The organism is Pseudomonas sp. H1_G08 (genome assembly GCF_054681355.1).
The window spans coordinates 115,343-228,176 of sequence record NZ_CP162822.1; the positions used below are offsets into that span (position 1 = coordinate 115,343).

112 protein-coding genes and 1 pseudogene (2 of these 113 cut by a window edge) are annotated in these 112,834 nt (G+C 60.0%); 89 read left to right on the forward strand and 24 right to left on the reverse strand.

Going from position 1 to position 112,834, the window contains the following annotated elements:
• Window positions 1-524, forward strand: the 3' portion of a protein-coding gene (locus tag AB4N85_RS00490; protein WP_252868859.1) for an alpha/beta hydrolase. Its footprint begins 382 nt before the window's first position; only the last 524 of its 906 coding nucleotides appear in the window; the start codon falls outside the window, past its left edge; the stop codon is at window positions 522-524.
• Window positions 521-850 (forward strand): hypothetical protein, encoded by a 330-nt coding sequence (locus tag AB4N85_RS00495; RefSeq protein ID WP_122600872.1) that lies wholly within the window; start codon window positions 521-523, stop codon window positions 848-850. Before AB4N85_RS00490 ends, AB4N85_RS00495 begins: the two co-directional genes overlap by 4 nt.
• A gap of 235 nt (window positions 851-1,085) precedes the next feature.
• Here AB4N85_RS00495 and AB4N85_RS00500 read toward each other — a convergent pair whose 3' ends face one another.
• The 3 genes from AB4N85_RS00500 to AB4N85_RS00510 all read right to left on the reverse strand — a co-directional run bounded on the left by AB4N85_RS00500 (window position 1,086) and on the right by AB4N85_RS00510 (window position 3,057).
• On the reverse strand, window positions 1,086-1,874 hold the full coding sequence (locus tag AB4N85_RS00500) for an OmpA family protein (RefSeq protein WP_024011746.1): 789 nt from the start codon (window positions 1,872-1,874) through the stop codon (window positions 1,086-1,088).
• A gap of 55 nt (window positions 1,875-1,929) precedes the next feature.
• A complete protein-coding gene (locus AB4N85_RS00505; RefSeq protein ID WP_024011747.1) occupies window positions 1,930-2,334 on the reverse strand; it encodes a DUF4398 domain-containing protein in 405 nt (134 codons plus the stop codon).
• A gap of 378 nt (window positions 2,335-2,712) precedes the next feature.
• Entirely contained in the window at window positions 2,713-3,057 is a 345-nt protein-coding gene (locus tag AB4N85_RS00510; protein WP_016771500.1) for a hypothetical protein, read from the reverse strand.
• 213 nt (window positions 3,058-3,270) lie between these two features.
• Between AB4N85_RS00510 and ppc the strand changes: the two genes are divergently transcribed.
• From ppc to AB4N85_RS00545, 7 genes are all read left to right on the forward strand, one after another.
• The gene (ppc, locus tag AB4N85_RS00515) at window positions 3,271-5,901 is read left to right on the forward strand and encodes a phosphoenolpyruvate carboxylase (RefSeq protein ID WP_252868860.1); all 2,631 of its coding nucleotides are present in this window, start codon (window positions 3,271-3,273) and stop codon (window positions 5,899-5,901) included.
• A gap of 300 nt (window positions 5,902-6,201) precedes the next feature.
• Entirely contained in the window at window positions 6,202-6,852 is a 651-nt protein-coding gene (adk, locus tag AB4N85_RS00520) for an adenylate kinase (protein ID WP_056783171.1), read from the forward strand.
• A gap of 93 nt (window positions 6,853-6,945) precedes the next feature.
• Window positions 6,946-7,620, forward strand: coding sequence for a tRNA (adenosine(37)-N6)-threonylcarbamoyltransferase complex dimerization subunit type 1 TsaB (tsaB, locus tag AB4N85_RS00525; protein ID WP_056783172.1), 675 nt, complete (start codon window positions 6,946-6,948; stop codon window positions 7,618-7,620).
• A gap of 257 nt (window positions 7,621-7,877) precedes the next feature.
• A complete protein-coding gene (locus AB4N85_RS00530; protein WP_016771497.1) occupies window positions 7,878-8,186 on the forward strand; it encodes a hypothetical protein in 309 nt (102 codons plus the stop codon).
• Entirely contained in the window at window positions 8,186-9,046 is an 861-nt protein-coding gene (locus tag AB4N85_RS00535) for a DUF72 domain-containing protein (RefSeq protein ID WP_041478155.1), read from the forward strand. Before AB4N85_RS00530 ends, AB4N85_RS00535 begins: the two co-directional genes overlap by 1 nt.
• 30 nt (window positions 9,047-9,076) lie before the next feature.
• The gene (locus AB4N85_RS00540) at window positions 9,077-9,913 is read left to right on the forward strand and encodes an isocitrate lyase/PEP mutase family protein (RefSeq protein WP_252868861.1); all 837 of its coding nucleotides are present in this window, start codon (window positions 9,077-9,079) and stop codon (window positions 9,911-9,913) included.
• Window positions 9,914-9,915: 2 nt separating this feature from the next.
• Window positions 9,916-10,608 (forward strand): extensin-like domain-containing protein, encoded by a 693-nt coding sequence (locus AB4N85_RS00545; protein ID WP_150636293.1) that lies wholly within the window; start codon window positions 9,916-9,918, stop codon window positions 10,606-10,608.
• 3 nt (window positions 10,609-10,611) lie between these two features.
• On the opposite strand, the gene AB4N85_RS00550 is transcribed toward AB4N85_RS00545, so the two are convergent.
• Window positions 10,612-11,232, reverse strand: a complete 621-nt coding sequence (locus tag AB4N85_RS00550) for a hypothetical protein (RefSeq protein WP_056783179.1) — start codon at window positions 11,230-11,232, stop codon at window positions 10,612-10,614.
• Between the two features lie 92 nt (window positions 11,233-11,324).
• On the opposite strand from AB4N85_RS00550, the gene AB4N85_RS00555 reads away from it, so the two are divergent.
• Window positions 11,325-12,107 (forward strand): class I SAM-dependent methyltransferase, encoded by a 783-nt coding sequence (locus AB4N85_RS00555; RefSeq protein WP_435406343.1) that lies wholly within the window; start codon window positions 11,325-11,327, stop codon window positions 12,105-12,107.
• A 108-nt stretch (window positions 12,108-12,215) separates the two neighbouring features.
• Here AB4N85_RS00555 and AB4N85_RS00560 read toward each other — a convergent pair whose 3' ends face one another.
• Window positions 12,216-12,851, reverse strand: coding sequence for a TetR/AcrR family transcriptional regulator (locus tag AB4N85_RS00560; protein WP_252868862.1), 636 nt, complete (start codon window positions 12,849-12,851; stop codon window positions 12,216-12,218).
• 94 nt (window positions 12,852-12,945) lie between these two features.
• Between AB4N85_RS00560 and AB4N85_RS00565 the strand changes: the two genes are divergently transcribed.
• The 3 genes from AB4N85_RS00565 (at window position 12,946) to AB4N85_RS00575 (ending at window position 19,080) form a co-directional block, all read left to right on the forward strand.
• The gene (locus AB4N85_RS00565) at window positions 12,946-14,046 is read left to right on the forward strand and encodes an efflux RND transporter periplasmic adaptor subunit (protein WP_095180475.1); all 1,101 of its coding nucleotides are present in this window, start codon (window positions 12,946-12,948) and stop codon (window positions 14,044-14,046) included.
• A 6-nt stretch (window positions 14,047-14,052) separates the two neighbouring features.
• Complete coding sequence (locus AB4N85_RS00570; RefSeq protein ID WP_095180476.1) at window positions 14,053-17,121, forward strand: efflux RND transporter permease subunit; 3,069 nt, start codon at window positions 14,053-14,055, stop codon at window positions 17,119-17,121.
• Between the two features lie 567 nt (window positions 17,122-17,688).
• Window positions 17,689-19,080: a Fic family protein gene (locus tag AB4N85_RS00575; RefSeq protein ID WP_252868863.1), complete on the forward strand. Its 1,392-nt coding sequence runs from the start codon at window positions 17,689-17,691 to the stop codon at window positions 19,078-19,080.
• Here the strand turns inward: AB4N85_RS00575 and AB4N85_RS00580 are convergent.
• The 3 genes from AB4N85_RS00580 to plsB all read right to left on the reverse strand — a co-directional run bounded on the left by AB4N85_RS00580 (window position 19,077) and on the right by plsB (window position 22,809).
• Window positions 19,077-19,766, reverse strand: coding sequence for a DUF4197 domain-containing protein (locus AB4N85_RS00580; protein ID WP_252868864.1), 690 nt, complete (start codon window positions 19,764-19,766; stop codon window positions 19,077-19,079). The two genes, AB4N85_RS00575 and AB4N85_RS00580, sit on opposite strands and share 4 nt — an antisense overlap.
• A 23-nt stretch (window positions 19,767-19,789) precedes the next feature.
• The gene (locus AB4N85_RS00585) at window positions 19,790-20,188 is read right to left on the reverse strand and encodes a YbaY family lipoprotein (RefSeq protein ID WP_137215256.1); all 399 of its coding nucleotides are present in this window, start codon (window positions 20,186-20,188) and stop codon (window positions 19,790-19,792) included.
• 119 nt (window positions 20,189-20,307) lie between these two features.
• Window positions 20,308-22,809: a glycerol-3-phosphate 1-O-acyltransferase PlsB gene (plsB, locus tag AB4N85_RS00590; protein WP_122610711.1), complete on the reverse strand. Its 2,502-nt coding sequence runs from the start codon at window positions 22,807-22,809 to the stop codon at window positions 20,308-20,310.
• A 236-nt stretch (window positions 22,810-23,045) separates the two neighbouring features.
• On the opposite strand from plsB, the gene AB4N85_RS00595 reads away from it, so the two are divergent.
• Entirely contained in the window at window positions 23,046-23,255 is a 210-nt protein-coding gene (locus AB4N85_RS00595) for a cold-shock protein (RefSeq protein ID WP_016771489.1), read from the forward strand.
• Between the two features lie 137 nt (window positions 23,256-23,392).
• Here the strand turns inward: AB4N85_RS00595 and AB4N85_RS00600 are convergent, their stop codons facing one another.
• The 4 genes from AB4N85_RS00600 to AB4N85_RS00615 all read right to left on the reverse strand — a co-directional run bounded on the left by AB4N85_RS00600 (window position 23,393) and on the right by AB4N85_RS00615 (window position 28,640).
• Window positions 23,393-23,770 carry a hypothetical protein gene (locus AB4N85_RS00600; RefSeq protein WP_252868865.1) on the reverse strand — a complete coding sequence of 126 codons (378 nt, stop codon included), beginning with the start codon at window positions 23,768-23,770 and terminating at the stop codon, window positions 23,393-23,395.
• 75 nt (window positions 23,771-23,845) lie between these two features.
• Window positions 23,846-24,655 carry a putative RNA methyltransferase gene (locus AB4N85_RS00605; protein ID WP_252868866.1) on the reverse strand — a complete coding sequence of 270 codons (810 nt, stop codon included), beginning with the start codon at window positions 24,653-24,655 and terminating at the stop codon, window positions 23,846-23,848.
• Window positions 24,655-25,806 carry a succinyl-diaminopimelate desuccinylase gene (gene dapE / locus AB4N85_RS00610; RefSeq protein ID WP_236168067.1) on the reverse strand — a complete coding sequence of 384 codons (1,152 nt, stop codon included), beginning with the start codon at window positions 25,804-25,806 and terminating at the stop codon, window positions 24,655-24,657. Before dapE ends, AB4N85_RS00605 begins: the two co-directional genes overlap by 1 nt.
• 242 nt (window positions 25,807-26,048) lie before the next feature.
• Window positions 26,049-28,640: a glycosyltransferase gene (locus AB4N85_RS00615; protein WP_110645889.1), complete on the reverse strand. Its 2,592-nt coding sequence runs from the start codon at window positions 28,638-28,640 to the stop codon at window positions 26,049-26,051.
• Between the two features lie 214 nt (window positions 28,641-28,854).
• Here AB4N85_RS00615 and tcdA point away from each other — a divergent pair, with 214 nt between their 5' ends.
• Window positions 28,855-29,673: a tRNA cyclic N6-threonylcarbamoyladenosine(37) synthase TcdA gene (gene tcdA / locus AB4N85_RS00620; protein WP_039762445.1), complete on the forward strand. Its 819-nt coding sequence runs from the start codon at window positions 28,855-28,857 to the stop codon at window positions 29,671-29,673.
• An 88-nt stretch (window positions 29,674-29,761) separates the two neighbouring features.
• On the opposite strand, the gene AB4N85_RS00625 is transcribed toward tcdA, so the two are convergent.
• The 4 genes from AB4N85_RS00625 to AB4N85_RS00640 form a co-directional block, all read right to left on the reverse strand.
• Window positions 29,762-30,166 (reverse strand): SufE family protein, encoded by a 405-nt coding sequence (locus AB4N85_RS00625; RefSeq protein WP_252868867.1) that lies wholly within the window; start codon window positions 30,164-30,166, stop codon window positions 29,762-29,764.
• A complete protein-coding gene (locus tag AB4N85_RS00630) occupies window positions 30,163-31,368 on the reverse strand; it encodes an aminotransferase class V-fold PLP-dependent enzyme (RefSeq protein ID WP_252868868.1) in 1,206 nt (401 codons plus the stop codon). Before AB4N85_RS00630 ends, AB4N85_RS00625 begins: the two co-directional genes overlap by 4 nt.
• A 131-nt stretch (window positions 31,369-31,499) precedes the next feature.
• The gene (dapD, locus tag AB4N85_RS00635; protein ID WP_003222105.1) at window positions 31,500-32,534 is read right to left on the reverse strand and encodes a 2,3,4,5-tetrahydropyridine-2,6-dicarboxylate N-succinyltransferase; all 1,035 of its coding nucleotides are present in this window, start codon (window positions 32,532-32,534) and stop codon (window positions 31,500-31,502) included.
• Window positions 32,535-32,565: 31 nt separating this feature from the next.
• Complete coding sequence (locus tag AB4N85_RS00640) at window positions 32,566-32,928, reverse strand: ArsC family reductase (RefSeq protein WP_038860603.1); 363 nt, start codon at window positions 32,926-32,928, stop codon at window positions 32,566-32,568.
• 292 nt (window positions 32,929-33,220) lie between these two features.
• Between AB4N85_RS00640 and AB4N85_RS00645 the strand changes: the two genes are divergently transcribed.
• Window positions 33,221-34,852: a Na+/H+ antiporter gene (locus tag AB4N85_RS00645; protein WP_252868870.1), complete on the forward strand. Its 1,632-nt coding sequence runs from the start codon at window positions 33,221-33,223 to the stop codon at window positions 34,850-34,852.
• 45 nt (window positions 34,853-34,897) lie between these two features.
• Here the strand turns inward: AB4N85_RS00645 and dapC are convergent, their stop codons facing one another.
• The 3 genes from dapC to map form a co-directional block, all read right to left on the reverse strand.
• Entirely contained in the window at window positions 34,898-36,097 is a 1,200-nt protein-coding gene (dapC, locus tag AB4N85_RS00650) for a succinyldiaminopimelate transaminase (protein ID WP_252868871.1), read from the reverse strand.
• A 221-nt stretch (window positions 36,098-36,318) separates the two neighbouring features.
• Entirely contained in the window at window positions 36,319-39,021 is a 2,703-nt protein-coding gene (locus AB4N85_RS00655) for a [protein-PII] uridylyltransferase (protein ID WP_016771478.1), read from the reverse strand.
• 40 nt (window positions 39,022-39,061) lie between these two features.
• Entirely contained in the window at window positions 39,062-39,844 is a 783-nt protein-coding gene (map, locus tag AB4N85_RS00660) for a type I methionyl aminopeptidase (RefSeq protein WP_056783207.1), read from the reverse strand.
• A 373-nt stretch (window positions 39,845-40,217) separates the two neighbouring features.
• On the opposite strand from map, the gene rpsB reads away from it, so the two are divergent.
• The 23 genes from rpsB to ispD all read left to right on the forward strand — a co-directional run bounded on the left by rpsB (window position 40,218) and on the right by ispD (window position 66,334).
• Entirely contained in the window at window positions 40,218-40,955 is a 738-nt protein-coding gene (rpsB, locus tag AB4N85_RS00665) for a 30S ribosomal protein S2 (RefSeq protein ID WP_003222119.1), read from the forward strand.
• 191 nt (window positions 40,956-41,146) lie between these two features.
• Entirely contained in the window at window positions 41,147-42,010 is an 864-nt protein-coding gene (gene tsf, locus AB4N85_RS00670) for a translation elongation factor Ts (RefSeq protein ID WP_095180487.1), read from the forward strand.
• A gap of 209 nt (window positions 42,011-42,219) precedes the next feature.
• Entirely contained in the window at window positions 42,220-42,963 is a 744-nt protein-coding gene (pyrH, locus tag AB4N85_RS00675; RefSeq protein WP_003222124.1) for a UMP kinase, read from the forward strand.
• On the forward strand, window positions 42,960-43,517 hold the full coding sequence (gene frr / locus AB4N85_RS00680) for a ribosome recycling factor (protein WP_007954771.1): 558 nt from the start codon (window positions 42,960-42,962) through the stop codon (window positions 43,515-43,517). The genes pyrH and frr overlap by 4 nt, the downstream gene beginning before the upstream one ends.
• 14 nt (window positions 43,518-43,531) lie before the next feature.
• The gene (gene uppS, locus AB4N85_RS00685) at window positions 43,532-44,287 is read left to right on the forward strand and encodes a polyprenyl diphosphate synthase (RefSeq protein WP_016771475.1); all 756 of its coding nucleotides are present in this window, start codon (window positions 43,532-43,534) and stop codon (window positions 44,285-44,287) included.
• Window positions 44,287-45,093, forward strand: coding sequence for a phosphatidate cytidylyltransferase (locus tag AB4N85_RS00690; protein ID WP_073476058.1), 807 nt, complete (start codon window positions 44,287-44,289; stop codon window positions 45,091-45,093). The genes uppS and AB4N85_RS00690 overlap by 1 nt, the downstream gene beginning before the upstream one ends.
• A complete protein-coding gene (gene ispC, locus AB4N85_RS00695; RefSeq protein WP_252868872.1) occupies window positions 45,090-46,280 on the forward strand; it encodes a 1-deoxy-D-xylulose-5-phosphate reductoisomerase in 1,191 nt (396 codons plus the stop codon). The genes AB4N85_RS00690 and ispC overlap by 4 nt, the downstream gene beginning before the upstream one ends.
• Before the next feature lie 54 nt (window positions 46,281-46,334).
• A complete protein-coding gene (gene rseP, locus AB4N85_RS00700) occupies window positions 46,335-47,687 on the forward strand; it encodes a sigma E protease regulator RseP (RefSeq protein ID WP_252868873.1) in 1,353 nt (450 codons plus the stop codon).
• A gap of 74 nt (window positions 47,688-47,761) precedes the next feature.
• The gene (gene bamA, locus AB4N85_RS00705) at window positions 47,762-50,137 is read left to right on the forward strand and encodes an outer membrane protein assembly factor BamA (protein WP_125925190.1); all 2,376 of its coding nucleotides are present in this window, start codon (window positions 47,762-47,764) and stop codon (window positions 50,135-50,137) included.
• Window positions 50,138-50,182: 45 nt separating this feature from the next.
• Window positions 50,183-50,686 carry an OmpH/Skp family outer membrane protein gene (locus AB4N85_RS00710; RefSeq protein WP_003222140.1) on the forward strand — a complete coding sequence of 168 codons (504 nt, stop codon included), beginning with the start codon at window positions 50,183-50,185 and terminating at the stop codon, window positions 50,684-50,686.
• 3 nt (window positions 50,687-50,689) lie between these two features.
• A complete protein-coding gene (gene lpxD, locus AB4N85_RS00715; RefSeq protein WP_056783213.1) occupies window positions 50,690-51,745 on the forward strand; it encodes a UDP-3-O-(3-hydroxymyristoyl)glucosamine N-acyltransferase in 1,056 nt (351 codons plus the stop codon).
• 106 nt (window positions 51,746-51,851) lie between these two features.
• Complete coding sequence (fabZ, locus tag AB4N85_RS00720) at window positions 51,852-52,292, forward strand: 3-hydroxyacyl-ACP dehydratase FabZ (RefSeq protein WP_016771469.1); 441 nt, start codon at window positions 51,852-51,854, stop codon at window positions 52,290-52,292.
• Complete coding sequence (lpxA, locus tag AB4N85_RS00725; protein WP_150636319.1) at window positions 52,289-53,065, forward strand: acyl-ACP--UDP-N-acetylglucosamine O-acyltransferase; 777 nt, start codon at window positions 52,289-52,291, stop codon at window positions 53,063-53,065. Before fabZ ends, lpxA begins: the two co-directional genes overlap by 4 nt.
• Window positions 53,066-53,067: 2 nt before the next feature.
• Entirely contained in the window at window positions 53,068-54,198 is a 1,131-nt protein-coding gene (lpxB, locus tag AB4N85_RS00730) for a lipid-A-disaccharide synthase (RefSeq protein ID WP_435406344.1), read from the forward strand.
• An 11-nt stretch (window positions 54,199-54,209) separates the two neighbouring features.
• Window positions 54,210-54,836, forward strand: coding sequence for a ribonuclease HII (gene rnhB / locus AB4N85_RS00735; RefSeq protein WP_016771466.1), 627 nt, complete (start codon window positions 54,210-54,212; stop codon window positions 54,834-54,836).
• Between the two features lie 76 nt (window positions 54,837-54,912).
• Window positions 54,913-58,434, forward strand: coding sequence for a DNA polymerase III subunit alpha (gene dnaE / locus AB4N85_RS00740; protein WP_056783220.1), 3,522 nt, complete (start codon window positions 54,913-54,915; stop codon window positions 58,432-58,434).
• Between the two features lie 139 nt (window positions 58,435-58,573).
• Window positions 58,574-59,521, forward strand: a complete 948-nt coding sequence (locus AB4N85_RS00745; RefSeq protein WP_016771465.1) for an acetyl-CoA carboxylase carboxyltransferase subunit alpha — start codon at window positions 58,574-58,576, stop codon at window positions 59,519-59,521.
• A gap of 131 nt (window positions 59,522-59,652) precedes the next feature.
• Window positions 59,653-60,981, forward strand: coding sequence for a tRNA lysidine(34) synthetase TilS (tilS, locus tag AB4N85_RS00750; protein ID WP_252868874.1), 1,329 nt, complete (start codon window positions 59,653-59,655; stop codon window positions 60,979-60,981).
• 274 nt (window positions 60,982-61,255) lie between these two features.
• Window positions 61,256-62,887 carry a CTP synthase gene (locus tag AB4N85_RS00755; protein ID WP_016771462.1) on the forward strand — a complete coding sequence of 544 codons (1,632 nt, stop codon included), beginning with the start codon at window positions 61,256-61,258 and terminating at the stop codon, window positions 62,885-62,887.
• Between the two features lie 4 nt (window positions 62,888-62,891).
• On the forward strand, window positions 62,892-63,737 hold the full coding sequence (gene kdsA / locus AB4N85_RS00760) for a 3-deoxy-8-phosphooctulonate synthase (protein WP_007954807.1): 846 nt from the start codon (window positions 62,892-62,894) through the stop codon (window positions 63,735-63,737).
• 155 nt (window positions 63,738-63,892) lie between these two features.
• Window positions 63,893-65,182, forward strand: coding sequence for a phosphopyruvate hydratase (gene eno / locus AB4N85_RS00765; RefSeq protein WP_041478121.1), 1,290 nt, complete (start codon window positions 63,893-63,895; stop codon window positions 65,180-65,182).
• A gap of 169 nt (window positions 65,183-65,351) precedes the next feature.
• The gene (gene ftsB / locus AB4N85_RS00770) at window positions 65,352-65,630 is read left to right on the forward strand and encodes a cell division protein FtsB (protein WP_016771460.1); all 279 of its coding nucleotides are present in this window, start codon (window positions 65,352-65,354) and stop codon (window positions 65,628-65,630) included.
• Window positions 65,627-66,334 (forward strand): 2-C-methyl-D-erythritol 4-phosphate cytidylyltransferase, encoded by a 708-nt coding sequence (gene ispD / locus AB4N85_RS00775; protein WP_460066573.1) that lies wholly within the window; start codon window positions 65,627-65,629, stop codon window positions 66,332-66,334. Before ftsB ends, ispD begins: the two co-directional genes overlap by 4 nt.
• 132 nt (window positions 66,335-66,466) lie before the next feature.
• Here ispD and AB4N85_RS00780 read toward each other — a convergent pair whose 3' ends face one another.
• Window positions 66,467-67,363: a LysR family transcriptional regulator gene (locus AB4N85_RS00780; protein ID WP_460066575.1), complete on the reverse strand. Its 897-nt coding sequence runs from the start codon at window positions 67,361-67,363 to the stop codon at window positions 66,467-66,469.
• A gap of 116 nt (window positions 67,364-67,479) precedes the next feature.
• On the opposite strand from AB4N85_RS00780, the gene AB4N85_RS00785 reads away from it, so the two are divergent.
• The 8 genes from AB4N85_RS00785 to rpoS all read left to right on the forward strand — a co-directional run bounded on the left by AB4N85_RS00785 (window position 67,480) and on the right by rpoS (window position 74,704).
• Window positions 67,480-68,592, forward strand: coding sequence for an S-(hydroxymethyl)glutathione dehydrogenase/class III alcohol dehydrogenase (locus tag AB4N85_RS00785; protein ID WP_007908835.1), 1,113 nt, complete (start codon window positions 67,480-67,482; stop codon window positions 68,590-68,592).
• An 88-nt stretch (window positions 68,593-68,680) separates the two neighbouring features.
• Window positions 68,681-69,526: an S-formylglutathione hydrolase gene (gene fghA, locus AB4N85_RS00790; RefSeq protein ID WP_056783229.1), complete on the forward strand. Its 846-nt coding sequence runs from the start codon at window positions 68,681-68,683 to the stop codon at window positions 69,524-69,526.
• 43 nt (window positions 69,527-69,569) lie between these two features.
• Window positions 69,570-70,043 carry a 2-C-methyl-D-erythritol 2,4-cyclodiphosphate synthase gene (ispF, locus tag AB4N85_RS00795; RefSeq protein WP_460066578.1) on the forward strand — a complete coding sequence of 158 codons (474 nt, stop codon included), beginning with the start codon at window positions 69,570-69,572 and terminating at the stop codon, window positions 70,041-70,043.
• Window positions 70,040-71,098, forward strand: coding sequence for a tRNA pseudouridine(13) synthase TruD (truD, locus tag AB4N85_RS00800; RefSeq protein WP_460066581.1), 1,059 nt, complete (start codon window positions 70,040-70,042; stop codon window positions 71,096-71,098). The genes ispF and truD overlap by 4 nt, the downstream gene beginning before the upstream one ends.
• Window positions 71,086-71,835 (forward strand): 5'/3'-nucleotidase SurE, encoded by a 750-nt coding sequence (gene surE, locus AB4N85_RS00805; protein ID WP_024011837.1) that lies wholly within the window; start codon window positions 71,086-71,088, stop codon window positions 71,833-71,835. The genes truD and surE overlap by 13 nt, the downstream gene beginning before the upstream one ends.
• A gap of 38 nt (window positions 71,836-71,873) precedes the next feature.
• Entirely contained in the window at window positions 71,874-72,509 is a 636-nt protein-coding gene (locus AB4N85_RS00810; protein ID WP_172828219.1) for a protein-L-isoaspartate(D-aspartate) O-methyltransferase, read from the forward strand.
• Between the two features lie 211 nt (window positions 72,510-72,720).
• Complete coding sequence (locus tag AB4N85_RS00815) at window positions 72,721-73,590, forward strand: peptidoglycan DD-metalloendopeptidase family protein (protein ID WP_016771452.1); 870 nt, start codon at window positions 72,721-72,723, stop codon at window positions 73,588-73,590.
• Between the two features lie 106 nt (window positions 73,591-73,696).
• Window positions 73,697-74,704, forward strand: a complete 1,008-nt coding sequence (rpoS, locus tag AB4N85_RS00820) for an RNA polymerase sigma factor RpoS (RefSeq protein ID WP_016771451.1) — start codon at window positions 73,697-73,699, stop codon at window positions 74,702-74,704.
• 528 nt (window positions 74,705-75,232) lie between these two features.
• Here rpoS and fdxA read toward each other — a convergent pair.
• The gene (fdxA, locus tag AB4N85_RS00825; RefSeq protein WP_150636333.1) at window positions 75,233-75,556 is read right to left on the reverse strand and encodes a ferredoxin FdxA; all 324 of its coding nucleotides are present in this window, start codon (window positions 75,554-75,556) and stop codon (window positions 75,233-75,235) included.
• Window positions 75,557-75,719: 163 nt separating this feature from the next.
• Complete coding sequence (gene mutS, locus AB4N85_RS00830) at window positions 75,720-78,302, reverse strand: DNA mismatch repair protein MutS (protein ID WP_041478113.1); 2,583 nt, start codon at window positions 78,300-78,302, stop codon at window positions 75,720-75,722.
• Window positions 78,303-78,504: 202 nt separating this feature from the next.
• Here mutS and AB4N85_RS00835 point away from each other — a divergent pair, with 202 nt between their 5' ends.
• From AB4N85_RS00835 to recX, 40 genes and pseudogenes are all read left to right on the forward strand, one after another.
• Window positions 78,505-79,248, forward strand: a complete 744-nt coding sequence (locus AB4N85_RS00835; protein ID WP_056783238.1) for a LexA family transcriptional regulator — start codon at window positions 78,505-78,507, stop codon at window positions 79,246-79,248.
• 526 nt (window positions 79,249-79,774) lie between these two features.
• Window positions 79,775-80,113 carry a phage holin family protein gene (locus AB4N85_RS00840; protein ID WP_056783240.1) on the forward strand — a complete coding sequence of 113 codons (339 nt, stop codon included), beginning with the start codon at window positions 79,775-79,777 and terminating at the stop codon, window positions 80,111-80,113.
• A 71-nt stretch (window positions 80,114-80,184) separates the two neighbouring features.
• A complete protein-coding gene (locus tag AB4N85_RS00845; protein WP_460066586.1) occupies window positions 80,185-80,706 on the forward strand; it encodes a hypothetical protein in 522 nt (173 codons plus the stop codon).
• A gap of 3 nt (window positions 80,707-80,709) precedes the next feature.
• Window positions 80,710-81,318 carry a phage baseplate assembly protein V gene (locus AB4N85_RS00850; protein ID WP_460066588.1) on the forward strand — a complete coding sequence of 203 codons (609 nt, stop codon included), beginning with the start codon at window positions 80,710-80,712 and terminating at the stop codon, window positions 81,316-81,318.
• 14 nt (window positions 81,319-81,332) lie between these two features.
• On the forward strand, window positions 81,333-81,665 hold the full coding sequence (locus AB4N85_RS00855; RefSeq protein ID WP_056783245.1) for a hypothetical protein: 333 nt from the start codon (window positions 81,333-81,335) through the stop codon (window positions 81,663-81,665).
• On the forward strand, window positions 81,662-82,657 hold the full coding sequence (locus AB4N85_RS00860) for a baseplate J/gp47 family protein (protein ID WP_460066591.1): 996 nt from the start codon (window positions 81,662-81,664) through the stop codon (window positions 82,655-82,657). The genes AB4N85_RS00855 and AB4N85_RS00860 overlap by 4 nt, the downstream gene beginning before the upstream one ends.
• The gene (locus tag AB4N85_RS00865; RefSeq protein WP_256810382.1) at window positions 82,654-83,289 is read left to right on the forward strand and encodes a phage tail protein I; all 636 of its coding nucleotides are present in this window, start codon (window positions 82,654-82,656) and stop codon (window positions 83,287-83,289) included. The genes AB4N85_RS00860 and AB4N85_RS00865 overlap by 4 nt, the downstream gene beginning before the upstream one ends.
• Window positions 83,290-85,167, forward strand: coding sequence for a phage tail-collar fiber domain-containing protein (locus tag AB4N85_RS00870; protein WP_460066593.1), 1,878 nt, complete (start codon window positions 83,290-83,292; stop codon window positions 85,165-85,167).
• A 9-nt stretch (window positions 85,168-85,176) separates the two neighbouring features.
• Window positions 85,177-85,722, forward strand: a complete 546-nt coding sequence (locus AB4N85_RS00875; protein WP_305382320.1) for a DUF4376 domain-containing protein — start codon at window positions 85,177-85,179, stop codon at window positions 85,720-85,722.
• Between the two features lie 99 nt (window positions 85,723-85,821).
• Window positions 85,822-86,007: a hypothetical protein gene (locus AB4N85_RS00880; protein ID WP_039762525.1), complete on the forward strand. Its 186-nt coding sequence runs from the start codon at window positions 85,822-85,824 to the stop codon at window positions 86,005-86,007.
• Window positions 86,008-86,009: 2 nt separating this feature from the next.
• Complete coding sequence (locus AB4N85_RS00885; RefSeq protein ID WP_460066597.1) at window positions 86,010-87,176, forward strand: phage tail sheath protein; 1,167 nt, start codon at window positions 86,010-86,012, stop codon at window positions 87,174-87,176.
• On the forward strand, window positions 87,176-87,682 hold the full coding sequence (locus AB4N85_RS00890; protein WP_039762530.1) for a phage major tail tube protein: 507 nt from the start codon (window positions 87,176-87,178) through the stop codon (window positions 87,680-87,682). The genes AB4N85_RS00885 and AB4N85_RS00890 overlap by 1 nt, the downstream gene beginning before the upstream one ends.
• 152 nt (window positions 87,683-87,834) lie before the next feature.
• Window positions 87,835-88,416 carry a phage tail assembly protein gene (locus AB4N85_RS00895; RefSeq protein WP_460066600.1) on the forward strand — a complete coding sequence of 194 codons (582 nt, stop codon included), beginning with the start codon at window positions 87,835-87,837 and terminating at the stop codon, window positions 88,414-88,416.
• A gap of 128 nt (window positions 88,417-88,544) precedes the next feature.
• Window positions 88,545-90,518 carry a phage tail tape measure protein gene (locus AB4N85_RS00900; protein WP_052392155.1) on the forward strand — a complete coding sequence of 658 codons (1,974 nt, stop codon included), beginning with the start codon at window positions 88,545-88,547 and terminating at the stop codon, window positions 90,516-90,518.
• Window positions 90,518-90,901: a phage tail protein gene (locus tag AB4N85_RS00905; protein WP_460066603.1), complete on the forward strand. Its 384-nt coding sequence runs from the start codon at window positions 90,518-90,520 to the stop codon at window positions 90,899-90,901. Before AB4N85_RS00900 ends, AB4N85_RS00905 begins: the two co-directional genes overlap by 1 nt.
• Window positions 90,894-91,106, forward strand: coding sequence for a tail protein X (locus AB4N85_RS00910; RefSeq protein ID WP_056783262.1), 213 nt, complete (start codon window positions 90,894-90,896; stop codon window positions 91,104-91,106). The genes AB4N85_RS00905 and AB4N85_RS00910 overlap by 8 nt, the downstream gene beginning before the upstream one ends.
• A gap of 9 nt (window positions 91,107-91,115) precedes the next feature.
• On the forward strand, window positions 91,116-92,138 hold the full coding sequence (locus tag AB4N85_RS00915; protein WP_252877581.1) for a phage late control D family protein: 1,023 nt from the start codon (window positions 91,116-91,118) through the stop codon (window positions 92,136-92,138).
• A gap of 157 nt (window positions 92,139-92,295) precedes the next feature.
• Window positions 92,296-92,880, forward strand: coding sequence for a phage tail terminator protein (locus AB4N85_RS00920; protein ID WP_252877582.1), 585 nt, complete (start codon window positions 92,296-92,298; stop codon window positions 92,878-92,880).
• Window positions 92,877-93,059 carry a DUF2635 domain-containing protein gene (locus AB4N85_RS00925; RefSeq protein WP_024011856.1) on the forward strand — a complete coding sequence of 61 codons (183 nt, stop codon included), beginning with the start codon at window positions 92,877-92,879 and terminating at the stop codon, window positions 93,057-93,059. The genes AB4N85_RS00920 and AB4N85_RS00925 overlap by 4 nt, the downstream gene beginning before the upstream one ends.
• Window positions 93,059-94,555 (forward strand): phage tail sheath subtilisin-like domain-containing protein, encoded by a 1,497-nt coding sequence (locus AB4N85_RS00930; protein ID WP_071174557.1) that lies wholly within the window; start codon window positions 93,059-93,061, stop codon window positions 94,553-94,555. The genes AB4N85_RS00925 and AB4N85_RS00930 overlap by 1 nt, the downstream gene beginning before the upstream one ends.
• A 67-nt stretch (window positions 94,556-94,622) precedes the next feature.
• On the forward strand, window positions 94,623-94,970 hold the full coding sequence (locus AB4N85_RS00935; protein ID WP_007908779.1) for a phage tail tube protein: 348 nt from the start codon (window positions 94,623-94,625) through the stop codon (window positions 94,968-94,970).
• Entirely contained in the window at window positions 94,967-95,263 is a 297-nt protein-coding gene (locus tag AB4N85_RS00940; protein WP_150743329.1) for a phage tail assembly protein, read from the forward strand. Before AB4N85_RS00935 ends, AB4N85_RS00940 begins: the two co-directional genes overlap by 4 nt.
• 130 nt (window positions 95,264-95,393) lie before the next feature.
• Window positions 95,394-97,293 (forward strand): annotated as a pseudogene (locus AB4N85_RS00945) (phage tail protein).
• Window positions 97,280-98,518, forward strand: a complete 1,239-nt coding sequence (locus AB4N85_RS00950) for a DNA circularization protein (protein ID WP_095180509.1) — start codon at window positions 97,280-97,282, stop codon at window positions 98,516-98,518. Before AB4N85_RS00945 ends, AB4N85_RS00950 begins: the two are co-directional and overlap by 14 nt.
• A 3-nt stretch (window positions 98,519-98,521) precedes the next feature.
• Complete coding sequence (locus AB4N85_RS00955) at window positions 98,522-99,571, forward strand: phage baseplate assembly protein (protein WP_460066610.1); 1,050 nt, start codon at window positions 98,522-98,524, stop codon at window positions 99,569-99,571.
• 151 nt (window positions 99,572-99,722) lie between these two features.
• Window positions 99,723-100,232, forward strand: a complete 510-nt coding sequence (locus AB4N85_RS00960) for a phage baseplate assembly protein V (protein ID WP_460060061.1) — start codon at window positions 99,723-99,725, stop codon at window positions 100,230-100,232.
• Window positions 100,232-100,630 (forward strand): phage GP46 family protein, encoded by a 399-nt coding sequence (locus AB4N85_RS00965; RefSeq protein ID WP_041478092.1) that lies wholly within the window; start codon window positions 100,232-100,234, stop codon window positions 100,628-100,630. The genes AB4N85_RS00960 and AB4N85_RS00965 overlap by 1 nt, the downstream gene beginning before the upstream one ends.
• Window positions 100,620-101,666, forward strand: coding sequence for a baseplate J/gp47 family protein (locus AB4N85_RS00970; RefSeq protein ID WP_323167455.1), 1,047 nt, complete (start codon window positions 100,620-100,622; stop codon window positions 101,664-101,666). The genes AB4N85_RS00965 and AB4N85_RS00970 overlap by 11 nt, the downstream gene beginning before the upstream one ends.
• Entirely contained in the window at window positions 101,654-102,253 is a 600-nt protein-coding gene (locus tag AB4N85_RS00975) for a YmfQ family protein (RefSeq protein WP_041478090.1), read from the forward strand. Before AB4N85_RS00970 ends, AB4N85_RS00975 begins: the two co-directional genes overlap by 13 nt.
• Before the next feature lie 13 nt (window positions 102,254-102,266).
• Entirely contained in the window at window positions 102,267-103,418 is a 1,152-nt protein-coding gene (locus tag AB4N85_RS00980; RefSeq protein ID WP_315436155.1) for a phage tail protein, read from the forward strand.
• Entirely contained in the window at window positions 103,415-103,930 is a 516-nt protein-coding gene (locus AB4N85_RS00985; protein WP_095180513.1) for a phage tail protein, read from the forward strand. Before AB4N85_RS00980 ends, AB4N85_RS00985 begins: the two co-directional genes overlap by 4 nt.
• A 124-nt stretch (window positions 103,931-104,054) precedes the next feature.
• Window positions 104,055-104,948 (forward strand): gp53-like domain-containing protein, encoded by an 894-nt coding sequence (locus AB4N85_RS00990; protein WP_095180514.1) that lies wholly within the window; start codon window positions 104,055-104,057, stop codon window positions 104,946-104,948.
• Window positions 104,949-105,395 carry a phage tail assembly chaperone gene (locus AB4N85_RS00995; protein WP_095180515.1) on the forward strand — a complete coding sequence of 149 codons (447 nt, stop codon included), beginning with the start codon at window positions 104,949-104,951 and terminating at the stop codon, window positions 105,393-105,395.
• A 17-nt stretch (window positions 105,396-105,412) separates the two neighbouring features.
• Window positions 105,413-106,615, forward strand: coding sequence for a carbohydrate-binding protein CenC (locus tag AB4N85_RS01000; RefSeq protein WP_095180516.1), 1,203 nt, complete (start codon window positions 105,413-105,415; stop codon window positions 106,613-106,615).
• An 11-nt stretch (window positions 106,616-106,626) separates the two neighbouring features.
• The gene (locus AB4N85_RS01005; RefSeq protein WP_095180517.1) at window positions 106,627-106,845 is read left to right on the forward strand and encodes a hypothetical protein; all 219 of its coding nucleotides are present in this window, start codon (window positions 106,627-106,629) and stop codon (window positions 106,843-106,845) included.
• Window positions 106,846-106,881: 36 nt separating this feature from the next.
• Complete coding sequence (locus tag AB4N85_RS01010; protein WP_310214538.1) at window positions 106,882-107,448, forward strand: glycoside hydrolase family 19 protein; 567 nt, start codon at window positions 106,882-106,884, stop codon at window positions 107,446-107,448.
• Entirely contained in the window at window positions 107,427-107,945 is a 519-nt protein-coding gene (locus AB4N85_RS01015) for a lysis system i-spanin subunit Rz (RefSeq protein ID WP_310214541.1), read from the forward strand. Before AB4N85_RS01010 ends, AB4N85_RS01015 begins: the two co-directional genes overlap by 22 nt.
• A gap of 67 nt (window positions 107,946-108,012) precedes the next feature.
• Window positions 108,013-108,513: a CinA family protein gene (locus AB4N85_RS01020; RefSeq protein ID WP_256810425.1), complete on the forward strand. Its 501-nt coding sequence runs from the start codon at window positions 108,013-108,015 to the stop codon at window positions 108,511-108,513.
• An 83-nt stretch (window positions 108,514-108,596) separates the two neighbouring features.
• Entirely contained in the window at window positions 108,597-109,655 is a 1,059-nt protein-coding gene (gene recA / locus AB4N85_RS01025) for a recombinase RecA (protein WP_024011876.1), read from the forward strand.
• 8 nt (window positions 109,656-109,663) lie between these two features.
• Window positions 109,664-110,134 (forward strand): recombination regulator RecX, encoded by a 471-nt coding sequence (gene recX / locus AB4N85_RS01030; protein ID WP_252877589.1) that lies wholly within the window; start codon window positions 109,664-109,666, stop codon window positions 110,132-110,134.
• Between the two features lie 59 nt (window positions 110,135-110,193).
• On the opposite strand, the gene AB4N85_RS01035 is transcribed toward recX, so the two are convergent.
• Window positions 110,194-111,309, reverse strand: coding sequence for an LOG family protein (locus AB4N85_RS01035; protein WP_252877590.1), 1,116 nt, complete (start codon window positions 111,307-111,309; stop codon window positions 110,194-110,196).
• 341 nt (window positions 111,310-111,650) lie between these two features.
• Here AB4N85_RS01035 and AB4N85_RS01040 point away from each other — a divergent pair, with 341 nt between their 5' ends.
• Entirely contained in the window at window positions 111,651-111,848 is a 198-nt protein-coding gene (locus AB4N85_RS01040; protein ID WP_016770569.1) for a hypothetical protein, read from the forward strand.
• Here the strand turns inward: AB4N85_RS01040 and AB4N85_RS01045 are convergent, their stop codons facing one another.
• Window positions 111,849-112,274: a PA3611 family quorum-sensing-regulated virulence factor gene (locus AB4N85_RS01045; RefSeq protein WP_007908738.1), complete on the reverse strand. Its 426-nt coding sequence runs from the start codon at window positions 112,272-112,274 to the stop codon at window positions 111,849-111,851.
• Window positions 112,275-112,463: 189 nt separating this feature from the next.
• Here AB4N85_RS01045 and AB4N85_RS01050 point away from each other — a divergent pair, with 189 nt between their 5' ends.
• Window positions 112,464-112,834, forward strand: the 5' portion of a protein-coding gene (locus AB4N85_RS01050; protein WP_041478083.1) for a tRNA-uridine aminocarboxypropyltransferase. 376 nt of this gene lie beyond the right edge of the window; 371 of the gene's 747 nt are visible here — the first part of the coding sequence; it begins with the start codon at window positions 112,464-112,466; the stop codon falls past the right edge of the window.

The following is a 112,834-nucleotide window of genomic DNA, read 5'->3' on the forward strand; positions in this document are numbered from 1 at the left end:
AAGCGCCCGAGGTCAAAGGCAAACCGCTGGTGCTGCTCGGGCAGAGCCTCGGCGGCGCGATGTCGGTGCATTGGCTGGCGCAGCACCCGGAACGGCAAAAACAACTCAAGGCCCTGGTGCTGGATGGTGTGCCGGCCAGTTATCGCAGTGTCGGCCAATTCGCCCTCAGCACTTCGTGGCTGACCTGGCCGTTGCAGGTGCCGCTGTCGTGGCTGGTGCCGGATGGCGACAGCGCGATCAACTCGATGGCGCAGCTGACCGGCGTGCCCAAGCTGATCTTCCACAGCATCGACGATCCGCTGGTGCCGATGGCCAACGGCATTCGCCTGTATCAAGCGGCGCCGCCGCCGCGCGTGTTGCAGCTGACCCGTGGCGGTCATGTGCAAACCTTCGGCGACCCGGTGTGGCGTCAGGTCATGCTGCGCTACCTTGATGATCCCGAACACTTCGACGGCCTGCGCCGCCTCGGCGAAATCCCCAACTATCCGCCGCCCCCGAATTCTGAAGATGAGACCCCGCAATGAGTGAAGAACGTAATGCCATCCCGCTGATCATCACCGGTATCTGCAGCATCCTCGGCACCGTCGGGGCGCTGTGGTACTACGGCTACCTGCACTTTGCCAAGCCGGAGGATGCGTTGCTGCTAAACGAATTCACCATGCTCAAGACCGTGCCGGGCGAGGACTACAAAGTCTCGCTGACACCTGCGCCGCAAGTGGCGCAGTGCATTGATGGCGTGCTGGTGCTGTTCGATACCGAACAGAAAGGCCTGACCGGGGTGTTGATCAACGCGCAGAAAAAAGCCGTGCGGTGTATGGGCGAAGAGACCCCGCAGAAGCTGGAGGAGTGATTCTGCAGGTTCAGCCCTCACCCTAACCCTCTCCCTGAGGGAGAGGGGACTGACCGAGGTGTTTGTTTAAGCTAAGTCGACCTGATCCATTGCGCCGAACACAAGTTTTGAAAGCGACACAAATCGGCTCCCTCTCCCTTTGGAGAGGGCTGGGGTGAGGGGCTACGATGTCTGCTCCCACAAAAAAGCCCCGCCTGATCAACTCAGGCGGGGCTTTTGCGGTACCGGGTGAAGCTTAGTTCGAGCTCACCGAAGAACGCGGTGCTACCGGCTGGTTGTCGTTGGAGATGGTCACTTCCACACGACGGTTCATCGCACGGCCCGAGACGCTGCCGTTATCCGCTACCGGGTATTCCTTGCCATAACCCTGAGCGACGATGCGCGAAGGGTCGACGCCCATCTTGATCAGGGCCATCTGCACGGAAGTCGCGCGACGCTCGGACAGCGACTGGTTGTAGCTCGCGGTGCCGGTGCTGTCGGTGTAACCCTCGACGATCACTTTGCGATCCGGGTTTTCCTGGAGGAATTGCGCCAGTTTGTTGATGTTCACCAGGCCGCTGGATTTCAGATCAGCCTTGTTGGTGGCGAACAGCACGTCACCGAAAGTCACCAGCGTACCGCGATCAGTCTGCTTGGCGTTGAGGCTGTCCTGCAGCTGTTTGATCTGCTGGTCACGGGCATCCAGACGGGCCTGGGCACGTTGCGCAGCGGCGTTTTTCAGGTTGTTTTCAGCGGTGCGCAGAGCGATGGTCTGCTTGGCCACTTCCACGCGCTGGTTGGTCAGGTAAGCCAGTTGGTCAACCTTGGCTGCGTCTTCTTTGTCCAGATAGGCCTTGTCAGCCTTGTCCAGGTAATCGCTGGCGTCTTTGGTTTCCAGTGCCGCGACTTTGCTCGCCTGTGGGTTGGCCTGCAGGCCGGCGTAGTTGGTGCGCGCCTGTTCCAGGTTTGGGTTAGGCGGTGTGGAGCAGGCTGCCAGTGCAACGCTTGCGGCCAGAAGAGCGGGAATCATCAGTTGCTTACGCATAATTTTTCGTCCTTTCTATCGGTAAGAGTTTCAGCTTTGCGGTCGGGATGCGCGCTTACTGCACAGTGCGCTGGCTTTCCTGACGCAGTTCCTGAACACCTTTCTGGGAATCCTTCACAGCCTGTTCGGCCTTGGCGGCCTGAGCCTTGCGTTCAGCGACGCGAGCGTCCCATTCAGCCTGTTCGGACAGGCGACGGGCTTCGTCATACTTCTTGTCGTGCATGGCGATTTCAGCTTGTTTCAGCTTGTCCTGAGCCTGCTTCATTTCCACCGCAGCGAATTCGGTACCGCCAGCGCTGACGGCGCTGTTCACAGCCGATTGGGTCACGGCGTACTGCTCGGTCGGCGGGTTACCGGCGCAACCGGCCAGTACGAAGCTGGTGCCGATGGCCAGAGCGGCCAGTTTCAGACCGCGCAGGTGGGAAAACGAGGTTTGGGTTTTCATGGTCTTCAACTCCATTAGGCATCTCCTGAAAATACAACTGAATCCATCCTGGCAGAGGAGGCGAAAGCATCGCTTGTAGACGCGAATTGAAACGCTCGTTCCAGGCGTGGTTACCTGTTCCGACCGGCGGCATTTTTGAAAAGTTCAGAAAAGATGGCCTATCGCCAAAAATTTAATTGACCGTTTGGACAAGGCTCTGGGACGGGAACTTTGGGGCTTTGGAGCGGTACGCGCGGGTGTATTTTGTCTGTTGATAAACCAATTTGCGAACTGGAATACAGCCTATGTGGGAGCGAGCCTGCTCGCGAATGAGATGTGTCAGTCAGCGCAAATGCTGAATGAAAATCCGCATTCGCGAGCAGGCTCGCTCCCACGGTTTTGATGTGTGTCGAATCAGTGCTTCTGCTTGTTCTCAGCCGAGGACAAATCATGCAGATGCCGCCGCGACAACGCCAGAAAACGCGGCGTCGGACCGACATCCTCATACAACGGATCACCTTCCTCATCCGTCGCCACCACTGTTGAACCCTTCACATACGGCAGGCTCGCTTCGAACTCCTCAAGCGCGGCGCCGATCAGCTCGCCGAGCAGTTCCTCGGGGTGACGCTTGGGGTACATTTCGGCAATCGCCGCCAGCCTTGCGGCGGCTTCGACGTCCAGATGAATCGTGTAGCCGGTGTCGGTCAGGCGACCTTTGGCGTTTTCTTCCCAATGCTGGGCGAGTTCACGAATTTTCATGATGACCTCATTTAGCGCCTGCTGATGGCAGGCCTGGGTGAGTGTCCGGCAGCGCCGGCGGCGGGCCGTCGTACGGCTTACTGTTGAGACTAGCTTTCGCCGGCAAGGTTTAAAGTCAATTCGTCGCCTGCTTGTAAGAAGCGGCGCAGAGCGGCACTCTCTGGCAAAGCATTCGTTTCTGCGCTGTCCCCGATTACCGCTGGAGAACTGCTGATGACCGATATTGATGCACGCTTGCGCGAAGATGTTCACCTGCTCGGAGAGCTGTTGGGCAACACCATTCGAGACCAGTACGGCGAGGCGTTCCTCGACAAGATCGAGCAGATTCGCAAAGGCGCCAAGGCCGACCGGCGCGGCTCGATGGACGCTGAACTGAGCGCCAGCCTCAATCAATTGAGCGAAGACGAATTGCTCCCGGTCGCGCGGGCCTTCAATCAGTTTCTCAACCTGGCCAACATCGCCGAGCAGTATCAGTTGATCCATCGCCGCGAGGAGTCGCAACCGGCGCCGTTCGAGTCGCGGGTGTTGCCGGAACTGCTCGCGCGCCTGCGCAGCGAAGGCCACAGCGCCGAATCTCTGGCCCGGCAACTGGCGCGGCTGGAAATCGAACTGGTGCTGACCGCGCACCCGACCGAAGTGGCGCGACGCACGTTGATCCAGAAGTACGACGCGATCGCCGCGCAACTGGCCGCTCAGGATCATCGCGACCTGACCAGCGCCGAGCGCGAGCAGATCCACAGCAAACTGCAACGGCTGATCGCCGAAGCCTGGCACACCGAAGAAATCCGCCGCACCCGCCCGACGCCGGTCGATGAAGCCAAGTGGGGCTTCGCGGTGATCGAGCATTCGTTGTGGCAGGCAATCCCCAACCATATGCGCAAGGCCGATCAGGCGCTGTTCGCCGCCACGGGCCTGCGCTTGCCGCTGGAAGCCGCGCCGATCCGCTTCGCTTCGTGGATGGGCGGCGACCGTGACGGCAACCCCAATGTCACCGCCGCTGTCACTCGCGAAGTCTTGCTGCTGGCGCGCTGGATGGCCGCTGATTTGTACCTGCGCGATGTCGATCATCTCGCTGCCGAACTGTCGATGCAGCAGGCCAGCGATGCGCTGAAGGCCAAGGCCGGCGACAGCGCCGAACCCTATCGCGCGGTGCTCAAGCAATTGCGTGAACGCCTGCGCGCCACACGCAACTGGGCGCATGCCGCGTTGACCGCGCCGACCCCGGCAACCGCCGATGTGCTACACGACAATCGCGATCTGCTCGAGCCTTTGCAGTTGTGTTTCAACTCGCTGCACGAATGCGGCATGGGCGTCATCGCCGACGGGCCGTTGCTCGATTGCCTGCGTCGGGCGGTGACGTTCGGCCTGTTTCTGGTGCGCCTCGATGTGCGTCAGGATTCGACCCGGCACAGCTCGGCGATGACGGAAATCACCGATTACCTCGGCCTCGGCCGCTATGAGGAATGGGACGAAGAACAGCGCATCAACTTCCTCACCGAAGAATTGAGCAACCGTCGCCCTTTGCTGCCCGCGCATTTCAAACCGTCGGCGGACACCGCTGAAGTGCTCAACACCTGCAAGGAAATCGCCGCCGCACCCGCTGCGTCGCTGGGCTCCTACGTGATCTCCATGGCTGGCGCCGCTTCCGATGTGCTCGCGGTGCAACTGCTGCTCAAGGAATCCGGCGTACTGCGGCCGATGCGCGTGGTGCCGCTGTTCGAAACCCTCGCCGACCTCGACAACGCCGGGCCGGTGATGGAACGTCTGCTGCTCTTGCCGGGCTATCGCGCGCGTTTGCACGGCCCGCAGGAAGTGATGATCGGCTATTCCGACTCGGCCAAGGACGCCGGCACCACCGCTGCGGCGTGGGCGCAATATCGCGCGCAGGAACGACTGGTGGAAATCTGCCGTGAGCAGCAAGTCGAATTGCTGCTGTTCCACGGTCGCGGCGGCACCGTGGGGCGTGGTGGCGGTCCGGCGCACGCGGCGATTCTGTCGCAACCACCGGGTTCGGTGGCGGGACGTTTCCGCACCACCGAGCAGGGAGAAATGATTCGTTTCAAATTCGGCCTGCCGGACATCGCCGAGCAAAACCTCAATCTGTATCTGGCCGCCGTGCTTGAGGCGACCTTGCTGCCACCGCCGCCGCCGACTCCGGAATGGCGCCATCTGATGGACGAACTGGCGGCGGACGGTGTCAGCGCTTACCGCCAGGTGGTGCGGGAAAATCCGCAATTCGTCGAGTATTTCCGGCAGTCGACCCCGGAGCAGGAATTGGGACGTTTGCCTCTGGGCAGTCGCCCGGCCAAACGTCGCGCCGGCGGTATCGAAAGCCTGCGGGCGATCCCGTGGATTTTCGGTTGGACCCAAACCCGATTGATGTTGCCGGCCTGGCTGGGTTGGGAGACGGCGCTGAGCAAGGCGCTGGAGCGCGGCGAAGGTGAGTTGCTGGGGCAGATGCGCGAACAATGGCCGTTCTTCCGCACCCGTATCGATATGCTGGAAATGGTCCTGGCCAAGGCTGATGCAGATATTGCGCAGTCCTACGACGAGCGTCTGGTTGAAGCTGATCTGCTGCCATTGGGCGCGCAGTTACGCGACCTATTGTCGCAGGCATGCTCCGTCGTGCTCGGTCTGACCGGGCAGTCGCAGCTGCTGGCGCACAGTCCGGACACCCTCGAATTCATCCGCTTGCGCAACACCTACCTCGACCCGCTGCATCTATTGCAGGCGGAACTGTTGGCGCGTTCGCGGCAGCAGGATGTCGAGCAGGGCAGCCCGGTGGAACAGGCGCTGCTGGTGTCTGTGGCGGGGATTGCCGCCGGATTGCGCAATACCGGCTAAGGTTGCTGATCACCTCAGGCGGCATTCGCGACAAGGGTCGGATGCCGCTTCTCCTGCTGTAGGAAAGTGCCGCGAGGCGACAGTTAATGTAGGGGTTGCGACTTGGGTTACCGCGTCGCGAGGTCACGGCGGGCGTCGGTTTCTCCGACTTTTGGCGTCTTGTGTGGGCGCAGCCTGCTGTGTATCTTGATCAGCCTTTGGCCGTTTGTGCGGCCACGACCCGTATTTTCAGGATCCGCCGGTTACGAGCGAATCCTTTGTTTTGTAAAGCTTTTATATAAAAAATTGAGGAGCACATCGATGCGCGTCATTCTGCTGGGAGCTCCCGGGGCCGGTAAAGGTACTCAGGCAAAGTTCATCACCGAGAAATTCGGCATTCCGCAAATCTCCACCGGCGACATGCTGCGTGCTGCGGTCAAGGCTGGCACTCCACTGGGCGTGCAAGCCAAGAGCATCATGGATGCCGGCGGCCTGGTGTCGGATGACCTGATCATCGCGCTGGTCAAGGACCGCATCGCTCAACCTGATTGCGCCAACGGTTTCCTGTTCGACGGCTTCCCGCGCACCATTCCGCAGGCTGAAGCGCTGGTCACTGCCGGCGTCGAGCTGGATGCCGTGGTCGAGATCGCTGTAGAAGACGAAGAAATCGTTCAGCGCATCGCCGGTCGCCGTGTTCACGAAGCCAGCGGCCGTGTTTACCACATCGTCTACAACCCGCCGAAACTGGCTGGCAAGGACGACATCACCGGCGAAGAGCTGGTACAGCGCAAGGACGACACCGAAGAGACCGTGCGTCATCGCCTGTCGGTCTACCACTCGCAGACCAAACCGCTGGTGGAGTTCTACCAGAACCTTTCCGCCAAGAACGGCGGCAAGCCAAAGTACAGCCACATCGAAGGCGTTGGTTCGGTTGATGCAATCACCACCAAGGTGCTGGCCGCGCTGAGCTGAATAGTCTGATCGGCTGCATCATCCACGGCCCGCTTGCGGGCCGTTGTTGTTTATACTGACGCACTTTTTCCCACCCCTGTTTTGGAAACATCGATGAGCACCTTGCTGGCCCTGGACACCGCGACTGAAGCTTGCTCCGTTGCCTTGCTGCATGACGGCAAGGTCACGAGCCATTACGAGGTGATCCCGCGCCTGCATGCGCAGAAGCTGCTGCCGATGATTCAGCAATTGCTCGCCGATGCCGGCACCACGCTGCAAGCGGTCGACGCGATTGCTTTCGGCCGTGGCCCGGGCGCGTTTACCGGTGTGCGCATTGCCATTGGTGTGGTGCAGGGTTTGGCCTTTGCTCTGGATCGTCCGGTGTTGCCGGTATCCAACCTTGCCGTGCTGGCCCAGCGTGCCTTTCGTGAACATGGCGCAAGCCAGGTCGCGGCTGCGATCGATGCGCGGATGGATGAAGTGTATTGGGGCTGCTACCGCGAGACGGCGGGGGAGATGCGTCTGGTTGGTGCCGAAGCCGTGTTGCCGCCGGAAGTCGCCGCGTTGCCCGCTGATGCCAGTGGCGATTGGTTCGGTGCCGGTACCGGTTGGGGTTACGGCGAGCGCATCGCGGTCAATCTGAGCGGCTCCGACGCCGGCATGCTGCCCCACGCCGAAGACCTGCTGACCCTGGCGCGTTTCGCCTGGGAGCGCGGTGAGGCGATCCCGGCAGATGACGCGCAGCCGGTTTACTTGCGCGATAAAGTTGCCACCCCCAAAGCCCGCTGATACGACACTTTCTCCTGTGGGAGCGAGCCTGCTCGCGAAGGCTTCTGGTCAGTCAATGCATGTGTTGAATGTGCTGGACCCTTCGCGAGCAGGCTCGCTCCCACAGGTTCGCGGTCACATACAAATATCGCCAATCGTCAGTTTCTGCCCCCTCGCTTAAAACCTTTTGCGCTTTATGTGTTCTAGTTATCACTCGGCGGTTTGCTAAGTCGGTCAAGTGCCGCTAAATTGCCATCATCGATACCGAGCATGACATTATGCGTATAGACGGCGTTTCCACTCAGTCATATCCCATCAAGCGCAAGCCGCGTAAAGGCAATGCGGCGCTGGATGAGTCCGTCGAGATCATCGACGGCGAGCTGGAATTCCCGAGCGAAGAGCAGTTGGCCGCCCGTGCTGCCCAAGCTACCGCGCAACGCCTGAGCAACCTGCCTGCCCGTCAACAAGACATGATCTACCACCGCGCGATGAAGAAAAGCGTAGCCATGGCTCTGGCCAGCTACCTGAGCACCGCCGGTTTTGTCGATTGGGACGCAGACGTGCTGGGCCTCGATCTGTATATCTGATGGATCTGCCTTACTACCTCGGTTGCCCGTCCTGGAGCGAAAATGCCTGGCGCGAGTATCTGTATCCGGTAGACGCAAAAACCTCCGACTTTCTCGCTCTCTACTGCCAGGTGTTCAACGCCGTCGAAGGCAACACCACCTTCTACGCCAGTCCGTCGCCAGCCACTGTGCAACGCTGGGCCGAGATCATGCCGGCGCACTTTCGCTTCACTGCCAAATTCCCCGGCGACATCAGCCACAGCGGCGACTTGCGCGAGCAACTGACCGCTGCCGAAACCTTCCTGCAATTACTCAAGCCGTTAGGCGAACGTGTTTCGCCGCTGTGGCTGCAACTGTCGAAAAGCTTCACGCCGCAGCGTCTGCCGGAGCTCGCGGCGTTTATCGATGCACTGGATTGCCCGCTTGCGGTCGAGGTGCGCAATGAACAGTTCTTCGCCAAGGGCGAGAGCGAGCGTCTGCTCAATCGTCTGTTGCTGGATCGCGGTGTCGAGCGCATCTGTCTCGACCCGCGCGCGCTGTTCAGCTGCTTGTCGACCGAGTCCTCGGTGATCCACGCGCAGTCGAAAAAGCCGCGAGTGCCCACCCGTCCGGCGGCGTTCACGCAGTTTCCGCAGGTGCGCTTCATTGGCCATCCCGAGCTTGAGGCCAACGATGCGTTTCTCGTGCCGTGGGTTGCGAAGATTGCTGAATGGATCGAAGAGGGGCGCACGCCCTACGTCTTTCTGCATACCGCCGATAACCTGTTGGCAGCGAAACTGGCGCAGCGTTTTCACGCCCAACTGATGCAACGTTTGCCTGGCTTGCCCGCGCTGCCTGAGCTATACAGAGAACCCGCCGCCGAGCAGCTTGGCTTGCTCTGAGGCGGGTTTTTTCTGCCCGGGAGGCCGTCGATGAACGTCCAAGTCAGTCAACAGCAACGCCTCAAAGCCCAAGCCTTCAAAGCCCTGCATGATCGCCAGGGGATCTTCGTCATCCCTAATCCGTGGGATGCCGGCTCGGCGAAGATGCTCGCCGGTCTTGGCTATCAGGCCTTGGCCACCACCAGTGCCGGTTACGCGTTTTCCCAAGGCAAGCCTGATGGCGCGTTGAGTCTCGACGAGACCCTGGCCAATGTCCGCGCGATTGTCGCGGCTACGGATCTGCCGGTGGCGGTGGACCTGGAAAACGGCTTTGCCGATGATCCGGTCGAGTCTGCGCAGAGTCTGTTGCGCGCCGCCGAAGCGGGCGCGGTGGGCGGGTCGATCGAAGACGCTACGGGACGTCCGGACGCGCCGATCTATTGCTTCGAACACGCCGTTGCACGGATTGAAGCCGCTGTCGCGGCGGTGCGCACCCTGCCGTTTCCTTTCGTCCTCACCGCTCGCGCGGAAAATTACCTGCACGGCAACCCCGATCTTGACGACACCATTCGCCGCTTGCAGGCATTCGCCGAAGCGGGTGCCGACGTGCTCTATGCGCCGGGTTTGCGCAGCGCCGAAGAAGTGCGCGCAGTGGTGCAAGCGGTGGCGCCGAAACCGGTCAATGTGTTGATGTCTGGCGGTTTGAAACTGACCGTGCAACAGCTCGAGGAACTGGGCGTCCGGCGGATCAGCACCGGCTCGGCACTGGCGCTGGCGGCGTTCGGCGAGTTCTTCCGCGCGGCTGAGGAAATCCAGCAATCCGGCACCTTTGGCTTCACGTCACAGTCGATGCCGTATGCCAAGGCCAATCAACTCTGCAAGGACTGAGCATGGGACGTTGGCTGTTCTGGGGGGTGTTGCTCGCGATCGCTGGTGGCGCGGTGAGTGTCTGGCGTGGCTGGCTGGACGTGCCGCCGCAGTGGAACCCGTGGGCGCCATTGGACATTAAAGCCGCGCCCAACTGGCTCACCGGTTACAAACTCATGCGCCTGCGCAGTGATCCCGAGCTTTGCGCACAGGCATTGAGCAGCTCGGATCTGCGCGTCAGCCCCCAGGCCGACAGCCCCGGCGCCAAGTGTCCGCTGGTCGGTGCTCTGCGGGTGCATGGCGGTGGAGTGGCGCTGAGCAGCAGTTTCATTGCCAGTTGCCCGCTGGCGGTGGCGTACGCGATGTTCGAACACCACACCCTGCAACCGGCCGCGCAATCGGCTTATGGCCAGAAGATCGCGCGTGTCGATCACCTCGGCAGCTTTGCCTGTCGCAATGTCTACAACCGTGAGAGCGGTGCCCTCAGTCGACATGCCAGTGCCGACGCGCTGGACATTGCCGGTTTCCGTTTGGCTGGCGGACGCACGATCAGCGTGCTCAGGGATTGGCCCAAGCAAAACCAGGACGCAGAGTTTCTCCGCCAACTGCGCGACGGCGCCTGTGAGTCATTCAGTGTGGTGTTGAGTCCGGACTACAACGCCGCCCATCGCAATCACTTTCATGTCGATGTCGGGCGCTGGAGCGTGTGTCGCTGAGAATCAGGCAGCGAGGCGCAGGTTCTGCAGAACGATCGGCCGAGCCCAGCCATTATCGAAGTCCAGAGCTTTCTGCTGCTCGACGATTTCTTCCGGCGGGAACGGCGGGTAAGGCTTCTGAAGCAAGTCCAGATCGAACTCGGCAATCGGCAGGTACAGCGGACGTTTCTGCGGCGCAGGGCCTGGCTCCGGCACTGGCTGGCCATTGTTGATCACAATCGGGCGTACCCAGCTGCTGTCGAAATCCTGTTGCTCTTGCTGGGCTTTGAGCTCTTCCGGCGGGAACGGTGGGAACGGCTTGTCCAGCAGCTCCATTTCGAACTCGGCGATCGGCAGGAACAGTGGCTCCGGCGGGCGAACCTGGGTTTCAACCACGTCGCACTCACGCTGGCTGACGATGTGCGCGTGCAGCTCGCTGCCAACGGTCGGTTCTTCCGGGCTGTTCAGGTCAACCGGTGGAAACGTGCCACAGGCAGGCACCACTTCACTCGTCTGTTCGGCCAGGGCCTGGGCAAAGAAATCCTGCCACAGGTGACTGACGCCGCTCAGTGCTTGAGTGTTATGACGGCTAAAGTCGCCATGGGGCGAAACGTAGCCAATCGATGTGGGAAGAATGCCTGACATTTTTTTCGGTTGACGCTCAGCTCTGGCAAAATGCGCGTTGAATGGTTTATCGGCGGTTTTTGTCAATCCTTAACTTTTTTGAGCGTTTTTTCATGATCGAGTCACCTGCGGCCTGCCGCATCCATGTCCAGGCCCTCGCCCCGACGTTTCAAGCACAAGCCGCACACTGGGCCGAACGTCTCGGCCTGCCGCTCGGCGAGGCGGACGGCGAGTTCGTCTTGCAGGTCGGCGAGCAGGGTTTGCAGTTGCAGCAGCTTGGCCCGGATGCGCCTGGACCGGTGCGGGTCGACTTCGTCGAAGGCGGCGCGGCGCATCGTCGTTTGTATGGCGGCGGCAGCGGCCAGATGATTGCCAAGGCTGTCGGCATCGCCCAAGGCGTTCGCCCGCGTGTGCTGGATGCCACGGCGGGCTTGGGCAAGGATGCATTTGTGCTGGCCAGTCTCGGTTGTGAAATGAGCCTGATCGAGCGTCAGCCGCTGATCGGCGCACTGCTTGAGGACGGCTTGGCGCGGGCGGCGGAAGATTTCGACGTGGCGCCGATCGTGGCGCGGATGAAATTGCTTAAGGGCAACTCCATCGAAGTGATGCGCAGTTGGGAAGGGGAGGCGCCGCAGGTGATCTATCTCGACCCGATGTTCCCGCATCGCGAGAAAACCGCGCTGGTGAAAAAGGAAATGCGCCTGTTCCGCCCGCTGGTCGGTGATGATCCGGATGCACCGGCCCTGCTTGAAGCCGCGCTGGCGCTGGCCACGCACCGGGTGGTGGTCAAGCGCCCGCGCAAGGCACCGTGCATCGAAGGGCCGAAACCGAGCCATGCGCTGGATGGCAAATCGAGCCGGTATGACATTTATCCGAAGAAAGCGCTGAAGCCCTGAGACCGCGTCGCCCCATTCGCGAGCAGGCTCGCTCCCACAGTAGGAAATGCATTCCAGTGTGGGAGCGAGCCTGCTCGCGAAGCGGTCTGCACAAGCACCGCAAAACTGTCAGGGTTTGTAAGCCCGCATAAACAACCCCACCACCTCCCGCACATGCCGCTCCGCTTCCTCTCCGGTCAGCGGCTCGCCGCAGCCATACAACAAACGAAAATTTCCCGCCCCTTTGATCAGGCAGAAGAAGTGCTCGGCGGCGTTGCGTGGCTGGTCGATGCTCAGCGCGCCGGTTGCATGGATTTTCGCCAGCAGACCTTCCATGCCGTTGACCACGCGCTCTGGGCCGGCCTCGAAGAAGATCAGCGACAGCTTCGGGTCCTGACTGCCCAGCGCCATGATCAGGCGGTGCAGGTTCACTGATTCATCGCTGTTGATCAGTTGGTGAAAGCCCCGGGCAATGTTCAGCAATACATTTTCCACCGCGATGCCGTCCGGCAATTCGAAGAACAGCGGCGGCAATTGTTCCTCGCATTTCGCGACGACGGCAGCGGAGAACAGCGTCTCCTTGTCGTTGAAATGGCTGTAGACCGTCAGCTTCGACACGCCCGCCTCGCTGGCCACCGCGTCCATGCTGGTGTTGGCGTAGCCATGGCAGAGAAACAGGGTTTTCGCCGCATCCAGGATCGCCTGGCGCTTGGCCAGATCCTTGGGGCGGCCCGGGCCGTTTGAAGCTGAAAGATTGTTCGACATTCTTCGCTTTTAATACTGGACTGGTGAGTTTGCTATTAATACCATACCCGCCAGTATAAATATTCCAAGCCTCATTCGCGAAAGGTCCGTCACCATGTACCGCCATGCGTTGTCCTTTGCCGTGCCAGTCAGTCTGGCGTTCCTGTTATCGGCGTGCGGTCAGGAAGAGGTGACCAAGGTCACCGTACGCCCGGCCATGGTGGTACAGCCCGAGCCTTCGGCGCAGGCGATGGAAAGTTATCCGGGCGAGGTGCGTGCCCGTTATGAGCCTGATCTGGCATTCCGCATTGGCGGCAAAGTCAGCCGACGACTGGTCGACGAAGGCCAGCGCGTCAAGGCCGATCAACCACTGGCCGAACTCGACCCGCAGGATGTGCGCCTGCAACTGGAAGCCACCCGCGCGCAGGTCGCTGCCGCCGAGGCCAATCTGAACCTGGTCCGCGCAGAACGGGATCGCTATAAAACCCTGATGGATCGGCAGATGGTCAGCCGCTCGGCCTACGACAATGCCGAAAATCTATATCGCTCCGGCGAAGCCCGCCTTAAACAAATCAAAGCTGAATTCAACGTTTCGACCAACCAGGCCAGTTACGCGGTACTGCGTGCGCCACAGGATGGCGTGGTGGCCAAGCGTTCGGTGGAAGTCGGCCAAGTGGTCGCCGCCGGGCAAACCGTGTTCACCCTCGCCACCGATGGTGAGCGCGAAGTGTTGATCAGCCTGCCGGAGCAAAGCTTCGGCCGCTTCAAGGTTGGTCAGCCGGTTACCGTGGAATTGTGGGCACAGCAAAATCAACGCTTCGCCGGGCAGATCCGCGAGTTGTCACCGTCCGCCGATCCGCGCTCGCGCACTTTTGCCGCGCGTATCTCGTTCACCAGCGGCAAAGTGCCGGCTGAACTGGGGCAGAGCGCCCGGGTGTTCGTGCAATCGGCTGACAGTGTCTCGCTGTCGATACCGCTTTCCGCGCTGACCGCTGAAAACGGCGCGACCTACGTCTGGGTGGTCAACGGCAACAACACGTTGAAGAAAACCCCGGTGCGGGTCGGTCCGTTCGGCGAGAAAAGCGTGGCGGTGCTCGAGGGGCTCAATGCCAGCGACTGGGTAGTGGCTGCCGGCGTTCATGTGCTGCTCGACGGCCAGCAGGTGCGGCCGGTGGATCGCTCCAACCGTGTGGTCAATCTGGCGAACAAGGAGTAAGCCCCGATGCGCTTCAACCTCTCCGAATGGGCGTTGCGTAATCGCCAGATCGTACTGTTCCTGATGCTTTTGCTCGCCGTTGTCGGCGCGTTGTCCTACACCAAACTCGGCCAGAGTGAAGACCCGCCGTTCACTTTCAAGGCGATGGTCATTCAGACCCGCTGGCCCGGCGCGACCGCGCAGGAGGTCTCGCGCCAGGTTACTGAACGGATCGAAAAGAAACTGATGGAAACCGGCGAGTACGAACGCATCATGTCGTTCTCCCGCCCCGGTGAATCCCAGGTGACCTTCATCGCCCGCGACTCGATGCACTCCAAGCAAATCCCCGATCTCTGGTATCAGTTGCGCAAGAAGGTCGGCGATATCCGCCAGACCTTGCCGCCGGGAATTCAGGGGCCGTTTTTCAACGATGAGTTCGGCACCACCTTCGGCAATATCTATGCGTTGACCGGTGACGGTTTCGACTACGCCGTGCTCAAGGATTACGCCGACCGCATCCAGATTCAACTGCAACGGGTCAAGGACGTTGGCAAGGTCGAACTGCTTGGGTTACAGGACGAGAAAATCTGGGTCGAGCTGTCCAACGTCAAACTCGCCACCCTCGGCTTGCCGCTGGCGGCAGTGCAGCAGGCGCTGGAAGAGCAGAACGCGGTGTCCACGGCGGGGTTCTTTGAAACCGGCAGCGAGCGCTTGCAGCTACGCGTCTCGGGGAATTTTCAGACAGTCGAAGAGATAAAGAACTTTCCGATCCGCGTCGCCGATCGTACGTTCCGTATCTCCGATATCGCCGATGTGCGTCGCGGTTTCAGCGACCCACCGGCGCCGCGCATGCGTTTCATGGGCGACGATGCGATCGGTCTGGCCGTGGCGATGAAGGACGGCGGCGACATTCTGGTGCTGGGCAGGGCGCTGGAGGGCGAGTTCTCGCGGATCCAGAAAAACCTCCCGGCCGGCATGCAGTTGCGCAAGGTGTCCGATCAGCCGGCAGCGGTAAAAACCGGCGTCGGCGAGTTCGTCCAGGTGTTGGTCGAAGCGCTGGCGATCGTCTTGCTGGTGAGCTTCTTCTCCCTCGGCGTGCGCACCGGCATGGTCGTCGCGCTGACCATTCCGCTGGTGCTGGCGATGACCTTCGCCTGCATGTATTACCTCGGGATCGGCCTGCACAAGATTTCCCTCGGTGCGCTGGTGCTGGCGCTGGGTCTGCTGGTGGACGATGCGATCATCGCCGTGGAAATGATGGCGATCAAAATGGAGCAGGGCTTCGATCGCATTCGCGCGGCGAGTTATGCCTGGACCAGCACCGCATTCCCGATGCTTACCGGCACGCTGATCACCGCCGCCGGCTTCCTGCCGATTGCCACTGCGCAGTCCGGCACCGGTGAATACACCCGCTCGATTTTCCAGGTGGTGACCATTGCCTTGCTCGCGTCGTGGGTCGCGGCGGTGATGTTCGTACCGTATCTGGGGGAAAAGCTCCTGCCGGATCTGGCGAAAATTCACGCGGCAAAACACGGCACTGGCGATGGTCAACCGGATCCGTATGCGACGCCGTTCTATCAGCGCGTCCGGCGTCTGGTGGAGTGGTGTGTGGCGCACCGAAAGACGGTAATCGTGCTCACCGTGGGCCTGTTTATTGCCTCGGTGATGTTGTTCCGCTTTGTGCCGCAGCAGTTCTTCCCGGCTTCGAACCGGCTGGAGTTGATGGTCGATCTGAAACTGGCCGAAGGCGTTTCGCTGGCCAATACCACCAGCGAAGTCAAACGCCTCGAAGCGCTGCTCAAGGAGCACGCCGGCATCGACAATTACGTGGCCTACGTCGGTACCGGCTCGCCGCGTTTTTACCTGCCGCTGGATCAGCAACTGCCGGCGGCGAGTTTTGCCCAGTTCGTGGTGTTGGCAAAAACCATCGAAGAGCGTGAAGCGCTGCGCAGCTGGTTGATCGAAACCCTCAACGAACAGTTCCCGGCCCTGCGTTCGCGGGTCACCCGTTTGGAAAACGGACCGCCGGTTGGCTATCCGGTGCAGTTCCGCGTCACTGGCGAGCACATCGAAGAAGTCCGTGCGTTGGCGCGCAAAGTGGCGGCAAAGGTTCGCGAGAATCCGCACGTGGTCAACGTGCATCTGGACTGGGAGGAGCCGAGCAAAGTCGTCTACCTGAATATCGACCAGGATCGCGCCCGCGCCCTCGGTGTGAGCACGGCCAATCTGGCGAAATTCCTGCAGAGTTCGCTGGTCGGCTCGACGGTCAGCCAGTACCGCGAAGACAACGAATTGATCGAGATTCTGCTGCGCGGCACCGTGCACGAGCGCACTGAATTGTCGTTGTTGCCGAGCCTCGCGGTGCCGACGGATAACGGTCGCAGTGTGGCGTTGTCGCAGATTGCCACGCTGGAATACGGCTTCGAGGAAGGCATCATCTGGCACCGCAATCGGCTGCCGAACGTGACGGTGCGCGCCGACATTTACGGCAAGGAGCAACCGGCGACGCTGGTCAAGCAGATCATGCCGACGCTGGACCCGATTCGCGCCGAATTGCCCGATGGTTATCTGCTGGATGTCGGCGGCACGGTGGAGGATTCCGAGCGCGGGCAGAAGTCGGTGAATGCCGGGGTGCCGATGTTCATTGTCGTGGTGTTGACCTTGCTGATGGTGCAGTTGCGCAGTTTCTCGCGCACGGCGATGGTGTTTCTCACCGCGCCACTGGGTCTGATCGGGGTGACGTTGTTTCTGATGGTGTTCAGGCAGCCGTTCGGGTTTGTGGCGATGCTCGGGACCATCGCGTTGTCCGGGATGATCATGCGCAATTCGGTGATTCTGGTGGATCAGATCGAGCAGGATATTGCTTCGGGGCTCAAGCCCTGGCAGGCGATTATCGAGGCTACGGTTCGGCGCTTCAGGCCGATTGTGTTGACGGCGCTGGCGGCGGTGCTGGCGATGATTCCGCTGTCGCGCAGTGTGTTTTTCGGGCCGATGGCGGTGGCGATCATGGGTGGGTTGATTGTTGCGACTGCGCTGACGCTGTTGTTTTTGCCGGCGTTGTATGCGGCGTGGTTTCGGGTGCGTAAGGAGGCTTGAGGTTTTTGTGTCGTGGCGGCCTTCGGGCCGACCATGACGTGGGGTTTTGGGTGTATATCCGTTGCTGTGGGTGTTGCTGATTACGGTTCCGCCCTTACGGCGGGTCACCTTTTTCAAACGCCAAAAAGGTAACCCAAAACGCTTGCTCCTGCGTTCGGCCCTCGCAGGCTCGGTTCCTTCGCTGCGGGATCGATCCGGGCGCAGCGGCTCCGGTTTGCTTCGCTGCACCTACACTCGCTGTGTACGACTGCGTCGTACGGTCGCTGCGCTCCCACGCCCGGATCAATCCCTCCACTCAGCCTTCCGACGTCGCCGGTGGATCAAGATCAAAAGCGGTACTCGAGCTTGCGCTCATTGTTGAGTGGGGCGGCTTTGCCGCGGGCAGCTACGCTGCTTTGCTTTTGTGGGAGCGAGCCTGCTCGCGAAGGCGGTCTGACAGCCAATTCATTTCGAATCGCCAATTCACGCTGCCTTCCTACAGCTTTTTCAGAATCCTCCGATCTTGAGGCGCTGGCCGTCCAATGCTGTACTCCGGGTTCTGCTTTTCCGAGTCCTTGAGTCTGTCTGATGAAGAAACCACCGACATTAGCCGGCAGAACGGATCCTGTTTTCGACCTGTTGGCCCGCTCGCCACACAAGCAACGACTTGCGGATTATCTGGCGCTGCTCAAGCCGCTCGATGATCATGGGCGCTACTTGCCATTCGAGGCGTTGCGCTTTCGCTGGGCGGCAGGGTTGGACGCGAACCTTTGTTGGGCGTTGGTGAAGAAGGCGCGGGCGGCCCAGTACATTCATTTGTTGCCCTTGGGCGAGCCGGTGCAGTGGGGCAAATACGTGCCAACGCCGTTGGCGCAGAAAACCTTGGCTGTGGTGGATCGTTACGCCAGTACGGCCGCGCTGGATTACATGACCAGTCAGCTCGGCGAGCGGGCGCATTTCTCTTGTCTGCTCAATGACCTGATCGAAGACGAAGCCATCGCCAGTAGCCAGTTGGAGGGCGCGGCGACTACCACGCGCGTAGCCAAGGACATGCTCAAGCATCAGCGCCAGCCGCGGACGCCAGATGAGCGCATGGTCATGGGGAATTATCGAATGATGAATTTCGCTTGGGAAAAGCGTTATGAACCTCTGAGCATTGAGCTGATTGCAGAGATCCATCGAGTGGGTGTGGAGGGGATCGATGACGGGCAGTATTCCCCCGGATTGTTCCGGACCAATGATGAGGTGGTTGTTCAGGATGGTTCAGGCAACACCGTGCACCGACCACCTCCTGCTGCAGGATTGGTTGCGCGGTTGGCGAGGCTGTCCGCCTGGATCAACCGGCCCGCTGCCTCGATTCTGGACAAAAATTATCTGCATCCACTGACCAAGGCCGTGACGCTGCATTTCGCCATGGGTTATGAACATCCATTTCGCGACGGTAACGGACGGGTCGCGAGAGCCTTGTTTTACTGGTTCATGTTCAAACATGAGTTCGCGGCGTTTCGCTACATTGCGATCAGTCTGCTGCTGCGCAATGCACCGGTGAAATACGGACGCTCCTACCTGCACACCGAGGCAGATGAGCTGGATCTGACTTATTTCATCGAGTTTCAATGCGCGGTGATTTTGCGAGCCGTGGTCGGTTTTATAACTGTGTACCGCAAGAGTCTGGCAGACACTCAGGACTTTGAGCGCTGGCTGACGAGCTCTGGCGTAATTGCTCAACTGACGGAACGGCAGCGCGCGGTGTATCAGGTGGCTCAAAGCGGGGAGGCGAAGGAGTTTACGGCGAGCAATGTCGCGGAAAATTTTTCCTGCTCGGGTAGCGAGGCGGCGTCGATTCTGGAAGAGCTGGACCAATTGCAGCTTTTTGAGAGAAGGAAGATGGGGCGGGAGTGGGTGTTTTTTTTACGTAGTTCTTTACGTGGAGGCAAGCATGGGAGCGAATTGAATCGCCCCCATGTTGTAACGACTTAAAGCGTACCAAACACTTTCTTCGCCAGACTCGTCGCCGCAGCGGCCGGGTTCTGGCGGATGGTTTCTTCCTGTTTGCCGATCATCTCGAACAGGCCATTCAGCGCTTGCTCGGTGACGTAGTTCTCGACATTGGCGCTCTTCGCGTCCACCACGCCAAACGCAGCGGCCTGGCCCGCGAAGGCGTTGTACTTCTGCGCGACGCCGACCTTGTCGGTGGCTTGCTTGACGATGGGCAGGAATTTCGCGCGGATCTGTTCGCGGCTGGATTTGTTCAGGTATTGGGTGGCCGAATCATTGCCGCCGCTGAGGATGCCTTTGGCGTCGGCCACGCTCATTTTCTTCACTGCATCGACGAGGATTGGCTGGGCCTGGGTCACGGCGGATTCGGCGGCTTTGTTCATCGCGTTTTCCAGTTCTTCGACCTGGGCGCCCATGCCGAAGGCTTTCATCTTGCTCGCGGCTTTGCCGAGTTTGCCCGGCAGTTCGATTTTCACTTCGGGGTTATTGCTGAAGCCGCCCGGGGTGCCGAGTTGTTTCACGGCGATCTGGGCGCCTTGGGTCAGGGCGTCCTTGAGGCCGCCGGTGGCGTCTTGCTGGGACAGGTCGCTGAGCGACAGGGCCAGGGCGTTGGCGGAGATCAGCAAGCCGGCGCAGGCGGCGGCGAAGCGAAGGGTAGGGCGGCGCATGGCGTCTTCCTTTGGCGAGTGGATTAACGAACGGCGTCGACGCGGATTTTCAGCGGCTGCGGGTCGTTGCCGTCGAGTTGCACGGCGTGGTTTTCGGTGGTGATGAACATCAGCTCGCCGTTGACTTCAATGCGTGCGCTGATCGAATAACGATGGCCGGGTTTGACCTGCGCCGGATCGTAGCTCAAATGAAACGGCAGCGGCACCTGGCCTTTGATCGGGCCGTTCTGTTGGTCGAGGACGACGGCCGGTGCATCGGCCAGCGACACATCTTGCAGGCTCACGCTCAGAGTCGCGCTCGGGGGCAAAGCGATGCGTTGCAGGTAGAAGACTTCGCCGTCGAGGCTGGCCTTGCCGGCGGGTGTGGTTGATTGGCAGGCGCTCAGCAGCGTGGCGGCGGCGAGGGTCAGCAGTTTTTTCATGGGTGAATCTCCTTTCAATGTGGGAGCGAGCCTGCTCGCGAAAGCGGTGGATCAGTCAAAATAAATGGCGACTGACACTCCGTCTTCGCGAGCAGGCTCGCTCCCACAGGGGTAAGGCTTCAAGCCTCAGGCTGTGGCGTGATCTGATCCGCCGCATCTTCACTGCGGTGCAGCGCGACCTGGCGGATCGACAGGCGAATCTCCGCCGGCAGCACGCGTTTGGCCGCGCCTTCGGCCAGCTCGCCGAGCAGTTCGTGGTAGCTGAGCTTGCCGGCTTCGTCGCGGCGCAGGACGTCGAGGTCGAGCAAGGTCTGGATGAAGTGGCGGAACAGGCTCTTGTCGAAGAATTCCGGCGCATTCAGGCCATGGAGGATCGACAGACGCTGGGCCATGACCGTGCAGAGGTCTTCCAGCTCTTCGGCGCTGATGCTGTTCTGGCCGCTGTTGAGTAGCAGGGACACGGTCATGTAGAAGCGCTGCAGGGTCTGCGCGATGCTTTTCGACAGCAGTGTCAGCAGCACGAAATGCCGCGAACTCGGCGCCGGGCGCAGGTAAACGTCCTTCTCGAAACGCAGCAGGCCCTGCTCGACGAACGCTTCCAGCCATTGATCGATCACCGCGTCGAGTTCGTCCAGGCTCCAGCGGATGAACAGCTCCGATTGCAGGTACGGATACAGCGCGCGGGTGTAGCGCAGGATCTGCTCGCGGCTCATGCGCGAGGTGCTCTGGAAGAAACTCGCCAGCAACGACGGCAGAGCGAAAATGTGCAGGACGTTGTTGCGGTAGTAAGTCATCAGGACCGCGTTCTGCTCGTCCAGATACAGAATCTTGCCCAGCGCATCGTTCTGCTCGGCGAGCAGATCCATGTCTTTCACATGCTCGATCAGCGCACGGCCATCGCCTTCCGGCAAGGTGGTGTGTGGCGAATACGGGACCTTGCGCAGCAGCGCCAGATACAGGTCCAGCACCCGCGCCATGGCCCGATCATCCAGGGCCAGGCGCGTGGTCGACAGCAGTGCCAGCGCTACCAGATTGACCGGGTTGATCGCCGCCGCTTCATTGAGATGTCGGGCGACTTTCTCGCCGAGGCGGTTGGTGGTTTCGTTGAGCCACGCCGGTTTGAATTGCGGGCCGAGTTCCTGCTGGCGCCAGTCCGGTTGCTCGGCGTCAAGGAATTCCGCCAGTTTGATCGGCTCGCCGAAGTTGACCGCGACCTGACCGAAGCGCTGCTTGAGCGCGCCGATCACTTTGAAAATATCGAAGATCGACTCTTTCTTTTTGCTCGCGCCGCGCAGCTCACCGAGGTAGGTGCGGCCTTCGAGCACGCGCTCGTATCCGATGTACACCGGCACGAACACGATCGGCATCCGCGACGAACGCAGGAAACTGCGCAGAGTGATCGCGAGCATGCCGGTTTTCGGTTGCAGCATGCGCCCGGTGCGCGAGCGCCCGCCCTCGACGAAATACTCCACCGGGAAACCTTTGGTGAACAGCGTGTGCAGGTATTCGTTGAACACCGAGGTGTACAACGGATTGCCCTTGAAGGTGCGGCGCATGAAGAACGCACCGCCGCGACGCAGCAGGCTGCCTATCACCGGCATGTTCAGGTTGATCCCGGCAGCAATGTGCGGCGGGGTGAGACCGTTGCGGAACAGCAGATAGGAAAGCAGCAGGTAATCGATGTGGCTGCGATGGCACGGCACGTAGATCACTTCGTGACCCTGCGCGACGTTCTGCACACCTTCGATGTGATTGACCTTGATACCGTCGTAGATCTTGTTCCAGAACCAGCTCAGCACCACTTCGAGAAAACGGATCGCGGTGTAGGTGTAGTCCGAAGCAATCTCGTTGCCATAGCGCAGGGCCTGGGCCTTGGCTTTTTCCGGCGAGATTTTTTCGCGCTCGGCTTCGTCGAGGATCGCCTGTTTGACCAGCGGCTGATTGAGCAGGCCTTTGACCAGATTGCGCCGGTGGGAAATGTCCGGGCCGATCACCGCAGCTTTGAGGTTGCGGAAGTGCACGCGCAGGATGCGCTGGGCCATGCGCACGGTGCGCTCATGACCCTTGTTGTGATCGATCAGTTCGCGCAGGTGGATCGGCGCGGAAAACTGCACGCGGGTTTTACGCCCGAGGACGATGATGCTCAGCAGCCGGCGCAGGCGTCCGGTGACTGCCCAGCTGTCGGCGAACAACAGTTTCCACGGGCTGTTTTCGCTGTCTGGCGACTGGCCCCAGAACACGCTGACCGGAATGATCTGCGCGTCTTCGGCAGCGTTCTGCGTCAGCGCGCTGACCAGGCGGGTGAGAGTCGGCGGCGCGCCGCGCTTGTCCTGGCGCCCGAGCCAGTCCGGGTCCGGCGTCAAATAGAAAAACGCCGCTGGTTCGATGAGTGAACCCACCGATACCGCCAGCACCGGGCGTGGCAGACCGGCCTTGGTGCACTCGGTGTCAACCACCGCCAGATCGGTCAGCGAAGGGTTTTGCAGGACGTAGAACACCGGACGACTGCGGTCGAGGTTAAGAGTGAACGACGACTGATTGATGGTCTCGGAGCGAACCCAGAGATACAACAGGCGGCGCAGGGTGCCAAACACAAGACGGCGGAACGGGGAACGGGTCATACGGCTTCTGCGTGAGTGGATAAAACCGAGCAGGCGCTCGGGGCGGACAGTTTGCCGTATTAGGCGAAAATCGGCAAAAAAGCGCCGAAGTAATCTCCTGTTGAGAGTTTCCGCACCTGTCATATACTCGGCGCTCTGTTGCCGGTGCCCTGTCATGGACGTCGGACGCAGGCTGACGTTCCTCTAAGGCTTTCCTGCGAAAAGCCCGTTCAATAATAAAAAAGGAGTATGAACAGATGGCAACACGCGAAACCGGCAACGTGAAGTGGTTCAACGACGCCAAAGGCTACGGCTTTATCCAGCGCGACGACGGCGTGGACGTGTTCGTGCACTACCGCGCGATACGCGGCGAAGGGCACCGCTCGCTGACCGAAGGTCAACAGGTCGAGTATGCGGTGATCACCGGCGAGAAGGGGTTGCAGGCTGAGGATGTTGTAGGCCTGTAACACAAACCTCCAGAACGCCAAAACCACTGTGGGAGCGAGCCTGCTCGCGAATGCGGTGTATCAGTCACCATTCATATCGACTGACACTGCGCATTCGCGAGCAGGCTCGCTCCCACATGGGCTCTACGTTGCCCTGATTACACGGTCTTCCAGGTGATCTCTTCTTCTCCGTCTTCGCTGATGCGAATCCAGCGATCGGCGCTTTCTTCACCTTCTTCTTCGACCCACGTCCCCGGTGCACAACGCACCTCGACGTTCAGCGCAGCAAACGCTGCGCGGGCGCAGGCGATGTCGTCGTCCCAGGGGGTCTGGTCGCTTTCCAGGAACAGGCTGTTCCACTTGCCCACGGCTTTCGGCAGCCAGGTCACCGGCACGTTGCCGGCCTTGCACTTGTACGTCTGGCCTTTCTGCACCCAGTCGCTGCACGGGCCAAGCGCTTGGCCGAGCCAGGCGGCGATGGCCTTGTGGTCGACGTCGGCGTCTTTCAGGTAAATCTCGATGTCCGGTTGGCGCATGGATGTCCTCACTGCGGGTCTGAAAAATCCATTCGCGGATTTAGCCGGCCCCGGGCCTGTGCCCGAGACCAAAAGTTATTGAAGAACGAAATAATCGTAGCGCATCGACACGGTGGTCTCGAACGGCTCGGCCTGTTCGATCACCGCCGCACGACGCTCGGCACTGGCACGCCAGCCGTGAGGCGTCATCGCCAACAGGTTGGCGCGGTCCTCGGGCTTGTCCAGGGTCAGCTTGAATTCCAGGGTTTCGCTGTGCGCCAGCGCCATGCCTTCCGGCACCAGGGCCATGTGCTTGTCGTCGGTGTACTCGCGCACTTCGTCGTACAGGCGTTCGCGCAACTCCATCAGATGGCCACGTGTCGGGCCGACTTTCATCAGCCCACCGCCGACGCTGAGCAGACGCTTGGCTTCCTCCCAATCCAACGGACTGAAGACGCTGGCGAGAAACTGGCAACTGCCTGAAGCCAATGGCACGCGGGCCATGCTGGCAATCAACCAGGTAATTGCCGGGTTGCGCTTGCAGGCGCGTTTGACGGCTTCACGGGAAATGTCCAGTGCATAGCCATCCGCATTGGGCAACGCTTCGGCGATTTGCGCGGTGTAGTAACCCTCGCCACAACCGATATCGACCCAGCGCTCCGGCGCATAACTCGCCGCCAATTCAGCCAGACGCTTTGCCACTGGCGCGTAATGCCCGGCGTTGAGGAAATCACGGCGCGCCTCGACCATCGCTTGATTGTCGCCCGGGTCGCGGCTGTTCTTGTGCTGCACCGGCAACAGGTTCAGATAACCCTGACGCGCACGGTCAAACCGATGCCCGGCGGGGCAGACCACGCCGTTGTCGACCGCGTTGAGCGGTTCACTGCAGATCGGGCACGCGAGCATCAGGCGAGCAACTTGATCAGGGTCTGGTAATAAATTTCGGTCAGCACATCGAGATCCGCCGCCAGCACGCGCTCGTTGACCTGGTGGATGGTCGCGTTGACCGGGCCCAGTTCAACCACTTGCGTGCCCATGGTCGCGATGAAGCGGCCATCGGAGGTGCCGCCGCTGGTCGACGCCTTGGTCTCGCGACCGGTGATGTCCTTGATGCTCGACGATACCGCATCGAGCAGCGCGCCCGGTTCGGTGAGGAACGGCAGGCCGGACAGCGCCCAGTCGATGTGCCAGTCCAGATCGTGCTTGTCGAGAATATCGGCAACGCGTTTCTGCAGGCCTTCGACGGTTGATTCGGTGGAAAAACGGAAGTTGAACACCGCCACCAGATCACCGGGAATCACGTTGGTCGCGCCGGTGCCGGAATTGACGTTGGAAATCTGGAAACTGGTCGGCGGGAAGAAGTCGTTACCGTGGTCCCAGTGCTCGGCGGCCAGCTCGGCCAGCGCCGGAGCGGCGAGGTGAATCGGGTTTTTCGCCAGATGCGGGTAGGCCACGTGGCCCTGCACGCCTTTGACCGTGAGCTTGGCACCGAGGGAGCCGCGACGGCCGTTTTTCACCACGTCGCCGACCAGGGTGGTGCTCGACGGCTCGCCAACGATGCACCAGTCCAGACGCTCCTTGCGCGCGACCAGACGTTCGACCACAGCCTTGGTGCCGTGATGCGCCGGGCCTTCTTCGTCGCTGGTGATCAGGAACGCAACCTTGCCTTTATGGTTCGGGTAATCGGCGACAAAGCGTTCAGCGGCGACGGTCATCGACGCCAGACTGCCTTTCATGTCTGCCGCGCCACGGCCGCAGAGCATGCCATGTTCGTCGATCACGGCATTGAACGGATCGATCTGCCATGCGGTAACCGGACCGGTCGGTACCACGTCGGTGTGGCCGGCGAAGCACAGCACCGGGCCGTCGTTGTTGCCGTGAGTCGCCCAGAAGTTATCCACATCTTCGATGCGCATCGGCTCCAGGGTGAAACCGGCATCGCCCAGGCGCTGCATCATCTGCTTCTGGCAGTCGGCATCGACCGGGGTCACGGAAGGACGGCGGATCAGGTCGATGGCCAGTTGAAGGGTCGGCGATAGGTCGGCGTGGGCCGTCATGGAAAACTCCGGGATCATGGGGTATGAGCTTGGGCTTCTAATGTGGGAGCGAGCCTGCTCGCGAAAGCGGTCTACCAGGCACCTTAAAGGTTGAATGTTACAACGCCTTCGCGAGCAGGCTCGCTCCCACAAGGGACAGGGGTGGTCAGTCAGACCGGTTATCACGCCAAGCCCCGCAAAATGGCGGTTATCTTAAAGCAAAACGGCGACCATTGGCCGCCGTTTAGTGCTGCGTTGCGGATTTAGACGACCGGTGCCGGCTCAGCCTTGGCCGCTGGTTTGGGCAGCGACGACAGGAACGCCATGATCAGCGCCGCCAGGTACGGCAGCGACTGCACCAGTAGCATGGTTACCCAGAAGCGCATGTCATTGCTCGGAATGCCCTGCACCAGGAAAATCCCCAGCGCCGCGCCCCACAGCAACAGCATAATGAACAGCTCCTCGCGAGCCTCGCTGATCGCCACCCAGAAGCCGTGGTTGTCGGCGTTTTTCGGCGTGCGGAAGAACGGAATGCTGCTGGTGAAGAAACCGTACAGCACCGCTTTGGCGATGGTGTGCGACAACGCCAGCCCGGCCAGTGCCGCGCAGAACGCATCTTTCAGATTCACGCCGACGGCGCGACGGTAGAGGAAAATGATCTTGCCGACCTTGAACACGAACAGCGCCAGCGGCGGGATTGCGAAAATCAGCAACGGTGGATCGACCCGTTGCGGCACGATGATCATCGCCGCCGACCACAACAGCGCGCCAACGGTGAAGAAGATGTTCATGCCATCGGCAACCCACGGCAGCCAGCCGGCGAGGAAGTGATAACGCTGACCGCGAGTCAGTTCGGTGTCCTTGCCGCGCAGCAGGCTGCGGGTGTGGCGCTTGATGATCTGGATCGCGCCATAGGCCCAGCGGAAACGCTGTTTCTTGAAGTCGATGAAGGTATCCGGCATCAGGCCCTTGCCGTAGCTGTCGTGGTAATACGCCGCCGACAGGCCCTTCTCGAACACGCGCAGACCGAGCTCGGCGTCTTCACATATGCACCAGTCAGCCCAGCCCAATTCTTCCAGCACGGAACGGCGGGTCATGGTCATGGTGCCGTGCTGAATGATCGCGTCACGGTCGTTGCGAGTGACCATGCCGATATGGAAGAAGCCCTTGTATTCGGCGTAGCACAGCTTCTTGAAGGTGCTTTCGTTCTGGTCGCGATAATCCTGCGGCGACTGCACTACGGCGATTTTCGGGTCGGCGAAGTGCGGCACCATGTGCTTGAGCCAGTTCGGGTGCACGCAGTAATCGGAGTCGATCACCGCAATGACCTCGGCATCCTTGGCGGTGTGCGGGATCAGATAATTCAGCGCGCCCCCCTTGAAACCGGCCAGCGGCGAAACGTGGAAGAACTTGAAGCGCGGGCCGAGGGTTGCGCAGTAATCGCGCACCGGTTCCCACACCGCCGGATCCTTGGTGTTGTTGTCGATGATCAGGACTTCGAAGTCCGGATAATCGAGCGCGGCCAGGGCATCGAGGGTCTGTTTGACCATCTCTGGCGGCTCGTTGTAGCAGGGCACGTGGATCGACACTTTCGGCCGGTAGTCGGAATCGCCCAGCACCGGCAGGAATTCCCGACGGCGCTTGTGAATCCACACCGCTTCGGCCAGTTCATGGGCCTCGGTGAGCAGGACGATGAATACCCCGAGCGCACCGAGCGCCAGGAGGAATCCGACCGTGAGGCTGAACCACGTGCTGTATTGCTGGCTATAGTCGTAACCGATGTACACCAGCACCGAGCCGCAGAGGAACGCGATAAACGTCAGGAACGTACGACCGCGTTGGCGCAGGGCTGAGCCGTCGATCATCAGCAGGGTCAGCGACAGCAGCGCCAGCACCACCGAACCGATGGCCAGCACGCGCCATTGCGGAATCGCCACCACCGGGCCTTCGAAATTGAATTTCTGCTGGCGCGCGGCGTTGAACACGCCCCAGTAGGCGCCGACCGAACCTTCGTCGCTGGCCTTCCACGGTTGGTCAAACGCTTCGATCACGAAGTAGTTGAAGCCTTGGCGATTGAGCTTGTTGACCAGTGTGCGCAGGTAAATCGCCTGATCTGCCGGCGAGGCATCGGCGCCACCGCGCATGCGACCGTTGCTCGGCCAGCCTACCTCGGACAGCAGCAGCGGTTTTTTCGGAAAGAGTTTTTTCAGATCGCGGGCGCGGTCGAAGACGAACTGGCCGGCCTTGTCCACCGGAATGAATTCCCAGTAGGGCAAGACGTGGGCGGCGATCAAATCGACATGTTTGGCCAGTTGAGGGTATTTCTCCCAGATGTGCCATTGCTCGGAAGTGGTCACCGGTACTTTGACCGCAGCGCGCACTCGATCCAGCAGAACGATCAGGGCTTCCGGGGTGATTTCTTCACGAAACAGCGCTTCGTTGCCGACCACCACGCGCACGACGCTGCGCGAGGTGTTGGCCAGTTCGATGGCTTTGGTGATTTCCCGTTCGTTGCGTTCCTGGTCCGGGCTGATCCAGATGCCGAGGGTGACACGCAGGCCGAATTCCTCCGCCAGTTTCGGGATGTCTCCCAGCGAACCGTCGACCGAATAGATACGGATGTTGTCGGTCAGCTTGCTCATGATTTCCAGGTCACGGCGCATTTCATCGTCAGACGGATACTGATCCTTCTGTGGGAATTGCCCCTGCTGGAATGGCGAATACGAGAAGCCGGAGATTTGCTGCGGCCAGTTCGGCGCCGTTACCGGGCGATTGACCAGCGCCCAGAAACCGGTGAACAAGGCAGCGATGGCCAGCACCACCACCAGGTTGAGTCCAAATTTACGCGATGACATAGCTGTTTCGGGTTCCATAGGCTGTGGAACGAAGGATCGGTCGGATAGACGCCCGAGGGGCGCGCATCCTACACCGGCGGTTAACCAGTCGTACAACTGACGGGAAAATGCCTGACATTGGGCAGCCGTCTCTGACTTAAGTTCTTACACTTGTCGCTTGCAGCTTAAAACTTGTCGCTGCGTAGCCCTATAATGCGCGCCGGTTTTTGGGGTAATGGTCATGAGTACAGAAGATCCGCGGTTTGCAGGCATCGCCCGGTTGTATGGCATCGAGGGCCTGGAACGCTTACGCGCCGCCCATGTGGCGATCGTCGGCGTTGGTGGCGTCGGTTCCTGGGCGGCGGAAGCGATGGCCCGTTGCGGGGTGGGCGAGATCTCGCTGTTCGACCTTGATGACGTCTGCGTCAGTAATGCCAACCGTCAGTTGCACGCCTTGGACAGCACTGTCGGCAAACCCAAGGTCGAGGTGATGGCCGAGCGCCTGCGCGGGATCAACCCCGATTGCACGGTGCACGCCGTGGCCGATTTCGTCACCCGCGACACCATGGCCGAATACATCACGCCGAACATCGACTGCGTGATCGACTGCATCGATGCGGTGAACGCCAAAGCGGCGCTGATCGCCTGGTGCAAACGCCGCAAGATCCAGATCATTACCACCGGCGGCGCGGGCGGGCAGATCGACCCGACGCTGATTCAGGTTTGCGACTTGAACCGCACCTTCAACGATCCGCTGGCCTCGAAAGTCCGTTCGACGTTGCGCCGGGACTACGGCTTCTCCCGCACCGTGACCCGTCACTACAGCGTGCCGTGTGTGTTTTCCACCGAACAGCTGCGCTACCCGAAACCGGATGGCAGCATTTGTCTGCAGAAAAGTTTTGTCGGCGACGGCGTGAAGCTCGACTGCGCCGGCGGATTTGGCGCGGTGATGATGGTTACTGCGACATTTGGCATGGTCGCGGCGACCAAGGCTGTGGACAAGATTGTCGCTGGTGTTCGGCGCCCGGCGGACCGGGTCAAGCCTCAAGCCTGAAGGTATTAATGAGGGCCTCTTCGCGAGCAGGCTCGCTCCCACAGGAAGTGCATTTCCACTGTGGGAGCGAGCCTGCTCGCGAAGGCGATTAGCGCGCCAACTCATTCATCCGCTGGAGCACCGCATTCAAGCCATTACTGCGCGAAGGCGACAACTGCCGCGACAGTCCCAGCTGATTGAACCACTGCGGCAGATCCACCTGCTGCAACTCCACCGCCGACAAGCCATTGACCCGCAACAGCAGCAACGCCACCAACCCGCGAATCATACGCGCATCGCTGCTCGCCTTGAACTGCCAGTGCCCGTCGCGCAAATCCCCGACCAGCCACACCTGACTTTCACAGCCGTGCACCCGATTGGCCTCGCACTTTTGCGCGTCATCCAGCGCCGGCAAGCGATCGCCAAACTGCATCAGCAGCCGCGCGCGCTGTTCCCAGCCCGCCGCATTCTGAAACGTCTGCAGCGCTTCGGCCGCTTCCACCGGCAGGCTCATCGCAACAACTCCAGCGCCTGATCCAGCGTCTCGAAAAAGCGCTCCAGATCTTCCGAGTCGTTATACAGCGCCAGCGACACGCGAATCGCGCCAGCCAGTTCGAGGCTTTTCATCAGCGGCATGGCGCAGTGATGCCCGGCGCGTACGGCGATGCCTTGTTCGGTGAGCAGATGCGCCAGATCAGCGTTGTGCACGCCTTCGACGACAAAACTGGCCAGTGCCAGTTGCGGCTTGCCGAGCAGGCGAATGCCGTTGCGGGCAGCGAGGCCGCGCAACAGATAGTCGTGCAGCGCCGCTTCATGGGCAGATACGGCGTCCTGATCCAAACCGGCCAAGTAGTCGAGGGTCGCTCCGAGGCCGATGACACTGGCGATTGGCGGTGTGCCAGCCTCGAACCCCAACGGCGCCGGGCGGAAGCGCGAATCCTGATAGTTGGCGTCCAGCACCATTTCGCCGCCGAACTGCCATGGCTGCAACTGCTCCTGCGCAGCGTTGCGCCCGAACAGCACGCCCAGTCCCTCAGGGCCGTAGAGTTTGTGGCTGGAAAACACATAGAAGTCGCAACCCAGCGCCTGCACATCATGCCGGCCGTGCACCACGCCTTGCGCGCCATCGACTACCGTCAGCGCGTTCTGCGCCTTGGCCATGCCGAGCAAAGCGGTCAGCGGTTGCCAGGCACCAAGGACGTTGGACAGCTGACTGACTGCCAGCAAACGCGTGCGCGGGCCGATCAGATGCACGGCAGCGGCGAGGTCGATCAGGCCGTCGGCATCCAGCGGCAGGATCACCAGTTTCAGGTTGCGGCGTTGCGCCAGTTGCTGCCACGGCAACAGGTTGGCGTGATGCTCCAGAGCGCTGATGACAATCTCATCGCCCGGCTCGAACAAATGTTCAAGACCGTAAGCCAGCAGATTCAAGGCACTGGTGGCGCCGTGCGTGAAAATTATCTGCCCGCTGTCACCGGCATTCAGCCACTGGCCAACCTTGCGCCGGCTGTCTTCGAACGCTTGTGTCGCGTGGGCACCGGGCAGGTGTTGCGCACGATGCACATTGGCCGCGCCGTTGGCGTAGTAATGCGTCAGTGCGTCGAGCAGGGCCTGGGGTTTTTGCGTGGTGGCGGCGTTGTCCAGATAGGTCTGGTCTTGCCGTTGCAGCGCGGCGATAGCCGGGAAATCGGCGCGCCACGGGGAGGGGATCATCATGGGTTCAGCCCTGTGAAATTGGGCGGGGTGTACGCCAAACCTTGTGGGAGCGAGCCTGCTCGCTACAGCGTCCTTGAGGACGCCAGAAGCTTCGCGAGCAGGCTCGCTCCCACAGGAGGTCGATGTGCTGCTTAGTTGTGAGCGTGCAGCGCTTCGTTCAGTTCGATCGCCGATTTGTGGGTCTTGCATTCCACAGCACCGGTTTCCGAATTACGACGGAACAGCAGGTCAGTCTGACCAGCCAGCTCACGCGCCTTCACAACCTTGACCAGATTGTTGTGCTCGTCCAGCAGCGCAACCTTGGTGCCGGCGGTCACGTACAGGCCCGACTCGACAGTGTTGCGGTCGCCCAGCGGAATACCGATACCGGCGTTGGCGCCGATCAGGCAGCCTTCACCGACCTTGATCACGATGTTGCCGCCGCCCGACAGGGTACCCATGGTCGAGCAACCGCCGCCCAGGTCCGAACCCTTGCCGACGAATACGCCAGCGGAAACGCGGCCTTCGATCATGCCCGGGCCTTCGGTGCCGGCGTTGAAGTTGATGAAACCTTCGTGCATGACGGTGGTGCCTTCGCCGACGTAGGCGCCCAGACGCAGACGTGCGGCATCAGCGATACGCACGCCGGCCGGTACCACGTAGTCGGTCATCTTCGGGAACTTGTCCACGGAGAACACTTCCAGCAGTTCGCCGCGCAGACGCGCTTCGAGTTGCATTTCCGCCAGTTCGCTCAGGTCGATCGCGCCCTGGCTGGTCCACGCCACGTTCGGCAGCAGCGGGAAGATACCGGCGAGGCTGACGCCGTGCGGCTTGACCAGACGGTGCGAGAGCAGATGCAGTTTGAGGTAGGCCTCGGGCGTGGAGGTCAGTTGCGCGTCTTCGGCCAGCAGCGTGGCAACCAACGGCTTGTGGCTTTCAGCCAGGCGAGTCAGAAGCTTGCCTTGCACGGCGTCGATGCCTTTGACGGCTTCAGCCAGTTGCGCAGCCTGGGCGGTGGTGAAGGTGATGGCCTGGTTGCCTTCGGTGTAACCGAGGATCGGCGCAACAGCCGCGACCAGTTCGGCCGAAGGATTGAGCAGTGGCTGGGCGTAGAACACTTCCAGCCATGCGCCTTGACGGTTCTGGGTGCCGACACCAAAGGCAATGCTGAACAGGGAATTGGACATGTGAATACCTCTACAAAGAGTGACGGGCTGCTTACTTCAGAGCGGCCGCGTAGATATCTGGCTTGAAGCCAATCAGGGTTCGGTCACCGAGATCGAGCACCGGGCGCTTGATCATCGAGGGTTGTGCGAGCATCAGTTCGATGGCTTTCGCTTGGTCGAGATCGGCTTTGCGTTCGTCGTCGAGTTTGCGAAAGGTCGTGCCGGCGCGGTTCAGCACGGTTTGCCAGCCGTGCTCGTCGCACCATTGGGTCAGGTGCTCACGGTCAATGCCGGCGGTCTTGTAATCGTGAAAGTCATAACTGACAGCGTGTTCATCGAGCCAGGTGCGCGCCTTTTTCATGGTGTCGCAGGCTTTGATGCCGAAAAGGTGCAACGTTTTACTTGAAACGGCCAAGGAATCGCCCCCTTTACAGGTGCTGGAAAAAAATGGTGACGGATTATGCCATGACCGGACGGTTTCGTCGGCCACGGTTGTCGTAACGCTGTAAAACCTGTGGGAGCGAGCCTGCTCGCGAAGAGGCCACATCAATCAATATCTCTGTGTGCTGAACGACCGCTTTCGCGAGCAGGCTCGCTCCCACAAGGGGGTCGCGTTCCGGTCGTGCGACATAGGTGCAACGGTCAGCCACAGCCTAAGGCGCTAATATGGCAGTTCAACGCTGTCGATCGCCTGAGATTTTCGTTTTATGCAAACTGCTTACACCGTCCTGATCCTGCTGATGCTGGTCAGCGTCTCGCGCTTGGTCGGGCGGGTTATCCCGCTGCCATTGCCGCTGGTGCAAATCGCCGCCGGTGCCTTGCTCGCCTGGCCGACCCTGGGGCTGCACGTCGCCCTCGACCCGGAATTGTTCCTGTTTCTGTTCCTGCCGCCGTTGTTGTTTTCCGATGGCTGGCGCATGCCCAAACGCGCCTTCTGGCAATTGCGCGGACCGATCCTGACCCTGGCCGTCGGCCTTGTTCTGTTCACCGTGGTCGGTGCCGGCTATTTCATTCATTGGCTGTTGCCGACGATTCCGCTGCCGGTGGCCTTCGCCCTTGCAGCGGTTTTGTCACCGACGGACGCCGTAGCGGTTTCAGCGATTTCGCAGAACCGTCTCCCGACGCCGCTGATGCACATCCTCCAGGGCGAGGCGCTGATGAATGACGCCTCAGGCCTGGTGACCTTCAAATTCGCCCTCGCTGCAGCGGTCACGGGGGTGTTCTCGTTGACCAATGCCAGTCTGACCTTCGTCGCGGTGGCGCTCGGTGGGCTGGCGGTCGGTGTGGCGTTGAGCTGGCTGGTCGGACGCCTGCGCGCGTGGATGATCGCCCGGGGCTGGGACGATCCGGCCACTCACGTGGTGTTCATGTTGCTGCTGCCGTTCGCCGCTTATGTACTGGCCGAACGTTTGGGCGCTTCAGGGATTCTCTCGGCGGTGGCGGCGGGGATGATGCAAAGCTGGCTCGACCTGCTGCCGCGCCAGACCAGCACGCGATTGCTTAATCGCAGCGTCTGGGCGCTGCTCGAATTTGCGTTCAATGGCTTGATCTTCCTGCTGCTTGGCCTGCAATTGCCAGACATCATCAAGGCCGTGGTCAGCCATGAGCCGACGCTGTGGCCGACGTTGTTCTATCGCTGCCTCGATGTATTGGCGATTTTCGTCGCGCTGGTGCTGCTGCGCTTCATCTGGGTGCAAAGCATCTGGCGCTTGTCGGTGTTACTGCGCCGAGTGCGCGGCAAGGGCGAGCTGACCCAAGTGCCGACGGCGCGTTCATGCTGGTTGCTGACGGTGGGTGGTGTGCGCGGGGCGGTGACGCTGGCGGGCGTGATGTCGGTGCCGATGCTGATCGGCGCCGAGGCTTTTCCTGAGCGTGACTTGCTGATCTTCATTGCTGCCGGGGTGATTCTGCTGTCGCTGATCTCGGCCTGTATCGCGCTGCCCTTGCTGCTGCGCGGCATCGACAAAAGTCCCGACGACAAGCGTCGTCAGGAAGTGCGCGACGCCTGGCGCAAGACGGCCGAAGCGGCGATTCACTCGCTGGAAACCGAAGAAGTCGTCCCACAGGATGCCGCTCAAGCAGCGCTGGCGGCGGAGCTCAAGGCGCGGATCATGTCCGAATATCGCCATCAACTTGATGTGTTCAATGATTCTGCCGAGGCTCAGGCGCTGGCATTCCAGATGGATCTGCTTGAGCGTCGCCTGCGTTTGAAAGCGCTGCGCGCGCAACGCCTGGAACTCTACAGCCTCAGTCGTCAGCACCAGATCGGTGATGACGTGTTGCGAGAAGTGCTCGGCGAACTGGACTTGAGCGAGGCCAATCTGGGCCAGGTCAAATAGCCGCTTGAGCGCTTGCAGCAGGGGGCTGCCGCAAGCGCTCCGTGATCACTTCTGGCGGGTGATGAAGTCACGAATCCGTTCGGCGGCTTCGACGCATTCTGCCAGTGGCGCAACCAGTGCCATACGCACACGGCCGGCGCCAGGATTGACGCCATCGACATCGCGAGACAGATACGAGCCCGGCACCACGGTCACGTGTTCCTGCTCGAACAGATCGCGGCAGAACGCCGCATCATCGCCCTGCACATTCGGCCACAGATAGAAGCTGCCATCCGGACGCTGTACGTCCAGCACCGGGCTGAGGATGTTCAGCACCGCATCGAACTTCTCGCGATACAGCGCACGGTTGGCGCGCACATGCACTTCGTCATTCCACGCGGCAACGCTGGCCAGTTGAGTCTGCACCGGCATCGCGCAGCCGTGGTAAGTGCGATAGAGCAGGAAGCCTTTGAGGATGTCGGCATCGCCGGCAACGAAGCCTGAACGCAGGCCTGGCAGGTTGGAGCGCTTGGACAGGCTGTGAAAGACCACGCAGCGCTTGAAGTCATTGCGGCCCAGTTCGACGCAGGCGCTGAGCAGGCCCGGCGGTGGGGTTTGCTCGTCGAAGTACAGTTCGCTGTAGCACTCGTCGGCGGCAATCACGAAGTCGTACTGATCAGCCAAGGCGATCAGCTTCTTCAGGGTCTCAACCGGAATCAGCGCGCCGGTCGGGTTGCCCGGCGAGCACAGGAACAGGATCTGGCAGCGCTGCCAGATGTCTGGCGAAACGGCGTCGAAGTCCGGGTTGAAGCCGTTTTCATCGAGGCACGGCAGGTAATGCGGCTTGGCCCCGGCGAGAAACGCCGCGCCTTCGTAGATCTGATAGAACGGGTTCGGGCTGACCACCAGCGCATCGTCGCCACGGTTGACCACGGTCTGGGTGAAGGCGAACAGCGCTTCACGGGTGCCGTTGACCGGCAGCACGTTGCGCGCCGGATCGATCCAGCCGTTCGGCACACCAAAACGACGCTCGCACCAGCCAGCTATGGCTTCGCGCAGGGCCGGGATACCGAGGGTGGTCGGGTACACCGCCATCTGATCCAGATTGTTCGCCAGCGCTTCGGCGACAAAACTCGGCGAACGGTGTTTCGGCTCGCCGATCGACAGGGCGATCGGGCGTTTGTCCGGGTTCGGCGTAACGCTGCCGAGCAGGGCGCGGAGCTTTTCGAACGGGTACGGCTGGAGCTGGTTCAGAGCGTTGTTCATTGGGGCCTCTTTTAAATGCTCAAGAGCTTTCTGTGGCGAGGGGCTTTATCCCCGTTGGGCTGCGCAGCGGCCCCAAAACCATCACTGCGGTTCAACTGAATGTCCGCATACACAGGTTTTACGACTGCTTCGCAGCCGAACGGGGATAAATCCCCTCGCCACAGGGGATTGTATGTACCGGAGGAAAACATGGGCTGCATTCACAGGGATAAACGGGTGATTCAGATACTGATCCGCGAAAGTTTGATATCCGGTTCCTGATTGACGCTCAGTTGTTCGACGATCGCATCCTGCAGACGGCTGCACAGCAGCGGATCGGACAGCGGCTGGTTGTGCGCGTCGGTGATGAAGAACACGTCTTCCACGCGCTCGCCCAGGGTCGCAATCTTGGCGTTCTGCAGCGACAGGTCGAACTCGAGGAAAATCCCTCCGACCCGCGCCAGCAGGCCCGGCCGGTCAGGCGCGGTCAGCTCCAGCACGGTCACTGGACGTTGGGCGTCGTTGTGGATCGTTACTTGCGGGGCGAAGGCGAAGTGTTTGAGCTGGCGCGGCACACGGCGCTGGATGATCGTTGGGTAGTCGTCCGGGTTGCGCAGCGCTTCGGTCAGGCCTTCGCGGATCTGCTTGATCCGCGCCGGGTTGTCGCCGATCGATTCGCCTTCGTTGTCGAGCACGATGTAGGTGTCGAGAGTGAACTGGCTGCTCGAGGTGATGACCCGGGCGTCGTGAATGTTCAGGTTGAGCTGGTCCATCGCCGCCACGGTCACGGCGAAGAAGTCGTGCTGGTCCGGTGCATAAATGAAGATCTGCGTGCCGCCCTCGAACTCGCGCTGGGTGGTTTCCTTGATCAGCACCAGAGGCCCGCCATCGACCGGTTGCTGCAGGATCGCATCGCTGTGCCAGGCGACGTCGCCGGCGGTGTGGCGCAGGAAATAGTCATCGCCCAATTGCGCCCACAGCTGCTCGACGTCGTCCGGGTCGGTGCCGCCGCGCACCAGAATGTCCAGCGCGGCGCTCTGCGTCTGGCGGATCTGCTCTTCGCGATCCACCGGATTTTCCAGACCCCGGCGCAGGGCTCGTTTGGTCTCCGTATAGAGCTGGCGCAGCAGACTGGCGCGCCATGAGTTCCACAGCGTCGGGTTGGTCGCGTTGATATCGGCCACGGTCAGCACGTAGAGGTAGTCGAGGCGCGTTTCGTCGCCGACCGCCTGGGCGAAATCGTGGATCACCTGCGGGTCGGACAGATCCTTGCGCTGCGCAGTGGTGGACATCACCAGGTGGTTCTGCACCAGCCAGACGATCAGGCGGCTGTCCCACACCGGCAACTGATGGCGCTGGCAGAACGCCTCGGCATCGACCGCGCCAATCTCCGAGTGATCGCCATGCCGGCCCTTGCCGATGTCGTGGTACAGGCCGGCCATGTAGATCAGCTCAGGTTTGGGCAACTTGGCCATGAGCTTGGCGGCCAGCGGAAATTTCTCCGAGACCTGGGTGTACTGCAGTTTGCGCAGGTGCTTGATCAGGTTCAGCGTGTGCGCATCGACCGTATAGATGTGGAACAGGTCGTGCTGCATCTGCCCGACGATAAAGCCGAACTCTGGCAGATAACGGCCGAGAATGCCGTAGCGGTTCATTCGCCGCAGATTGCGATGGATGCCGATCTTGCACTTGAACAGCTCGATGAACAGGCTGGTGTTGCGGATATCGTTACGGAAGTTGTCATCGATCAGATGACGATGTTCGCGCAGCAGACGAATGGTGTCGGCGCGCACGCCTTTGATTTCCGGCTGCTGGGCCATCAGCACGAAAATCTCCAGCATGGCGAACGGCGTGCGGCGGAACACGTTGTCATTGCGCGCTTCGATGTAACCGTCATGCAACTGGAAGCGCGAATTGATCGGTTGCGGCGGCGCTTCGTCTTCCGGGGCGAGGATGACTTCCTCGAAGTGCTGGATGATCAGATCGCTCAGTTGGGCGATGCTCATCACGGTGCGGAAATACTGCTGCATGAAGTTTTCGACTGCCTGTTTGGCGTCGTCTCCTTCAAAGCCGAGCAGGCCGGCAATGGTGCGTTGATGATCGAACAGCAAGCGGTCTTCGGAACGGCCGGCGAGCATGTGCAGCGCGTAGCGCACTTTCCACAGAAACTCCTGGGAGGAGGCGAGCAGGGCATTTTCGCTTTCGACCAGAAAACCTTCGCCGGCGAGGGCGCGCAGGTTCAGGGTGCCGTACTGTCTGCGGGCGACCCAGAGGATTGTCTGAATATCGCGCAGGCCGCCGGGCGAGCCTTTGACGTTCGGTTCGAGGTTGTATTCGGTGTCGTTGTATTTGTGATGACGAGCCTTCTGCTCGGCTCGCTTGGCCAGGAAGAACTCCTTGGCCGGCCACATGTGCGCGGTGCTGGTGACGTCGAGCATGCGCTGGCGCAAACGCTCGGGGCCGCAGATGGTGCGGCTTTCCATCAGATTGGTGACCACGGTCAGGTCGGCGCGGGCTTCTTCGGCGCACTCGTCGACGGAGCGCACGCTCTGGCCGACTTCCAGGCCGATGTCCCACAGAAGCGTAAGAAAACGCTCGATGGAGTCGCGGAAAACTTCGTGGTCAGCGCTGTCGAGCAGGATCAGCAGATCAATGTCGGAATAGGGATGCAGCTCGCCGCGGCCGTAGCCGCCCACTGCCACCAGAGCGATGTCGGCGTCTTCGCTCCAGTTGAACTGCTCCCAGGCCTTTTGCAGGATGTTGTCGACAAACCAGGCGCGGTCTTCGATCAGCCGGCGGATGTCGCGGCCATTGCGAAAACGCGTGTCAAGGACCTCGCGAGCCTGGCGGATCGCCTTCTTGAACGCCGCGATGGGACTCGCTTTGAGGGCCAGTTCAGCCTGGAACTGGCCGCGGTCGAAGAGTTCGGGATCCACCTGCGGCATCGATTGGCTTTCCTTCTATAGGCTGGGAGCGTTCTGGGTGTCAGGCCGAGATGCGCGCGATGGTGTCATCGCTGCGCAAAGTGAAAATCTCGTAGCCGGTGTCGGTGACCAGCAGGGTGTGTTCCCACTGTGCCGAGAGCTTGCGGTCCTTGGTAATCGCGGTCCAGCCGTCGCCGAGAACCTTGGTGTCGGCCTTGCCCTGGTTGATCATCGGCTCGATGGTGAAGGTCATGCCTGCCTTCAGTTCCATGCCAGTGCCGGCGCGACCGTAGTGCAGGATCTGCGGCTCTTCGTGGAAGACCTTGCCGATGCCGTGGCCGCAGAACTCGCGCACCACCGAGAAACCGTTCTTTTCCGCGTGCTTCTGGATCACTTCACCGATGTCGCCGAGGCGGCAGCCAGGTTTGACGATCTCGATGGCCTTGTACATGCATTCCTGAGTGACCTGCGACAGGCGCTCGGCCCAGACCGGCACTTCGCCGACGTGGAACATGCGGCTGGTGTCGCCGTGGTAGCCGTCCTTGATCACTGTGACGTCGATGTTCAGGGTGTCGCCGTTTTTCAGCGGCTTGTCATTCGGAATGCCGTGGCAGACCACATGGTTGATCGAAGTGCAGATCGACTTCGGGTAGCCCTTGTAGTTGAGCGGGGCAGGGATGGCCTGCTGCACGTTGACGATGTAGTCATGGCAGATCTGGTTGAGCTGATCAGTGGTCACGCCCGGTTTGACATGTTCGGCAATCATTTCCAGCACATCGGCGGCCAGTTTGCCGGCGACACGCATGCCAGCGATGTCCTCGGGGGTTTTGAGGTTGACGGTCATACAGGCTCTCTCTGCGCTCGGCGGCGCTTACGGATACGAATTGGGTGGCAAGCGTACATTTTGCGACCCTGAAAAACGCGATTCTACCAGACGGGAGGCGCAAATCCGCGCCTGCATGTCTGGCTTGTGTCTATAAAATGGTGCCCATCGAGCCGATTCCAAGGGGGCTGCGCCCATGTCACTGGTGCGAATACAGATTCCGGGTTCCGTTTCTGCGCACCCTGTGGTATAAAATGCGCCGCTTTCCGGGGATGCCCCGAAAAGCTTAAATCCACACACGTGTCGACACGATGACCTGGGTGCCTTGGGCTTTATGCCTCTGGTTGGTCATTGGGATACGTGGAGGCCAAACCCGACTTATCAAGGAACTATCATGTCCCAAGTCAACATGCGCGATATGCTGAAGGCCGGTGTGCACTTCGGTCACCAAACCCGTTACTGGAATCCGAAAATGGGTAAGTACATTTTCGGCGCGCGTAACAAGATTCACATCATCAACCTTGAAAAAACCCTGCCAATGTTCAACGAAGCTCTGACTTTCGTAGAGCGTCTGGCCCAGGGCAAAAACAAGATTCTGTTCGTCGGCACCAAGCGTTCCGCTGGCAAGATCGTTGCTGAAGAAGCAGCACGTTGCGGTTCGCCGTACGTCGATCACCGCTGGCTGGGCGGCATGCTGACCAACTTCAAGACCATTCGTGCTTCCATCAAGCGTCTGCGTGACCTTGAAGTTCAAGCCGAAGACGGTACTTTCGCCAAGCTGACCAAGAAAGAAGCGCTGATGCGCTCCCGTGATCTTGAGAAGCTGGATCGTTCGCTGGGCGGCATCAAGGACATGGGCGGTCTGCCAGACGCACTGTTCGTGATCGACGTTGACCACGAGCGCATCGCGATCACCGAAGCCAACAAGCTGGGCATCCCGGTCATCGGTGTTGTCGATACCAACAGCAGCCCGGAAGGCGTTGACTACATCATCCCAGGCAACGATGACGCCATCCGCGCTATCCAGCTGTACATGGGTTCGATGGCTGACGCAGTTATCCGCGGTCGCAACAACGTTGCTGGCGGTACTGTTGAATTCGCAGCTGAAGAAACTCAGGCTGCAGCTGAGTAATCGACGCCCCTGGCGTTGACTCAGTAAGCAAAAAGGGGGCTTGGCCCCCTTTTTGCCACCTCGAAAACCATTTGTCGGCGCCCACGTCTGTATTTGTCATGTGCGGCAGCCAACATGGGTGGTTCGGGAAGAATTGAACGCCCGTTCGATCGGGTGGAATGGTTGAAAACCTATCCAAGAGGAATTTGAAAATGGCAGCAATTACTGCAGCGTTGGTCAAAGAACTGCGCGAGCGTACCGGCGAAGGCATGATGGATTGCAAGAAAGCCCTGGAAAAGGCTGACGGCGACATCGAAAAAGCCATTGATGACATGCGTGCTTCGGGCGCCATCAAGGCTGCGAAAAAAGCTGGCAACGTTGCCGCTGAAGGCGCAATCGCCATCAAATCGAATGACAAGGCAGCCGTGCTGCTGGAAGTCAACTCGCAGACCGACTTCCTGGCCCTGCAAGACGATTTCAAGAACTTCGTTGCTGCCAGCGTAGAAAAAGCTTTCGACGAAAAACTGACCGACGCAGCTCCGCTGATCGCCGCTCAGGAAACGGCTCGTGAAGCGCTGGTTGCCAAAGTCGGCGAGAACGTCAACATCCGTCGTCTGGTACGCGTAGAAGGTGACGTTGTCGGCACCTACCTGCACGGTAACAAGATCGGTGTTGCTGTTGTCCTGAAAGGCGGTGACGTCGAGCTGGCCAAAGACATCGCTATGCACGTTGCTGCAAGCAACCCTGAGTTCCTGCTGCCTTCGCAAGTCTCCGACGAAGCGATCGAGCGTGAGAAAGCTGTGTTCCTGCAGCTGAACGAAGAAAAGATCAAAGGCAAGCCAGAAAACATTGTTGAGAACATGGTCAAAGGCCGTATCAGCAAGTTCCTGGCAGAAGCGAGCCTGGTCGAGCAGGCGTTCGTCAAGAACCCTGAAGTCAAGGTTGGCGAGCTGGCCAAGAAAGCCGGCGCTGAAATCGTTTCCTTCACTTACTTCAAAGTAGGCGAAGGCATCGAGAAGCCGGTCGACAACTTCGCTGAAGAAGTTGCTGCCCAGCTGGCTGCCGCCAAGCAATAAGACGGTTTTTCAACTGTCGCCCGAAAGAGGCTGCCCGCTAACGCGCGCAGCCTCTTTTCAGATGGGGTACCAATTTTTTATTTGGTTTCCACCCGGAACTGACTTACAAAGCCATGTTCCGATGGCGCTGCAGCAGCGCCAAGCTAGAGTGAACGCCAGCTGTAAACAGCTCGCAAAGAATTTTAAATACGCCGCAGGAGAGATTCGCAATGGCTCAGCAGGGCAGTGGTTATCAGGCTCGCTATAAACGCATTCTACTCAAGCTTAGCGGCGAGGCCCTGATGGGCTCGGAAGAGTTCGGGATCGATCCGAAGGTACTGGATCGCATGGCGCTGGAAGTCGGCCAGCTGGTCGGCATCGGCGTCCAGGTCGGTCTGGTCATCGGCGGTGGCAACCTGTTCCGTGGCGAAGCCCTGAGCAAGGCCGGGATGGATCGGGTCACGGGCGACCACATGGGCATGCTGGCCACTGTGATGAACGCCTTGGCCATGCGCGATGCGCTGGAACGTGCCAATATCTCGGCCATCGTCATGTCCGCCATCTCCATGGTCGGTGTGACCGATCATTACGATCGCCGCAAAGCCATGCGCCACCTGAACTCCAAAGACGTCGTGATCTTCGCGGCCGGTACCGGCAATCCGTTCTTCACCACGGATTCGGCAGCCTGCCTGCGTGCAATCGAAATCGACGCCGACGTTGTGCTCAAGGCCACCAAGGTTGATGGCGTGTACACCGCAGACCCGTTCAAAGACCCGCATGCCGAGAAGTTCGATCATCTGACTTATGATGAAGTACTGGATCGCAAGCTGGGCGTAATGGATCTGACTGCCATCTGCCTGTGCCGCGATCACAAGATGCCGCTGCGCGTATTCAACATGAACAAGCCCGGCGCCCTGCTGAACATCGTGCACGGCGGCGCTGAAGGGACTTTGATCGAGGAAGGCCAACAATGATCAACGAAATCAAGAAAGACGCCCAAGCGCGTATGCAGAAATCCCTGGAATCTCTGAACCACGCGTTCGGCCAGATTCGTACCGGCAAGGCTCACCCGAGCATCCTCGGCAGCGTCATGGTGCCTTACTACGGCACTGACACTCCGCTGAGCGGCGTTGCCAACGTCACCGTGAAAGATTCGCGCACCCTGCAGGTCGTGGCCTTCGAGCGCAACATGCTCGCTGCCGTCGACAAGGCGATCCAGAGCGCTGGGCTGAACCTCAACCCGACCAACCTGGGCGAGTTGCTGCTGATCCCGATGCCGGCCCTCACCGAGGAAACGCGCAAAGGTTTCACCAAGCAGGCGCGCAGCGCAGCGGAAGACGCGCGCGTTGCTGTGCGCAACATCCGTCGTGATGCCTTGGGCGAGCTGAAGAAACTGGTCAAGGACAAGGAAATCAGCGAAGACGAAGAACGTCGTGCCATCGCTGATATCGATAAGCTGACCAAAGAATCCGAGGCCCAGATCACCAAGGCCACGGACGAGAAAGAAAAAGACCTGATGGCCGTATAAGGGTCGAGCTTTAAATGGACAAGACCAAGCAGACTGCGCCGTCCGCGGTGCCGCGCCATGTCGCGATCATCATGGATGGCAATAATCGCTGGGCGAAAAAACGCTTTATGCCGGGTGTCGCCGGGCATAAAGCGGGCGTGGATGCTGTGCGGGCGGTGATCGAGGTGTGCGCTGAGGCCAAGGTCGAAGTCCTGACCCTGTTCGCCTTCTCCAGTGAAAACTGGCAGCGCCCGGCCGATGAAGTCAGTGCCTTGATGGATCTGTTCTTCAAGGCGCTGCGTCGTGAGGCCAAGCGTCTCAACGACAACAACATCAGCCTGCGCATCATTGGCGATCGCTCGCGCTTCCACCCTGAGCTTCAGGCGGCGATGCGCGAGGCCGAGGCCATGACGGTCGGTGCCAACCGCTTTGTCCTGCAGATCGCCGCCAACTATGGCGGTCAGTGGGATATCGCTCAGGCCGCGCAGCGTCTGGCGCGTGAAGTCCAGGCCGGGCACTTGCGCCCGGAGGACATTACCCCGGATCTGCTGCAGACCTGTCTGGCGACCGGCGATCTGCCGTTGCCTGACCTGTGCATCCGTACCGGTGGCGAGCATCGCATCAGCAACTTCCTGCTGTGGCAGCTGGCCTACGCCGAGCTGTACTTTTCCGACCTGTTCTGGCCGGACTTCAAACACGACGCCATGCGCACCGCGCTGGCCGATTTCGCTTCACGCCAGCGTCGCTTCGGTAAAACGAGCGAGCAGGTCGAAGCTGGAGCCCGGGTTTAATGCTTAAACAACGAATCATCACTGCACTGATCCTGCTGCCGATTGCCTTGTGCGGGTTTTTCCTGCTCAAAGGTGCCGGCTTCGCGCTGTTCATTGGCCTGGTGGTGAGCCTCGGTGCCTGGGAATGGGCGCGTCTGGCCGGCTTCACCGCACAGTCGTTCCGCGTCGGCTTTGCCGCTGTGGTCGCCTTGATGTTGTTTGTCATGTATGTGCTGCCAGGCCTTGCGCCTTGGGTGCTCGGTGCATCGGTGATCTGGTGGGCGATTGCGACTTATCTGGTGCTGACGTATCCACGCTCCAGCGCGCACTGGTCCACGGCGGCAACCAAGCTGCTGATCGGCCTGCTGATCCTGCTGCCTGCGTGGCAGGGTCTGGTGCAGATCAAGCAGTACCCGCTGGGTAACTGGTTGATCATGGCGGTGATGGTGTTGGTCTGGGGCGCGGACATCGGCGCTTATTTCTCCGGACGCAAGTTCGGCAAGCGCAAGCTGGCGCCGCAGGTCAGTCCGGGCAAGAGCTGGGAAGGTGTTTACGGTGGTCTGGCGCTGAGTCTGGTGATTACCGCGATCGTCGGGCTGGTGCGCGACTGGACCGTGGCCGAACTGCTCAAAGGCTTGGTCGGCGCGGCAGTGATCGTCTTCATTTCCGTGGTCGGTGACCTTACCGAAAGCATGTTCAAGCGCCAGTCCGGCATCAAGGACAGCAGTAATCTGCTGCCCGGGCATGGTGGCGTGCTGGATCGCATCGACAGCCTGACCGCAGCCATTCCGGTGTTCGCCGTATTGCTCTGGATGGCCGCACCGTGAGTCGTCCCCAGCAGATTACCGTGTTGGGTGCGACCGGTTCGATCGGTCTGAGCACCCTGGATGTGATTGCGCGTCATCCTGAGCGTTATCAGGTTTTTGCATTGAGTGGTTTCACTCGCCTCAGTGAGTTGTTCGCCTTGTGCGTGCGCCATGTACCGCAATTTGCCGTAGTGCCTGAAGTGGCCGCAGCGCGTGGGTTGCAGGATGACTTGCGTGCAGCCGGTTTGCCGACTCGTGTGCTGGTAGGGGAGGAGGGGCTGTGTCAGGTTGCCTCCGCGCCCGAAGTTGATGCGGTCATGGCGGCCATTGTCGGTGCGGCGGGTTTGCGTCCGACACTGGCGGCGGTCGAGGCGGGCAAGAAGATTCTGCTGGCCAACAAGGAAGCGCTGGTCATGTCCGGCGCTCTGTTCATGCAGGCCGTGCGCAAAAGCGGTTCGGTGCTGCTGCCGATCGACAGCGAGCACAACGCGATTTTTCAGTGCATGCCCGCGGATTTCGCCCGCGGCTTGAGCTCGGTGGGGGTGCGGCGGATCTTGCTGACGGCCTCTGGCGGGCCTTTCCGGCAGACGCCGATGGCCGAGCTGGCAGATGTTTCGCCTGAACAGGCGTGCGCGCATCCGAACTGGTCCATGGGGCGCAAGATCTCCGTGGATTCGGCAAGCATGATGAACAAGGGTCTGGAACTGATCGAAGCCTGCTGGTTGTTCGATGCCAGGCCGGCTCAGGTCGAAGTGGTGATTCATCCGCAAAGCGTGATCCACTCTCTGGTCGATTACGTCGATGGCTCGGTCCTGGCGCAGTTGGGTAATCCGGACATGCGCACACCGATCGCCAACGCCCTGGCCTGGCCGGAGCGTATCGATTCCGGCGTACCGCCACTGGATCTGTTCGCCATTGCGCGACTGGATTTTGAGGCGCCCGATGAAAGCCGCTTCCCCTGCCTGCGTTTGGCCCGTCAGGCGGCCGAAGCTGGCGACAGCGCGCCGGCGATGCTCAACGCGGCCAATGAAGTGGCCGTGGCGGCGTTTCTCGACGGACGGGTTCGCTACCTGGAAATCGCGAGTATCATCGAGGAAGTCTTGAATCTGGAGCCGGTAGTGGCGCTGCACGACCTCGACGCCGTATTTACGGCGGACGCGAAAGCGCGATTGCTGGCTGAGCAGTGGTTGAGTCGGCACGGCCGATAGTTTTTGCAACACAACGGCGACACGCGACACTGAACAGGATTGCGGAGAAAGTAGATGAGCGCGCTCTATATGATTGCCGGCACCCTGATCGCCCTGGGTGTGCTGGTCACCTTCCACGAATTCGGCCACTTCTGGGTCGCGCGTCGCTGTGGCGTCAAGGTTCTGCGTTTCTCCGTGGGCTTTGGCATGCCGTTGCTGCGCTGGCATGACAAGCAAGGCACCGAGTTCGTGGTCGCCGCGATTCCGCTGGGCGGCTACGTCAAGATGCTCGACGAGCGCGAAGGCGAAGTGCCGGTCGATCAGCTTGATCAGTCGTTCAATCGCAAATCGGTACGTCAGCGCATTGCTATTGTTGCCGCCGGCCCGATTGCCAACTTCCTGCTGGCGCTGGTGTTTTTCTGGGTGCTGGCGATGCTCGGCAGCGAGCAGGTGCGTCCGGTCATCGGCGCGGTCGAGTCTGGCAGCATTGCCGCCAAGGCTGGTCTGAACGCGGGTCAGGAGATCGTCTCGATCGATGGCGAGCCAACGTCCGGTTGGGCTGCGGTCAATCTGCAACTGGTGCGTCGTCTCGGTGAAAGCGGTGCCATTCAATTGCTGGTGCGCGAGCAGGGTTCGACTGCCGAGTCGGCCCGCACGCTGGCACTGGATAACTGGCTCAAAGGTGCCGACGAGCCGGATCCGATCCGCTCGCTGGGCATTCGTCCTTGGCGTCCGGCCTTGCCGCCGGTGCTTGCCGAGCTGGACCCGAAAGGTCCGGCCCAGGCCGCCGGGCTGAAAACCGGCGATCGCTTGCTGGCTCTTGATGGTCAGCCGCTGAGTGACTGGCAGCAGGTGGTTGATACCGTTCGTACGCGTCCTGATACCAAAATCATGCTGCGCATCGAGCGCGACAATGCTCAAATCGACGTCCCTGTGACCCTGGCGGCGCGCGGTGAAAGCAAATCGCCAAGCGGTTATCTGGGCGCTGGCGTCAAAGCCATCGACTGGCCACCGGAAATGATCCGCGAAGTCAGCTATGGCCCGCTGGCCGCGATTGGCGAGGGTGCCCGTCGCACTTGGACCATGAGCATTCTGACGCTGGATTCACTGAAGAAAATGCTGTTCGGCGAGCTCTCGGTAAAAAACTTGAGTGGACCGATAACCATTGCTAAAGTGGCGGGCGCTTCTGCCCAGTCGGGCGTCGCTGATTTCCTGAATTTCCTTGCTTATCTGAGTATTAGCCTGGGCGTTCTGAATTTGCTGCCCATTCCTGTACTGGATGGGGGGCATTTGTTGTTTTATCTGATCGAGTGGGTGCGTGGTCGCCCCTTGTCGGATCGGGTGCAAGGTTGGGGGATACAGATCGGTATCAGTTTGGTGGTCGGGGTGATGTTGCTTGCTCTGGTCAACGATCTGGGTCGACTGTAACGCTTCGCTGAATTGCGAATCTGCCGCATTTTGCGGCAGTTTGTTTATTGCCAGTTGGAATAAGAAAGGACTTCATGAAACGTCTGCTGCTAACTGCGGTTCTCACCGTATTGATGATCGCCGAAGTTCACGCCGAGTCCTTCACTATCTCTGATATTCGCGTCAATGGCCTCCAGCGGGTCTCCGCGGGTAGCGTCTTTGGTGCCTTGCCGTTGAACGTCGGCGAGCAGGCGGATGATCGTCGCCTGGTGGAATCCACTCGTGCATTGTTCAAAACCGGTTTCTTTCAAGATATCCAGCTGGGCCGCGAAGGCAACGTTCTGGTCATCACCGTGGTCGAGCGTCCATCGGTCGCCAGTATCGAGATCGAAGGCAACAAGGCCATCTCTACTGAAGACCTGATGAAGGGCCTCAAGCAATCCGGTCTGGCCGAAGGCGAAATCTTCCAGCGCGCCACCCTCGAGGGTGTGCGTAACGAACTGCAACGTCAGTACGTCGCCCAGGGTCGTTACTCGGCTACCGTCGACACCGAAGTGGTCTCGCAGCCGCGTAACCGCGTGGGTCTGAAGGTGAAGATCAATGAAGGCACCGTTGCTGCCATTCAGCACATCAACGTGGTAGGCAATACGGTTTTCCCTGAGGAAGACCTGACCGACCTGTTCGAACTGAAAACCACCAACTGGCTGTCGTTTTTCAAGAACGATGACAAATATGCCCGCGAAAAACTTTCCGGTGACCTGGAGCGTCTGCGTTCCTACTATCTGGACCGCGGCTATATCAACATGGACATCGCTTCGACCCAGGTATCCATTACCCCGGACAAGAAGCACGTCTACATTACTGTCAACGTCACCGAAGGCGAGAAGTACACCGTTCGTGACGTCAAGCTCAGTGGTGACCTGAAAGTCCCTGAAGAGCAGATCAAGTCGCTGTTGCTCGTGCAGAAGGGCCAGGTGTTCTCGCGCAAGCTGATGACCACCACCTCCGAGCTGATCACCCGTCGTCTGGGTAACGAGGGCTACACCTTCGCCAACGTCAACGGCGTGCCTCAGCCGCACGATGATGACCACACTGTGGACATCCTCTTCGCTGTCGATCCGGGCAAGCGTGCCTACGTCAACCGCATCAATTTCCGTGGCAACACCAAGTCCGAGGACGAAGTGCTGCGTCGTGAAATGCGTCAGATGGAAGGTGGCTGGGCTTCGACCTACCTGATCGACCAGTCCAAGACCCGTCTTGAGCGTCTGGGCTTCTTCAAGGAAGTCAACGTTGAGACCCCGGCTGTGCCAGGTGTCGACGACCAGGTTGATGTGAACTACGCCGTTGAAGAACAGGCTTCCGGTTCGATCACCGCCAGCGTCGGTTTCGCCCAGAGCGCCGGTCTGATCCTCGGTGGCTCGATCACCCAGAACAACTTCCTCGGTACCGGTAACCGCGTCAGCATCGGCCTGACCCGCAGCGAATACCAGAGCCGCTACAACTTCGGCTACGTTGACCCCTACTGGACCGCTGATGGCGTAAGCCTGGGTTACAACGCGTTCTATCGCACCACCGACTACGATGAACTCGATGCCGATATTTCCAGCTATGCGGTAGACAGTCTCGGTGCGGGCGTAAACGTCGGCTACCCGATCAGTGAGACTTCGCGTCTGACGTTCGGTCTGTCTGCCCAGCAGGACAAGATCAACACCGGTCGCTATACCGTTGACGAGATTTTCGATTTCGTCGAGAAGGAAGGCGACAACTACCTGAACTTCAAGGCCTCGGCCGGTTGGTCCGAGTCGACCCTGAACAAAGGCGTGTTGCCGACCCGTGGTCGTTCCCAGAGCCTGACCCTGGAAACCACCATTCCGGGCAGCGACCTGTCGTTCTTCAAACTTGACTATCGTGGTCAGCTGTTCCAGCCGATCACCGAAAACTACACACTGCGCCTGCACTCCGAACTCGGTTATGGCGATGGTTACGGTTCGACCGATGGTCTGCCGTTCTATGAAAACTACTATGCCGGTGGTTTCAACTCGGTTCGTGGCTTCAAGGACAGCACCCTCGGCCCGCGCAGTACGCCGAGCCGTGGTAACAACCCGGGCACTATTGCAGACCCGGACCAGGATCCACTGCCGTTCGGTGGTAACGTCCTGATCCAGGGCGGTGTAGAAGTTCTGTTCCCGCTGCCATTCGTCAAGGATCAGCGTTCCCTGCGGACTTCGGTCTTCTGGGATGTCGGTAACGTGTTTGACTCGCAGTGCAAGGACACTACGAACGCCAATGGTTCGTCGTCCAACACCAAGTGCAACGACATCAGCCTGAGCAACATGGCCAGTTCCGTCGGTGTCGGCGTGACCTGGGTCACCGCACTGGGGCCGTTGAGCTTCGCCCTGGCGATGCCGATCAAGAAACCGGATGACGCTGAAACTCAAGTGTTCCAATTCTCCCTCGGCCAGACGTTCTAAGCGTCTGACCCAAGATAACGACAATGGATTTTGTAGGAGTGCATCGTGCGTAAGTTGACTCAATTGGTTCTCCTGGCCTCCGTACTGGTGGCAGGCCCGGCGTTCGCCGACATGAAAATTGCCGTGCTGAACTATCAGATGGCTCTGCTGGAATCCGACGCGGCGAAGAAGTACGCGGTGGATGCAGAGAAGAAGTTCGGTCCGCAACTGACCAAGCTGAAAACCCTGGAAAGCAGCGCCAAAGGCATTCAGGACCGTCTGATGGCCGGTGGCGACAAAATGCAGCAGGGCGAGCGTGAGCGTCTGGAGCTGGAATTCAAGCAAAAGGCTCGTGACTTCCAGTTCCAGTCCAAGGAACTGAATGAAGCCAAAGCCGTTGCCGACCGTGAAATGCTCAAGCAACTGAAGCCGAAACTGGACAGTGCCGTGGAAGAAGTCATCAAGAAAGGTGGTTTTGACCTGGTGTTCGAGCGTGGCGCAGTCATCGATGTCAAACCTCAGTACGACATCACGCGCCAGGTTATCGAGCGCATGAATCAGCTGAAGTAACCCATGACCGTGACTATCAGGCTCGGCCAGTTGGCCGAGCACCTCGGCGCCACCCTGCGTGGCGACCCCGAGACGCAAATTACTGGGCTAGCCACTTTGCAAGAGGCTGGCCCAGCTCAGTTGAGCTTTCTGGCAAATCCCCAATACCGCAAATACCTGGCCGGTTCTCAGGCAGCTGCACTGCTGCTCAAGGAGGCCGACGCTGAGGGTTTTGCCGGTAATGCCCTGGTGGTGCCGGACCCTTACCTGGCCTATGCACGCATCTCGCATCTGTTCGATCCAAAGCCAAAAGCGGCTGGCGGGATTCATCCGACAGCGGTGATCGCGGCGGACGCAGTGGTTGATCCAAGTGCCAGCATCGGTCCGTTCGTGGTGATCGAAGCCGGTGCACGCATCGCTGCACAGGTCACGCTGGGCGCGCATTGCGTAGTCGGCGCGCGCAGCGAAATCGGTGAAGGCGGCTGGCTGGCTCCGCGCGTCACGCTCTATCACGATGTGCGCATCGGTAAGCGTGTGGTTATTCAGTCCGGCGCAGTCATCGGCGGTGAGGGCTTCGGCTTCGCCAACGAGAAAGGTGTCTGGCAGAAAATCGCCCAGATCGGTGGCGTGACCATCGGCGACGATGTCGAGATCGGCGTGAACACCGCCATCGACCGCGGCGCTCTGGCCGATACGGTGATCGGCAACGGCGTGAAGCTCGACAACCAGATCCAGATCGCGCACAACGTCCAGGTCGGTGATCACACCGCCATGGCCGCGTGCGTCGGCATTTCCGGCAGCACCAAGATCGGCAAGCACTGCATGCTCGCCGGCGGTGTTGGTCTGGTCGGCCACATTGATATTTGCGACAACGTTTTCCTGACCGGGATGACCATGGTGACTCACTCGATTACCGAGCCGGGCGCCTATTCTTCCGGCACAGCCATGCAACCGGCGGCCGAATGGCGCAAAAGCGCGGCCCGCATCCGTCAGCTCGATGACATCGCACGACGGTTGAAACAGCTGGAAAAGCGCGTTGGGGAAGTGACCCCTGACGGTAATGCTTCATCTGATGGCTGATACCATTTCCATATCAAGTGTGCACAGCCTCTGGACTGCCTCCTTGATTTGCTAGAGGAGTGCGCGTCAGTCGCGCTCCCAATCTTTACATAGGCTTTCCCCTGAAATGATGGACATCAACGAGATTCGCGAATACCTGCCTCACCGTTACCCGTTCCTGCTGGTGGACCGGGTGGTGGAACTGGACACTGAAGGCAAGCGAATTCGCGCCTACAAGAATGTCAGCATCAATGAACCGTTCTTCAACGGTCACTTCCCTGCGCATCCAATCATGCCGGGCGTGCTGATCATCGAAGCGATGGCTCAGGCTGCCGGGATCCTCGGTTTCAAGATGCTCGACGTCAAACCGGCCGACGGCACCCTGTATTACTTCGTCGGTTCCGACAAGCTGCGCTTCCGCCAGCCAGTCAAGCCGGGCGACCAGTTGATCCTTGAAGCGACCTTCATCAGCTGCAAGCGCAAGATCTGGAAGTTCGAGTGCCAGGCTTCGGTGGACGGCAAGCCGGTCTGCTCGGCAGAAATCATCTGCGCGGAACAGAAAGTATGAGTTTGATTGACCCTCGCGCAATCATCGATCCGTCCGCCGTTCTGGCTGACGGCGTCGAGGTCGGCCCGTGGTCGATCATCGGCGCAGGTGTGGAAATCGGCGAGGGTACCGTGATCGGGCCGCACGTGATCCTCAAGGGGCCGACCCGCATTGGTAAAAACAATCGCATCTACCAGTTTTCTTCGGTAGGCGAAGACACCCCGGATCTGAAGTACAAAGGCGAGGAAACCCGCCTGGTGATCGGCGACCACAACGTTATTCGTGAAGGCGTGACCATTCACCGTGGCACCGTGCAGGACCGTTCGGAAACCACACTGGGTGATCACAACCTGATCATGGCCTATGCCCACATCGGCCATGACAGCGTCATCGGCAATCACTGCATTCTGGTCAACAACACTGCGTTGGCCGGGCATGTACACGTTGACGACTGGGCGATCCTCTCCGGTTTCACCCTGGTGCACCAGTACTGCCACATCGGCGCCCACAGCTTTTCCGGCATGGGCACGGCGATCGGCAAGGACGTTCCGGCGTTCGTCACCGTATTCGGCAACCCGGCCGAAGCGCGCAGCATGAACTTCGAAGGCATGCGCCGTCGCGGTTTCAGCGAAGACGCGATCCACGCCTTGCGTCGTGCTTACAAGACGGTCTATCGGCAGGGCCTGACGGTCGAGCAGGCGCTGGCCGAGCTGGCCGAGCCGTCTGCGCAGTTCCCTGAAGTCGCCGTGTTCCGCGATTCGATCCAGGCGTCGACTCGCGGCATCACCCGCTGATCATGGCCAGTCTGCGTATCGCGCTGGTGGCGGGTGAGGCTTCCGGTGACATTCTCGGCGCCGGCCTCATGCGCGCGCTCAAGACTCAGCACCCGACAGTCGAGTTCATCGGCGTCGGCGGTCCGCTGATGCAGGCTGAAGGCCTGACCTCGTACTTTCCCATGGAGCGCCTGTCGGTCATGGGGCTGGTGGAGGTCCTCGGTCGGCTGCGTGAGTTACTCAAACGCCGCAAAGAGCTGATTGCCACACTGATCGCCGCGAAGCCGGACGTGTTCATCGGCATCGATGCGCCGGATTTCAACCTCAATATCGAACTCAAGCTGCGTCAGGCCGGGATCAAGACCGTGCATTACGTCAGCCCGTCGGTATGGGCGTGGCGGCAGAAGCGGGTGCTGAAGATCCGCGAAGGCTGCGATCTGATGCTGACCCTGTTGCCGTTCGAGGCGAAATTCTACGAAGAGAAAGGCGTGCCGGTGCGTTTCGTCGGTCACACCTTGGCCGATACCATTCCGCTGCAAGCCGACCGCGCCGCTGCACGCACCGAACTAGGCTTGGCCGACGGTCCGCTGGTAGCGCTGATGCCGGGCAGCCGTGGCGGGGAAGTCAGTCGCCTCGGTGCGCTGTTCCTCGACACCGCCGAACGTCTGCGCGGCATGCGTCCGGGCGTGCGCTTTGTCATTCCTTGTGCAAACCCGGAACGCCGGGTGCAACTCGAGGCCTTGCTTGCTGGCCGGGATTTGCCGGTAACCTTGCTCGACGGTAAATCCCACTTGGCCCTCGCCGCGTGCAACGCCGTGTTGATCGCCTCCGGCACTGCTACCCTTGAAGCGCTGCTGTACAAGCGGCCGATGGTGGTGGCGTATCGGTTGGCGCCGCTGACATTCTGGATTCTCAAGCGTATGGTCAAAAGCCCATACGTGTCGCTGCCCAACTTGCTCGCTCAGCGCTTGCTGGTGCCGGAGTTGTTGCAGGATGATGCGACTGTCGAGGCGTTGGCGCAGACGCTGTCGCCATTGATCGATGGCGGTGATGAACAGACCCGCGGCTTCGACGAGATCCACCGCACGCTGCGGCGCGATGCTTCCAATCAGGCGGCGCAAGCCGTCCTTGACCTGATCGGCAAACCACAATGAGCAAGACAAGCATGCAAATGGGCCTGGATTTCACCTTGGTCGCCGAAGTCGAAGAACTGGTCGCCGGTGTTGATGAAGTCGGTCGTGGTCCGTTGTGCGGTGCGGTGGTGACGGCGGCAGTGATTCTCGATCCGAACCGGCCGATCCTCGGCCTCGACGATTCGAAAAAACTCACCGAAGCCAAGCGCGAAAAGCTCTACGACGAGATCTGCGAAAAGGCCCTGAGCTGGTGCATCGCCCGCGCCGAAGTCGAAGAAATCGACGATCTGAATATCCTCCACGCAACCATGCTGGCCATGCAGCGCGCGGTCGCCGGTCTGCATATTCAGCCGAAGCTGGCGATGATCGATGGCAACCGCTGCCCGCATTTGCCGATGCGTGCCGAGGCTGTGATCCAGGGCGACGGCAAGGTACCGGCCATCGCGGCGGCGTCGATTCTGGCCAAGGTCAGCCGTGACCGCGAAATGGCGGCATTCGAATTGATCTACCCGGGCTACGGCATCGGTGGCCATAAAGGCTATCCGACGCCCGTTCATCTGGAAGCGCTGGCGCGGCTCGGCCCGACGCCGATTCACCGCCGCTCGTTCGCCCCGGTACGCCTGGCTTACGAGGCGCGGGAAAGCCTGACGCAGGTTTAGGCGCAAGGCTGATGTTTTATTCGAGGCCCGGTACAATCCGGGCCTCGTTGTCTCTATGTAACTGGACAGGATCACTATGCCGGCTTCATTCGTTCATCTACGCCTGCACACTGAATACTCCCTGGTCGACGGGCTGGTGCGGATCAAGCCGCTGGTCAAGGCGCTGACCGCCATGAACATGCCGGCGGTCGCGGTCACCGACCAGAACAACATGTGTTCCCTGGTCAAGTTCTATAAAAACGCCATGGGCGCCGGCATCAAGCCGATCTGCGGCGCAGACCTGTGGCTGGCGAACAAGGACCCGGATGCACCGCTGAGCCGCCTCAGCCTGCTGGTGATGAACGCTCAGGGTTATCGCAATCTCACCGAACTGATCTCGCGTGGCTTCATCGAAGGCCAGCGCAACGGCATGGTCATCGTCGAGCGCGAGTGGGTGGCCGAGGCCAACGAAGGTTTGATCATGCTGTCCGCCGCCAAAGAAGGCGAGATCGGCATGGCCATGATCGGTGGCAACCCGGCGGAAGCCGAAGCGCTGGCGCGCGAGTGGATGGCGGTGTTCCCGGATCGTTTCTATCTGGAAATCCAGCGCACCAACCGCCCCAACGATGAAGAACAGCTGCATGGCGCCGTGGCGCTGGCCGACAAGCTCGGTGCGCCGCTGGTGGCGACCAACGATGTGCGCTTCATCAAGCAGGAAGACTTCGCCGCCCACGAAACCCGCGTGTGCATCGGTGAGGGCCGCGCCCTCGATGACCCGCGTCGTTCGAAGAATTACAGCGATCAGCAGTACCTGAAAAGCGCCGAGGAAATGCTCGAGCTGTTCAGCGATATTCCCGACGCCATCGAAAACACCGTCGAGATCGCCAAGCGCTGCAACATCGAAGTCAAGCTGGGCACACACTTCCTGCCCAACTTCCCGATCCCCGATGGCATGACCATCGACGAATATTTCCGCAAGGTCTCCTTCGAAGGGCTCGAAGAACGCTTGGCGGTGCTGCTGCCCAAGGACACCACCGAAGACTACGAAGCCAAGCGCCAGGTCTATGTGGACCGCTTGAATTTCGAGCTGGATATCATCATCCAGATGGGCTTCCCCGGTTACTTCCTGATCGTGATGGACTTTATCCAGTGGGCCAAGAACAACGGTGTGCCGGTAGGTCCGGGCCGTGGGTCGGGTGCCGGTTCGCTGGTGGCTTACGTACAGAAGATCACTGACCTCGACCCGCTGGAATATGACCTGCTGTTCGAACGTTTCCTCAACCCGGAACGGGTTTCCATGCCCGACTTCGACGTCGACTTCTGCATGGACGGTCGTGACCGGGTGATCGATTACGTGGCCGAAAAGTACGGCCGCAACGCGGTGAGCCAGATCATCACCTTCGGTTCCATGGCCGCCAAGGCTGTGGTCCGTGACGTGGCGCGGGTGCAGGGCAAGTCCTATGGCCTGGCGGATCGTCTGTCGAAGATGATTCCGTTCGAAGTCGGCATGACCCTGGAAAAAGCCTACGAGCAGGAAGAGATCCTGCGTGACTTCATCAAGGTCGATGAAGAAGCGGCGGAAATCTGGGAGATGGCGCGCAAGCTTGAGGGCGTGGTGCGTAACGTCGGTAAGCACGCCGGTGGTGTGGTGATCGCGCCGACCAAACTCACCGACTTCTCGCCGATCTATTGCGACGAGGCCGGTGACGGTCTGGTGACCCAGTTCGACAAGGACGACGTTGAGGCCGCCGGTCTGGTGAAGTTCGACTTCCTCGGCCTGCGTACCCTGACGATCATCGACTGGGCGCTGAAAACCATCAACCGCGACCGCGCCAAGGTCAACGAGCCGCCGCTGGATATCGCCTTTATCCCGCTCGACGACAAGCCGACCTATCAGTTGCTGCAAAAAGCCGAAACAACGGCGGTGTTCCAGCTTGAATCCCGGGGCATGAAAGAGCTGATCAAAAAGCTCAAGCCCGACTGCCTGGAAGACTTGATCGCACTCGTTGCACTGTTCCGTCCCGGTCCGCTGCAATCGGGCATGGTGGACGACTTCATCAACCGTAAGCACGGTCGCGCCGAACTGGCCTATCCGCACTCGGACTACCAGTACGACGGTCTCAAGCCGGTACTGGCGCCGACTTACGGCATCATCCTGTATCAGGAACAGGTGATGCAGATTGCCCAGGTCATGGCCGGTTACACCCTCGGCGGTGCGGACATGCTGCGTCGGGCGATGGGTAAGAAAAAGCCCGAAGAAATGGCCAAGCAGCGCGGCGGCTTCATCGAGGGCTGCGCGACCAACGGCATCGACGCGGATCTGGCGGGTAACATTTTCGACCTGGTGGAGAAATTCGCCGGTTACGGCTTCAACAAGTCCCACTCCGCCGCTTACGGCCTGGTGTCGTACCAGACCGCTTGGCTGAAAGCTCACTACCCGGCGCCGTTCATGGCCGCGGTACTTTCGGCGGATATGCACAACACCGACAAGGTCGTGACCTTGATCGAGGAAGTGCGGACGATGAAGCTGCGCCTCGACGCGCCGGACGTGAACACTTCGGAGTTCAAGTTCACGGTGAACGACGACGGCCGCATCGTTTACGGCCTCGGCGCGATCAAAGGCGTCGGTGAAGGTCCGGTGGAAGCGATCACCGAAGCGCGTCAGGCCGGTCCGTTCAAGGATCTGTTCGATTTCTGCGCGCGGGTCGACCTCAAGCGCATCAACAAACGAACTCTTGATGGCTTGATTCGCAGCGGCGCGCTGGATCGCCTCGGCCCGTATTTCCACGACGAACAAAAGGCCTATCAAGCCAACATCGACCGTAACCGCGCGGTACTGCTGGCGGCGATGGAAGAGGCGATCAAGGCGGCCGAGCAGACTGCGCGGACCCACGACAGTGGCCACGCCGACCTGTTTGGCGGCTTGTTCGTCGAAGAAGACGCTGACGTTTACGCGTCTCATCGCAAAGCCAAGGAACTGACCCTCAAGGAACGCCTCAAGGGTGAAAAAGACACCCTGGGCCTGTACCTGACCGGTCACCCGATCGACGAATACGAAGGCGAAATCCGCCGTTTCGCCCGTCAGCGCATCATCGACCTGAAACCGGCGCGCGACACGCAGACCGTGGCGGGGATGATCATTGCCCTGCGGGTGATGAAGAACAAGAAGGGCGACAAGATGGGCTTCATCACCCTTGACGACCGCTCCGGACGGATCGAAGCGTCGCTGTTTGCCGATGCGTTCCATTCGGCGCAGTCGCTGCTGCAGACCGACGCGATGGTGGTGGTCGAAGGCGAAGTCAGCAATGACGACTTCTCTGGCGGTCTGCGCCTGCGGGTCAAGCGCGTGATGAGCATGGAAGATGCGCGCACCAATCTGGCCGAGAGCCTGCGCCTGAAGCTGCACACCCAGGATCTGAAAGGCGATCAGCTACGCTGGTTGGGCGAACTGCTCAAGCGTCATCGCGGCGCGTGCCCGGTGACCATGGAGTACACCAGCCCGGATGCGAAGACCTTGCTGCAGTTCGGCGAGACCTGGCGGATCGACCCGGCGGATGCCTTGATTCAAGCCCTGCGTGACCAGTTCGGGCGAGACAACGTCTTCCTCCAATACCGTTGACCGGCAAGTGCCATCATGGCGCTTGCCCGCAACCTGAATTTTTAATCTCGACCTCAGCGCGCCTCTCCCTTAAGGTAGGGCGCGAATAGACAACCGGCCGGCCCAAGCTCACTTGGGACACGACCCAAGACGGACGCCTATGAACCCGAATTTTCTAGATTTCGAACAGCCGATCGCCGACCTGCAAGCCAAGATCGAAGAGTTGCGCTTGGTCGGTAATGACAATTCGCTGAATATCGGCGATGAGATCTCCCGCCTGCAGGACAAGAGCAAGACGCTGACCGAAGACATCTTCGGCAAGCTGACCAGCTGGCAGATCGCACGTCTGGCGCGTCACCCGAAACGCCCGTACACCCTCGATTACATCGAGCATATCTTCACCGAGTTCGACGAACTGCACGGCGACCGTCACTTCTCCGACGACGCTGCCATCGTTGGCGGTATCGCCCGTCTGGAAGACCAGCCAGTGATGATCATCGGCCACCAGAAGGGCCGTGAAGTGCGTGAGAAAGTTCGCCGCAACTTCGGTATGCCGCGTCCGGAAGGCTACCGCAAGGCCTGCCGTCTGATGGAGATGGCCGAGCGCTTCAAGATGCCGATCCTGACTTTCATCGACACCCCGGGTGCCTACCCTGGCATCGACGCTGAAGAGCGCAACCAGAGCGAAGCGATTGCCTGGAACCTCCGGGTGATGGCGCGTCTGAAGACTCCGATCATCGCCACTGTAATTGGTGAAGGTGGTTCCGGCGGCGCACTGGCCATCGGCGTCTGCGATCAATTGAACATGCTGCAATATTCGACCTACGCGGTGATCTCGCCGGAAGGTTGCGCATCGATCCTGTGGAAGACCGCCGAGAAAGCACCGGATGCCGCTGAGGCAATGGGCATCACCGCTGAGCGTTTGAAAGGCCTGGGTATCGTCGACAAGGTGATCAGCGAGCCACTGGGCGGCGCCCACCGTGACCCGGCTGCTGCCGCCGCTTCGATCCGCGCCGAGCTGAGCTCGCAACTGGCGATGCTCAAGCAGTTCGATAACGAAGCGCTGCTCAAGCGCCGTTACGATCGCCTGATGAGCTACGGTCTCTAATCAGACGCGTACTATCCCTGTGGGAGCGAGCCTGCTCGCGAAACCGGTATGACAGTCGACGAAATTGTTGAATGTCAAATCGCTTTCGCGAGCAGGCTCGCTCCCACAGAGGGTTAGGCAAAGGTGCAGATATGGGCCAGTCCCCGATTGATTTGCCATCCCGTCTTCTGCTGAACCTTGAGCCCTGGCGCCACGCCGCTCACTGGCGCATCGCCTTCTCCGGCGGTCTCGATTCCACCGTCCTCCTGCATCTGCTCGCCACCCTGGCGAACACCGAATCCCTCCCTGCGTTAAGCGCCATCCACATTCACCACGGCCTTCAGGCTGCGGCCGATGCGTGGCCGCAACATTGCCAGGCCGTTTGCGATGCGCTGGACGTGCCGTTGCAAGTGAAGCGGGTAACCGTAAAGGGCGGGGCGAGCCTGGAGCGGGCGGCGCGGGATGCGCGTTATGCCGCGTTCAGTTCGCTGACGCAGACCAATGACGTGTTGCTGACTGGCCAGCACCGCGATGACCAAGCGGAAACGCTGCTGTTTCGGCTGTTGCGCGGTGCCGGTGTACGCGGACTCGGCGCAATGCCGCAGCAGCGCACAGTGGGGCAGGGCACGCTGGTTCGACCGTTGCTCGACGTCAGCCGCGCCGAGGTGGAAAATTATGCACAGGCGCATCAGTTGCGCTGGATTGAGGACCCGTCGAACCAGGACCGGCAGTTTTCGCGCAACTATCTGCGCCATCAAGTCATGCCGGTCCTCACCGAACGCTGGCCGCAAGCGCAGGCCAGCATGGCGCGCACGGCTGCGCATCTGCGTGAGGCGCAGGGCTTGCTCGATGAGCTGGCGCAGATCGATCTCGCACAAGCCGAAACGGTCCATGAATTCGCTTGGCTGGGTGTGCCATCGCTGGAGCTGACATCATTGAGGGCATTGTCTGACGCACGCCAGCGAAATGCCCTCAGCCACTGGCTCGAACCGTTGACCCGGCTGCCAGATGCTGACCATTGGTCGGGTTGGACAACGCTGTGCAATGCCGGCGCCGACGCTTCTCCGATCTGGCGTCTGGCCGACGGAGAGCTGCACCGCAGCGTCGGTCGCGTCTGGTGGCTGAGCGGCAATTGGTTGGGCGCGCCAGTGATCGGCGCCGACTGGCAGACCCCGACTTCAGCGCTACGCTTGCCGGATAACGGACGCGTCATGCTCCACGGGCAAGCTCCATCCGGGCCTTTGCGTATTGCCTATCGGCAAGGCGGTGAGGTCATGCAACTGGCCGAGCGCGGCAGCCGTGATCTCAAGCGTCTGCTCAACGAGCGCGCGGTCCCGGCCTTCGTGCGTGGCAGATTGCCGCTGCTGTTTCGTGGCGAAGAATTGCTCGCCGTGGCGAACCTGCCGGGTCTTGATGGTCAGATGGACGAAGGCTGGACATTGCACTGGCAGCCAACAGACGAAGATCAAGGTTTGAGCTGAAAGGAGCATTCCGGTAGACTACGCTCCCTTCTTGATACAACTTCTGTGGATTCGCCTGAATTGCAGGAGTTGCCGATTACCAAGCAGTCTTTGCTGGGCGATTCCAAAAAATGTGTAGCGAGCAACGTACCGGTGTTTCATCTACCGGTCTGTCACAACGCGGCGGTTTTTTCGAAAGGTGCACTGTGATTAATGCAGGTGATCGGGGGCTTCGGCCTTCCTTCGCTTTCCCCGGCGGCTCGTTCCGCTTTAACGCAGACTTCTAGGGTTTTTCATGACGCGCTACATATTCGTCACGGGCGGTGTTGTTTCTTCATTGGGGAAAGGCATTGCCTCGGCTTCATTGGCGGCTATCCTGGAGGCGCGGGGGCTTAAGGTCACCATGCTGAAGCTGGATCCGTACATCAACGTCGATCCAGGCACCATGAGTCCGTTCCAGCACGGTGAAGTGTTCGTCACCCACGACGGCGCCGAGACCGATCTGGATCTGGGGCACTACGAGCGGTTCATCCGCACGACCATGACCCAGAACAACAACTTCACCACCGGCCGTGTCTACGAGCACGTGCTGCGCAAAGAGCGCCGTGGCGACTACCTGGGTGCAACCATCCAGGTGATCCCGCACATCACCGACGAAATCAAACGTCGCATCATCAAAGGTGCCGGTGACGCTGACGTGGCGATGGTTGAAATCGGTGGCACCGTCGGTGACATCGAGTCGCAACCATTCCTCGAAGCCATCCGCCAGTTGCGTTTCGAAGTCGGCGCCAAGCGCGCGATGCTGATGCACCTGACGCTGGTGCCGTACATCGCCACCGCTGGCGAAACCAAGACCAAACCGACCCAGCACTCCGTCAAGGAACTGCGCTCGATCGGTCTGCAGCCAGACGTGCTGGTGTGCCGCTCCGATCACCCGATCGATGTGTCCTCGCGTCGCAAGATCGCGCAATTCACCAACGTTGAAGAGCGTGCGGTAATCGCGCTGGAAGACGCCGATACCATCTACAAGATCCCGGGCATCCTGCACTCGCAGGGCCTGGACGATTTCGTCGTCGAGCGTTTCGGTCTGCAGTGCGGCAGCGCCGATCTGTCCGAGTGGGACGCAGTGGTCGATGCCAAGCTGAACCCGGAACACGAAGTGACCATCGCCATGGTCGGCAAGTACATGGAACTGCTCGACGCGTACAAGTCGCTGATCGAAGCGATGAGTCATGCCGGCATCAGCAACCGCACCAAGGTCAACCTGCGCTACATCGATTCCGAAGACATCGAGAACCAGGGCACTGCGCTGCTCGAAGGTGTTGATGCGATTCTGGTGCCGGGCGGCTTCGGTCTGCGTGGCGTGGAAGGCAAGATCACTGCCGTTCAGTACGCTCGCGAAAACAAGGTTCCGTACCTCGGCATCTGCCTGGGCATGCAAGTGGCGGTCATCGAGTTCGCCCGTAACGTGCTGGGCTGGAAAGACGCCAACTCCACCGAGTTCGATCGTGCCAGCGGCCATCCGGTGGTCGGTCTGATTACCGAGTGGGAAGACGCCACCGGCGCTGTCGAAGTACGTACCGAAGCGTCCGATCTGGGCGGCACCATGCGTCTCGGCGCACAGGATTGCCTGCTTGAGCCGGGCTCCAAAGTCCATGATTGCTACGGCAAGGACGTGATTGTCGAGCGTCATCGTCACCGTTACGAAGTGAACAACAACCTGCTGCCGCAGATCATCGAAGCCGGCCTGAAGATTTCCGGTCGCTCCGCCGATGCTGCGCTGGTCGAAGTGGTTGAAGCGCCGGATCATCCATGGTTCGTCGCCTGCCAGTTCCACCCTGAGTTCACCTCGACGCCACGCGACGGCCATCCGCTGTTCAGCGGTTTCGTCAAAGCCGCGTTGGCTCAACACCAGAAGAAGGCGTAACCCGATGGCACAGAAGATCATCCGCGTCGGCGACATCGAGATTGCCAACGACAAACCCATGGTGCTGTTCGGCGGCATGAACGTGCTGGAAAGCCGTGACATGGCCATGCAGGTTTGCGAAGAGTACGTGAAGGTCACCGAAAAACTCGGTATCCCTTACGTGTTCAAGGCCAGCTTCGACAAGGCCAACCGGTCTTCTGTGACTTCGTATCGCGGTCCTGGCCTGGAAGAGGGCATGCGCATCTTCCAGGACATCAAGCAAGCCTTCGGCGTGCCGATCATCACCGACGTCCACGAGCCGGATCAGGCTGCGGTCGTCGCTGAAGTCTGCGACATCATTCAGCTGCCGGCCTTCCTGTCGCGCCAGACCGATCTGGTTGTCGCGATGGCCAAGACCAATGCCGTGATCAACATCAAGAAAGCCCAGTTCCTCGCGCCTCAGGAAATGAAACACATCCTGAACAAGTGCGTGGAAGCCGGTAACGATCAGTTGATCCTCTGCGAGCGTGGTTCGAGCTTCGGCTACAACAATCTCGTGGTCGACATGCTCGGCTTCGGCATCATGAAGCAGTTCGAATACCCGGTGTTCTTCGACGTGACCCACTCGTTGCAAATGCCTGGCGGTCGTTCCGACTCCGCCGGCGGTCGCCGTGCGCAGGTCACCGATCTGGCCAAGGCCGGCATGAGCCAGTCGCTGGCGGGTCTGTTCCTCGAAGCGCATCCGGATCCGGACAACGCCAAATGCGACGGCCCTTGCGCCTTGCGTCTGGACAAACTGGAGCCATTCCTGGCCCAGCTCAAGGCTCTGGACGAACTGGTGAAGAGTTTTCCGACGGTAGAAACCGCGTAACGCTCGATTCTCCGGTAAAGTACCGCACGATTTGTCGCTCATGCCCTCGGGCGTGAGCGTTGTCGTCTGCAAGTCTGCCCGCTGTACTTCGCTTGCCGACGATAAAGATTTCCTCTAGCTGCGTCGTTTTCGTCAACTTTGGAGTGTTTACAACAATGGCAAAAATCGTCGACATCAAAGGTCGTGAAGTTCTCGACTCCCGTGGCAATCCCACCGTGGAAGCGGACGTGCTTCTCGACAACGGCATCATCGGCAGCGCCTGCGCGCCGTCCGGTGCATCCACTGGCTCGCGTGAAGCGCTCGAGCTGCGTGATGGCGACAAGAGCCGTTACCTGGGCAAGGGCGTGCTCAAGGCGGTAGCCAACATCAACGGTCCGATCCGCGATCTGCTGCTGGGCACCGACCCGAGCGACCAGAAAGCCCTCGACCAAGCGATGATCAAGCTCGACGGTACCGAAAACAAGGCGACCCTGGGCGCCAACGCCATCCTCGCCGTGTCCCTGGCTGCGGCCAAGGCGGCTGCGCAGGATCAGGATCTGCCGCTGTACGCACACATCGCCAACCTCAACGGCACCCCGGGTGTGTACTCGATGCCGGTCCCGATGATGAACATCATCAACGGTGGCGAGCACGCCGATAACAACGTCGACATCCAGGAATTCATGGTGCAGCCGGTCGGCGCCAAGTCGTTCTCGGAAGGTCTGCGCATGGGCACCGAGATTTTCCATCACTTGAAAGCTGTGCTGAAGGCCCGTGGCCTGAGCACCGCCGTTGGTGACGAAGGCGGTTTCGCACCGAACCTGGCTTCCAACGAAGACGCGCTGAAAGTGATCTCCGAAGCCGTGGCCAACGCCGGTTACAAGCTGGGCACCGACGTGACCCTGGCGCTGGACTGCGCCGCGAGCGAGTTCTACGAAGACGGCAAGTACAACCTGTCCGGCGAAGGCCAGGTGTTCACTGCTGAAGGTTTCGCCGACTACCTCAAAGGTCTGACCGAGCGTTATCCGATCATCTCCATCGAAGACGGTCTGGACGAATCCGACTGGGCCGGCTGGAAAATCCTCACCGACAAGATCGGCGAGAAAACTCAGCTGGTGGGCGACGACCTGTTCGTGACCAACACCAAGATCCTGAAAGAAGGCATCGATAAAAAGATCGCCAACTCGATCCTGATCAAGTTCAACCAGATCGGCACCCTGACCGAAACCCTGGAAGCCATCCAGATGGCCAAGGCTGCCGGCTACACCGCAGTGATCTCGCACCGTTCCGGCGAAACCGAAGATTCGACCATTGCCGACCTGGCTGTGGGCACCTCGGCTGGCCAGATCAAGACCGGTTCGCTGTGCCGCTCCGACCGCGTTTCCAAGTACAACCAACTGCTGCGTATCGAAGAGCAGTTGAACGGCAAGGCCAAGTACAACGGCCGTGCCGAGTTCCGCGGTTAAGCGCAACCTGATCAAAGGACACCGGATTGTGTCGGAAAAGTCGTGACAGCGATGGATTTGCCACTAATCTGATGCCTTAAGCACAAGCCTGGATCTTTCCAGGCTTCGTGCTATCAGATGCTGCAACATTATGCGTGGCTGTCTTTTTTCACTGGATACCTGATATTCGATGCGCAGTCCTTACTGGTTGTTTCTTGTTTTGCTCTTGCTGCTGGCCGGTCTGCAGTACCGCCTGTGGGTGGGCAATGGCAGTCTGGCGCAGGTCGCCGAGCTGAAACAGCAGATCGCCGAGCAACATGCCGAGAACGAAGGCCTGCTGGAGCGCAACCGGGTGATGGACGCTGAAGTCAGCGAATTGAAAAAAGGCATGGAGACCGTTGAAGAGCGGGCTCGTCACGAACTGGGCATGGTCAAGGACGGCGAAACCCTTTACCAGTTGGCCCAATGATCGATTCCCTGCCGGCCTTCTGGGCCGTAATTCCTGCCGCGGGCGTCGGTGCCCGAATGGCCGCGGACCGTCCCAAGCAGTATCTGCAACTGGGCGGGCGCACAATTCTCGAACACAGCCTCGGCTGTTTCCTCGATCACCCGAGCCTCAAGGGCCTGGTGGTCAGTCTTGCTGTTGACGATCCCTATTGGCCGAATCTGGCATGCGTCAACGATCCGCGCATTCAGCGGGTCGGCGGCGGGGCGGAGCGTTCCGCTTCGGTGCTAAACGCCTTGCTGCATCTGCATGCGCAAGGTGCCGACGATGACGATTGGGTGCTGGTGCACGATGCGGCCCGGCCGAATCTGAGTCGCGATGATCTCGACAAGTTGCTTGCCGAACTGGCGGATGACCCGGTCGGCGGTCTATTGGCAGTGCCCGCTCGCGACACGCTCAAACGCGTTGATAAAAACGGTCGTGTGGTTGAAACGGTGGACCGCAGTGTGATCTGGCAGGCGTATACGCCGCAGATGTTTCGCCTCGGCGCGTTGCATCGAGCGTTGGCCGATAGCCTGGTTGCGGATGCCGTGATCACCGATGAAGCTTCGGCGATGGAATGGGCCGGTCTGGCACCGCGTCTGATCGAAGGGCGGGCGGATAACCTCAAGGTGACCCGGCCGGAAGATCTGGAGTGGTTGCGCCAGCGATGGGCGAATCGCCTCTGAGATTTGGGGTCGCTGTGGCATTGCCTTCGCGAGCAGGCTCGCTCCCGCAGAGGGAATGCATTCAGCTGTCGAGCTCGGTCAATTGTGGGAGCGAGCCTGCTCGCGAAAGCGGTCGCACAGGCGACCAATAACTCAAAGTTTGTACTCCGGCCTTTCAGCCAGTCCCACCTTCAAAAAATCCACCAACTTGCGCACCTTCGGCGACAGATGCCGCTGCTGCGGATACAGCGCCCACACCGCCGTATTCGGCGGCTGATGCGCCTCCAGCAAGGAAATCAGCGCGCCACTGTGCAAATGCTCGAGCACGTAATAGTCCGGCAACTGACACAACCCGACGCCCTGAAGCGCCGCATCCAGCACCGCTTGCCCACTATTGCAACGCCAGTTGCCTTGCACCCGCTGGGAAAATTCCCTGCCGTTCTGTTCCATTTGCCATATATCCGAACTGCCGATCAGGCAATTGTGTCGACTCAATTCCGACAAACTGTGTGGGCGTCCGTACCGTTCCAGGTAGGACGGCGATGCGCACAGGTACATTCTCCGTGGTGCCAGACGTGTGGCGACCAAGCGCGAATCCTGTAACCGACCCAGACGGATCGCCAGGTCCAGCCCTTCATGCACCAGATCCAGTTGGCGATTGCTCAGCTCTATATCGATGCGCAACTGCGGGTACAGCCCCATGAAGCGAGTCACCAGCGGCACGATAAAACGTTCGCCGTAGGCCACCGCGCAGGTCATGCGCAGCATGCCTTTCGGTTCGCTGGTCAGATCACCTACCGCGCGCAAGGCTTCTTCGCGACCGTCCTGCAGGCGCTGGCAATGCTGCAGAAAAGTCTGCCCGGCTTCGGTCAACGTAACTCGCCGGGTGCTGCGGTAGAGCAGTCGCGTCTGCAGACGCTCTTCGAGCCGTACGATTTGTCGACTGATGTGTGAGGAAGAAACCCCAAGACGCTCGGCAGCGGCGGTGAATTGATTGCATTCGGCGACGGCAACGAACTCATCGATGCCTTCCCAGCGGTTTTCCGACACTTGGATTATCCCTGTATGGCAATAATGTTTTGCTTTGGTCCGGATTATTCCTCAGGAAGCGCTGAACTACACTGTCTGTCTGCTTTTTTATTTATTGGGTTCACTGGAGAGTCAGCATGATCAAGTCGCGCGCCGCCGTTGCCTTCGAGGCCAAGAAGCCGCTGGAAATCGTAGAAGTCGATGTCGCCATGCCCAAGGCCGGTGAAGTATTGCTGCGCGTCGTCGCTTCCGGGGTGTGCCACACCGATGCCTACACCTTGTCCGGCGCAGACCCGGAAGGCATCTTCCCGTCGATCCTCGGCCACGAAGGTGGCGCCATCGTTGAAGCGATCGGCGAAGGCGTGACTTCGGTCGCCGTCGGCGATCACGTCATTCCGCTGTACACCCCGGAATGCGGCCAGTGCAAATTCTGCAAGTCGGGCAAGACCAACCTCTGCCAGGCGATTCGCGCCACCCAAGGCAAGGGCCTGATGCCGGATGGCACTTCGCGCTTTTCCTACAAGGGCGAAACGATTTTCCACTACATGGGCACTTCGACGTTCTCGGAGTACACCGTACTGCCGGAAATTTCCGTAGCGAAGATCTCCAAAGACGCGCCGCTGGAGAAGGTTTGCCTGCTCGGTTGCGGCGTAACCACCGGTATCGGCGCCGTGCTCAACACCGCCAAGGTCAAACCGGGTGACACCGTAGCCATCTTCGGTCTCGGCGGTATTGGCTTGTCGGCCGTGATCGGCGCGGTGAAAGCCAAGGCTGCGCGGATCATCGCCATCGACATCAATCCAGCCAAGTTCGAAATCGCCAAACAACTCGGTGCCACCGATTGCGTGAATCCGAAAGACTTTGATCGTCCGATCCAGGAAGTAATCGTCGACATGACCGATGGCGGCGTCGACTTCTCCTTCGAGTGCATCGGCAATGTGCAACTGATGCGCGCCGCGCTTGAGTGCTGCCACAAAGGCTGGGGCGAGTCGGTCATCATCGGTGTCGCCGGTGCCGGCCAGGAAATCGCTACCCGTCCGTTCCAGTTGGTCACCGGTCGCGTCTGGCGCGGTTCGGCGTTCGGCGGCGTGCGTGGCCGTACTGAATTGCCGAGCTACGTCGACATGGCCCAGAGCGGCGAAATCCCGCTGGATACCTTCATCACCCACACCATGGGCCTGGAAGATATCAACAAGGCGTTCGACCTGATGCACGAAGGCAAGAGCATCCGCACAGTCATTCATTTCTAAGGAGCAGCGGCAAGCTACAAGCCACAAGCTGCAAGCAGGCGCAATTCCCTCTTGCAGCTTGAAGCTCGCATCTTGCGGCTGAAGTGCTATGAATCTGGAAAACATTTCCTGTCAGAAGAGTTTTGGTGGCTGGCACAAGCGTTATCGCCATCGCTCCGAAGTGCTTGATTGCGACATGGTCTTTGCCGTGTACCTGCCGCCACAAGCGGAGCAGGGCGGCAAGCTGCCGGTGTTGTACTGGTTGTCAGGGCTGACCTGCACCGATGAGAACTTCATGCAGAAGGCCGGTGCGATGCGCATGGCTGCCGAGCTCGGGTTGATCATCGTCGCCCCGGATACCAGTCCGCGTGGCGCGGATGTCCCGGATGATGCCGACAAAGCTTGGGATTTCGGTCTCGGCGCCGGGTTTTATCTGAACGCCACGCAGGAACCGTGGGCGCGGCACTATCAGATGCATGACTATGTCGTGCAGGAACTGCCTGCTCTGGTCGAAGCGCATTTCCCCGCTTCCGACAAACGCAGTATCAGCGGTCACTCCATGGGCGGCCACGGCGCATTGGTCTGCGCGCTGCGCAATCCCGGGCGTTATCAGTCAGTGTCGGCGTTCTCGCCGATTACCCATCCAATCGATTGCCCGTGGGGTCAGAAGGCCTTTTCCAACTATTTGGGCGAAGACCGTTCGAAGTGGAAGGAGTGGGACGCCTGTGTGCTGATCGCAGAGGCGACGGAGAAGTTGCCGTTGCTGGTCGATCAAGGTGATCGTGACGATTTCCTCGCCACGCAATTGAAACCCGAGGCCCTGCAACACGCCGCAAAACAAGCGGGGCATCCGCTGGAGCTGCGCCTGCAACCGGGCTACGACCACAGCTATTTCTTCATCTCAAGCTTCATTGACGACCACTTGCAGCATCACGCACGCGCTCTGCGCGGTTAATGCAGGTAGAATCACGCCCTGACAAAAATCGGGGCGTTTTTTTATGCGTATTGGCCACGGCTACGATGTGCACCGTTTCGCTGAAGGCGATTCCATTACTCTGGGCGGCGTGCAGATTGCACACAGCTTCGGGCTGCTCGCTCATTCCGACGGTGACGTCCTGCTGCACGCCTTGAGCGATGCCTTGCTCGGCGCGGCGGCGCTGGGTGATATCGGCAAACACTTCCCGGACACCGATCCGCAATTCAAGGGCGCCGACAGCCGTGTGCTGTTGCGTCATGTGGTCAGTCTGATCCACGCCAAGGGCTGGAAAGTCGGCAACGTCGACAACACCATCGTTGCCCAGGCGCCAAAAATGGCGCCGCATATCGAATCGATGCGCGCGCTGATCGCGGCGGATCTTCAAGTTGAGTTGGATCAAGTGAACGTCAAAGCTACCACCACCGAAAAGCTTGGCTTTGTCGGTCGCGAAGAAGGCATCGCCGTGCACTCCGTTGCCTTGTTGCTGCGCGCATGAATGAATTGCAATTACTCGGCCCACGGGCCTATGGCGAACCCCTCGGCACAGCGGTACTGAAAGCCATCGCCGAAGATTTCCAGGTCGATGAAGTGCTGGATATTCCGTTCAGCGGTGACGGCGAACACCTGTGGATCTGGGTGGAAAAGCGCGGCCTCAATACCGAAGAAGCGGCGCGGCGTATCGCCAAGGCAGCCGGCGTGCCGTTGCGTACCGTCAGCTATGCCGGGCTGAAGGACCGTCAGGCCCTGACCCGACAGTGGTTCAGCGTGCAGTTGCCGGGCAAGGCCGATCCGGATTTGTCGGCGGCGGAAAACGACACGCTGAAGATCCTCAAGACCACGCGCCACAAGCGCAAGCTGCAACGCGGTGCGCATTCGGCCAACGGCTTCACCCTGCGCCTGACGCAATTCAATGGCGACAAAGATGCGATTGAACAGCGGCTGCAACTGATCGCCAAACAAGGCATCCCCAATTATTTCGGCGCCCAGCGCTTCGGCCATGACGGCGGCAACGTTGTCGATGCCCGGGCGTGGGCGGCGCGCAAGGCTTTGCCGGAACAGCGCAATGTACGTTCGCGGTTGCTGTCGACGGCGCGCAGCTATCTGTTCAACCAAGTGCTCGCGGCGCGTGTCGCCGATGGCACCTGGAACACCGCACTGATCGGCGATCTGCTGGCCTTCACCGACAGCCGCAGTTTTTTCCCCGCCGGCGAAGCCGAATGCAGCGACCCGCGTCTGGCGATTCTCGACCTGCACCCGACCGGTCCGCAGTGGGGCGAAGGTGACTCGCCCACCGCTGGCGCAGTCCATGAACTGGAGCAGGAGATCGCCGCCCGCGAAGCGGATCTGCGCGACTGGTTGATCCACGCCGGCATGAGCCATGAACGTCGCATCCTGCGGCTGCCCATTGGCGGGTTGACGTGGCATTATCCCCAACCTGACATTCTGCAACTGGAATTCGTCCTCCCGGCCGGATGCTTTGCCACCGTATTGGTGCGCGAGCTCGTTGATCTGGTGCCGGTGGGGCAGACGGACAGCCCATGCGTATTCTGATTTCTAACGACGATGGGGTAACCGCGCCCGGTCTCGCCGCGCTTTATGCTGCGCTGGCGGATTACACCGAATGCGTGGTTATCGCCCCGGAGCAGGACAAAAGCGGCGCCAGCAGTTCGCTGACGCTCGACCGTCCGCTGCACCCGCAATACCTGGCGAACGGCTTTATCAGCCTCAACGGCACACCGACCGATTGCATTCACCTGGGCCTTAACGGCTTGCTTGAGCGCGAAGCGGACATGGTGGTATCCGGCATTAATCTGGGCGCCAATCTTGGTGACGACGTGCTGTATTCCGGAACCGTGGCGGCAGCGCTGGAAGGACGATTTCTCGAGCGCCCATCGTTTGCCTTCTCACTGGTCTCGCGTCAGGTGGACAATCTGCCGACTGCGGCCTACTTTGCGCGCAAACTGGTCGAGGCCCACGCCGGGCTGGATCTGCCACCGCGCACGGTGCTCAACGTGAACATCCCCAATCTGCCCATCGATCACATCCGTGGCATTCAGTTGACCCGCCTCGGTCATCGCGCCCGCGCGGCGGCGCCGATGAAAGTGGTCGATCCGCGCGGCAAGGCCGGTTACTGGATTGCCGCTGCCGGCGACGCTGAAGACGGCGGCCCGGGCACCGATTTTCATGCCGTGATGCAGGGCTATGTGTCCATCACGCCGTTGCAGCTCGATCGCACCTTCAATGATGCCTTCAGAAGTCTGGATGGCTGGCTGGGAGGGCTGAGCTGATGCGTGAACATGATGACCGTCTGCGCAGCGGCATAGGCATGACCTCCCAACGTACACGTGAGCGACTGATCCAGCGGCTGTATGAAGAAGGCGTGTCGAACGCCAAAGTCCTGGAAGTGATCCGCCGCACGCCGCGTCATCTGTTTGTCGACGAGGCGCTGGCGCACCGCGCTTACGAAGACACCGCGCTGCCGATCGGCAACAACCAGACCATCTCCCAGCCTTACATGGTGGCGCGCATGAGCGAGCTGCTGCTGGAGGCAGGTCCACTGGATAAAGTGTTGGAGATCGGCACCGGTTCCGGCTACCAGACAGCGGTGTTGTCGCAACTGGTTGAACGGGTGTTTTCCGTCGAGCGCATCAAGGTGTTGCAGGATCGCGCCAAGGAGCGTCTGGTCGAGTTGAACCTGCGTAACGTGGTGTTTCGCTGGGGCGATGGCTGGGAAGGCTGGCCGGCGCTGGCCCCATACAACGGCATCATCGTCACCGCCGTTGCCACCGATGTACCGCAGGCTTTGCTCGATCAACTGGCCCCTGGTGGGCGCATGGTAATTCCGGTTGGCTCGGGTGAAGTGCAACAACTGATGCTGATCGTGCGCGAAGAAAATGGCTTTTCCCGACACGTTCTGGGCGCTGTGCGTTTCGTGCCGTTGCTCAACGGGCCACTGGCCTGAGCATTTGCAAACAGGGCTGAATTCCTTTCAACGGCGCCGGTCTTACACCGGCAGCCAGAGTTTAAACGCAGCGTACTTGCCCCTGGCAAACGTGTGCGTCCGGTGATTTCGCTTCATTAAAGGTAAAGCCGGTTCGGCCCGTTATACTTGCGACACCTCATGCCGCAATGCGGCATTCAGAATTTTTCAGCCACCACAAAGGGAGCGGCGGGTGAGTCTCACAGTCATTGCGCAGCGTATGGGTAACACGAGCTTTCAGCGCCTGGTGACTGGCCTTGTCTTGAGCACCTTGCTGGTCGGTTGCTCCAGCACCAAATCGAGCAACGTACGGGTTGTCGATCGCAATAATTCGGTCGCGCAACGTCCGACCGTTACTACCGGGCAATATGTAGTCCGTCCCGGCGATACTTTGTTTTCGATCGCCTTTCGTTACGGCTGGGACTACAAAACCCTCGCCGCCCGGAACAATATTCCTACGCCGTATACGATCCATCCGGGTCAGACAATTCGCTTCGACGGGCGCAGCGGTTCAACGCCGACAGCGGTGGTGAGCAACTCCAGTTCCTCACCTTCTTCGTCGAGTAAAACCACAGTAATCCGGCGCCAGGCGAATGGCACCACAACCACTACAACCACCGGTTCCAAAGGGGTTGTACCGTCCGTCGCGAGCAAACCTGCACCCGCTCCACTGCCTCCGGCAGGCCCGGCCCCGACCGGCTGGGGATGGCCATCTAATGGCGTTCTGATTGGAAAATTCTCTTCAAACGGTAGTTTGAATAAAGGAATTGATATCGCCGGAGATTTGGGACAGCCTGTTTTAGCTGCGTCTGATGGGACGGTCGTATACGCCGGGAGTGGCTTAAGGGGCTACGGCGAATTGGTCATCATCAAACACAGCGAAACCTACGTCAGTGCTTACGGACATAACCGCAGGCTGTTGGTTCGGGAGGGGCAGCAGGTCAAGGTCGGACAGACAATTGCCGAAATGGGGTCAACGGGTACAGACCGGGTGAAACTGCATTTTGAGATTCGCCGCCAAGGTAAACCAGTGGATCCGCTGCAGTTCCTGCCAAGACGTTGATTTGAAGGCCAGCCTGTTCCGTCGCGTAGAGGGGACAGGCTCCAGCGTTGCCAAGGATAAAGGCGTCGCTTGAGCTTGGGGTCGAACTCACCAAAGGACTATAACAATGGCTCTCAGTAAAGAAGTGCCGGAGTTTGACATCGACGATGAGGTTCTCCTTATGGAGACCGGCATCGATTCGGATTCGATGTTGAATGATGAAGGGGCTGCTCCACCTTCCGTTCGTTCCAAATCCAGACACTCCGCCACACTCAAACAACATAAATACATCGACTACACTCGGGCACTTGATGCCACGCAGCTGTATCTCAACGAAATCGGCTTTTCCCCTCTGCTCTCCCCGGAAGAAGAAGTTCATTTTGCGCGCTTGTCGCAAAGTGGCGATCCTGCCGGGCGCAAGCGCATGATCGAAAGTAACCTGCGGCTGGTCGTCAAGATCGCCCGGCGTTACGTCAATCGGGGGCTGTCGCTGCTGGATCTGATCGAAGAGGGCAACCTCGGCCTGATCCGCGCGGTGGAAAAGTTCGATCCCGAGCGCGGCTTCCGCTTCTCGACCTACGCGACCTGGTGGATCCGTCAGACCATCGAACGCGCGATCATGAATCAGACCCGGACCATCCGGCTGCCGATACATGTGGTCAAGGAGCTCAACGTCTACCTGCGCGCCGCACGTGAGCTGACGCAAAAACTCGACCACGAACCTTCACCCGAAGAAATCGCCAACCTGCTGGAGAAACCGGTGGGGGAGGTAAAGCGCATGCTGGGCCTCAACGAAAGGGTTTCTTCGGTCGACGTCTCGCTGGGTCCGGATTCGGATAAAACCCTGCTGGACACACTCACTGACGATCGTCCGACCGATCCGTGCGAACTGTTGCAGGACGATGATCTGTCGCAGAGCATCGATCAATGGCTGTCGGAGCTGACCGACAAGCAGCGCGAGGTGGTGATTCGCCGCTTCGGCCTGCGTGGTCACGAAAGCAGCACGCTGGAAGATGTCGGCCTGGAGATCGGCCTGACCCGCGAGCGGGTACGGCAGATTCAGGTGGAAGGGCTCAAGCGCCTTCGCGAGATCCTTGAAAAGAACGGCCTGTCGAGCGAGTCGCTGTTTCAATAAGCGCCTGATCGTCCGCCCGCAAAAAGCCCCGGCTGATTCAATCAGTCGGGGCTTTTTTGTTTTTCGCGTGCAGCAAATCGGGCTTTCGGCAGCCACCAGACAAGCGGTCGTCAATTTCTGTATTTGTAGTCTCGCGCTGTAAGCCTTTGCTTACTGTGTCGTAAGTGTTCGTTATTTTTACACTTCGGTGGAAGGCGATCGCGCTCACTTACAGTGAGCAACCTTTTGATTTTGTTAATTATTTCGTAAATGTTGTGTCCTTGTGACAGAGCGCGCGTACGCCGAGGGCCAATTGCTCGTCTCCAGAAACTCTCTAATATCTCAACTGTGTCGACGGACAGACACGCCCTTCACGGAAGAGGGGAACGGACATCGCAGGAGGCGATTCATCAGGACGATGAAAAGGAATACAGGGAATAGGGAAAAAATGTGGGCGGGTCATACCGCCCCTTTTTTCGTCTGCAGAAAAGCAGAATCTGCAAAAGCAAAAAGGCCCGCAAGGGGCCTTTCAGTCGAGCGCGGGGTAGATCAGCGTTCGAGGTCTTTGATCTTGCCTTTGACACCATCCCACTCTTCAGCATCAGGCAGCGATTCTTTCTTTTCGGTGATGTTCGGCCAGATATCCGCCAGCTCGGCATTGAGCTCGATGAAGTTTTCCATGCCGCTTGGGATCTCGTCTTCCGAGAAGATCGCCACAGCCGGGCATTCTGGTTCACACAGCGCGCAGTCGATGCACTCGTCCGGGTGAATCACCAGGAAGTTCGGGCCTTCGTAAAAGCAGTCCACCGGACAGACTTCTACGCAGTCGGTGTACTTGCACTTGATGCAGTTGTCGGTGACGACGAAGGTCATTTCTAATTTTCTCCTCAGGCGGCGGCAGCGTTGCCCCTTCACGGTTGGGGTCGCCAGGTTCGGGAGCGATACCTGCTGACCAGGCTATGAGCCAGCAGCATCCCGAACCGCGCGAGATTCTAACAGCTTGAAGCGAATTGCGTTATATCCGCTTCTTCAGTGCTTATATCCGGTTCTTCAGTGCATAGAGCATTTCCAGCGCACGGCGTGGCGTCATGTCGTCCAGATCCACTTTCGCCAATTCATCGAGCACCGGATGTGGCAGTGAGGCGAACATGTCGCTTTGCTGCGGTGTCGACGGCTTGCCCTTGGCCGCCGGTTTCGGCGCCTCGTGGGGCAGGGCAGTGTCTTCCAGGCGACTCAGATGCTCGCGCGCTCGCAGAATCACCTCGCTCGGCACGCCGGCCAGTTGTGCGACTGCCAAGCCATAGCTCTGACTGGCAGGCCCAGGCAGAACATGGTGCAGGAACACGATCCGTTCGTTGTGCTCGGTGGCATTGAGATGCACGTTAGCGACAAGAGGTTCGGCTTCCGGCAGCACGGTCAGCTCAAAATAGTGCGTAGCAAACAGGGTGTAGGCGCGCAAATGGGCCAAGCGCTCGGCCGCCGCCCACGCCAGCGACAGACCGTCAAAGGTGCTGGTACCGCGCCCGACTTCGTCCATCAGGACCAGACTGCGCTCGGTCGCGTTATGCAGGATGTTGGCGGTTTCGCTCATCTCGACCATGAAGGTCGAGCGACCGCCGGCCAGATCATCGCTTGAGCCGATACGGGTGAAGATGCGGTCGACCAGCGACAGCTCGCAACTGGCGGCCGGCACGAAACTGCCAATATGCGCTAGCAACACGATCAACGCGGTTTGCCGCATGTAAGTGGATTTACCGCCCATGTTCGGGCCGGTGATGACCAGCATGCGCGTATTGTCGTCCAGGCTCAGATCGTTGGCCACGAACGGCGTGGTCAGCACTTGCTCGACCACAGGGTGACGACCCTGGGTGATGCGCATGCACGGCTCGCTGACGAAACGCGGGCAATTGAGGTCGAGATTCAGCGCACGCTCGGCAAGGTTGCTCAGCACATCCAGTTCGGCCAATGCGCCGGCGGTGTCCTGCAGCGGTGGCAGCTGGCTGATCAAGTCTTCGAGCAGCGCCTCGTAAAGCATTTTTTCCCGGGCCAGCGCGCGGCTCTTGGCGGAAAGTGCCTTGTCTTCGAATTCTTTCAGCTCAGGTGTGATGAAGCGCTCGGCGCCTTTAAGCGTCTGCCGGCGGATGTAGTCGGCCGGCGCCGATTCGGCCTGCTTGCTCGGCAGTTCGATGAAGTAGCCGTGGATACGGTTGTAGCCGACTTTGAGGTTGGCCAGACCAGTACGGGCTTTCTCCCGGGCTTCGAGATCGATGAGGAACTGGCCGGCGTTTTCGCTCAGCGATTGCAGTTCGTCGAGCTCACTGTCGTAACCGGTTTTCAGCACACCGCCGTCGCGGATCACCGCAGGCGGGTTGTCGATAATGGCTTTTGCCAGCAGCGCCGCCAGTTCCGGGTAAGTGCTGGTGGTGGCCGCCAGATGCTGCAGGTGCGGCGCTTCCAGATCGGTCATCGCCACTTGCAGTTCGGGCAGTGCGCCGAGAGCGTCACGCAGACGCGCAAGGTCACGCGGCCGCGCATTGCGCAGACCGATACGCGCCAGAATCCGCTCGATATCGCCGATTTCCTTGAGCTGCGGTTGCAGCTTTTCGAAGCGGTAGCCGTCGAGCAGGCAGCGGATCGAGGTCTGACGCGCCAGCAACACGGTGAGATCGCGCAACGGCCGGTTCAGCCAGCGGGTCAGTAAACGGCTGCCCATGGCGGTCTGGCAGCGATCGACCACCGATTGCAGCGTGTTGTCGCGGCCACCGGCCAGATTGGTGTCGAGTTCCAGATTGCGCCGGCTGGCGCCGTCGAGCACCACGGTGTCATCGAGACGTTCATGACGCAGGCTGCGCAAGTGGGGCAGGGCGGTGCGCTGGGTTTCCTTGGCGTAGGCCAGCAGGCAGCCGGCAGCGCCAATGGCCAGGGTCAGGTTTTCGCAGCCGAAGCCTTTCAGGTCTTGGGTGGAAAACTGCTGGCAGAGACTTTTCAGCGCCGAGTCACGCTCGAAATCCCACGGCGCGCGACGGCGTACGCCACGGCGTTTTTCCGCCGGCAGGTCTTTCGGCCAGTCATCCGGAATCAGCAATTCCACCGGGTTGACCCGCTCCAGTTCCGCCAGCAGGTTTTCCCAGCCTTTGATCTCGAGCACGGTGAAGTTGCCGCTGGTGATGTCCAGCACCGCCAGACCGAATAGACGCTCGTCGCCCAATACCGCTGCGATCAGGTTATCGCGGCGTTCGTCCAGCAGCGCCTCGTCACTGACTGTCCCCGGCGTGATGATCCGTACCACCTGGCGCTCCACCGGGCCTTTGCTGGTGGCCGGGTCACCGACCTGCTCACATATCACCACCGACTCGCCGAGCTTGACCAGTTTCGCCAGGTACCCTTCCGCCGCGTGGTAAGGAATCCCACACATCGGAATCGCCTGACCCGCCGACTGCCCGCGCGCGGTCAGGGTGATGTCCAGCAACTTGGCGGCTTTCTTCGCATCTTCGTAGAAGATTTCGTAGAAATCGCCCATGCGATAGAACATCAGCTGGTCTGGGTGCTGATTCTTCAGGCGCCAGTATTGCTGCATCATCGGAGTGTGGGAGGACAGGTCGGAGACGGCTTTATTCATCGGATTGTCGGGCAACTCGTTAAAAGATGTAGGGCAAAGCGCGGGCAGTGGCCGGGCTTTTCCGCGATGGGCGCAAGGTTACCATGGCCAGTCTGCCCGACGCAGGCGCTGCGGTCGGGTGAGCATTTATTGGCAGGGAAAAGTTGATCTATGCACGATTTATGCAAATCAGCATTTGTCTTCACGAAAAACTTCAAGCACTATGCGCGTTATGCAAAAACGCAACGTTTCCTCCGTCTTAAGAGCACTGCTCGACCAGCACGGGATCTCCCCCACGGAGCTCCACCGTCGCACCGGCGTGCCTCAATCAACGCTCTCGCGGATTCTCAGCGGGAAGATTGTCGATCCTTCGGATAAACACATCTCGAAGATCGCTGAATATTTCAACGTCAGCACCGATCAGTTGCGCGGGCGCGCGGATGTCGCACCAACGGCGGCCGGCACGCGCGCTGACGTGCATGCGGAACTCAAGGACATAAGCCTGTGGGACGACGACACCCCCGTCGATGACGACGAGGTGTCGGTGCCCTTTCTACGTGAGGTTGAATTGGCTGCTGGATCAGGAAGATTCGTCATCGAAGAGAGCGAGCGCTCCAGCCTGCGCTTCGGCAAACGCAGCCTGCGCCACAACGGTGTGCAGTTCGACCAGGCCAAATGCGTGACGGTGCGCGGCAACAGCATGTTGCCGGTTCTGCGTGATGGCGCCACCGTCGGCGTCAACGCCGGCAAGTGCGGCATCGGCGACATCATTGATGGCGATCTGTATGCGATCAACCACAACGGCCAATTGCGCGTGAAGCAACTCTATCGTTTGCCCACCGGTATCCGTCTGCGCAGCTTCAATCGCGACGAGCATCCGGACGAGGACTACAGCTTCCAGGAAATCCAGGAAGAGCAGATCGTTATCCTTGGTCACGTCTTCTGGTGGGGCATGTACGCCCGCTAGCCCCTTTCGATTCAACTGAAACCTGCCCCTCGGCAGGTTTTTTTACGCCTGCAGAAATCTCCCCACCCCTTGGCCCGCTTGGGTTTCATGCATATGCGCAAATTTAATGCATAAATAAATGCATTTACGCATTGACTGTATATGCATCCATGCATATTCTTGCCACCAAGCCGCTCGACAAAGCGGCTGGCAAGACAAGCTCTTTAGTTCCACAAGAACAGGCAGCGATGAACCGGCCTCAACGGTTCAGAGGGTTGGCAACTGACCCGGGTGTGCAGCGTAAAGCACCAGAAGCAGTTATCCGGCGGGCAGGGACCGCGGTCGGAAAAACAATCTGAATGGACTCGTACCGCGCCAGTAGCGCCGAAAAGTCAGCTTCCTTCTCGAACACAGGATTTGAAGGAAGGCGAAGGAGCGCATTACTGAAAAGCCCGGTGTGCAAGCGCCGGGCTTTTTGGAATGCCTGCCTCAAGAGAAACCGTTTGAATCCAACCCATCACTCATCAATCACCCACGGAGGCGTGACATGACAAACGAGCAACAAGCGTTGGCGGACATGCCGATCTGGCTGGTCATCCTCCTCGCTGTCGTCGGCGGGGTGTCCGGCGAAATGTGGCGCGCCGACAAGGAGGGCGCCCGCGGCTGGTCACTTGTGCGGCGTCTGGCTCTGCGTTCCGGCGCCTGCATGATCTGCGGCGTGTCAGCGATCATGCTGCTGTATGCCGCCGGCATGTCGATCTGGGCCGCTGGCGCGTTTGGCTGCCTGACGGCGATGGCCGGCGCTGATGTCGCTATAGGCCTTTACGAACGCTGGGCGGCCAAGCGTATCGGCGTCTGCGAAGTGCCGCCGCGCGACCACCCTTAACCCTGAATATTTTTCCCTGCCGCCATGTTGGCGGCAGGGCTGCGCGTGGACGATTGAAAAGGAGGTCATGTATGCCCACACCGATCCAGCAGCCGTCGCAACTGTTTACAGCCATCGCGACGTCACTGCGCAACACCGCCGGCCTCAACCTCACCGTCGGCAACCATGATGATTTCACTGCACCGGGCGATCAGGCCTGGGTGCTGATCGACTTCGACCGCAATGGACCCGGGGTGCGCGCCGCTGACGGGCGAATTGCTCATGTCATGACGGTCTCTCTGCAAGTCATCCCGGCCCTTGCCGCCAGTGCATTTGCAGCGTGCGATCTGATTGCCGTGCTGAAAAACCTGATGACTGACAACCGCTGGAACATATCCGGCGATCAATGCGATCTGCCGATGAATATCGATGGCTTGCCGTCATTGCTCATCCGTGGCGATCGGCAATACAAAACCTGGACCCTGACGTTCAACCAGACACTCTACCTCGGCCCGACCTTGCTCGACGATCCGCTGGGCATGCCGAAATTCGCTCGCACCTGGGAAGTCAGCAACATCGACGACCCGGACCAGTACACCGCGCTGGAGGGCTGACCGATGTTCGATGCATTACTGCGCATGCAACTCGGCCCGATCATTGAGCGTCTGGCGGAAATGGAAGCGGAAATCGAAGACTTGCACCGCCGCGCCGAGAGTTTCTGTCGCATTGGTATCTGCCAGTCAGTTGATGCGGCGAGCAATACCTGCCAAGTCAGCCATGGTGGATTGCTCACCCCAGCGATCAAGTTCTTCAACCCCAGCGCTGGTGCGCAAAGTGAATCGCGCATCCCGACGGTGGGCGAGCAGTGCCTGCTGTTCAACTATGGCAGCGGTGAAAGCGGTGCGCAGAGTGTCGCGTTGTTCGGCTTGAACAGTGACCGTTTCCCCCCGGCCTCGACTGTGCCGACGCTGACCCGTCGGGTACATCAGGACGGCAGCGAAAGCAGTTACGACGACGCCAGCCACGCCTTGCACTGGCTTAACGGACCAACGCAATTCCACGGGTCTCGCGAGTCGCTCGAACTGAGCATCGGCCCTGCACGTCTGGCCATGACGCCACAACTGATCACCCTGCAACTGGGCGCCGTCGGCCTGAGTATCGACGCCTTGGGCGTGCACTTCAGCGGCCCCTTGGTCGATCACCAGGGCCGCGTCATCAGCCCCTGATTCAAGAGCCTCCCATGATCGGAATCGATAGAGACAGCGGGGCCACGGTCGACGACTGGCTGCAATTCGTGCAGCGCGCGACCCGGGCCCTGACCACACCGCTGGGCACTCGGCAGAAACGACCTTTGTACGGTTCGCTGATTCCCACTCTCCTCGGGCAGAACCTCGGTGACGACATTCTGCTTCTGGCACAGAGCCACGCCGCGCAAGCGTTCTACAACCCGCATAACGGTATCGATGATTTTCAGCCGCAAGTGATTGTTGCCAGTCGCCACGGTGACGGCCTGCTGCTGCGTTTTGCCGGCACCTGGAAAAACCGCCAACAAACCTTCGAGGTGGTGACATGAGCATGCTGATCCCCGGCCAGAATCAACTGGCCGAACCCGCGCTGATCACGGTTGAAGCGTTCGAAGATTTACTCAACGAGTTCAAAGCCTTCGTCGTCGAATACGTGGGTGCTCGTTCGCCGACCAGCGCCGCGAAACTCAAGGTGAGCCTGGAAAACGAAAGCGAATTGCTCACCCTCGCGCTAGAAGCGTTCTGCGTGCGTCTGCAAACCCATGAGCGCAAATACAACGCACGCATCAAACAGATGCTGGCGTGGTGGGCGACCGGCAGCAATCTCGATGCGCGGCTGGCCGACATGGGGCTTGAGCGGCAACTGCTCGATCCCGGCGACCCGGCGGCATTTCCGCCAGTGCCGGCGATTTATGAAAGTGATGACGACGCTCGGTTGCGTTATTACCTGGCACCTCATGCGCCGGCGGCGGGTTCGCGGATGCAGTATCGCCGCGAGGTGTTCACCCTCGGCGAGCGGCCCACGGTACAGGTTGAGTCCACTGATTCCGGCGTAGTGAATGTCACTTACACCTTCAACCCGGACGGCCTCGCCGCGCAGGTCAAGGATGGCAACGGGCGCCGCACTGCGCCGGGCGAAGTGCAAGTCACCGTGCTTTCTCGAGGCGGCGATGGCACGCCTTCCGAAGCATTGCTCGAGGGCGTCCGTCAGCACTTTGCTCGTCCAGACGTGCGCCCGGAAACTGACCTCGTTACCGTCAAGGCTGCCGAGATCCAGCGCTACAAAATCCGCGTTGTCGCCAAGATCAATTCCGGCCCCGACTCGGGCCTGACCAAGGTCGCGGCGCAAGCACAATTGCAAGCGTATGCCGACAGTTGCCATCGCCTCGAAGGCCGGGTCGATCCGAGCTGGATCGACTACACGCTGCACAGCGCCGGCGCCGTGCAACTGCAGATTCTCGAACCGCTGACGCCGATCGTGACCACCGCGTTTCAGGCGCCGTATTGCACAACGGTTGAAGTCGAGGTGCTGACGCTATGAGTGAAAAAACTCAGCGGCCAACCTTGCTTCCGGCCAACAGCTCGGCCCTCGAACGCGGACTGGATCTGGGCTTCGACGCCTTGCTCGACCGCATCGCGCCGCCGTTCCCGGAACTGATGAACCCCAGCGAAACGCCGGTGGCCTTCCTGCCGTATCTGGCTGCCGATCGCGGCGTCGCCGAATGGAGCACCGATGCGCCGGTGGCGGAGAAGCGCGTAACCGTCGAACTGGCCTGGCCCACCGCGCGCCAGGCCGGCACACGCAAGGCGCTGGAAAACGCCGCCAAGGGTTTGCAACTGCGCCCGGAAATCCGCGCCTGGTACGAACAGACACCGCCCGGCGCGCCGTACAGCTTTTCCGTGCGTGCCTTCAGCGACCAAACCTACAGCGAAGAAATCGACGCCCGTCTCGACCGCCGTCTGGCCGATGCGAAAAGCGAGAGGGACGTTCTCTCCGTGTCGGTGGGTTTGAGCGCATTCGGCAATCACGTCATTGGTGCTGCGACGTTTTGCGGCGAACTGACCACGGTTTATCCGGTGTTCATCGAAGGGCTTGAAACCTCTGGCGAGGCGTTCATGGCTGCCGGCATGTACACCGTCGAAACATCCACTATTTATCCTCAGGGGGCCTGAATGGCTGACTATTACACCCTGCTCACCAACGCAGGGATTGCCTACGAAACGGCGTGCAAGGCTGCGGGTGTGCCGATCAAGTTGACGCAGATTTCCGTCGGCGACGGCGGCGGCGCGGTCTATAACCCGGCTGCCACCGCGACCGCGCTGAAACGCGAAGTCTGGCGCGGACCGCTCAACGCACTGTTCCAGGATGAGAAAAACCCGAGCTGGCTGCTCGCCGAAGTCACTATCCCGCCGGACGTCGGCGGCTGGAATGTGCGTGAAGCCGGGCTGTGGACCGACACCGGCATTCTCTACGCTATCGTCAAATACCCGGAGTCGTTCAAACCGGTGCTGGCGACGTCGGGCTCGGGTAAAGAGTTTTACATTCGCTCGATTTTCGAGACCAGTAATGCGTCGCTGGTGACCTTGTTGATTGATGACACGGTGGTTAAAGCGACGCGTGCCTGGGTCATGAGTTATCTCGCCGAAGAACTCGGCAAACTTGATGGCAAGCAGTCGGTGCGTGTTGCGGCGACTGGCAATGTCGTACTTAACAGCGCACAGCAGATTGATGGTGTTGCCGTAATTGCCGGCGATCGTGTGCTGCTGCCGAGCCAGACGCTGGCCAAGGACAACGGCCTGTGGATTGTTGCCAATGGCGACTGGGTGCGGGCCACCGATGCCAACACCAGCGCCAAGGTCACCCCGGGTCTGACGGTCATGGTGGAGGAGGGCACGGCGAACGGTGATTCGTTGTGGCACCTGACCACCAATGCGCCGATCACCCTCGGCACGACTGCGCTGACGTTCAAGATGCTCGCGGGGCGCACCGGGATTGCAGCCGGGACTTATAAGAGTCTGACGGTTGATGAATATGGCCGGGCGACTGCCGGTGCCAATCCGGAAACGCTGGCAGGGTTTGGCATCAAGGACTCGTACACCAAGGCTGAAGTTGAGGCGTTGATCGCCAAGGCTTCCGCGTTGCCAGTTGGATCGATTGTGGCGTTTCCGGTTGATGCGCCACCGCCGGGTTTTCTGGAGCTGGATAACAGCGTCAAGAGCAGTGCGACGTATCCGGACCTGAGCGCTTATCTGGGCGGCAAGTTCAACAAGGGGGACGAGGGGGGTGGGAACTTCCGTTTGCCAGAGGCGCGCGGGGAGTTTTTGCGGGGTTGGGATCATGGGCGGGGCGTCGATGGAGGTCGGGCGCTCGGCAGCTATCAGGCTGATACGTTACAGAACATTACCGGGACTTTTGACGGCTATCTTGATATCAACACGGCAAGTGGCGCGTTCGGGTTGGCGAATTTGAGCGGAGCCCTGAGTCCGCTTAACCAAAAAGCTGCTTACCACGGTGTGTTGTTTGATGCTTCAAAAGTAGCGCGTACCTCTGCGGAGACACGCCCGCGCAATCTCGCGATCATCTGGTGCATAAAAGCTTGGAACGCCCCTGTCAACCAGGGGACCATTGATATCGCTGCGCTCTCTGCTTTGGCGCAACAAGCCTCCGAAACCAATCAAGGGACAGCGAAAGTTGCCACTCAAGCGCAGACGAATACCGGCGCCGATGACAGCGCTATCGTTACACCAAAAAAAATGACCTGGGGCTTTCAATTTCAGAAAAGTGGGGTCGGTTACTGTGTATTCCCGTCTTGGCTGGGAGGATTCACTATCCAGTGGGGAATTTACTCAGTTGTCTCAAGCACGGCGGATCAAGCAATTCCTTTTCCACTCACATTTCCTAATTCCGCGCTATCAGCCATCGCAATTAGTGACTATACCCCGGGCTCCGGGTCAGTCGGATTCGTTGCGTTAGGCGCGTTAAACAAGAACGGCTTTACAGTTCGGTCTTCTTCGGGCACTTCAACTCGATGGCTCGCAGTTGGTTGCTGAGGAAAAAATATGACTAACAAATACATGACGTTTGATGAGTCAGGCCACATTAAAGATCGCCTGATTCGAGGTGTTTGCGATATACCCGAGGGAGCGGTTCGCATTAGCGAAGAACTTTGGCTGCAGTCCGCGATAGACATGACAGGACAATGGTGTCTAGTCGATGGAGCGCTTACCAAAATACCATTTGAAGACAAAGTAGATTTTGCAAAGTTAATCGCTGTTGAACGGTTCCACCGGGAAACATCTGGTGTGGAATTTCAAGGCTCTACAGCGGATACCACGCGAGACGGTCAGGCATTGGTCGCAAGTGCTGCGGTAGCTGCAATTCTAGACCCGTCTTACAAGTGTGCATGGAAGTTTTCTGAAGGTTTCGCCGAGTTGGAGGCTGCCCAGATAATTGCAATGGCGACTTTGATTCGGACCCATGTTCAAGATTGTTTTGATCGTGAACGAGTATTGTTGGCAGCCGTTGAGTCTGGTGAATGTACTGAGGAGATGATCCATCAAGGCTGGCCAAACTCAGCCCGGTTAAACAACCTTCCTGAGCTATAACCGCCCCGACCTCAAGCGCTTTTTCTTATCCCTTCAACCCCCCCCCCCCAAAAAGCCCCTCCCTCCCGAGGGGCTTTCCCGTTTATGGAGAAACGAAAAATGGCAACCCGCCAAACCTACACCGTGCTCGTCCCATTCCCCACCGGCGGTGGGCATTGGTCGAGCGTTGGTCAAGAACTCGATCTGCTCGATGTCGAGGCCAGTGCCTTGCACTTTGCCGGGCGACTTGAGCCGAAAACCCCTATCACCCAGGCCAAAAAGGCCGCTGCCAAGAAGGCTGACTGAACATGGCTGAGGTTCTGAACTTCGAGCACAACGGCATTACCGTCAATGCCACCGAATCCCCCGAGGCCATGGGTGGCCTGGGTGACAACGTCATCGGTCTGGTCGGCACTGCGCCGAAAGCCGATCCGCTGATTCCGCGTAACGCGCCGTTCCGCACCAACAGCTTCACCACCCACGCGTTGCTCGATCCGACCGGTTCGGAAGAGGGCACGCTGTATCACGCGGTCTACCAGATCCTCAAAGTGGTCAAGGTGCCGGTGTACGTAGTCATCGTCGAAGCAGGCGCGACGCCGGCCGAAACGGTCAACAATGTGATCGGCGGTGTCGAGCCGGCCACTGGCCGCAAGCTCGGTCTGGCGGCGCTGGGCAGTGTCCCGGAAGACCTGACCATCATCGGCGCGCCGGGCTTCACCGGCACTAAAGCGGTGGCCGGCGAGTTCGCCGCGTTCGGCAAGCGCATCAAGGCCCGTGTAGTGCTGGACGGCAAGGATGTCTCGGTGTCCGATCAGGTGCTGTACAGCCAGGAACTCGGCGGCGCCGAACTCGGTTTCGACCGTTGCCTGGTGGTGCACAACATGCCCGCCGTGTATTCGAAAGCGGCGAAGAAAAACGTCTTCCTGTCGCCCTCCAGTCTGGCGATTGCCGCGCTGGCCAAGGTCAAGCAGTGGGAGAGCCCGGGCAACCAGGTGACCTTCGCCGAAGACGTTTCGCGGGTCGTCGAGTACAACATCCTCGACACGTCCACCGAAGGCGATCTGCTCAACCGTTACGGCGTCAGCTACTACGCCCGCACCGTGCTTGGCGGCCTCTCGCTGCTGGGTAACCGCTCGATCACCGGCAAGTTCATCAGCTACGTCGGCCTCGAAGATGCGATCAGCCGCAAGCTGGTCAAGGCCGGTCAGAAAGCCATGGCCAAGAACCTCACCAAATCCTTCATGGATCAGGAGGTCAAGCGCATCAACGACTGGCTGCAGACCCTGGTCGCCGACGAAACCATTCCTGGCGGCAGCGTGTATCTGCACCCGGAACTCAACAGCGTCGAGAAGTACAAGAACGGCACCTGGTACGTGGTCATCGACTACGGCCGCTACGCGCCGAACGAACACATGGTTTATCAACTCAACGCCCGCGATGAAATCATCGAGCAGTTCCTGGAGGACGTTCTCTAATGTTTACCAACCGCGTAAGACAGGCCATCGCGGCCACCCTGCAAGGCCTGCCGTTGTCGGCGACCGTTGAGGAATTCACCCCGCCGAAAATCGAATTCGACATGGAAGAGATGCGCGGCGGACGCTTTATCGTCGAAGAAATGGCCAAGGGCGGCAAAGCGCTCGGCGCCAAGCTGACCCTGCAAGGCCTCGGCGCCGAGGTGCTGCTGGCGCTGGGCGTGAAGCTGGGCGACGACATCCTGCTCAACGTGCGTGAAGCCGGTCAGGATCAGGACGGCAATACCTGGTTCACCTACCACACCGTCGGCGGCCAGTTGAAATCCCTTGAGGAAACCGCAGTGAAAATGGGCGAGAAGCCCAAGACCAATCTGGAACTGTCCTGCCGCACCTACAACCGCCTGGAAAACGGCGTGCCGGTGATCGACATCGACGTGCGCACGCAGAAATTCGTGCTCAACGGCGTCGACATCCTCGGTGATGCACGGCGTGCGGTGTTGATGCCGTAAACCCCGGTTTACCGGCAAATCACAAAACCCTGTGGGAGCGAGCCTGCTCGCGAAAGCGGTCGTTCAGTTACATCAATGTCGAATGTGCCAAAGCCTTCGCGAGCAGGCTCGCTCCCACAGTGGATCTAAACGAATCACCAAGGAATTCATACATGCCGTGGATGCCCCCCCAACACGAACTGCTGTCGCCGATCACCGGCGACGATGGCTCGCTGATCGAATCTATCCAGCTCAAACCGCTGTTCTACGCCGCACAAAAAGATGCGCTGGAGCGCGCCGGCGATGACGAAGACGATCAGTTCTTCGAGCTGGCGCTGCTCGCCACCGGCCTGTCGGTGAAAGAGCTCGATCAACTCAAACGTCCGGACTACGTAAGCATCGCTCAGTACGTCCATGAGATGTCGACCCGGCCGAGTGCGTACTTTCTTGACCAGATCGAGGACGCGGAGAAATCCGACGATCCCGATCAGGTGCAATTGCTGCAACCGCTCGCCGTGACCGGTCGCACCGTGACTTCGCTGAGCCTGGAAATGCCCGTGCTGCGCGCCACCAAAGTGATGAAGAAACTGAAGACGGCCAAGGAACGCGCCGAATTCATCACCGCCCACTGCACCGGCCTGATGATCCCCGATCTGGCCCACCTGACCGTCCCGGACTGGACGCAATTGCAGGTGCGCATCGACGATTTTTTAAACCAGCCGGCGGCCTACTTTCGGAACGCGACATCGAAGTAATCCTCGATATCGTCCCGCTCATTTACCCGGTAAGTGAAGCGGAGATTCTGGAATGGGACGCCGAAAAGGCGTTGCGCCGCTACGACATAGCGATCACTCGCCTTGGCGTGAAACAGGAGTAGAGCGGCATGGCAGAAAGCAAATTTGCGCCGATGAATGCCGATGAGCGGGGGGGCGCAGCAACCGGTGATATCCGCTTGAACATGGCTGCGGCAAACCCCGGCCCCGGACCGATCATCGGCGATCAATATCCCCAGCTGAGTCAGGCGCTCGTCACCGCAAGTATCAGGATCGATGCGTTGACGACAGCGATCGATTCATTGCGATTGGCATTGTCCAACTTGCGGATGCTCTCGTTGAGTTCCACCGCGAACGGTGAAGCCACCAGCGCGTCGGCAGCGCCGGATGAGGCCGCCGAGCGGACCAAGGCACCAGAAAGTGTGAGGCCGGCGATTGACTTTTATTCGGCGGCGGCCGATCTGGGTAGCGCGGCACAATTGACGCCAGTGCAGGCCAACGAAATCGCACTGTCGAGCTTGATCATGGCCAGTAAGCCGATGGTGGCGGCGGGAGGCACCAGCGGTATCGAACTGATCAAGGTTGCAACGCTGGCCGCCGACTCAGGAATTGGCAATGAGCTGACCAACGCGTCGGACAAGTCTTTTGAGCTGCTCAACTTCGCCAGCGACGCTGCGGTCGTAGCGTCGGCACTCAAAATCCCAGCGATGGAAGTCGCCGAGATGATGACGGTGTGGCGCACCTCGATGAAGCTCACTCGCGATCAGGCGTTTGACCTCGCGGATGCGACACACCTGCTCGGCAAAATGCCGGGTGGCGTCAAGTCCGCCGACATCGGCGCCGTACTCAAGCAATCAGGCGAGGCGGCGCTCACTGCAGGCTTGCAGCCCGAGCAGGCCGCAGCGCTGTCGGCAGCCTTGCTCCGCAGCGGAACGGGCAAAGACGATGCCGGGCAGGCGTTGAAGAGCCTTTCAGCTGCCTTGGGCAAAGGTGACAGCGTCTCCGCCGCCGAACGTGGCGCCTGGAAGCAGTTGGGGCTTGATCCTGCTGCCGTGACCGCTGCAATGCATGACCCCGACAAGCAGAATGCCCAGGGTGCGCTGCTCTCGGTGCTTGCCGCGCTGCACGCAAAACCTGTCGAACAACGCGCCACGCTGGCGCGAACCCTGTTTGCTGACAGCGCCAATGCGGTGCAGTTGTTGGCGCAGAATCCGGGCGATGTCAACGAGGCCTTTTCGCAAGTAAAGGACAAAAGTCAGTACGCGACTTCGGTGATCGGTGAGCGGAGTTCGGTGCGCCAGTCTGCACTGGCACGCTCCAATTCCCCGCAAGGACAGTGGAATGCTCAGACTGCTCGAAACGAGCGCTTGGCTATCGCCAGCGCCCAAGCGGTGGCGCCTTCTCCTGAAGGGCTGAGCGTTGCTGGTGCCGGCATCGACAGGATGAGTGAATTCGCTGAGGACCATCCGACGATCACGGCGGGGGTCATTGTTTTGGGTTCAGCCCTGAAAAAGCTATTCGATCTTGTGTTGGACGCCGGTGTCGATGAGGCGAAAGACCGGTTGCGCAAACGGATACCTGGAAGCGCCCTGGCGAATCCCCCCGATCTTTCGTCAACAGCAGATTCTGCATCGAGGCTCGCAGCGGACAAGCCGGTGACAGAGATTGCCAGTCTGGCTCCTGCGGCCGGTGCGGAAATGGCAATTGGCGAACGAGCATCATTGGTCGATACGCCGCACCTCGGGCCATCGACGGTTTCTCTGGAGGCGATTTCGCAGGCGATTCCGGCATCGAGCAGAAACGCGCAAACTGCTTTGAGTGAAAGACTTGCTATCACCGCGCCTGACACGCTTTCTGCGCCCGCCCAAGTGAGCAAGGATCTGGCGAGCGCCCATGCGTCTAACCAGCACGTGACCTACGCACCTTCGGTCCAGGTCTACTGCAGCGACCCCGGCAGCTCGGACAAGATCGGTATGTTGGTCGCGCAGCATCTGCAAAACCAGTTCATGCAAATGACCCCGCTGCTCACCAACAACCCCCTTGCCACCCGCCGCGACGCGGCCCTGACCGATGGAGTCGCCTGATGAAACAACAAATGGCATTGGGCAGTTTCATCTTCGGCCTGTCGCGCAGCTTTGCGTACCACCAGTTGCTGCGCAAGTCTGACGGCGGATGGACCGAGATACAGATCCTCACCAGCAAACCCAAGTCCAGCCAGACGGGACAGAAACCGGAAACCCTGACCATTACCGGCAAGTCGATGTACGCCGTAGCCATGGATCGGCTCGATGAATTGCGAGCTTTGCAGGCGCTGCGTATCCCGCTGCCGTTGATCGACGGGATTGGTCGAAACTGGGGCCTGTGGCGGATCAGCAGCGTTCAGGAAAGCCAGACCCAGATCATCGATGACGGTACGGCGATGGTAGTCGATTGGGTCATCGAACTAGCGGAGTTCAACAATGCGTAAAGCACGAAGTGTGGCCGGTGATTCGGTGAATCTGCTGCTCTACCGCGAAACCGGGCGCAGTGATGACGCTGCCGAAGAAGTGCTGTGGAAGCTCAACCCGACCCTGGCCGAACACGGGCCGATTCTGCCCGCCGGCGTCTGGATCGTGCTACCGGAACTGGATGTGAAACCCGCCGTGGTCAAAGCAGCGACGGCGTGGGATTAAGGAGGTTGAATGGCACTGGGATTTACGCCGGCAGTGAATATCTACGGGGCCAACGCGGCCCTGCTCAATCAGCGCCTGATCAGTTGGGAGCACATCGACGCCGCCGGTTTCGAGTCCGATCAACTGACGTTGACTATCGATCTGGAGGGGCTTGAGGGGTTGCCGAATCTGGGCGGCAAGATTGGCCTGCAAGTCGGTTATCGAGAAACCGCAATGGTCGATAAAGGCCTGTTCAAAGTGACGCGTCTGACGCCGACACTGTTTCCGTTTCGCCTCACCCTGGTGGCCACTGCGGCGCCATTCAGCAAGGATGATGAAACCGGCTTCAAGCAGCGCCGCACCGCCAGTCATGGGCCAACGACGCTGGGTGGTTTATTTCGCAAGCTGGTGGAGCTGCACGGATTTTCGCCACGGGTCGCGCCTGAGATTTCGTTGATACGCATCGAGCACATCGACCAGTCCAACGAGACCGACATGGGGTTTGTCACGCGTCTGGCGAAAAAATACAACGTCGTCGCCAAGCCTTACGGCGATGTCTATGTGCTTGCGCGGCCCGGGCAGACCAAGTCGTTGTCGGGGCAGATTCTGCCGGACGTGACGCTGTCGGTTACCCACAACAATCGCCCCGGCGATCACGCATTCATCAGCGCCACGCTGGAAGAATCGGCCCGCGAGCAGGTCAAGGGCTGCAAGACCTGTTTCTGGGATGCGGCGGCCGGGGTGTTGCGTTGGATCGAGACTGGCGTAGCGCCGTTCAAGACGGTGCGCCAGAAGCAGCCCAGCGAAGCGGATGCCATCGCAGTTGGCGAGGGCGAAGTACGCAAGATGTTGCGGCAGAAATACAAAGTGAAAATCACTTGCCCGGGGGAACCACGGCTCGCGGCCGAAGGGCTGGTATTGCTCGATGAGAGCTGGCCGGACTTCATGCGCGGACGCTGGTCGATCGACAAGGTCACCGCCAGCGGCAGTCGCGAGAACAGCTATCGCTGCCTGATTGATGCGTCGTGCCTGGACCCGAAGGCGGAACAGTAATCCTGAACCGAGTGCTTATTCCTGTGGGAGCGAGCCTGCTCGCGAAAGGGACGTCAGCTTCAGCATCGATGTGACTGATCGACCGCATTCGCGAGCAGGCTCGCTCCCACAGGGACTGCGGCGTTCACTGTAATTTCTCTTACTTCGGAACACCCCCATGAAGATCACCCCGATCCTCACGCAACTGCGTGGGCAATGCCCTGGGCTTGCCAATCACATTTCGGTGGGTGTCGATCTGGCGTTGCTGCAAGGCAACCCGGATCTGCCAACACCTTCGGCCCACGTGCTGGCAATCGCCGATCTGGCCAGCAACAGCAACACACAAAACCTCACCACCCAACCAATCCGCGACCGCTTTGAAATCGTCCTGGCCCTTGACGCTACCGACGCGACAAAAGCGCTGGATGGGTTGCACGACCTGCGCGCCGAACTGTGGCGTGCGCTGGTGGGGTTCAAACCCGATTCCGACTACAGCGCCATCGTCTACGACGGCGGCGAGATGGTCTCGATCAACAGCAGCCGCGCCTTCTATCGGCTGCGTTTTTATGCCGAGTTCCAGCTCGGCCGCAATCTGCCAAGTCAGCCTGCGGAGAGTTGGCACGAGCGCGAACTGGACGCTTTGTCGTCTTTTACCGGGATGACGGTGCGGGTCGATGCGATCGATCCGGCCGACCCCAATCTGCAACGCCCGGGTCCGGATGGCCGGGTGGAAATGACTTTCTCTGGAGACGTAACCCCATGAGCAACCGCATCACCGTAGTGCCGGCCGCTGGCCGTGTCGTACCTGACCCGGAGGCCGGCGACTTGCTGCCGGCCGCAGGCCGTGAAGTGCTGGACAGCGCCTGGTGGCGCCGGCGTCTGGCCGACGGCGATATCACACTCAAAACCGCAAAAGCGGCTAAACCACAGGGAGCCAAATAATGGCGATCGGATTCAGCAACATCCCGGCGGACATTCGTGTGCCGCTGTTCTATGCCGAAATGGACAACTCGGCCGCCAACAGCGCGACCTCGGCCATGCGCCGTTTGATCGTCGCCCAGGTCAACGACAATATTGCCCCGACTGAAGTCGGCAAACTGGTGCTGGTTTCCAGCGTGGCGCTGGCGAAAAGCATCGGCGGCCAGGGCTCGATGCTCGCTTCGATGTACGAGACCTTCCGCAAGGCTGACCCGATAGGCGAGATCTGGTGCCTGCCGCTGCACAACACCGAAGGCGCCATCGCCAAGGGTGTGTTGACCCTGACCGGTACCGCGACCCAGGCAGGCATGCTCAATCTATATGTCGGCGGCGTGCGCGTGCAGGCCACCGTGGTCAACGGCGCCACCGCCGCTCAAGCGGCCACTGCACTGGCGCAGAAAATCAACGCCACTGCCGACCTGCCGGTCAGCGCGGCGGCTGCCGAAGGCGTGGTCACCCTGACCGCCAAATGGACCGGCGACAGCGGCAACGACATCAGCCTGCAATTCAATCGCCTGGGCAAGAGCAACGGCGAAGAAACTCCGGCCGGTCTGACCAGCGCAATCACCGCCATGACCGGCGGCGCCGGTGTGCCGGATCAGATCGCCGCTGTCGCGGCACTGGGCGATGAGCCGTTCGAATTCATCGCGCTGCCGTGGTCCGATCTGGCCACCCTCAACACCTGGCAAGCGGTGATGGATGACAGCACCGGGCGCTGGTCGTGGGCCAAGCAATTGTTCGGTCACGTCTACAGCGCCAAACGCGGCACGGTCGGTACGCTGGTCGCTGCCGGCCAGGCGCGCAACGATCAGCACATGACCATCCAGGCGCTGGAGCCGGGCGTACCACAACCGTTCTGGGTACAAGCGGCGGCACTGGCTGCGCGCACGGCGGTGTTCATCTCCGCCGATGCCAGCCGTCCGACGCAAAGCGGCAGCCTGCCGGGTGTTGACCCGGCGCCGGCGAGCGAGCGCTTCACCCTGACCGAGCGTCAGTCGCTGCTCAATTACGGCATCGCTACGGCGTACTACGAAGGCGGTTACGTGCGCATCCAGCGCTCGATCACCACCTACCAGAAGAACGCCTACGGCCAGGCCGACAACTCCTATCTGGACAGCGAAACCATGCACCAGTCGGCGTTCATCGTGCGTCGTCTGCAAAGCGTGATCACCAGCAAATACGGCCGCCACAAACTGGCCTCCGACGGTACCCGTTTCGGCGCCGGTCAGCCGATCGTCACGCCTGCGACCATTCGCGGCGAGCTGATCGCGCAGTACGCCAAGCTCGAACTCGAAGGCCATGTGGAGAACGCCGAGCTGTTCGCCGAGCACCTGATTGTCGAGCGCGACGTGCAGGACCCGAGCCGCGTGAACGTGCTGTTCCCGCCGGATTACATCAACGGTCTGCGCGTGTTCGCACTGCTCAACCAGTTCCGTCTGCAGTACGACGACGCGGCCTGATCCGCGCAGTCGGCGCTAAGCATTCAGCCCACCTCGCGTGGGCTTTTTATTTGAAGGGAGAAACACCATGGGTCAACTGATTGCAGGCACCTGCTACGTCAAGGTCGACGGCGCACAACTGACCATCAATGGCGGCTGCGAAGCCCCGCTGATGGCCGTCAAACGTGAAACCGTCGTGCCCGGTTTCTACAAGGAAACCGACATCGCACCGTCGTTCAAAGTGACCGCGCTGCACACCGCCGACTTCCCGCTGAAGAAGCTGATCGAAGGCACTGATATCACCGTCACCTGCGAATTCAGCAACGGCAAAGTCTACGTGCTGGCCGGCGCCTATCTGGTCGAGGAGCCAGTTTCCAAGGGCGACGACGCCACCATCGAACTGAAATTCGAAGGCATCAAGGGGACCTGGCAATGAGCGGCGCCGTGAAGCTTCAGGTAGCGATCGAAGCCCACGGCGAGCCTCTGACCGAACTCACCCTGCGCCGCCCGACGGTGCAGGAAGTGCGAGCGATCAAGGCGTTGCCTTACAAAATCGACAAGAGCGAAGAAGTCAGCCTCGACATGGACGTGGCGGCCAAATACATCGCCGTGTGCGCCGGCATTCCGCCGTCGTCGGTCAACCAACTCGATCTGGCTGACCTCAATGCACTGAGCTGGGCTGTTGCGAGTTTTTTCATGAGTGCGGCGTCGGCGCCATCACCGACCTGATCGCGGTCGCCTATGACCTGGCCTGGTTCTGGAAGGTTGACCCCGAACAGATGATGGCCAGGCCACTGGATGTGCTCCGCGAATCGCTGGAGCACGCGCAACGGATCAATGCGATGCAGCAGGTGCAGTGATGGCAGACGAAGAGAAGAAAACCCCGAAACCGGTGCTGATCACCGGCATCGATGAACTCTCGCCCAAACTGGGCGCCCTGCGCATGAAGGTTGAGAGTTTTAAAAACAATCTCGAGCAGACCGGCCTCGGCAAACTGGACATCAGTGGTCTGTTCAACGGCGGCAGCGTGATCACGCCGTTTGTAGACGGCATCAAATCGGCCGCAGCGTTCCAGGGCAAATTGAGCGAAGTCAGCGACACGGCGAAAACCGTCGATCTGCCCGCCGCGCCGACAGCAGCGACACAGAACATGAACGTGTTCAGCGCGTCGATGCAAAAGGTTTCGGCGGCGGTGGACGCCGCGCTGGTGCCGGCGGTGGGGGCCTTGGTGGTCGGGCTTGAGCCGATGCTGACGCAGGTTGGCAGCCTGCTCGCCGACAATCCGAAACTGGTCGAAGGCCTGGCTGCGGGGGCGATTGCCTTCTCCGCCATGCAAACCGCGGTCACCGGTATGACGCAGGTGATGGACGTCATGAGCATGGTGCTCAAGACCAACCCGATCATGCTGATCGCCCTGGGCATTGCCGTGGCGGCCGGTTTGATCGTGGCCAACTGGACGCCGATCAGCGCGTTCTTCACCGAGATGTGGGAGGGCGTGAAAAACATCGGGGCGAGTGCGATGGCGACGTTGCGCTCGGTACTCGACTGGCGACCGCTGGCGGCACTGGCGGCGTTGTGGGAACCGGTCACGGGATATTTCTCGGCTATCTGGGACAAGGTCACGGTCGTGACGGCGCCAGTGATCGACTTCTTCAAGTCGGTTTTCTCGTGGTCGCCTGCGGGGATGATCATTGAAAACTGGGGGCCGCTGACCGGCCTGTTCTCGGCGATCTGGGAATTGCTCAAGGCCTTGAGTGTGCCGGTGATGGCATTTCTCAGAAACCTGTTCGATTTCTCGCCGATGCAGATGATTACCGATGCGTGGGGTGGTGTTGTCGCGTTCTTCGAACCGATGTTCAGCGGCCTGCTAGAAGTCGCGCTACCGGCTAAAGAACTCCTCGTGTCGCTGTTCGACTTCTCGCCAATGCAGATGATCACCAGCGCCTGGGGAGGCATTGTTGCGTATTTCCAGCCGATATTGACGACGCTGCAATCGGCTGTGCAAAACACCCGGGATACTTTGCGGGCAATGTTCGATTTTTTCCCGATGGAAATGCTCACCAGCGCCTGGGGTGGAGTTGTCGGTTTCTTCGAACCGATCTGGATGGCGCTGCAAACGTCTGTGCAGCGAGTCAGGGGCTTTTTCACCAGCCTGTTCGAGTGGTCACCGCTGGAGCAGATTGCCCAGTATTGGCAGCCGATCGGTGAGGTCTTTTCGGCGCTCTGGGGCGTTGTGTTGGCGCTGTCCGCGCCGGTCGTGGACTTTCTGCACAGTCTGTTCGAATGGAAACCGCTAGATCAGATCATCGAGAGTTGGGGGCCGATCACTGAGTGGTTCGGCGAGTTGTGGCAAAAGCTGCAAACCGTCATTGCGCCGATCAAGGAGTTGTTCGACGGTGGCTTCGCCGGACTGATCGCCAAGGTCACCGGCAAGGTTGAAACGCTGACCCAAGCGCAACGCGAGACCAATGCCGAAGGCAAGGGTGAGCTCGCACCGGCGTTCTTCGGCGCGAGCGCAGCGACTGCCGGCAACGGCACGCTGCAAAGCGGTTCGTTGCCACACACCTCCAGCGCGCTGATCCAGCAAAGCGCCGCCAACAACCGTACGCAACTTGAAGGCGGCCTGACCGTGCGCTTCGAAAATGCACCGGCAGGCCTGCGTACCGAACAACCGCAAACCAATCAACCGGGCCTGGCCGTGTCTTCACGCATCGGCTATCGCTCGCTGTCGATGGGAGGTTCCCAATGAACTGGCGTGACCGTTTATTGCCGGCATCCTTTCGCGGTGTCGGTTTCTGGATCGACCAGGCGAAAACCCCGGTCGGTCGCAAAGGGCAGTTGCATGAATACCCGCAACGCGACCTGCCGTTTTTCGAGGACCTCGGCCAGCAGGCCAAGACTCACGATCTGACCGCGTTCATCATCGGCCCCGATTGCCTTGAGCAGCGCGACAAGCTGCTCAAGGCGCTGGAGCAGGGCCGTGGCGAACTGGTGCATCCGTGGCTTGGACGCCTGCAGGTCAAGGTCGGCGAATGCGACATGACTCACACCCGCCAGGACGGTGGGCTGGTGACGTTCGCCTTGAAGTTCTATCCCGACCAACCCCTGCCGTTTCCGACCGCCACGGTCAGCACGCAGAAAGTGCTGCTGGCCAAGGCCGACGGGCTGCTGGGTTCGGCGGTGGCGCGTTTCGAACAGGCGATGACTTTGATCAAGGCTGCGCGGATCGGCATCACCAACCTGCGCAACAGCCTTACCGGCGTCTATGACGTGATCAAGGAGCAATTGAAACCTTTGATCGAGCAGTACCGCCAGATCACTGAACTGGTCAAAGCCGTGAAAGAGCTGCCCAAGGAAGTGGCGGCGGAATTCAACGGTTTGCTCGGCGATATCCAGGAACTGAAAGCGTTCGCCAAGGAAGGCTACCGTGGCGTGATCGCCGACGTGTCGCAGCAACTCGAAGCGATTCGCAAGGCTGATGCGCCGAAGATCACCACCGGCAAGGACACCAATGCCGCAGCGCAGGCGATGGCCGATCTGGTGCAGGACACGCTGATCGTCAAAGTGGCGCAGTGGGTCGCATCGATGCCAGTGGCCACCCGAGCGCTGCAACTGCCGTCGACGCCCACCGTTGCTCAGCAGGCCCATCAGCAAGTCACCCGCCCGGAAGTCCCGGCCACGGATGATTTGCAGGCGCTGCAAAAGGATTTGGTGGAGGCGCTGCAAGGGGCGAAAAACAAGGCCGATCCTGATCACTATCAAGCCATCAGTGACGTGCAGGATGCCTTGGTTGCGCACCTCAAGGCCGTGGCATCCTCGGGCGTGCGACTGGTCAGCAAATCCTTTCAGGAAAGCCTTCCAGCACTGGTCATAGCGTACAAACAGTTTGGCGACGCCACGCGAGTCACCGAAGTCGTGCAGCGCAACGGCGTGACCAATCCGTTGTACCTCCCGCAAAGCGATGTGAAAGTCTCCAGGGAGTGAACCATGGACGAGTTGGATAACCACGTCACACTGACGGTTAACGGCATGGAATACGGCGGCTGGAAAAGCGTCGAAATCACCGCCGATCTCGAGCGTCAGTTCCGCACCTTCAAGCTCGACATTACCTGGCAATGGCCGGGGCAGGCGGTGAGCAAACCGATTAAACCCGGTGACCCCTGTGAAGTGAAAATCGGCAAGGACCTGGTGCTCACCGGTTACGTGTTCAAGGCGCCGATCCGCTATGACGGGCGGCAGATCAGCCTGACCATCGAAGGCAGTTCGAAGACCCAGGATCTGGTCGATTGCGCCGCTCGTAACCTGCCCAGCCAATGGCAGCAACAACCCTTGCTGACTATCGTCCGCGATCTGGCGAGCGAATATGGACTGTGGGTCGTCAATGAAATCAGCGACACCACACGCCTGACCAAACACACCATCGTGCCGGGTGAAACGGCATTCCAGTCGATCGACCGATTGCTGTCGCTGCTGCGGGTGTTTTCCACCGACAACGAGCTGGGCCAGTTGGTGTTGGCCAAACCCGGCAGCGGCGGCCGCGCCAGCGATGCGCTGGAGCTGGGCAAGAATATCTTGTCGGCCAGTGCGCCAATGGATTTCAGCCAGGTGTTCTCCGAGTATCGGGTGATCGGCCAGCAGAAAGGCTCGGATGCGAAAAGCGGCGCGGCGGTCAGCGAAGTCGAGTCGACGGCGGCCGACCTGAGTTTCAAACGGCGGCGCACCACGGTGATCAACGAAGGCACGCAACTGACCTTTGAGTTGGCGCAGCAGCGTGCCCAATGGGAAAGCGCGACTCGCATGGGCCGTGCGCAGACCACCACCTATCAGGTGCAGGGCTGGCGGCAGAGCAATGGCGATTTGTGGCGCCATAACACGCTGGTCAGGGTCAAGGACCCGGTGCTGGATTTCGATGGTGACATGCTGATTTCCAAGGTCACTTATTCGTTGTCGGCGCAGGGTTCGGTAACCACGCTGCAAGTGGCGCCGCCGCATACGTTTGATCCTGATCCGACGCCCCCGAAGCAATCCCAGGCCTGACGCAGGATCCTGCTGGGGACAATGGCCCCTGTGGGAGCGGGCTTGCCCGCGATAGCGGTCGTGACAACAAATACATTTTTTCCCTGACACACCGCCATCGCGGGCAAGCCCGCTCCCACAGGGTTTGTGTCGAAAAAGTCTAAGGAAACCCATGAGCCTACTGACACGCCTGCTGGCGCGCGGCACTGTCGTGCTCGCCAATTCGGCAACCAAGCTGCAATCGCTGCAAATGCGCCTCACCGCCGGTGAAGTCAACGACGACCTCGAACACTTCGAACCCTACGGTTTCACCAGCCATCCGCTGGCTGGCGCTGAAGGGGTCGTCACCTTCATCGGCGGCGACCGTTCCCACGCCATCGCCCTGGTCATCGCCGACCGTCGCTATCGCCTGCAAGCGCTCGCTGCCGGTGAAGTGGCGATCTACACCGACGAGGGCGACAAAATTCATTTCAAGCGCGGGCGGATCATCGACATCGAAACCGCCACGCTGAACATCCGCGCCAGCAGCGCGGTGAACTTCGAAACGCCGGTGATAAACCAGACCGGCAAGATCGTTTCCACCGGTGATCAACTGGCTGGCGGCATCAGCCAGATCAAACACGTGCATGTTGGCGTGCAGGCCGGCAACGGTCAGACCGGCGCGCCGGCAGGAGGCCAGTGATGTTCATCAGCCAGAACCTCCACGCCGCGCTGACCCGCGCCGTGCTCATCAGTCTGTTCACCTGGCGTCGCGCCGCTGATGACGACGCCCTCGATGACGAAGAACGCTTCGGCTGGTGGGGCGACAGTTTCCCCACGGTTGCCGACGATCGCATCGGCTCGCGGCTGTGGCTGCTGCGCCGGGTCAAGCTGACCCGGCAGACGCAAATGGACGCCGAATTTTATGCCCGCGAAGCCCTGCAATGGCTGCTCGACGACGGCCACTGCAGCGCCATCGACATCATCAGCGAACGCCTCGACGCCCAGCGCCTCAACCTGCGCACGATCCTCACGCTGGCCGACGGCGAACGTCTGGACATCAACCCCGATAACAGTTGGCAGGTGATCTATGCCGTTTGAAACCCCTTCGCTGCCGGTGCTGATCAAACGCACCCAAAGCGACCTGGCCGGCGATTCGTTGCGCCAGTCCGATGCGCAAGTGCTCGCCCGCACCCTCGGCGGCGCCGCTTATGGCTTGTACGGTTATCTCGACTGGATTGCCGAGCAGATCCTGCCCGACAAAGCCGATGAGTCAACCCTGGAACGCATCGCCGCGCTGCGCCTGAATCAGCCGCGCAAAGCCGCGCAAGTGGCTACCGGCAGCGTCAGTTTTACCGCCACTCCCGGCGCCGTGCTCGACGTCGACACTCTGCTGCAAGCGAACGATGGCCGCACCTACAAAGTCACCACGGCGCGCACCACGGTCAATGGCAGCAACAGCACCACGATTGCGGCGCTGGAGGCCGGCAGTCTGGGCAACGCTGATGCGGGTCTGACGCTGACCCCGGTGCAGCCGATTGCCGGGATTGTCGGCAACAGCTTCGTGGTGCTGGCGCCGGGCCTCAGCGGCGGTGTGGCGCGGGAAAGCCTCGAATCGCTGCGCTCGCGGGTCATCCGTTCCTACCGCGTGATTCCCCACGGTGGCGCGGCCAGCGACTACGAAACCTGGGCGCTGGAAGTGCCGGGTGTGACGCGGGCGTGGTGCCGGGGCGGCCTGCTCGGGCCGGGCACGGTGACGGTGTTCATCATGCGTGATGAAGACCCGCAACCGGTGCCGAACGATGAGCAGTTGGCGGAGGTTCAGGAGTACATCGAACCGCTGCGTCCGGTGACCGCGGAAGTGCACGTGCAGCGACCGGTTCAGGTGCCGGTGGTGTATCGCTTCAAGAGCGTCAATCCGGACACCACCGCCGTGCGCGCCGCCGTTGAAGCGCAGTTGCGCGATCTGCACAACCGCGAGGCCGATCTCGGTGTGCCGCTGCTGATCAGCCATATCCGCGAAGCGATCAGCAGCGCCGGCGGCGAATACGATCACACGCTCACTGCTCCGGCCGCTGACGTGCCGGCCGGGCAGAGCGAACTGCTCACCTTCGGAGGCTGCGTATGGGGGGCATAAGAACCGCCGCGCAATACCAGGCGCAGTTGCGCGCCTTGCTGCCCAGTGGCCCGGCATGGGATCCGGAGCGGGTGCCCGAGCTTGAGGAAGTGCTGCAAGGCGTCGCCGTCGAACTGGCCCGTCTGGATGCGCGCGCCGCCGACCTGCTCAACGAAATGGACCCGGCCGGCGTCAGCGAACTGGTGCCGGACTGGGAGCGGGTGATGAACCTGCCCGACCCGTGCCTGGGCGCCACGCCACTGTTCGACGACCGCCGCCTCGCCGTACGCCGCCGCTTGCTCGCGGTCGGCAGCCAGGCTGTCGGCTACTACCTCGACATCGCCAAAAGCCAGGGTTACCCCAACGCCAGCATCACCGAACACGAAGCCCCACGCATGGGCCGCGCCCGGTTTGGTTCGGCGCATTGGGGCACCTGGGAAGCGCAGTTCATGTGGACGCTCAACACCGGCGGCCGCCTGCTGCTCGGCCGCCGTTACGGCGCGAGCTACTGGGGCGAGCGCTTCGGCGTCAACCCGGGCTCGGCGCTGGAATGCCTGATCCACCGCAGCGCGCCGGCGCATACCAAGGTGCACATCAATTATGACTAGGGAGGGATGAGGGATGGATTATCCGAAGAGTGTGCCCAGTGCCGGCTTGGTGAATGGGAAGTTTGTTGATGAGAACCCTATGACGGGGACGCCGGGATCGTTGATTCCGGCGGATTGGGGTAACGGAGTTACCCAGGAAATTCTTAACGTGATCAAGGCGGCGGACCTGACGCCGGACGAGAAGAAATACGATCAGTTGTTGCAGGCGATTCAGAGCGTTTCGGCCAAGGGCTGGAATTTGGATTCGGCGTTGCCGATTGGCGCCTTGCCAACCGCCACCGTCGCTACGGCGGACGGGCGATTGCCAATCACACCGACCGCGTTTGCTACCAGTGGCGGGCGGTTATCTATTCTGCCCGGCGTACTGATCAGCCTGGGCCAAGAAGTGCTGGCAGGTCAGTTGGGTCGTCCGCGCACGTTTACGACACAAGCCTGGAGCAGTGCCGATCTTTTGCCCAACTCTGGTTACTTTCTGCGTGCGCAAGTGGTTGCGGGCCTGCTGACCTTCTACATGCAGCGCGGCACGATTTATGACGCTACACCGGAGGGTTTGAAGGGCACGATCAATGGAACGGCGGGAGGCGGTTTCCAGTCGACGACGCTGGATCTTTGTCTGGCATGGGTGGTGACGGCTGGTCCCGGCTCGGTACCAATTGTCCGGCCGATTTATAACCGCAGTCGCTTGTCGTGGACGCAAACAATCAGCGGTAATGGCGTGGTGTACCTGCCACTTGACCCGCATGCTCGTGCCGCTCGTCTGGTGGTGGGCAACGCGACGCCGCATCCGACACAAGTCACAGCTGTGAATTTCGCTACACCCGGATGGCTGGGCGCCAACTACTGTTTTCTCAACCCGAAGGTTGCCACGTCGAGCAACTGGGACGGCTGGGCCAATGCGGGTGAGACGGTGCGGGTTATTACCAACAACGAGGTGAATGACACAACCGTTTCGACATTGACCGCCAGCTTCGACCACAGCATTTTGCGTTCCCTGTGGCAGACCTATCAAGCCGAACACGCCTTCGGTGCTGATAACGGAACAAGTGACGAATTGCTGTTGAGCATGGGTATCAAAAATATCCTTCCAAGCGACTACTCCAACGGTATTGCGATCAACTTTACAGCAGCGGTGAATATCAATCTTTCCTGGGAGTTGATCCGATGATCATCATTCAAGAAATGCATCAGTTCGAGGACGGTTTGCGTGCTGCACAGCCTTCTCCTGCCCATGAGTGGGTCGCTGAAGCATGGCAGCTCAATACGGGCAGGGTCGCCGAACTGGAACTGCTGGAAGCCGAACGCCTCTGCGGCATGATCGACGCCGCTGCTGATAACGTCCGCTCGGTGCTGGCCGGCGACCCGCTCAAAGCCATGGAATACGCCCAGGCCGCCGCCGACGCGCAGGCTTATCAGGACGCCGGTTACCCAAAAAAAGAAGTGCCGCTGTCGGTCGCCGCGTGGGTTGTCAAAGGCCGCAGCGCCAAACAGGCCGCCGAGCAGATTCTGAGTAAGGCGGAGCAGTTGACTGACCATTTGCTCACTCTGCGCACTTTGCGCCTGAAGGCCAAGGCGCAGATTCGCGCACAGGCGGGCAAGGGCAAGGTCGATTTGGCGCGTGGCGCCGCAGACGATGCGTTGATCGGGATTCGTGCCCTGATCAACGGTATATCCAGCTAGGCAACAAGGTCCACTTCTACGTCACCGACGCCACGCGATATGGGCTTGTTTAGTTTGTACATCATTTGGCCTGTGGCGCCCCGCGCGACCGCAAGGATCGAAGTCATCGTTAAGGAAAAAGACAATGGATTATCCAATCAGTGTGCCAAGCGCAGGCTTGGTCAATGGCATGTTTGTTGATGAGGACGCGCTCGCGGGCACACCCGGCTCGTTGATTCCCGCGAGATGGGGCAACGGCGTGACGCAGGAAATTCTCGGCGTTGTGCGGGCTGCTGGAATGACACCGACCGAGACTTCAAATACACAAATGCTCGACGCGCTACGTAGCTCGCAGCTCTTCAAAACCCCGGCGCAATTCGATTTCAGCCGTTCAGTGGCTACGGCCGAGTTCGTGCAGCGTGCACTGGGCAATCACGCAGGGTCTCGTGACATCGCAGCCACGGCGCAACTTTCTCTTGCGGATGTGGGATGGGCGATCGGCCTGGGCGGAAACTCGGCCTATACCGTGTCTTTGCCAGACATCAAGTCAGTTCCCAATGGCGCAACGTTCACGCTGCATTGCCGTAGCAACGCCCCGGTCACTATTGCCTGTACAGGCATTGCGAAAATAAGCCCGCAAGGAGCTGAACTGACCTCGATTGTCATGAACAGTGGTGAGAGCGCCACCGTCGTCAGGGAAAACGGAGTCTGGGCAGTCCACGGCACCGCGAGTCTCAAATATGCCGCACTGTTTTCAGGGTTGACGGCTAACCCCGGGTATCAGAAGCACGCCAGTGGAAACATAGATCAATGGGGGACCGGCATTACGGATGCCAACGGTGAAATGTGGGTCAATTTCCCGGTTTCCTTCCCGAATGGTTTTTTCTCATGTGTCGCCAACCATGCCGGTGGCGAAGCGGCCATCGTGATTGTTGTCGGAGGCACCGCCACCAAGCAAGGCGTTCGCTTGAAAGTGCGCAACGCGGTCAACCAGCCTGGCGCTGGCTGGACCGTGTTTTATTTTGCCAAGGGTTATTGAATGAATACTACCAACGTGCTTTTCAGCGCCGGTACGCGAGGCGTGTATGTACCGGGTATCAATTCGTCGGACATTCCTGACGATGTCATCGAAATTCCCCAAGCCTATTGGATCTCGCTGCTGCAGCAACTGTCGGTCACCGCGAAAGTTATTGGCGTGCATGCTGAAAGCGGTTATCCGGTCCTGGTCGATCCACCGCCTCCTTCGGCAGAGGCGGCCGCAGGCTTCGAGCGCACCTGGCGCAACGCCCAGCTTGCCGCCACTGACGGCCTGGTCGCACGCGACCGTGATGAACTGGAGGACGGCGGCGGCACAACATTGACCACTGAACAATATGCCGAACTGCAAACTTATCGACGGGCGTTGCGCGAGTGGCCGCAAGGCTCATTCTTCCCGTCCAGCGCGCATAGGCCGGTGGCACCGAGCTGGCTGCCTGCTGCGCTTTAAATCATTAGGGACGTGATATGGATTATCCGAAAAGCATTCCGGGCTCAGGTCTGGAAAACGGCAGGTTTGTCGACGAAGACCCGATTGCAGGGACGCCGGGGTCACTGATCCCGGCGAGTTGGGGGAACAGTGTTACCGAGGAAATACTCAATGCAATCACGGCCGCTGGCCTGACACCTGATGAAAATCAGACCCATCAATTGGCTCAAGCCATTCGAGAGTTGTCCAGACCTGATCCGCTGCAAGCGTTTCCGGTGCAGGTCTATCGCAAGAATCTGTTGATCAATGGCGATTTCAGAATCTGGCAGCGTGGTGCGAGCAATCAGGCGCCAAATGTCGGCGGGTACGTGGCTGATCGTTTCCGTTGTGACTGGAACGGAAACGCCGGAGTGAGCATCACGCGGCAAAATTTTGCGCTCGGGCAAGGCGAGGTCTCTGATGAACCGGCCTGTTTCCTGCGCTGGCAGCAAACGTCCGCAGGGGCGGGAGCTACCGTTCACAAAATCTCCCAGAATATAGAGTCGGTCAGAACGCTCGCCGGAAAAACGGCAACGCTGACGTTTTGGGCTCGATCCGATGCCGTGCGGCCTTTGCAAATAACGATTGCGCAGCAATTCGGAGTAGGTGGATCGGCAGCCGTTGGGAAACTGATTGATACGTTTCAACTGAACACAGTGTGGACGCGCTACACCGCAACGTTTCAGGTGCCCGCCATTGCGGGGAAAATGCAAGGCAGCGGCGACTGTCTGACATTGGCGTTCGATCTGCCTCTCAACGTTCTGCAAACGGTCGATCTGACACAGATCCAATTGGAGGAGGGGCCTGTGTCCACTCCCTTTGAGCTTCGTCCCTTAGCGCAGGAGCTGGCGTTATGTCAGCGCTATTACGAAAAGTCATTTGCTTCCGGGTTGCCGGTCAAAGCCAATAATGGCACCAATACGTGTATCTCGACGTTTACTCAGGTCCCGGCAGGAAATATCGGCCAATACGGGATGACGATCGGCTTTCTGGTTCAGAAAAGGGTTCAACCGACTGTCACTGCCTATAGCCCGGCAGACAGCAGTAATCAGGTCTGGAATCAAACGATCAGCAAAGCTTGCACCGGCACGCTACTTCAAGGCGTAACGGATCGTAGTATTTCTTTTGCCACTGTCACGCCAGTCGGCAGCGCACCGGGGCAGACTTTACAACTGGAATGGACAGCGGACGCTGAAATCTAGGAGCGACACTCATGGCTTATCAACTAAGCGCTTGCGGCGTGTTGCGCCTGGCTGACTGTGCATTTATTCCACAGGACTCCAACAATCGCGACTGGCTAGAGTTCCAGCAGTGGCAGCTCTCGGGCGGGCAGGTGCTACCGGCGGATGGGGTACTCGCTGAAACTGGTGCAACCGGCACCCTGAAAACTCTGGCAAATAAATGGCTGGCAAGCATCAGCCGCCAGCCGTGATTCAATCGGGGCAACATCCAGGGAGGATCAAGCATCATGCAATTAACTGAAAAACACCTTATCGACATCATGCCCAACGCCCGCTCCCAAGCGGGCGTTTTTGTTTCGCCACTCAACACCGCGATGGCCAGGCAGCGCATCGATACGCCAAAACGTATCGCGGCTTTTCTGGCACAGGTCGGTCACGAGTCGGGCCAATTGCGTTACGTGCGCGAACTGGGCAACAACCAGTACCTGAGCAAATACGACACCGGCACGCTGGCGCTGCGTCTGGGCAATACTCCGGAAGCCGACGGCGACGGGCAAAAGTATCGCGGGCGTGGACTGATTCAGATCACCGGCCGGGCAAATTATCGTCAGTGCAGTCTCGGCTTGTTTGGCGATGAGCGTCTTTTGTCGTTGCCCGAATTGCTCGAGCAACCGCAATGGGCGGCCGAATCGGCGGCGTGGTTCTGGGGGCAGAAGGGCTTGAATGAACTGGCCGACGCGGACCAGTTCAACACCATCACCCGCCGGATCAACGGCGGGTTGAACGGCTTGCAGGATCGCCTCGAGATTTGGGCGCGGGCGAGGGCGGTGCTATGTCCGGCTCCTGGCGCGTGATGGGTCTGTTGCTGCTGGTGACCGGGGCGTTTGCAGCGGCATGGCAGTTTCAGGACTGGCGCTACGGGCGGCAATTGGCCGAGCAGGCGCGGTTAAACGCCGAAACCCTCAATCAACTGACGCAGACCGCCGCCACCGCGCAACAGGCCGAGCAGGATAGACGCCTGGCACTGGAGCAGCGGCTCGCGGCCAGTGAGCAAACCCATTATCGAGCGCTGAGCGATGCCCAACGTGATCAGGATCGCTTGCGCGATCGCCTTGCTACTGCCGATGTGCGGCTGTCAGTCCTTCTCGACGCCGGCGACGTTGCCCACGGCTGTGCGATGCCAGCCGCCGCCGGCACCAGCGGCGTGGATTCTGCAACCGTACGCGCCCGACTTGACCCGGCGCATGCTCAACGAATTATCGCCATCACCGACACCGGCGACCGTGGATTGATTGCGTTGCAGGCCTGTCAGGCCTATGTCAGAGCGCTGGCGCCCGAACATCTTGAATGATTCTGTGTATTGAAAGCGCGTCCGGCTCGTGTACGGTGGAGGCATTCCACACGATCCGGAGCTCGCCGTGAAAGAGACCACCCAACTGGCCGCAGAACTGGGCCGACGTCTGCAAGTGCTCAATGCTCATGTCACTACCGCCGAGTCCTGTACCGGTGGCGGTATCGCCGAAGCGATTACGCGGATTCCGGGCAGTTCGGCCTGGTTTGAAGCGGGGTACGTGACGTACTCCAATCGGCAGAAAACCCGGCAGCTGGATGTGCCAGGCGATTTGTTCGAGACGGTAGGGGCGGTCAGTCGTGAAGTGGTCGAGGCCATGGTGCGTGGTGCGCAGCATCACAGCCTGGCGCATTTTGCCGTGGCGGTCAGCGGTGTCGCCGGCCCCGACGGTGGCACGCCGAACAAACCGGTGGGCACAGTGTGGCTGGCCTGGGGTGTGGGCGATGAGGTTTATAGCGAGGTTCAGCACTTCCCCGGTGGTCGTGATGAAGTCCGCCGACAAACGGTGAAGGCCGCGCTAGAGGGGCTTGTGCGACTAGCGGCACGAGAAATCGAAAATCAGGGGTAGGCGATCTTCGAACGCTGTGGAATAATACTGGCTACTTATACAGGTGTTGGCCGTCAGGCCTTATTGATTACGTGAGGACTTTAATGGACGACAACAAGAAGAAAGCCTTGGCTGCGGCCCTGGGTCAGATCGAACGTCAATTCGGCAAGGGTGCCGTAATGCGTATGGGCGATCAGGACCGTCAGGCGATCCCGGCCATCTCTACTGGCTCTCTGGGTCTGGACATCGCACTCGGCATCGGCGGTCTGCCAAAAGGCCGTATTGTTGAAATCTACGGTCCTGAATCCTCCGGTAAAACCACGCTGACGTTGTCCGTGATCGCCCAGGCGCAAAAAGCCGGCGCGACCTGCGCATTCGTCGACGCCGAGCACGCCCTCGATCCAGAGTACGCCGGCAAGCTGGGCGTCAACGTTGACGACCTGCTGGTTTCCCAGCCGGACACCGGCGAACAGGCCCTCGAAATCACCGACATGCTGGTGCGCTCCAATGCCGTTGACGTGATCATCGTCGACTCCGTGGCGGCACTGGTACCGAAGGCTGAAATCGAAGGTGAAATGGGCGACATGCACGTCGGCCTGCAAGCACGTCTGATGTCTCAGGCGCTGCGTAAAATCACCGGTAACATCAAGAACGCCAACTGCCTGGTCATTTTCATCAACCAGATCCGTATGAAAATCGGCGTGATGTTCGGCAGCCCGGAAACCACCACCGGTGGTAACGCGCTGAAGTTCTACGCCTCGGTTCGTCTCGACATCCGCCGTACCGGCGCGGTGAAGGAAGGCGACGAAGTGGTCGGCAGCGAAACCCGCGTCAAGGTTGTGAAGAACAAGGTGGCTTCGCCGTTCCGTCAGGCCGAGTTCCAGATTCTTTACGGCAAAGGCATCTACCTCAACGGCGAGATGATCGACCTGGGTGTGCTGCACGGTTTTGTCGAGAAGTCCGGCGCCTGGTACGCCTACGAAGGCACCAAGATCGGTCAGGGCAAGGCCAACTCGGCCAAGTTCCTGGCGGACAACCCGGAAATCGCCGCGAAGCTCGAGAAGCAGCTGCGTGACAAGCTGCTGTCGCCAGCGGTGATCGCGGATTCCAAGGCCTCGGCGGTCAAAGAGACCGAAGACGACCTGGCCGACGCTGATCTCTGATATCAGCGATGACCACCGCCGTACTGGATACCCTCGTCGCGGTGCGGCGAACCGCCATGGACCTGCTCGCACGTCGCGAGCATGGTCGAGTCGAGTTGACGCGTAAGCTGCGTCAGCGCGGCGCCGAGGCGGAGCTGATCGAAACAGCCCTCGACCGTTTGACGGAAGAGGGTCTGCTTTCCGAAGCCCGTTACCTTGAAAGCTTTGTCTCCTACCGAGCCCGTTCCGGCTATGGCCCTCTGCGAATTCGCGAGGAGCTCAGCCAGCGGGGTTTGCAACGTACCGATATCGAAATCGCCCTGCGCGAAAGTGGTATCAATTGGCAGGCGCAGCTTCAGGATACGTGGCAACGTAAGTTCTCCGGACATTTACCGATTGATGCGAAAGAACGGGCCAGGCAAGGCCGGTTTCTGGCGTATCGGGGGTTCTCGATGGAGATGATCAACCGCTTGTTCAGCGGTCGAGGGATAGACGATTAGACCGATTCAACAAAAAAGGCCCGCTATTTTTTAGAAAATAGCGGGCCTTTTTTTTGCCTTCAAATTACGTTGAAAGGCTCGCGTGAGCGTTGTGCAATGGGCGGTTTTGAATCGGCCCAGTTTTCCGGCAGATTGATAAAGTCCACCAACTCCCTCAGACGACCATGGGTACGGCCATTGAAGGCAAAGGCCAGCCGTGCCAGATGGCTGAACTGCGCATCGTCGTGTTCTTCGCCGCTGTAGGCATGTTGGTGGAACTGGTCGCTCAGGCACAGATCAGCAAACTCCTCCTGCATCCGCGCCAGTGCCTGGTCGCTGAGCTTGTGGTTCATGCGAATCACAAATTGCCGCTTGAGCCAGCGGCTGGAGTGGAAGTTGCTGTAGAACTGATTGATCTCTTCCACCGCTTCTTCAACGCTGTAGACCAGTCGCATCAGCTTCATATCGGTCGGCAGGATGTAGCGGTTTTCTTCCAGCTGATTGCGGATGAAGTCCAGCGCGCCTTGCCAGAACGTCCCGCCCGGAACATCCAGCAACACCACCGGCACCAATGGGCTTTTGCCGGTCTGAATCAGCGTCAGCACTTCCAGCGCTTCATCAAGGGTGCCAAACCCGCCCGGGCACAGCACCAGCGCGTCAGCCTCTTTGACGAAGAACAGTTTTCGGGTGAAGAAAAAGTGGAAGGGCAACAGATTGTCGGTGCCGTCGACGGTGGGATTGGCATGTTGCTCGAAGGGCAGGGTGATATTGAAACCCAAGCTGTGATCTCGACCGGCTCCTTCGTGGGCGGCGGCCATGATGCCGCCGCCGGCGCCGGTGATGACCATCATCTCTGCGCGTGTCAGTGCTGCGCCGAGTTCGCGGGCCATTGCATACAGCGGATGCTCCACTGGCGTACGTGCCGAGCCGAACACGGTAACTTTGCGCCGGCCCTTGAATTGCTCGAGTACACGAAATGCTTGCTCCAGTTCACGCAGGGCTTGCAGGGTGATCTTGGCGTTCCAGCGGTTGTGGTCTTCCTGAGCCATGCGCAGCACGGTCAGGATCATGTCACGGTAGATGGGGATGTTCGGGCTGTTGGTGGAAATATGACTGAGTTGGGCTTCGACCTGGCTGACAAGGTCGCCGCTTTCCTGAAAATGACGGCTCAAGAGGTCATTCGGTTGATAAGGCATTCAACGTCTCCTTCAGTACAGGGCGGGTAGCCCGGACAACCAGCGTCCGGGTCGCACTGCAAAAACACACAGGGCCGGCAGTTCCATTTCTGCCGTTAACGAATGATCGGGAATACTCTCAATCTAGACCCTCGCACGCATTCGCGCTGACTTGAACAGTGCGCTGTAACGTTTTGTCTGGCAACCGCTTACTGATTTGCGCCAAAGCCCCGCCGCTCGTCTGAACGTATCGCAAAGGGCCATCACTCTGATTTACTCAAATACAGACGTCGCAAGACAACCTTGCGCTTGCGCAAGGCAAAGCAATTCAAGGATTCGTGGGTGGCAAGGAGGCGGGATGCATGGTCAGAGTGGTTCTGGAGATCGATACTCAGCTGTATCGAATGTTGCAGGAGTCGGCCGAGACGCATCAATTGAGTCTCGAAGAAGAGTGCTGCCGACGATTGGCCGGCGGCGAGCGTCGCTCGCGCTATCTGCAGGCGCTAGTGGCGGAATTGCGCGCCGAGGATGAGCAGCGGCGCGCCAAGGCTTCGCGCTGATTACTTCTTCTTCGCTGGCGCGGCTTTCGGGCAATCGGATTCCTGGTAACTGGCCGAGCCGATCGCTTTGTTGGTTTTCACTTCGGTGAAGTCGTAACGCATGATCGCGCCCTTGGCCATCAGCTTGCGGTACGACGGGTTGTTGCACACCGACGCGCCCAACTGGAAATACACAGCCTTGGGATCGGCGCGCATCTTGTCGGCGTGGCTCTTTTGCACGCTCAGATGGTTGATCAGCTGCGTGCCTTCGACGGTGTAGCCTTGATCAAGAATGTCTTCATTGATCGCCCGTGGCGTGCCGACGCTGCTTTGGGCGGCGACGTTGCGCAGCTCTCTGTTCAGATTCTGCTCACTCAGGGACGCAGCCTGAGCGGTAAAGGACGACGCCAGCAGAATGGCAGCGGTGGGAACGATAAGGCGCAGCATGAAACTCTCCTGATTCGGTGACTGGTGGTTCGACCCGTCACGGGGCGGTGCGTTCAGTGGCGGCGAATTATAGGGGAGCCGGTCTGGACGGTACAGGCTTGTGGCCGACGCTCTGGTAAACTGCCGGCCTTTATTGCCCTGCCGAGTGTCGTTCGTGTCGAGTTTCCCTGTCTGCCGGTGTTGCCTGCGATGAACCATGCCCCCAACGCCGTGGCCCGCCTGCGCGATCAGCGCGAAGACGAAGGCATCAAGCCGATTCAGGCGCGCGGCTTTCGCTCCGAGCGTTGCCGCGATTGCCGGGTCATCATCAGTCATTGCCTGTGCGCGTGGCGGCCAAGCGTCGACACCCGCTCCGGCGTGTGCCTGATCATGACCGGCAAGGAAGTGTTCAAGCCAAGCAACACCGGTTGGCTGATTGCCGATGTGGTGCGCGACAACCATGCGTTCATCTGGTCACGCACCGAGCCCGACCCGCAGATGCTTGCACTGCTCAACGATCCGCAATGGCAGCCGTACCTGGTGTTTCCGGGCGAGTATGTCGAACCGTCGCGGGTGACCAA

Excerpts from the sequence above, each read along its gene's own strand:
- tsf (WP_095180487.1), top strand. The coding sequence starts at position 41,147 with ATGGCAGCAATTACTGCAGCGTTGGTCAAAGAACTGCGCGAGCGTACC.
- eno (WP_041478121.1), top strand. The coding sequence starts at position 63,893 with ATGGCAAAAATCGTCGACATCAAAGGTCGTGAAGTTCTCGACTCCCGT.
- AB4N85_RS00990 (WP_095180514.1), top strand. The coding sequence starts at position 104,055 with ATGGATTATCCAATCAGTGTGCCAAGCGCAGGCTTGGTCAATGGCATG.
- AB4N85_RS00935 (WP_007908779.1), top strand. The coding sequence starts at position 94,623 with ATGGGTCAACTGATTGCAGGCACCTGCTACGTCAAGGTCGACGGCGCA.
- AB4N85_RS00655 (WP_016771478.1), bottom strand. The coding sequence starts at position 39,021 with ATGCCGCAGGTGGATCCCGAACTCTTCGACCGCGGCCAGTTCCAGGCT.
- AB4N85_RS01005 (WP_095180517.1), top strand. The coding sequence starts at position 106,627 with ATGGCTTATCAACTAAGCGCTTGCGGCGTGTTGCGCCTGGCTGACTGT.
- AB4N85_RS00915 (WP_252877581.1), top strand. The coding sequence starts at position 91,116 with ATGGCACTGGGATTTACGCCGGCAGTGAATATCTACGGGGCCAACGCG.
- map (WP_056783207.1), bottom strand. The coding sequence starts at position 39,844 with ATGACCGTCAACCTCAAAACCCCCGAGGACATCGCTGGCATGCGTGTC.
- truD (WP_460066581.1), top strand. The coding sequence starts at position 70,040 with ATGAATGAATTGCAATTACTCGGCCCACGGGCCTATGGCGAACCCCTC.
- AB4N85_RS00890 (WP_039762530.1), top strand. The coding sequence starts at position 87,176 with ATGTTTACCAACCGCGTAAGACAGGCCATCGCGGCCACCCTGCAAGGC.
- tilS (WP_252868874.1), top strand. The coding sequence starts at position 59,653 with ATGGGCCAGTCCCCGATTGATTTGCCATCCCGTCTTCTGCTGAACCTT.
- fdxA (WP_150636333.1), bottom strand. The coding sequence starts at position 75,556 with ATGACCTTCGTCGTCACCGACAACTGCATCAAGTGCAAGTACACCGAC.
- AB4N85_RS00995 (WP_095180515.1), top strand. The coding sequence starts at position 104,949 with ATGAATACTACCAACGTGCTTTTCAGCGCCGGTACGCGAGGCGTGTAT.
- plsB (WP_122610711.1), bottom strand. The coding sequence starts at position 22,809 with ATGACCCGTTCCCCGTTCCGCCGTCTTGTGTTTGGCACCCTGCGCCGC.
- AB4N85_RS00745 (WP_016771465.1), top strand. The coding sequence starts at position 58,574 with ATGAACCCGAATTTTCTAGATTTCGAACAGCCGATCGCCGACCTGCAA.
- AB4N85_RS00630 (WP_252868868.1), bottom strand. The coding sequence starts at position 31,368 with ATGATGATCCCCTCCCCGTGGCGCGCCGATTTCCCGGCTATCGCCGCG.
- AB4N85_RS00835 (WP_056783238.1), top strand. The coding sequence starts at position 78,505 with ATGCGCGTTATGCAAAAACGCAACGTTTCCTCCGTCTTAAGAGCACTG.
- AB4N85_RS00880 (WP_039762525.1), top strand. The coding sequence starts at position 85,822 with ATGGCAACCCGCCAAACCTACACCGTGCTCGTCCCATTCCCCACCGGC.
- AB4N85_RS00875 (WP_305382320.1), top strand. The coding sequence starts at position 85,177 with ATGACTAACAAATACATGACGTTTGATGAGTCAGGCCACATTAAAGAT.
- AB4N85_RS00910 (WP_056783262.1), top strand. The coding sequence starts at position 90,894 with ATGCGTAAAGCACGAAGTGTGGCCGGTGATTCGGTGAATCTGCTGCTC.
- mutS (WP_041478113.1), bottom strand. The coding sequence starts at position 78,302 with ATGAATAAAGCCGTCTCCGACCTGTCCTCCCACACTCCGATGATGCAG.
- AB4N85_RS01000 (WP_095180516.1), top strand. The coding sequence starts at position 105,413 with ATGGATTATCCGAAAAGCATTCCGGGCTCAGGTCTGGAAAACGGCAGG.
- AB4N85_RS01015 (WP_310214541.1), top strand. The coding sequence starts at position 107,427 with ATGTCCGGCTCCTGGCGCGTGATGGGTCTGTTGCTGCTGGTGACCGGG.
- AB4N85_RS00950 (WP_095180509.1), top strand. The coding sequence starts at position 97,280 with ATGAACTGGCGTGACCGTTTATTGCCGGCATCCTTTCGCGGTGTCGGT.
- AB4N85_RS00930 (WP_071174557.1), top strand. The coding sequence starts at position 93,059 with ATGGCGATCGGATTCAGCAACATCCCGGCGGACATTCGTGTGCCGCTG.
- AB4N85_RS00500 (WP_024011746.1), bottom strand. The coding sequence starts at position 1,874 with ATGCGTAAGCAACTGATGATTCCCGCTCTTCTGGCCGCAAGCGTTGCA.
- AB4N85_RS00985 (WP_095180513.1), top strand. The coding sequence starts at position 103,415 with ATGATCATCATTCAAGAAATGCATCAGTTCGAGGACGGTTTGCGTGCT.
- AB4N85_RS00920 (WP_252877582.1), top strand. The coding sequence starts at position 92,296 with ATGAAGATCACCCCGATCCTCACGCAACTGCGTGGGCAATGCCCTGGG.
- AB4N85_RS00810 (WP_172828219.1), top strand. The coding sequence starts at position 71,874 with ATGACCTCCCAACGTACACGTGAGCGACTGATCCAGCGGCTGTATGAA.
- AB4N85_RS01040 (WP_016770569.1), top strand. The coding sequence starts at position 111,651 with ATGGTCAGAGTGGTTCTGGAGATCGATACTCAGCTGTATCGAATGTTG.
- fabZ (WP_016771469.1), top strand. The coding sequence starts at position 51,852 with ATGATGGACATCAACGAGATTCGCGAATACCTGCCTCACCGTTACCCG.
- ftsB (WP_016771460.1), top strand. The coding sequence starts at position 65,352 with ATGCGCAGTCCTTACTGGTTGTTTCTTGTTTTGCTCTTGCTGCTGGCC.
- AB4N85_RS00585 (WP_137215256.1), bottom strand. The coding sequence starts at position 20,188 with ATGAAAAAACTGCTGACCCTCGCCGCCGCCACGCTGCTGAGCGCCTGC.
- AB4N85_RS00505 (WP_024011747.1), bottom strand. The coding sequence starts at position 2,334 with ATGGAGTTGAAGACCATGAAAACCCAAACCTCGTTTTCCCACCTGCGC.
- AB4N85_RS00580 (WP_252868864.1), bottom strand. The coding sequence starts at position 19,766 with ATGCGCCGCCCTACCCTTCGCTTCGCCGCCGCCTGCGCCGGCTTGCTG.
- AB4N85_RS00600 (WP_252868865.1), bottom strand. The coding sequence starts at position 23,770 with ATGCGCCAACCGGACATCGAGATTTACCTGAAAGACGCCGACGTCGAC.
- AB4N85_RS00565 (WP_095180475.1), top strand. The coding sequence starts at position 12,946 with ATGTACCGCCATGCGTTGTCCTTTGCCGTGCCAGTCAGTCTGGCGTTC.
- dapC (WP_252868871.1), bottom strand. The coding sequence starts at position 36,097 with ATGAACAACGCTCTGAACCAGCTCCAGCCGTACCCGTTCGAAAAGCTC.
- AB4N85_RS00530 (WP_016771497.1), top strand. The coding sequence starts at position 7,878 with ATGCGTATAGACGGCGTTTCCACTCAGTCATATCCCATCAAGCGCAAG.
- rnhB (WP_016771466.1), top strand. The coding sequence starts at position 54,210 with ATGCAAATGGGCCTGGATTTCACCTTGGTCGCCGAAGTCGAAGAACTG.
- AB4N85_RS01035 (WP_252877590.1), bottom strand. The coding sequence starts at position 111,309 with ATGCCTTATCAACCGAATGACCTCTTGAGCCGTCATTTTCAGGAAAGC.
- adk (WP_056783171.1), top strand. The coding sequence starts at position 6,202 with ATGCGCGTCATTCTGCTGGGAGCTCCCGGGGCCGGTAAAGGTACTCAG.
- AB4N85_RS00925 (WP_024011856.1), top strand. The coding sequence starts at position 92,877 with ATGAGCAACCGCATCACCGTAGTGCCGGCCGCTGGCCGTGTCGTACCT.
- AB4N85_RS00645 (WP_252868870.1), top strand. The coding sequence starts at position 33,221 with ATGCAAACTGCTTACACCGTCCTGATCCTGCTGATGCTGGTCAGCGTC.
- AB4N85_RS00555 (WP_435406343.1), top strand. The coding sequence starts at position 11,325 with ATGATCGAGTCACCTGCGGCCTGCCGCATCCATGTCCAGGCCCTCGCC.
- AB4N85_RS00955 (WP_460066610.1), top strand. The coding sequence starts at position 98,522 with ATGGACGAGTTGGATAACCACGTCACACTGACGGTTAACGGCATGGAA.
- rpsB (WP_003222119.1), top strand. The coding sequence starts at position 40,218 with ATGTCCCAAGTCAACATGCGCGATATGCTGAAGGCCGGTGTGCACTTC.
- dapD (WP_003222105.1), bottom strand. The coding sequence starts at position 32,534 with ATGTCCAATTCCCTGTTCAGCATTGCCTTTGGTGTCGGCACCCAGAAC.
- dapE (WP_236168067.1), bottom strand. The coding sequence starts at position 25,806 with ATGACGGCCCACGCCGACCTATCGCCGACCCTTCAACTGGCCATCGAC.
- fghA (WP_056783229.1), top strand. The coding sequence starts at position 68,681 with ATGAATCTGGAAAACATTTCCTGTCAGAAGAGTTTTGGTGGCTGGCAC.
- lpxD (WP_056783213.1), top strand. The coding sequence starts at position 50,690 with ATGACCGTGACTATCAGGCTCGGCCAGTTGGCCGAGCACCTCGGCGCC.
- ispF (WP_460066578.1), top strand. The coding sequence starts at position 69,570 with ATGCGTATTGGCCACGGCTACGATGTGCACCGTTTCGCTGAAGGCGAT.
- tcdA (WP_039762445.1), top strand. The coding sequence starts at position 28,855 with ATGGTCATGAGTACAGAAGATCCGCGGTTTGCAGGCATCGCCCGGTTG.
- AB4N85_RS00510 (WP_016771500.1), bottom strand. The coding sequence starts at position 3,057 with ATGAAAATTCGTGAACTCGCCCAGCATTGGGAAGAAAACGCCAAAGGT.
- surE (WP_024011837.1), top strand. The coding sequence starts at position 71,086 with ATGCGTATTCTGATTTCTAACGACGATGGGGTAACCGCGCCCGGTCTC.
- AB4N85_RS00855 (WP_056783245.1), top strand. The coding sequence starts at position 81,333 with ATGATCGGAATCGATAGAGACAGCGGGGCCACGGTCGACGACTGGCTG.
- recA (WP_024011876.1), top strand. The coding sequence starts at position 108,597 with ATGGACGACAACAAGAAGAAAGCCTTGGCTGCGGCCCTGGGTCAGATC.
- rseP (WP_252868873.1), top strand. The coding sequence starts at position 46,335 with ATGAGCGCGCTCTATATGATTGCCGGCACCCTGATCGCCCTGGGTGTG.
- AB4N85_RS00570 (WP_095180476.1), top strand. The coding sequence starts at position 14,053 with ATGCGCTTCAACCTCTCCGAATGGGCGTTGCGTAATCGCCAGATCGTA.
- AB4N85_RS00495 (WP_122600872.1), top strand. The coding sequence starts at position 521 with ATGAGTGAAGAACGTAATGCCATCCCGCTGATCATCACCGGTATCTGC.
- rpoS (WP_016771451.1), top strand. The coding sequence starts at position 73,697 with ATGGCTCTCAGTAAAGAAGTGCCGGAGTTTGACATCGACGATGAGGTT.
- dnaE (WP_056783220.1), top strand. The coding sequence starts at position 54,913 with ATGCCGGCTTCATTCGTTCATCTACGCCTGCACACTGAATACTCCCTG.
- AB4N85_RS00965 (WP_041478092.1), top strand. The coding sequence starts at position 100,232 with ATGTTCATCAGCCAGAACCTCCACGCCGCGCTGACCCGCGCCGTGCTC.
- AB4N85_RS00900 (WP_052392155.1), top strand. The coding sequence starts at position 88,545 with ATGGCAGAAAGCAAATTTGCGCCGATGAATGCCGATGAGCGGGGGGGC.
- AB4N85_RS00545 (WP_150636293.1), top strand. The coding sequence starts at position 9,916 with ATGGGACGTTGGCTGTTCTGGGGGGTGTTGCTCGCGATCGCTGGTGGC.
- kdsA (WP_007954807.1), top strand. The coding sequence starts at position 62,892 with ATGGCACAGAAGATCATCCGCGTCGGCGACATCGAGATTGCCAACGAC.
- tsaB (WP_056783172.1), top strand. The coding sequence starts at position 6,946 with ATGAGCACCTTGCTGGCCCTGGACACCGCGACTGAAGCTTGCTCCGTT.
- bamA (WP_125925190.1), top strand. The coding sequence starts at position 47,762 with ATGAAACGTCTGCTGCTAACTGCGGTTCTCACCGTATTGATGATCGCC.
- lpxB (WP_435406344.1), top strand. The coding sequence starts at position 53,068 with ATGGCCAGTCTGCGTATCGCGCTGGTGGCGGGTGAGGCTTCCGGTGAC.
- ppc (WP_252868860.1), top strand. The coding sequence starts at position 3,271 with ATGACCGATATTGATGCACGCTTGCGCGAAGATGTTCACCTGCTCGGA.
- AB4N85_RS00550 (WP_056783179.1), bottom strand. The coding sequence starts at position 11,232 with ATGTCAGGCATTCTTCCCACATCGATTGGCTACGTTTCGCCCCATGGC.
- AB4N85_RS00840 (WP_056783240.1), top strand. The coding sequence starts at position 79,775 with ATGACAAACGAGCAACAAGCGTTGGCGGACATGCCGATCTGGCTGGTC.
- AB4N85_RS00870 (WP_460066593.1), top strand. The coding sequence starts at position 83,290 with ATGGCTGACTATTACACCCTGCTCACCAACGCAGGGATTGCCTACGAA.
- AB4N85_RS00845 (WP_460066586.1), top strand. The coding sequence starts at position 80,185 with ATGCCCACACCGATCCAGCAGCCGTCGCAACTGTTTACAGCCATCGCG.
- AB4N85_RS00980 (WP_315436155.1), top strand. The coding sequence starts at position 102,267 with ATGGATTATCCGAAGAGTGTGCCCAGTGCCGGCTTGGTGAATGGGAAG.
- AB4N85_RS00575 (WP_252868863.1), top strand. The coding sequence starts at position 17,689 with ATGAAGAAACCACCGACATTAGCCGGCAGAACGGATCCTGTTTTCGAC.
- AB4N85_RS00535 (WP_041478155.1), top strand. The coding sequence starts at position 8,186 with ATGGATCTGCCTTACTACCTCGGTTGCCCGTCCTGGAGCGAAAATGCC.
- uppS (WP_016771475.1), top strand. The coding sequence starts at position 43,532 with ATGGACAAGACCAAGCAGACTGCGCCGTCCGCGGTGCCGCGCCATGTC.
- AB4N85_RS00560 (WP_252868862.1), bottom strand. The coding sequence starts at position 12,851 with ATGTCGAACAATCTTTCAGCTTCAAACGGCCCGGGCCGCCCCAAGGAT.
- recX (WP_252877589.1), top strand. The coding sequence starts at position 109,664 with ATGACCACCGCCGTACTGGATACCCTCGTCGCGGTGCGGCGAACCGCC.
- AB4N85_RS00785 (WP_007908835.1), top strand. The coding sequence starts at position 67,480 with ATGATCAAGTCGCGCGCCGCCGTTGCCTTCGAGGCCAAGAAGCCGCTG.
- AB4N85_RS01045 (WP_007908738.1), bottom strand. The coding sequence starts at position 112,274 with ATGCTGCGCCTTATCGTTCCCACCGCTGCCATTCTGCTGGCGTCGTCC.
- AB4N85_RS00755 (WP_016771462.1), top strand. The coding sequence starts at position 61,256 with ATGACGCGCTACATATTCGTCACGGGCGGTGTTGTTTCTTCATTGGGG.
- AB4N85_RS00895 (WP_460066600.1), top strand. The coding sequence starts at position 87,835 with ATGCCGTGGATGCCCCCCCAACACGAACTGCTGTCGCCGATCACCGGC.
- AB4N85_RS00540 (WP_252868861.1), top strand. The coding sequence starts at position 9,077 with ATGAACGTCCAAGTCAGTCAACAGCAACGCCTCAAAGCCCAAGCCTTC.
- AB4N85_RS00860 (WP_460066591.1), top strand. The coding sequence starts at position 81,662 with ATGAGCATGCTGATCCCCGGCCAGAATCAACTGGCCGAACCCGCGCTG.
- AB4N85_RS00970 (WP_323167455.1), top strand. The coding sequence starts at position 100,620 with ATGCCGTTTGAAACCCCTTCGCTGCCGGTGCTGATCAAACGCACCCAA.
- frr (WP_007954771.1), top strand. The coding sequence starts at position 42,960 with ATGATCAACGAAATCAAGAAAGACGCCCAAGCGCGTATGCAGAAATCC.
- AB4N85_RS01010 (WP_310214538.1), top strand. The coding sequence starts at position 106,882 with ATGCAATTAACTGAAAAACACCTTATCGACATCATGCCCAACGCCCGC.
- AB4N85_RS00625 (WP_252868867.1), bottom strand. The coding sequence starts at position 30,166 with ATGAGCCTGCCGGTGGAAGCGGCCGAAGCGCTGCAGACGTTTCAGAAT.
- AB4N85_RS00885 (WP_460066597.1), top strand. The coding sequence starts at position 86,010 with ATGGCTGAGGTTCTGAACTTCGAGCACAACGGCATTACCGTCAATGCC.
- AB4N85_RS00905 (WP_460066603.1), top strand. The coding sequence starts at position 90,518 with ATGAAACAACAAATGGCATTGGGCAGTTTCATCTTCGGCCTGTCGCGC.
- lpxA (WP_150636319.1), top strand. The coding sequence starts at position 52,289 with ATGAGTTTGATTGACCCTCGCGCAATCATCGATCCGTCCGCCGTTCTG.
- AB4N85_RS00960 (WP_460060061.1), top strand. The coding sequence starts at position 99,723 with ATGAGCCTACTGACACGCCTGCTGGCGCGCGGCACTGTCGTGCTCGCC.
- AB4N85_RS00615 (WP_110645889.1), bottom strand. The coding sequence starts at position 28,640 with ATGTCATCGCGTAAATTTGGACTCAACCTGGTGGTGGTGCTGGCCATC.
- AB4N85_RS00865 (WP_256810382.1), top strand. The coding sequence starts at position 82,654 with ATGAGTGAAAAAACTCAGCGGCCAACCTTGCTTCCGGCCAACAGCTCG.
- AB4N85_RS00850 (WP_460066588.1), top strand. The coding sequence starts at position 80,710 with ATGTTCGATGCATTACTGCGCATGCAACTCGGCCCGATCATTGAGCGT.
- AB4N85_RS00690 (WP_073476058.1), top strand. The coding sequence starts at position 44,287 with ATGCTTAAACAACGAATCATCACTGCACTGATCCTGCTGCCGATTGCC.
- AB4N85_RS00605 (WP_252868866.1), bottom strand. The coding sequence starts at position 24,655 with ATGCTCGCGTGCCCGATCTGCAGTGAACCGCTCAACGCGGTCGACAAC.
- pyrH (WP_003222124.1), top strand. The coding sequence starts at position 42,220 with ATGGCTCAGCAGGGCAGTGGTTATCAGGCTCGCTATAAACGCATTCTA.
- ispD (WP_460066573.1), top strand. The coding sequence starts at position 65,627 with ATGATCGATTCCCTGCCGGCCTTCTGGGCCGTAATTCCTGCCGCGGGC.
- AB4N85_RS00975 (WP_041478090.1), top strand. The coding sequence starts at position 101,654 with ATGGGGGGCATAAGAACCGCCGCGCAATACCAGGCGCAGTTGCGCGCC.
- AB4N85_RS00940 (WP_150743329.1), top strand. The coding sequence starts at position 94,967 with ATGAGCGGCGCCGTGAAGCTTCAGGTAGCGATCGAAGCCCACGGCGAG.
- AB4N85_RS00595 (WP_016771489.1), top strand. The coding sequence starts at position 23,046 with ATGGCAACACGCGAAACCGGCAACGTGAAGTGGTTCAACGACGCCAAA.